The organism is Roseibium sp. SCP15, assembly GCF_040329435.1.
Lineage (GTDB): Bacteria > Pseudomonadota > Alphaproteobacteria > Rhizobiales > Stappiaceae > Roseibium.
Window position 1 is genome coordinate 1193997 of record NZ_JBDZYI010000003.1, and the last position, 89826, is coordinate 1283822.

The 89826-nt window shown below is 56.2% G+C and carries 62 protein-coding genes (1 of these 62 cut by a window edge); 27 read left to right on the forward strand and 35 right to left on the reverse strand.

Annotated features, from left to right (window positions below):
* Together ABLO27_RS19535 and ABLO27_RS19540 are read left to right on the forward strand one after the other, a co-directional pair.
* Nucleotides 1-1397, forward strand: the 3' portion of a protein-coding gene (locus ABLO27_RS19535; protein ID WP_353034918.1) for a tetratricopeptide repeat protein. The gene continues 316 nt to the left of window position 1, outside the view; 1397 of the gene's 1713 nt are visible here — the last part of the coding sequence; its start codon lies off the left edge, out of view; its stop codon occupies nucleotides 1395-1397.
* 53 nt (nucleotides 1398-1450) lie between these two features.
* The gene (locus tag ABLO27_RS19540) at nucleotides 1451-2641 is read left to right on the forward strand and encodes a tetratricopeptide repeat protein (RefSeq protein ID WP_353034920.1); all 1191 of its coding nucleotides are present in this window, start codon (nucleotides 1451-1453) and stop codon (nucleotides 2639-2641) included.
* A gap of 765 nt (nucleotides 2642-3406) precedes the next feature.
* On the opposite strand, the gene ABLO27_RS19545 is transcribed toward ABLO27_RS19540, so the two are convergent.
* A complete protein-coding gene (locus ABLO27_RS19545; protein WP_353034922.1) occupies nucleotides 3407-4120 on the reverse strand; it encodes a helix-turn-helix domain-containing protein in 714 nt (237 codons plus the stop codon).
* An 861-nt stretch (nucleotides 4121-4981) separates the two neighbouring features.
* Between ABLO27_RS19545 and ABLO27_RS19550 the strand changes: the two genes are divergently transcribed.
* Nucleotides 4982-5950, forward strand: a complete 969-nt coding sequence (locus ABLO27_RS19550) for a GNAT family N-acetyltransferase (protein ID WP_353034924.1) — start codon at nucleotides 4982-4984, stop codon at nucleotides 5948-5950.
* Between the two features lie 316 nt (nucleotides 5951-6266).
* Nucleotides 6267-6548 carry a hypothetical protein gene (locus ABLO27_RS19555; protein WP_353034926.1) on the forward strand — a complete coding sequence of 94 codons (282 nt, stop codon included), beginning with the start codon at nucleotides 6267-6269 and terminating at the stop codon, nucleotides 6546-6548.
* Nucleotides 6549-6679: 131 nt separating this feature from the next.
* On the opposite strand, the gene ABLO27_RS19560 is transcribed toward ABLO27_RS19555, so the two are convergent.
* Nucleotides 6680-7774 (reverse strand): hypothetical protein, encoded by a 1095-nt coding sequence (locus tag ABLO27_RS19560; RefSeq protein WP_353034928.1) that lies wholly within the window; start codon nucleotides 7772-7774, stop codon nucleotides 6680-6682.
* 157 nt (nucleotides 7775-7931) lie between these two features.
* On the opposite strand from ABLO27_RS19560, the gene ABLO27_RS19565 reads away from it, so the two are divergent.
* Genes ABLO27_RS19565 through ABLO27_RS19580 form a run of 4 tightly spaced genes read left to right on the forward strand, consistent with a single transcriptional unit; the run spans nucleotide 7932 to nucleotide 14283 of the window.
* On the forward strand, nucleotides 7932-9002 hold the full coding sequence (locus tag ABLO27_RS19565) for a GNAT family N-acetyltransferase (protein WP_353034930.1): 1071 nt from the start codon (nucleotides 7932-7934) through the stop codon (nucleotides 9000-9002).
* On the forward strand, nucleotides 8995-9879 hold the full coding sequence (locus ABLO27_RS19570; RefSeq protein WP_353034932.1) for a glycoside hydrolase family 16 protein: 885 nt from the start codon (nucleotides 8995-8997) through the stop codon (nucleotides 9877-9879). Before ABLO27_RS19565 ends, ABLO27_RS19570 begins: the two co-directional genes overlap by 8 nt.
* The gene (locus ABLO27_RS19575) at nucleotides 9879-12332 is read left to right on the forward strand and encodes a phosphotransferase (RefSeq protein ID WP_353034934.1); all 2454 of its coding nucleotides are present in this window, start codon (nucleotides 9879-9881) and stop codon (nucleotides 12330-12332) included. Before ABLO27_RS19570 ends, ABLO27_RS19575 begins: the two co-directional genes overlap by 1 nt.
* A 7-nt stretch (nucleotides 12333-12339) precedes the next feature.
* On the forward strand, nucleotides 12340-14283 hold the full coding sequence (locus tag ABLO27_RS19580; RefSeq protein WP_353034936.1) for a hypothetical protein: 1944 nt from the start codon (nucleotides 12340-12342) through the stop codon (nucleotides 14281-14283).
* A gap of 95 nt (nucleotides 14284-14378) precedes the next feature.
* Here ABLO27_RS19580 and ABLO27_RS19585 read toward each other — a convergent pair whose 3' ends face one another.
* Entirely contained in the window at nucleotides 14379-15317 is a 939-nt protein-coding gene (locus tag ABLO27_RS19585; protein WP_353034938.1) for a LysR family transcriptional regulator, read from the reverse strand.
* 216 nt (nucleotides 15318-15533) lie between these two features.
* Here ABLO27_RS19585 and ABLO27_RS19590 point away from each other — a divergent pair, with 216 nt between their 5' ends.
* From ABLO27_RS19590 to ABLO27_RS19610, 5 genes are all read left to right on the forward strand, one after another.
* Complete coding sequence (locus ABLO27_RS19590; protein WP_353034940.1) at nucleotides 15534-17135, forward strand: ABC transporter substrate-binding protein; 1602 nt, start codon at nucleotides 15534-15536, stop codon at nucleotides 17133-17135.
* Between the two features lie 199 nt (nucleotides 17136-17334).
* Nucleotides 17335-18396 carry an ABC transporter permease gene (locus ABLO27_RS19595; RefSeq protein WP_352941087.1) on the forward strand — a complete coding sequence of 354 codons (1062 nt, stop codon included), beginning with the start codon at nucleotides 17335-17337 and terminating at the stop codon, nucleotides 18394-18396.
* Complete coding sequence (locus tag ABLO27_RS19600; RefSeq protein ID WP_353034942.1) at nucleotides 18396-19325, forward strand: ABC transporter permease; 930 nt, start codon at nucleotides 18396-18398, stop codon at nucleotides 19323-19325. Before ABLO27_RS19595 ends, ABLO27_RS19600 begins: the two co-directional genes overlap by 1 nt.
* Before the next feature lie 2 nt (nucleotides 19326-19327).
* Entirely contained in the window at nucleotides 19328-20236 is a 909-nt protein-coding gene (locus tag ABLO27_RS19605) for an ABC transporter ATP-binding protein (RefSeq protein ID WP_353034944.1), read from the forward strand.
* Complete coding sequence (locus ABLO27_RS19610; RefSeq protein WP_352941093.1) at nucleotides 20233-21012, forward strand: ABC transporter ATP-binding protein; 780 nt, start codon at nucleotides 20233-20235, stop codon at nucleotides 21010-21012. The genes ABLO27_RS19605 and ABLO27_RS19610 overlap by 4 nt, the downstream gene beginning before the upstream one ends.
* Nucleotides 21013-21085: 73 nt before the next feature.
* On the opposite strand, the gene ABLO27_RS19615 is transcribed toward ABLO27_RS19610, so the two are convergent.
* The 4 genes from ABLO27_RS19615 to ABLO27_RS19630 form a co-directional block, all read right to left on the reverse strand.
* Nucleotides 21086-24190, reverse strand: coding sequence for an efflux RND transporter permease subunit (locus ABLO27_RS19615; RefSeq protein ID WP_353034946.1), 3105 nt, complete (start codon nucleotides 24188-24190; stop codon nucleotides 21086-21088).
* Complete coding sequence (locus ABLO27_RS19620; RefSeq protein WP_353034948.1) at nucleotides 24183-25325, reverse strand: efflux RND transporter periplasmic adaptor subunit; 1143 nt, start codon at nucleotides 25323-25325, stop codon at nucleotides 24183-24185. Before ABLO27_RS19620 ends, ABLO27_RS19615 begins: the two co-directional genes overlap by 8 nt.
* Nucleotides 25326-25462: 137 nt before the next feature.
* On the reverse strand, nucleotides 25463-28678 hold the full coding sequence (locus ABLO27_RS19625; RefSeq protein WP_353034950.1) for a 2Fe-2S iron-sulfur cluster-binding protein: 3216 nt from the start codon (nucleotides 28676-28678) through the stop codon (nucleotides 25463-25465).
* Between the two features lie 91 nt (nucleotides 28679-28769).
* Nucleotides 28770-29219, reverse strand: a complete 450-nt coding sequence (locus ABLO27_RS19630; RefSeq protein WP_353034951.1) for a MarR family winged helix-turn-helix transcriptional regulator — start codon at nucleotides 29217-29219, stop codon at nucleotides 28770-28772.
* 116 nt (nucleotides 29220-29335) lie between these two features.
* On the opposite strand from ABLO27_RS19630, the gene ABLO27_RS19635 reads away from it, so the two are divergent.
* The 5 genes from ABLO27_RS19635 (at nucleotide 29336) to ABLO27_RS19655 (ending at nucleotide 36532) form a co-directional block, all read left to right on the forward strand.
* Nucleotides 29336-30352 carry a TRAP transporter substrate-binding protein gene (locus ABLO27_RS19635; RefSeq protein WP_353034952.1) on the forward strand — a complete coding sequence of 339 codons (1017 nt, stop codon included), beginning with the start codon at nucleotides 29336-29338 and terminating at the stop codon, nucleotides 30350-30352.
* Between the two features lie 4 nt (nucleotides 30353-30356).
* Entirely contained in the window at nucleotides 30357-30851 is a 495-nt protein-coding gene (locus ABLO27_RS19640; protein ID WP_353034954.1) for a TRAP transporter small permease, read from the forward strand.
* Nucleotides 30848-32152, forward strand: a complete 1305-nt coding sequence (locus ABLO27_RS19645; RefSeq protein WP_353034955.1) for a TRAP transporter large permease — start codon at nucleotides 30848-30850, stop codon at nucleotides 32150-32152. The genes ABLO27_RS19640 and ABLO27_RS19645 overlap by 4 nt, the downstream gene beginning before the upstream one ends.
* 196 nt (nucleotides 32153-32348) lie before the next feature.
* Entirely contained in the window at nucleotides 32349-35819 is a 3471-nt protein-coding gene (locus tag ABLO27_RS19650; RefSeq protein WP_353034956.1) for a PAS domain-containing hybrid sensor histidine kinase/response regulator, read from the forward strand.
* Nucleotides 35816-36532 (forward strand): response regulator transcription factor, encoded by a 717-nt coding sequence (locus ABLO27_RS19655; protein ID WP_353034957.1) that lies wholly within the window; start codon nucleotides 35816-35818, stop codon nucleotides 36530-36532. The genes ABLO27_RS19650 and ABLO27_RS19655 overlap by 4 nt, the downstream gene beginning before the upstream one ends.
* 128 nt (nucleotides 36533-36660) lie before the next feature.
* Here ABLO27_RS19655 and ABLO27_RS19660 read toward each other — a convergent pair whose 3' ends face one another.
* From ABLO27_RS19660 to ABLO27_RS19685, 6 genes are all read right to left on the reverse strand, one after another.
* Nucleotides 36661-38226 carry a calcium-binding protein gene (locus tag ABLO27_RS19660; protein WP_353034958.1) on the reverse strand — a complete coding sequence of 522 codons (1566 nt, stop codon included), beginning with the start codon at nucleotides 38224-38226 and terminating at the stop codon, nucleotides 36661-36663.
* Nucleotides 38227-38512: 286 nt separating this feature from the next.
* Nucleotides 38513-39838 (reverse strand): sensor histidine kinase, encoded by a 1326-nt coding sequence (locus ABLO27_RS19665; protein WP_353034960.1) that lies wholly within the window; start codon nucleotides 39836-39838, stop codon nucleotides 38513-38515.
* Nucleotides 39835-40515: a response regulator transcription factor gene (locus ABLO27_RS19670; RefSeq protein ID WP_353034962.1), complete on the reverse strand. Its 681-nt coding sequence runs from the start codon at nucleotides 40513-40515 to the stop codon at nucleotides 39835-39837. Before ABLO27_RS19670 ends, ABLO27_RS19665 begins: the two co-directional genes overlap by 4 nt.
* Nucleotides 40512-43655 (reverse strand): efflux RND transporter permease subunit, encoded by a 3144-nt coding sequence (locus tag ABLO27_RS19675; protein WP_353034964.1) that lies wholly within the window; start codon nucleotides 43653-43655, stop codon nucleotides 40512-40514. Before ABLO27_RS19675 ends, ABLO27_RS19670 begins: the two co-directional genes overlap by 4 nt.
* Nucleotides 43655-44938, reverse strand: a complete 1284-nt coding sequence (locus ABLO27_RS19680) for an efflux RND transporter periplasmic adaptor subunit (RefSeq protein ID WP_353034966.1) — start codon at nucleotides 44936-44938, stop codon at nucleotides 43655-43657. The genes ABLO27_RS19675 and ABLO27_RS19680 overlap by 1 nt, the downstream gene beginning before the upstream one ends.
* Nucleotides 44939-44979: 41 nt before the next feature.
* Nucleotides 44980-46278 carry a TolC family protein gene (locus ABLO27_RS19685; protein ID WP_353034968.1) on the reverse strand — a complete coding sequence of 433 codons (1299 nt, stop codon included), beginning with the start codon at nucleotides 46276-46278 and terminating at the stop codon, nucleotides 44980-44982.
* Nucleotides 46279-46935: 657 nt separating this feature from the next.
* Here ABLO27_RS19685 and ABLO27_RS19690 point away from each other — a divergent pair.
* Nucleotides 46936-47817, forward strand: a complete 882-nt coding sequence (locus ABLO27_RS19690) for a MipA/OmpV family protein (protein ID WP_353034970.1) — start codon at nucleotides 46936-46938, stop codon at nucleotides 47815-47817.
* A 68-nt stretch (nucleotides 47818-47885) separates the two neighbouring features.
* Here the strand turns inward: ABLO27_RS19690 and ABLO27_RS19695 are convergent, their stop codons facing one another.
* Together ABLO27_RS19695 and iolG are read right to left on the reverse strand one after the other, a co-directional pair.
* On the reverse strand, nucleotides 47886-48701 hold the full coding sequence (locus ABLO27_RS19695) for a sugar phosphate isomerase/epimerase family protein (RefSeq protein WP_353034972.1): 816 nt from the start codon (nucleotides 48699-48701) through the stop codon (nucleotides 47886-47888).
* Between the two features lie 11 nt (nucleotides 48702-48712).
* Nucleotides 48713-49705, reverse strand: a complete 993-nt coding sequence (gene iolG, locus ABLO27_RS19700) for an inositol 2-dehydrogenase (RefSeq protein WP_353034973.1) — start codon at nucleotides 49703-49705, stop codon at nucleotides 48713-48715.
* Between the two features lie 134 nt (nucleotides 49706-49839).
* On the opposite strand from iolG, the gene ABLO27_RS19705 reads away from it, so the two are divergent.
* Nucleotides 49840-50862 carry a LacI family DNA-binding transcriptional regulator gene (locus tag ABLO27_RS19705; RefSeq protein WP_353034975.1) on the forward strand — a complete coding sequence of 341 codons (1023 nt, stop codon included), beginning with the start codon at nucleotides 49840-49842 and terminating at the stop codon, nucleotides 50860-50862.
* A gap of 22 nt (nucleotides 50863-50884) precedes the next feature.
* On the opposite strand, the gene ABLO27_RS19710 is transcribed toward ABLO27_RS19705, so the two are convergent.
* The 5 genes from ABLO27_RS19710 to ABLO27_RS19730 form a co-directional block, all read right to left on the reverse strand.
* Nucleotides 50885-52447, reverse strand: a complete 1563-nt coding sequence (locus ABLO27_RS19710; RefSeq protein WP_353034976.1) for a tryptophan 7-halogenase — start codon at nucleotides 52445-52447, stop codon at nucleotides 50885-50887.
* Between the two features lie 3 nt (nucleotides 52448-52450).
* The gene (locus tag ABLO27_RS19715) at nucleotides 52451-54061 is read right to left on the reverse strand and encodes an ABC transporter ATP-binding protein (protein WP_353034978.1); all 1611 of its coding nucleotides are present in this window, start codon (nucleotides 54059-54061) and stop codon (nucleotides 52451-52453) included.
* Entirely contained in the window at nucleotides 54054-55175 is a 1122-nt protein-coding gene (locus ABLO27_RS19720; protein WP_353034979.1) for an ABC transporter permease, read from the reverse strand. Before ABLO27_RS19720 ends, ABLO27_RS19715 begins: the two co-directional genes overlap by 8 nt.
* Nucleotides 55172-56194: an ABC transporter permease gene (locus tag ABLO27_RS19725; RefSeq protein ID WP_353034981.1), complete on the reverse strand. Its 1023-nt coding sequence runs from the start codon at nucleotides 56192-56194 to the stop codon at nucleotides 55172-55174. The genes ABLO27_RS19720 and ABLO27_RS19725 overlap by 4 nt, the downstream gene beginning before the upstream one ends.
* Before the next feature lie 81 nt (nucleotides 56195-56275).
* A complete protein-coding gene (locus ABLO27_RS19730) occupies nucleotides 56276-58285 on the reverse strand; it encodes an ABC transporter substrate-binding protein (protein ID WP_353034983.1) in 2010 nt (669 codons plus the stop codon).
* Nucleotides 58286-58443: 158 nt separating this feature from the next.
* On the opposite strand from ABLO27_RS19730, the gene ABLO27_RS19735 reads away from it, so the two are divergent.
* Complete coding sequence (locus ABLO27_RS19735) at nucleotides 58444-59325, forward strand: helix-turn-helix domain-containing protein (RefSeq protein ID WP_353034985.1); 882 nt, start codon at nucleotides 58444-58446, stop codon at nucleotides 59323-59325.
* A 105-nt stretch (nucleotides 59326-59430) separates the two neighbouring features.
* Here the strand turns inward: ABLO27_RS19735 and ABLO27_RS19740 are convergent, their stop codons facing one another.
* The 6 genes from ABLO27_RS19740 to ABLO27_RS19765 all read right to left on the reverse strand — a co-directional run bounded on the left by ABLO27_RS19740 (nucleotide 59431) and on the right by ABLO27_RS19765 (nucleotide 66006).
* Nucleotides 59431-60786, reverse strand: a complete 1356-nt coding sequence (locus ABLO27_RS19740) for an alpha-glucosidase/alpha-galactosidase (RefSeq protein ID WP_353034987.1) — start codon at nucleotides 60784-60786, stop codon at nucleotides 59431-59433.
* Between the two features lie 326 nt (nucleotides 60787-61112).
* Nucleotides 61113-61961, reverse strand: coding sequence for an inositol monophosphatase family protein (locus tag ABLO27_RS19745; RefSeq protein ID WP_353034989.1), 849 nt, complete (start codon nucleotides 61959-61961; stop codon nucleotides 61113-61115).
* 153 nt (nucleotides 61962-62114) lie between these two features.
* Nucleotides 62115-63152 carry an extracellular solute-binding protein gene (locus ABLO27_RS19750; RefSeq protein WP_353034991.1) on the reverse strand — a complete coding sequence of 346 codons (1038 nt, stop codon included), beginning with the start codon at nucleotides 63150-63152 and terminating at the stop codon, nucleotides 62115-62117.
* Nucleotides 63153-63172: 20 nt separating this feature from the next.
* Complete coding sequence (locus ABLO27_RS19755; RefSeq protein WP_353034993.1) at nucleotides 63173-63982, reverse strand: ABC transporter permease; 810 nt, start codon at nucleotides 63980-63982, stop codon at nucleotides 63173-63175.
* Between the two features lie 3 nt (nucleotides 63983-63985).
* Nucleotides 63986-64915 carry an ABC transporter permease gene (locus tag ABLO27_RS19760; protein ID WP_353034994.1) on the reverse strand — a complete coding sequence of 310 codons (930 nt, stop codon included), beginning with the start codon at nucleotides 64913-64915 and terminating at the stop codon, nucleotides 63986-63988.
* Complete coding sequence (locus ABLO27_RS19765; RefSeq protein WP_353034996.1) at nucleotides 64915-66006, reverse strand: ABC transporter ATP-binding protein; 1092 nt, start codon at nucleotides 66004-66006, stop codon at nucleotides 64915-64917. The genes ABLO27_RS19760 and ABLO27_RS19765 overlap by 1 nt, the downstream gene beginning before the upstream one ends.
* 361 nt (nucleotides 66007-66367) lie before the next feature.
* On the opposite strand from ABLO27_RS19765, the gene ABLO27_RS19770 reads away from it, so the two are divergent.
* The 4 genes from ABLO27_RS19770 to ABLO27_RS19785 are packed head-to-tail and all read left to right on the forward strand — an operon-like array spanning nucleotide 66368 to nucleotide 70508.
* Nucleotides 66368-67789, forward strand: a complete 1422-nt coding sequence (locus tag ABLO27_RS19770) for an aspartate ammonia-lyase (RefSeq protein ID WP_353034998.1) — start codon at nucleotides 66368-66370, stop codon at nucleotides 67787-67789.
* Between the two features lie 47 nt (nucleotides 67790-67836).
* Nucleotides 67837-68595: an electron transfer flavoprotein subunit beta/FixA family protein gene (locus ABLO27_RS19775; protein ID WP_353035000.1), complete on the forward strand. Its 759-nt coding sequence runs from the start codon at nucleotides 67837-67839 to the stop codon at nucleotides 68593-68595.
* Nucleotides 68595-69521 (forward strand): electron transfer flavoprotein subunit alpha/FixB family protein, encoded by a 927-nt coding sequence (locus ABLO27_RS19780; RefSeq protein ID WP_353035001.1) that lies wholly within the window; start codon nucleotides 68595-68597, stop codon nucleotides 69519-69521. The genes ABLO27_RS19775 and ABLO27_RS19780 overlap by 1 nt, the downstream gene beginning before the upstream one ends.
* Before the next feature lie 45 nt (nucleotides 69522-69566).
* Nucleotides 69567-70508 carry a GlxA family transcriptional regulator gene (locus tag ABLO27_RS19785; RefSeq protein ID WP_353035003.1) on the forward strand — a complete coding sequence of 314 codons (942 nt, stop codon included), beginning with the start codon at nucleotides 69567-69569 and terminating at the stop codon, nucleotides 70506-70508.
* A gap of 244 nt (nucleotides 70509-70752) precedes the next feature.
* On the opposite strand, the gene ABLO27_RS19790 is transcribed toward ABLO27_RS19785, so the two are convergent.
* From ABLO27_RS19790 to ABLO27_RS19820, 7 genes are all read right to left on the reverse strand, one after another.
* A complete protein-coding gene (locus ABLO27_RS19790; RefSeq protein ID WP_353035005.1) occupies nucleotides 70753-71127 on the reverse strand; it encodes a cupin domain-containing protein in 375 nt (124 codons plus the stop codon).
* A 9-nt stretch (nucleotides 71128-71136) separates the two neighbouring features.
* Complete coding sequence (gene argE, locus ABLO27_RS19795) at nucleotides 71137-72285, reverse strand: acetylornithine deacetylase (RefSeq protein ID WP_353035007.1); 1149 nt, start codon at nucleotides 72283-72285, stop codon at nucleotides 71137-71139.
* 72 nt (nucleotides 72286-72357) lie between these two features.
* Nucleotides 72358-74427, reverse strand: coding sequence for an FAD-dependent oxidoreductase (locus tag ABLO27_RS19800; RefSeq protein WP_353035009.1), 2070 nt, complete (start codon nucleotides 74425-74427; stop codon nucleotides 72358-72360).
* Nucleotides 74428-74544: 117 nt separating this feature from the next.
* Nucleotides 74545-75468 (reverse strand): LysR family transcriptional regulator, encoded by a 924-nt coding sequence (locus ABLO27_RS19805; protein WP_352941182.1) that lies wholly within the window; start codon nucleotides 75466-75468, stop codon nucleotides 74545-74547.
* Between the two features lie 27 nt (nucleotides 75469-75495).
* Entirely contained in the window at nucleotides 75496-76986 is a 1491-nt protein-coding gene (locus ABLO27_RS19810; RefSeq protein WP_353035011.1) for an aldehyde dehydrogenase, read from the reverse strand.
* A gap of 14 nt (nucleotides 76987-77000) precedes the next feature.
* Nucleotides 77001-77675 (reverse strand): DUF1028 domain-containing protein, encoded by a 675-nt coding sequence (locus ABLO27_RS19815; RefSeq protein WP_353035013.1) that lies wholly within the window; start codon nucleotides 77673-77675, stop codon nucleotides 77001-77003.
* A 4-nt stretch (nucleotides 77676-77679) separates the two neighbouring features.
* Nucleotides 77680-78096, reverse strand: coding sequence for a RidA family protein (locus ABLO27_RS19820; protein WP_353035014.1), 417 nt, complete (start codon nucleotides 78094-78096; stop codon nucleotides 77680-77682).
* 386 nt (nucleotides 78097-78482) lie between these two features.
* Between ABLO27_RS19820 and ABLO27_RS19825 the strand changes: the two genes are divergently transcribed.
* Both ABLO27_RS19825 and ABLO27_RS19830 read left to right on the forward strand, forming a co-directional pair.
* Entirely contained in the window at nucleotides 78483-79757 is a 1275-nt protein-coding gene (locus ABLO27_RS19825; protein ID WP_353035016.1) for a flavin-containing monooxygenase, read from the forward strand.
* Between the two features lie 213 nt (nucleotides 79758-79970).
* Nucleotides 79971-80378 carry a VOC family protein gene (locus tag ABLO27_RS19830; protein WP_353035017.1) on the forward strand — a complete coding sequence of 136 codons (408 nt, stop codon included), beginning with the start codon at nucleotides 79971-79973 and terminating at the stop codon, nucleotides 80376-80378.
* A gap of 65 nt (nucleotides 80379-80443) precedes the next feature.
* Here ABLO27_RS19830 and ABLO27_RS19835 read toward each other — a convergent pair whose 3' ends face one another.
* Entirely contained in the window at nucleotides 80444-82750 is a 2307-nt protein-coding gene (locus ABLO27_RS19835) for a CHASE2 domain-containing protein (RefSeq protein WP_353035019.1), read from the reverse strand.
* Nucleotides 82716-89826 (reverse strand): VCBS domain-containing protein (locus ABLO27_RS19840; RefSeq protein WP_353035021.1); only part of this gene is annotated, 7111 nt, incomplete at its 5' end. The genes ABLO27_RS19835 and ABLO27_RS19840, both read right to left, overlap by 35 nt.

Genomic DNA, 89826 nt, shown 5'->3' on the forward strand with positions numbered 1-89826 from the left:
TCCGTGTGTACAGATTGGCAGCAAATCTCGGGAACCCGGATGCATTCCTGAAACTCGGCGACCTATACCTCAGCGGAGAACTGGTGACTTCGGATCCGGAAAAAGCATTTTCGTTTTTTCAGCAGGCGGCCGATCTTGGCAGTGAAACCGCATCCGTCAATGTCGGGCTGATGATGATAGAGGGAACGGGCACCTCTCATAACATCAGCGGTGGGATTGAGCTTTTGACGGAAGCAGCTGAAAAGGGCAATGCCAAGGCACTGATGGCACTCGGTGATATCTACCGAACCGGGAAACCCCAAGGTGTTGATGCCGATCCGGAACGCAGCTTCGGTTACTACAAACGCGCTTCCGACGGGGGCAACATCGCGGCCGCAATCATTACGGCACGCATGCTGATCGACGGCGAAGGCACCCCATCCGCTCCTGACAAAGGCTACGAAATCGCACGCCAGCTTTTCGAAGCAAAGGACCCGAGCGCCATGCTGCTGATGGGAGATATACATCTCAGCGGGCTACCTGGACTGCTGACACCAGACGCGAAAAAGGCCTTCGAGGCCTACTCCATGGCCAGCGAGGCAGGCAGCACCACAGGGCGCAAGCAAACAGCCCTCATGCTGGTTCGAGGAGAAGGTGTTGATCGGGACGTCGACGAAGGACTGCGCATTTTGCAGGACATGGCCGAGTCCGGCGACGCATCGGCCATGTACATTCTCGGTCAACTCTATGAGAACGGCGAGGAAAATGCCATTCAGGCCGACGTCACAAAGGCATTTGATTTCTACAGGACCGCGGCAGCTTCCGAAGATCTCAGCTCCATGCTGAGAATGGCGTTCATGCTGATTGAAGGCGTCGGCACATCGCGCGATGCGACAACAGGTGTGACAGTGCTTGAACAGCTGGCCGAGGATGGAAATTCTGACGCCAATCTGATGCTGGGAGAGTTTCATTCAGGCGCTATCGGCGAAGGTCAGCCCCAGGATATGGAAAAGGCGTTCGGCTATTACCAGACCGCAACAGAGGCAGGCAGCGGAACTGCGCGCGTACAGACCGCCCTGATGCTGCTGCGAGGCCAGGGAACAGAAGTGGACCGCGAGGCCGGCATGACGCTTCTGCAATCTGCCGCGGACACCGGAGATCCCAATGCCATGTTGGCACTCGGCACAGTCTATGTGTCAGGCGAAGCCGGACGGGTAGATGCCAACGCGGCGATTTCCGCTTATGAAGCAGCTGCATCGCAGGGTGTCTTCATGGCCTACATCCTGCTGGGAGATCTTTACAGCCGGGGCGAAATCCTGCCGGCAGATGGAGAGCTTGCCGTCCTGTATTACAAGAAGGCAGCTGGTATCGAAACATTGGACGAAACCGGCACGCCCAACAACGCCAACACCCAATGATATGGGCAGCCTACAAGCTCAAATTGTCAGCTGCGCGCCAATTGGCGCGCAGCATGACACTGGCTCTCTGGTTCCTTGGAGCAAGCCTCTATTCCTCGGTTTCCTCTGCAGCGGTTACCAGCCCACTTGAGGCCGCGGCCTTGTTACGCCTGGGCGAACTCATCCTGGATGGAAGGCTGTTGGAATACGATCCTTCTCAGGCGCTTGTCTATTTCTCGAAAGCTGCAGATCTTGGAGACAGGACAGCAAGGCTCCGGATTGCCGAGATGTCTCTGCGCGGCATCGGCAGCGAACCGGACGTTGATGAAGCCCTAAGGGAAATTAAGGTACTTGCCGATGACGGCTCTCTGAGCGCGCTTGTCAGCCTCGGAGATATCTATTCGTTCGGATATGCCGGTTTCATCGACAGGGAAGCCGCACTGGAAGCGTATGAAAAGGCATCTGATGCAGGCAGCATAGCCGCGTCTTTACGACTGGCCGAAATTCATCGCTATGGATGGTTCGGCCGGAAGAACACGAGGAAAGCCTACAGATACCTGGCTCACGCCAAGTCACTGGGAAATTCATATGCCCTCTACCTGATGGGCACTGGATTGGTTGAAGGTGAGTTCCGGCAAATCGGCCGCCCAAGGAGTGGACTGGAGATGTTCCGGAAAGCGGAAGATCTTGGGGTTGCAGATGCGACAGTCGCGCTGGCAATGCGCCGCAACAACCGGTCTGCTCAACTCCTCCCCCGCACCAAGTTGCTCAACAAGCTGTCCGGCATGGCCGACAACGGCAATACAGAAGCCGCACTGCGGCTGTTTGATTACTACCTTGATCCGAAAAACTGGGGCTCGCGGCAGCCCAGCGCCAGAAACATTCAACGGGCACGCGCCCAACTGGAAAAAGTCTCTGAAAAAGTAGACCCGGGTGAGCTTGAATATCGCCAGCTTCTTCTCGAAATACTGAGTTCGAAAAAGTCTGGCTATGGTTCTCTTTACTCTCGAATTGAAGAAGTTCCACCACGCAGCCGCCCAAGTCTGATGCGTCGAATTTTGCGAAGCAATCCCAACGCGTTCTTTTATTTTGTTCAGATGCGTCTGGCAGAACAAGGCTACTTCAACGGACGGGTGGATGGCTTTTTGAAACGAAGAACCATTTCGGCCATCCTCGAGTATTGCTCATCGCTGCGTGTCAGATCCCTGTGCCGCAACGGCCCTTTATCGGTGCAAACAACCCGCCTTCTTGTCCATGCATTTTAGAAATCGACGGGAGAAGCGGATACGTGCAATGCGCAAGGAGAAACCAGGACAGAAATAACCCCGAGAATGACGCAGGTGCCATTCTTTAGACGTAATCAGAATTTATGGCCTATTGAAAATTACAAACAATTTTTCCCCAAGATTTAATATTTTATACAAAATGCCAAGATGACATCTACGGCATTTTTTAATATTATTACAATGTTACAAAAAGCAACCAAGCACGAGGAGCACACTCCAACACACGGCATCTTGCTCAATGATCTTAAACAGGACTGAAAGGCGAACGAGATGGATAGTGGGCAGCATCTCAGCGACAATTCAGACTATCAGCCTGAATTTGACCGAAAGTACCAGCCGGAAGACACATTCTGGTTTCATCTCAGAATGCTGACAATGCACGACTTAATGGAAAAGAAAAAAGCGCTATTCCTCAACTATCACGAAGGAAACCCGCACAGCATTAACTGACAGATCGGCAAAACCAGAAACGGCACCATTCATGATGCCGAAACCAACCAAGTGCCGAAGCTTAAGGCCCCACCGACACGACCGAGTTCGCTTCAAGCAACCCTATTGGGTGTGACTGATCTATTTGGAAAATCCTCAGATACAGCGTAGAACGCGCCTCGGATTGGTTCGGCGCGCCCGAAAGGCACACGCGCGCAATCGAGGCTCGACATAGCAGGTCTCATGACCTCCACCTTGCCGGCAAACGCATTGCACTGCGAACCAGACACCGCCTCAGGTCCAAACGCCTGAAAATCAGCGCTCCAGACGACGCCTTTCTTCAGCCTCATGGATCTGAAAGAAGGCCGCAGCCGCTTCAGTGCGGTTGGAAACCCCCATCTTTGAGATGATGTGGTGAATATGCAGCTTGATGGTGTGTTCGGACAGACTGAGCTGGGCCGCAATCATCTTGTTTTGCTTACCCTGGGCAATCAATGCGAGAACTTCGCGCTCACGGGGCGTCAAGGCCCCGACAGCACTGTCACCATTCAGCGTACTTTCATCCGCCTTGCGGGTTTTCTCAATCTGCAGATTGCGATCGATTTCCAACAACTCGACCAAATCCGGCGGCATGTAGGAACCGCCATGCAGCATGATCTGCACCGCAAATAACCACAGATCCAGTCTGAGATTCATCGGCAGAATATTATGAATTACACCTGTCTTGAGGCATTCCCGGATGTATTGCTTTGAGTGGTAATCACCGTTGAATGTCAGGCACAGACCGGTATTGGGATACGTTTCCTGAAACTCTCTGAGACTGGTGGCATTGGCCACCCCATAGGCTTCATCGATCAGGATCAGATTGGGACAAACACCATCGGAATCCGCCCTCCTGACCAGCCCGCCCCAATCGTTTGTGATATGGACCGCCAGGTCAGGGAGCTCCCTGATTAACGCATTTTCAAGCGGGTTCGGCAGCCTGTCTCCAGGCCCTACGAAATACAAATAACGCAATTGGCTCGACATTTGTGGCCTCCCATGCATTTGCCGCCTTTTAACAATCCGCATCTTACGCAGAGTAATTTGCGCACAAGGAAGTGCTAAACAGTCCTATTTGGCTCCACAATTCAGATAACAATTTATAGTAAGCAGTTTATACCAATAAAAAATCGCAAGACATAAATCAATATGTTACCCGATCAACTAAAGGTCGAACAATGATAACACCCCACCCTAGAGCAGAGAGGCACAGTTGAAATATATTTAGAGCAAATACATGATATTCTTTTGAAGTCAGTGTTAATACCTAAAACAACATATTTACCATAAATCGACCTAATCGATACATAAGATGAATCGCACATCTTCAAACAACAATGAAAATATATATTAGTTTTAAACACAGGCGTTTAAATTTTTAAAAGTATCTTACTAAAAAGATATCAAACTTTTCTTTGAAATCAAATGTTTTTGAGCAAGCAAATATCTTTATTTAGGTAGCCGAAATTATGTCAATAGATCGATCTATTTATCAGCCGTGCAATATATAACACCTCGCGAGCGCAACTTTTTGTTTAAAGCACCTAGTTAGTTTTGACAGTTACTGCAAAATCTTACGTCCTGATCCCGCGCTACATGGCCGAACGCTCTCACAACATGAATGTCTGAAAGGGAGCCGGGATCAGTCGAATAACTCGAACTGAGCAACCCAACCCGATGGGGACAAGTTGATTTTGAACCAACAAACAATTTGAACCTGATTCCGGCTTTGGTTCCAATCAGTAAATGAGGGAAGAGCGATGCTTTTTTGCTTTTCCAGCTCGCTCCATCGTACACTCTTGCGATGTAACTGACGAAAGGGAAACAAACTTGGCGAGATAGCAATCAATGCATATCAAAGAAGTCGTTTCTCCACCGCCCACAACCGAGTGGTGCGAAATATTTCATTCCGATGCGCGTGCGACCCCATTCCAGTCAGCCGAGTGGATGGCTGCGATCGAACAAACCGGCAGATATTCCAACGCCAGCCGTCTGTACCAGACAGCGAGCGGACGGATCCTGGTGCCATTGGCAGTCAAGTCATCGGTGATTGGCAAGCGCAGTGCCTCATCGATGCCCCATGGCTTTGGCGCAGGCGGTTGCATTTCCGACTACCCGATTGGCCAGGACGACATTCAGGCGATCCTGAAAGACATGCACGGCTTGAGGGTTCGAACCTTGTCGATCCGTCCCAACCCCGTCCAGATCGACATGTGGCCCACAGGACAAAACGGCTGGTCCGCTTCACCGCGTGTGTCTCATGTCATCGACCTTGCAGGAGGCTACGACCGGGTTTGGCAGGATCGCATCCGCAGCACCAAGAGAAACCGAGTAAGAAAGGCGCGGAAAGCGGGCCTGACGATTGAAAAGGGAAACAACGCTGAACTCGTGAACAAATACTTTTCGATCTATCTGCGCTGGTCGGAGGTAAGAGCCAAAAGACGCAACCTGCCGCCGCAACTCATCCGGTATCTTGCCATTCGTCGTGAACCCAAATGGAAATTCGAGAACGTGGCCAAAGCGATGGGATCCAGGCTCCAGGTCTATATTGCGTCGATCGACGAAACACCTGTTGCTGGAACGGTTTTTCTCATCATGGGAAAAGCGGCGGTCTATTGGCGCGGTGCCAGCGATCCCGAACTGCTTGCCAAGTTTCCGGGAAACGATCTGTTGCAGAACGAGATGATACTCGACGCCTGCCAAGCCGGATGTTCGACATACCACATGGGTGAGTCCGGCGGTGTCGACACTCTCATGCGTTTCAAGAGCGACTTCGGAGCACTCGCAATTCCTTATGCCGAGTTTCACAGAAATTAGTGCATCAGCGCGGGCCCACGCACGTACCTGGAATTTTCAAGGGAAAGACAACACGGATGGTTTGGGTCTACCAGGCGCTTGTCCGCGAGCAGCCCGTTTAAACCGGGTTGCTTTTCACTCTCCTTTTAAAAACGAGCACAATAAGCGGATTTCAAAGGCGAAACCAATTCTGCGAGTAGATCGAGGTTGAAGGAACTGAGGAAAAGTTAAATTTTTAATTGTTAATAATAATATTCAAAAGATCTTCGAATTATACTCACGTCATGATTTGCGCATACTTGTCGGCCTAGATGTATTCAATCGGCGGCAGGAATATATGAAGGATCGCATTTTCATGACAGGGCAGGTTGATCCCTCGATCCTCGAGAAATGGTTTGAGTTGGTCAATCGTTGGCAGGATGTGGAGGCAAACCTCCGCATCTCGCTTGAAAAGCTGGCTCCCAACGCTCCGGAGAGGGGGGAAAAAACCAGACTTGCGCAAGTTGAGCTCCGGAAAATCAAACAGGAAATGGATGCGCTTATCGGCAGCGCCAAACCTTCCAAGGATGCCAGCGCGCCCGGCTTCATTGCAGGCAGCATCAATGTCAGCAAGACATGACCACCAAAGCATTGCGCAAAAAACTGAAGCGCCTTTCTTTGCCTGAAATCAAGGATTTCAATTCGAAAAGCAATGCTCGTTCTTTCAGTGTTTTCACGAAACACCATAGCCGGGTTTCAAGCCGGGGCACCCTAGATCTGCACTGAAATTATCGAGACCAGAACTGCCACGATGACAATCACATTGATTGCGTAAAATACGGCAACGGTGCCGGTTAAGGCAGGGCCAATTGGTCTGCCCATCCACATTGAATCAGGCCCCGCACATTCCCGTAACACGATCAGCAGCATCGTCAGGATCGCCAGGACAGGGCCAAGCCCCGCTTCGCTTTGAAAAAAATGCGGCTCCGGCGGTTTGTCGACCAACTTGACTTCCACTTCAGCCGTACCTGAGGGGAACGAGACATTGGAAAGCGAAACGTCGACCCGATTAAAGAGGGCAGTTTGCTCCAACAACTCACGCAGACGAGCCATAGCAGCTTCCGAGTAAGGTTCGCCTTCCTTCACAGTACTGGAGGCAAGTTCTGAAAGAAGATCGGCGTGCCTAGACCCTTGAACCTGAACGTCCGCCACGTGCGTTGATCTGCCAGTCAGGAAAGCAAAGGATATTCCCACGGAGCGCAGCTGCGGGTCCAAAACGTCCTTCAACTGCAGCACCTCTCCCGATGCGTAGGAAGCTTCTCTGAGACGCCAGATCAGCCCTGACTTCAGTTCTTCGAGAATCCCAGCCGTGGCCGTTTGCCCAACGAAGCGCGCCGCATGATCATCGAACCCTATGAGCGTTTCCTCTGGCAGTCCGTCAGGCAGACCGACAGCTCTGATCCAGCCGATGCGATAAAGAGAACCCGGAACGGGTGTCAACCGCGCGTATCCATTGGAAGTCATGTCATCGGAGACTTCGACGGTAGCGGCCAGATAGCCAAGAGAACGCAGAATACCTTCAAGTTTCTCTGCTTCCGCGGAAATCAGATCATTGCGCCTCTGATAGGTGACGTCCGGCAGGTCCAGCATCATTGGCAGGACAAACGCTCGCTGCAGTACATGCCTGAGTTCCGGGTCGTCTGTCTGCTCCAGATCAAGTTCGGAAGATGCCCGCGCTGCCAACGTTGCGCCCAGCAGGTAAAAACAAGCGGTTAGCAGAACAGCGATCGACAAGAAGAAGGCGTTGCAGCACCTACAGGCGCGGCTCGCCTTCATCGTCGTCAGTCTGTCAACCGCTGCAAACACCCCCTCCTCCACGGCAATGGTGATAAAGGAATAGGTTAAACCAACATTTCCCGCCAACAAAGTCAGCTAATAATTATGTCTACGCGCTAATATACTTATCTATTTAAGCATTTTTCTGATTTGCTATATTTATTAAATATTTAAATAGAGCAACAGGATGCTGAACGAACACATACAGCCTATTTCAAACGAAGTCGCATGGGAGGCGTCTGCTTCAGCGTGGGACAAGATCTACGCCGTCGACCCGTTCGCCATGCCGACGCAGTCCAGAAAATGGGCTGGCGCAATTCTTCAAGGATCCGGTGGGCGGCAGGTCAGCCGCCATTATCTGTTTTCCGATGGTCACGAGGCCATCCTTCCTCTTTTCAAGAAGACGCTCGTTCCTTTCACCTTTTCGACCCTGAATTCCCCTCCCTCCTCCTGGGGGTTCGGCGGAGTGCTCGCCAAGGAGCCTCTTGCAGCTCAGCATCTGGAAGCGATTCTGGAAGACTGCTCTGACATTCCAGGTACTGCTATTTCGGTACGGCCCAACCCCCTCCAGGCTGCAGAATGGCTGAAGGCCGCGGTGGCCAGAGGCTGGTCTGCTGTGCCGAAGACATCCCATATCCTCAATTTGGAAGGGGGTTTCGACAAGGTCCGGAAAACCCGTTTTTCCGGGAACACACGCAGCAAGATCCGCCGGGCGGAGAAGAAAGGTGTTACGGTAGAAATCGGCAATACCGAAACCCTGATCGCCAGTTTTGAACGGTTGTTCAGGCGGTCGATCGATCGATGGGCTCGAAAACAGCATGAATTTGGCTGGCTCGCACAGTTGCGCGGACACATGCGGGACTCGTCTAGAAAGTTTCGGGTCATGGCCAACTGTGCCAGTGGCATTTTCCAAGTGGCGATTGCCAGCCACAACGACAAGCCCGTTGCCGGATCCATCGTACTTGTGGACCGGAACGCCCATTACACGCGCGGAGCAATGGATGAACGCCTGATTGGCCGCACCTACGCAAATTATTTGCTACAGGCCAAAATTATCGAACTCGCCTGCAGCCGCAAATGCGCACACTACCATATGGGGGAGACGGGGTTGTCGCGATCTCTCGCCCAGTTCAAGGGACACTTCGGTGCTGTCGCGGTTCCTTATGCAGAACTCTGGTTTGAAAAGGTACCCATATTTTCGGCCGATCGCACCATGCGCTCCGGGATCAAACGGCTGATCGGTTTTACCGATGTCTAGTGCCCGGTTCCGCCCCATCCTTGTCACCGTTGCTTCCGGGTTCCTGAGTACCGTTCAGCCCGCCCGAGCGGTTGACGCACCGCCACCAATTCCAACTCCACGCCCTGCTTCGCTTCCCGTTTCTCCGCTCGGTCCCGAGGGCAGGTTCGATCTCATCTTCGCAGATGAGTTTGCAGAACCCGAACTGTCTCAGGATCGCTGGACGACTTGCTACTGGTGGGACAACAACGGCTGCACCAACCTCGGCAACAAGGAACTTCAGTGGTACGTGCCACAAAACATCCGGGTTGAAGATGGAACCCTGATCCTCACCGCCAAACCCGAGGAAGTGATCGGACACGAGGGCATGACATTTCCCTACACGTCCGGAATGGTGACAAGCGGCCGCTACTACGAAGAGGATCTGTCGGACACGCGCTTTTCGACCACCTATGGCTTTTTCGAAATGCGCGCCAAAGTTCCCTCCGGACAAGGATTGTGGCCTGCCTTCTGGTTGCTGCCGGATAACCACACCTCCAAACCGGAAATCGACATCATGGAGGTTCTCGGCCATCGCCCGGGGGTTCTGGAGCTGCACTACCATTACAAGAAGGCCAACGGAGACGTCCGCCAGAAAGGCCATGAAATCGAAACAGATGACCTCAGCAAAAACTGGCATGTATACGGTCTGGAATGGTCGTCGGAAGAAATCACCTGGTATCTCGACGGTGAAGAGCTGTGGCGAATTGAGGAACGGGAGCTGATTTCCAACGTTCCGATGTATCTCATCATAAACCTGGCTGTTGGTGGAAACTGGCCAGGAGCACCGGATGAAAGCACCAGGTTCCCTGCCGAGCTGAAAGTTGACTACGTGCGGGTATGGCAGAGGTCGCCGTGATGAGCGACTTGCGCACGACCCTTCCCGGCCCCATCACTTCCGCCACTGCCAGCCGCTCCAACCTAATGCACCAGATCCAGAAAGCACTGAAATCAGCACCACTGCTCGTGAATGGCTATGCAATGATAGCCAGCACCGGTCTAACTTCCGCGATTGGCATCGTGTTCTGGATGGCAGCAACCCGGTTCTATGACCAAAGTCAGGTCGGTCTCGGAGCAGCGCTTATCGCGCTGATGACGCCGATCAGCTATTTCGGCCAAATGAACCTGGGTACGGTTCTCAATCGTTTTCTGCCGACCGCCGGTCATCAGGCAGGTCCACTGATCCTGAAAGCCTATGTCGCCGCAGGTCTGGTATCCGGCGCTATCGCTCTTGGATTTGCACTTGGTGTCGGCACCGTAACACCTGCCCTGGCCTTACTCAGAACGGATCCGGTGACGATGGCGGTGTTCGTTTCAGGCACCGTTATCTGGACCATATTCGCACTTCAGGACGCAGCTTTGTCCGGTCTGCGCCTCTCGGTCATGATCCCGTTTGAAAACACTGTCTATGCCCTTTTGAAAATCGCGTTTCTGGTTGGATTCGCATTTGTGGCCACGATGCCCGTCAATGGAATTTTTCTCGGCTGGACCATCGCTCTCATTCCAATTGTTCTGGTCATAAACGTTCTGATTTTCAGGCATCTGGCGATACGGAAACACACCGGCAAGACCGAGCCGGTCGAACTCAAGTCGATCATGAGTTTCTTGAGCTGGGACTATGCCGGAAGCATCTTTCTGACAGCAGGCTTCGGACTTGCCCCGCTCATGATTGCATCCACTGCCGGGGTAGAAGCGAATGCTCCCTATCACATTGCCTGGACGTTCACCTATTCGGTTTACCTGATCGGCCGCTCCATGGGAATTTCGTTGCTGGCCGAAAGCGCAGCATTCCCGCAGCGCATAATCCGTCTGACCTCCGATGCCTTTTGCCACACCATGTTGATGATGTTTGGCGCAGTGACGGTCATCTGGATCGGGGCTCCTTATCTGCTGAAACTGTTCGGCGCGGCCTATGTCACAGAAAGCACTTCAATTCTCAGGGTTCTGATCCTTTCATGTCTGCCCTGGGCGGCGACAACCACATTTATTGCCGCCTTGCGGGCCAAGGGCCGCACGCAGGCGGTGGCGATCCTCCAGTTCGCGACGCTCGTCATATTCACCGCATCCAGTGCCCTGCTGCTCCAGCAACTCGGAGCCCTGGGTGTCGCATATGGCTGGTTGATTGCGCATTCGCTCGTGCTGGCAGGCTTCCTCGCACTCAACATGGCGCAATCCAAACCCGGAACCATCTCCGACATCACCCTGCTTCTGGCCGCCTCACTGGCGGACATTGCCGGCATGATCAAGCGCCGCTTGTTCAAGCAGGCCTATTCGACCTGGGACATATTTCCAGGGCCCAAGAGCGCGATCGGCGACTTCGATCTCAATCATCACGATTTGAAGAGAATGCCGGTTTCCGTAACAGACAGCACGACTCTGCTTCTGACACGAAAAGAAGACATTCCCGGTCATGACGGAGACATCCCTGAGGCAGTGGTCAAATATGCAACAACACGCTCCGGGATTGCGGCACTGCAACGCAATGCACAGGTCCTGAGAGAACTTCATTCCGATCATCGCGTCAAAGACCTGAAAAGATGGTTCCCTGAATTTCTTGGAGAAGATCAGCAAGGAGGGTTCTTCAGATCGGTGGAAACTGCCCTGCCTGGAGAAGATGGCAGGGCGTTTTTTGGCGACGATGCTCATCCCGAAGCCGTCGGCAATGCTGCCGTGACACTTGTAACCCAACTTCACGCAAATACGGCGGAGCGGTCGATACTCGACCAGGAGTGGGCAGACCGGTGGATAGACGCGCCGATCAAAACGATCACGACGGCAACGCGGTCAAGTTGGGGCTATGAAGATCGAGCGGCCACATTGGAATGCCTGCGCGAAGACCTCCGCAGGGCCTTGATTGGAAGACAACTTCCGCTGGGCCGCTGCCACGGAGACCTTTGCCCCGGAAATGTTCTGCTGACGCGAACAGCCAGCTCTTCCAACAAAATTGAGATTTCCGGTCTGGTCGATTGGGACAATTCCAAGACTGACGCGCCCTTGGCTGTTGATCTCTTTCATCTGGCGGTCACCACCAGAATGCTGGGCAGTGGAGAAGAGCTCGGGCAGATCGCCAGGACCTGTATTCTGGAGAGCAGTTTTGAATATGAAGACATCCTGGGCTTTTCGCTCGAGCCGATGAAATCAGTCTCAACTGCGAACGACGACCGGGACTTCAGCAAGAGCATGTTTTTGCTGACCTGGTTGCATCACATAAAGTCCAATCTGACCAAGTCCGAACGCTATCCCGGAAACTGGTTGTGGATGCGTGCCAATGTCGACCGAGTTTTGACCGCGATTGCGGCACGAACCGGATGAGTGTCCCATGAGTATTGAAACGACATCACCGGAAACGCTCAGGAAACCCGGGCTCCGCATTTGGGGTCGGGGCATACGGCCCGACGACCGGCAGACCGTCTGGTTGTATCGCCGTGCAAATGGAGCCCAATCATCAGTGAAACTGTTTGGCGTCGCCAACGCAATCGAACTCGCGTCCGCAACAAGCGCAGTTCTTGCCGCTGTCCTTTGGCTCTCAAGCCTGCCGCAGATGGACGCCGACCTCCTGGACAATTTCGGCCTGGTTTCCATCCTGCCCGTTACATTCTGGTTAGGCCTGTGCCTGACCACATTCAGCTTTGCACTCAGTCTCGACACGTCCTGCCGGTGGCCGGTTCTTCGTCCCCTCAACCTAGTCTTGTTGGTTTTCTTTCTTCATGCCACCGCACCCGTCGTCTACGAAACTTTGAGATATTCCTGGGCATGGAAACATCTCGGTATTGTCGATTACATCCAACGGCATGGAAGCGTAGACCGTGAGGCCCCTTTTCTGGCCGCCTACCACAACTGGCCGTTCTTTTTCTGGATGTCCTCGAAGCTCGCAGGTCTTTTCGGCCTTGGCTCCATTGAAATTGCCAATATCGTCCGCTTCTTTCCCGTCCTGGCCAATCTTTGCTATGCGGCGTTACTCGTCACGATCTTTCGGCGGTTCACCGACGATTTCCGGTTGGCTTGGTCCGCGGCATGGGTGTTCCTGTGCGCCAATTGGGTCGGACAGGACTATTTTTCTCCCCAGGCTTTCGCCTATGGACTTTACCTTCTCGTGCTGGCGACCTGTCTCGGCCCTCTGAGGCCTTCGAGCATTACCGGTTCGTCCAAAGCCCATGAAAGACTCCACCAACTCCGGGCTCTTCTGACGCGCGGGACGCCCAGAGTGCCTCAAACGAGCCGCTCAATCCGAATTTTGCTGGTGCTGCTCGTCAGCCTGTCTATCTGGGTGATGGTGGCCTCGCATCAACTGACACCGCTGATCCTGATCAGTTCCCTTTTTTTCCTGTCTCTCCTGACGGGGCTCAGTCTTGGATATGCCGCCCTCACCGCCCTTGCCGTGGTTTCCTGGGTCATTTATCCGGCGGCTCCCTTTACAGCCCTGGCGCTGCCCGAAGAAGTGGCTGGAATGCTACGTTCGTTCAGCGGTTTCACGGAAAAATTCATCGACACGTCCACCGTTGAACCCGAAGTCGCGATTGTCGCCTGGGCAGGCAGGCTGCTGACCCTCGGCGTTGCGATCCTTGCCGGCTTAGGATGGCTGAGACGGCTTAATCACGGAGGACGAGACGGTATCGCTTGCGCCCTGGCGATCGCACCATTGAGCATCATGTTGGTAACGTCCTATGGCGGTGAGGCAATCTTCCGCATTTTCCTCTTCTGCGTACCGTTTCTCTCTTTCTTCGCGGCAGCCTTGTTCTTCCCGACCAACATGTCCGGACGTGGACATGGCACCCGCTTCGCCTTTGCCGCGGTGACCATCCTGATGGCCATCGGATTCTTTTTCGGCAACAACGGCAAGGACAGGCAGTACCGTTTCTCGCCGGACGAGGTTGCAGCTTCCCAATGGCTTTATGAACGGGCACCAGCCGGCACTCTCCTGGTGGAGGGCGCACGCAGTTACCCGTCTCAATTCAGAAACTACGAGAACTTCACCTATGTCCCGCTCTCCAATGAACGTCCCGATGCCAGAAATGATATCTTGAGCGATCCATCAGGCGTGTTGAGCCGGTGGTTCCGGAATGAAAGCTGGGCAGACGGCTACATCATCCTGACACGAAGTCAGAAGGCTTATGTGGAAGCACTCGGGATCATGCCGAAGGGAGCACTGGACAACATGGAGATGGAACTGCTCGCGTCTCCCGACTTCCAACTCGTCTTCGCCAACAGGGATGCGCGCATTTTCACGGCGCGCAGGTTCCTCCAACCCAAACAAACGGAGTAAGGCCACCATTCATATGGTGCGCGCTGGCGAGCATTCGACAGTCTCGTCGACACACCTCACACCACTGCCGCCTTGGCGAGACACCCTTCAATTCCTCATCTCAATTGAAAACCGCTCAAATGCCCGGTGCAGGGATCGGTTTTGAGGTGAGACCAGATTTTCTGGATCAAGGGTGAGGTCGTATCCCGTTTCTTGTAGACCCAGATTTCAAGATCCATGTCGTACCGGCCGTCTCCTGCCAGCGCAAACTGTCCGGATCGGACGCTTTCGTAGGCGCTGCAGGCTGGCAGCCAAAGCATCTTGCGGTCCATGAGAGCCAGGCTTTTCATGAACTCGCAGGTACCGCTTTGCGACGTGCAGACAAAGGTCGGATCCTGCGCGGTCATTTTCGAAAAGATCAGGTCCTCGACTTTGGAAAAATATCCGGTTTGTCCATAGCCGACATATTCGAGGCCGCCCCTGGGCGGGTTATCGACGTCAAAGGCCGGACTTCCCGTCTCATCAAGTGCAGTACAAAGATGCATAGTATCTTCGCCCAACTTGATGGATTCGAATTCGTGGTGCTCAAAAAATGCCGGCACCTGTGGCTGAAAATAAAGCAGGACCAGATCCATTTTCCGGTCTGCCAGCATTTCGATCATTTCATAGAAATCATAGGTGTCGATCGAGACCGAAAAATCACCACAGGCTGCCTTGACCTGACTGAGCCAGTCGGGGACGAAACTCAGGGCCAGCGACGTTGCAGCGGCCAGACGCAGGTCGGGTGTGGAACTGGATTTGCGCCGCTGAAACTCGACCCTGTTAAGCTCCAGCTCCCTAAGCACATTTTGAGCTGTATCGTGAAACTGTTGCCCTTCCTGCGTGAGCGTGACCGGATAACTGCTACGGTCGAAAAGTTCCGCCCCCAACCAGGTTTCAAGCGCCTTGATGCGCCTGCTGAAGGCAGATTGCGTGATGTTGCGCTCCTCCGCCGCCTGGGAAAAGTTCCCTTGCTTGCTGAGAACGAGAAAGTCAGTCAACCAGTTGGTGTCCACGCTAATCTCCTGAACCAATTGGCGAAATTATATGCAGCGCAAAAATGTATGCAAAATTTGCATAACAAGCCTGTTGGTCGAATTCAACCTGTCGATATAAGCTAATCCGGTCATTTGAATGCAGGAACCTGGCTCGGAAAATGAAGCGGGCTGCATGCAAGATCGCTGGCGTTAGCCGGCATTCCGAAATCCGAGTTGTTTCAGAGGGGAAAAGTCGTGAAACTCCTACCATCTCTCAAGAGCGCGTCTCTTGCGGCAATTCTAGCAACATCCGTCGCATTTCCGGCACTTGCGGAAACACCTAAAGATACATTCGTCATCGCCCGCAACACCGCGGATGCCATTACGCTTGATCCAGCGGAAACCTTTGAATTTACAGGTGGCCGTGTCCTTGCCAATCTTTACGAGCGTCTGTTCCTGTTTGAGCCGGACAACCTGACCGAGCTGGTTGGAGGTATCGCGGAGTCTTATGAATTTTCCGACGACGGGAAAAAGATCACCGTCAAGCTGCGCCCTGGGCTGACCTTCCACTCGGGCAATCCCGTGACCGCAACCGACGTTGCCTATTCGCTTGGACGGGCCATCAAGCTCGACAAGACACCGGCATTCATCATCAAGCAGATCGGTTGGACCCCTGAAAATGTTGACGAGGCTGTTGTTGCCGTTGACGACAATACCGTCGAGATCAACATTCTTGCAGACATCTCCCCCGCGCTGGTGCTGAACCTGCTCTCCTCAAGTGTTGCCTCCATCGTGGACATGAAGGAAGTCCAGAAGCACGAAGTCGATGGCGACATGGGTTACGGCTGGTTGAAAGACCACGCCGCTGGCTCCGGTCCCTTCAAACTGAAAACCTGGAAGGCCAACGAACTGTTCATTCTTGAAGCGTTCGATGACTATCGCCATGGCAAACCGACAATGAATCGTGTCGTGATCCGCCACGTTGCAGAACCTTCAGCACAGCGTCTGCTGCTGGAAAAGGGCGATGTTGACGCTGCCATGGAATTGACCGCCGATCAGCTCAAGGGCCTCGCTGGCAATGCGGATGTCTCCGCACAGCAGTATCCGAAGGGATACCTGATGTATCTGGCGACAAACATGGAGCACCCGGTTCTTTCCAAACCGAAGGTCCGTGAAGCACTCAACTACATCGTCGACTACGACGGCATGGTCGGGTCCATCCTCGATGGCCAGTACAAGATCCACCAGAACTTCTGGCCGTCAGGCATGTGGGCAGCTTCCATGGAGACGCCTTACAGCTACGACATGGACAAGGCGAAGGCTCTGATTGCCGAAGCTGGCGTTGAGCCGGGCACCAAGATCACCATCGATACGCTGAACAAATCTCCGTTCAAGGAAGTTGCACAGAACATTCAGGCCAGCCTGAAGGAAGTCGGCATCGATTCCGAGATCATCCTGTCCGACGGTAAGACCCTGTGGCCGAAGTACCGTGCCCGCAAACACGAGCTGATCGTCGCCCGCTGGGGTCCGGATTACTCCGATCCGCATTCCAACGCCGACGCCTTTGCTCACAATCCTGACAACCGTCTGGAAGCCAAGCTGACCGGCAAACTGACATGGCGTAACGCATGGGATGCGGAAGGCCTGACCGAACTGACCAACCAAGCAGCGGCAGAATCCGATCCGGAAGTCCGGGCGGACATCTACGCCGATCTGCAGAAGAAGGTTCGCGAAGATTCTCCGTTCACCATCATGTTCCAAGCGATCGGGACATTCGGTCAGCGTGCGAACGTGGAAGGTTTCGTCAACGGCGTTACGTCCGACCAGGCGTATTACCGCAACGTGACCAAGAACTGATAGCGGCTCGGCCGCGCATGTTGCACTCAGCAAACATGTGCGGCCATCGACAATGCGTAATACCGCGCGCCCGACATCTCCAGGGGCGTGCGGTTTTGCGTGGCTATCGATTGTTATCCGGGGGCGGATGCTTTGGCAGAAAATTACGGCAGGATTCCCGGATTGCATTTCGGCGGGTGCAAGTTGCGGGAATATCTGAATGACTGACAGTTCCACAGTGCGAAGCGCGGCGGTGGATTTCAAACCCTATGTGAATGTGGCCAGAAAGATCGGCGGGGGCATCGTCATGCTCCTTCTCACCTTCATCGGTTTGACGGCCATTACCTTCATTATCGGCCGCATCATGCCCAATGACCCTGTGGTCGCGATCGTCGGCGATCGCGCGTCCAAGGAAGTCTATGAGGCGATGTATCTTCAGCTCGGTCTCGACAAGCCGATCTGGCAGCAATATCTGATCTTTCTCAACAACATCCTGCATGGCGATTTTGGCAACTCGGTCATGACCACCCGTCCGGTGATCGAGGACATCAAGCGTTTCTTTCCCGCCACTCTTGAACTTGCCACCATCGCAACGATTGTCGGGATCATCATCGGCATTCCCGCGGGCGTCCTGGCGGCCGTGCGGCAAGGCAAACTGATCGACCATATCGTCCGCGTCATTGGATTGCTCGGCCACTCGATCCCGGTGTTCTGGCTGGGCATGGTTGCCCTATTGATCTTCTATGCAAAGCTGGATTGGGTCGCGGGCCCCGGCCGCATCGACTTCTTCTATGATGGCATTGTCGATCCGATAACCGGCGTCATTCTCATCGATTCAGCGATCGAAGGACATTGGGATGTCTTCTGGAACGCTGTCTCGCATATCATTCTACCGGCCTCGATGCTGGCGATCTACTCGCTCGCCTATATTGCCCGCATGACCCGCTCGTTCATGCTGGACCAGCTGAACCAGGAATATGTTCTGACGGCCCGGGTCAAAGGCCTGAACGAGGGTGCCGTAATCTGGCATCACGCCTTCCGCAACGTGCTGGTGCAGCTGATCACCATCATCGGCCTGACCTATGCCAGCCTGCTCGAAGGCTCGGTCCTGACCGAAACCGTGTTCGCCTGGCCCGGGATCGGCCAATACATCACCAATTCGCTTTTCAACGCGGACATGAACGCCGTAATCGGCGGCACGCTGGTCGTGGGACTGTCCTTCGTCTTCATCAACATGTTGTCCGACATTCTCTATCGAATTGTCGATCCGAGGGCCAAGTAATGTCAGACGCGTCCATCAAATCGAACCGCGGATTGACTGCCTGGCTGTTGGCAGACTTCCCCCAGAACGCCTTCCAGGCGCGCTGTCAGCGGGCCTATATCGGCTGGCTGTCGTTCAAGACCAACCCGATCGCAATGCTCGGGTTGTTTATCGTCTCCTTCCTTTGCTTCGTCGCACTGTTCGCCCCCTTGATTGCAAGCGGCGACGGCACGACGCAGGATCTTGCCAATCGCCTGGCCGCACCGAGCGCCGAGCACTGGTTCGGCACGGATGAGCTCGGGCGCGATGTCTTTGACCGGATTGTCTGGGGGTCGCGCGTCACCCTCTATATCATCTTCCTTGTCTCGATCATCGTCATGCCCATCGGGTTGATCATCGGAACGGCATCCGGCCTTTTCGGCGGCATTGTCGACAAGGTCTTGATGCGTATCACCGACATCTTCCTTGCGTTTCCGCGCCTCATTCTGGCGCTTGCGTTCGTGGCTGTTCTAGGCCCGGGTCTGGAAAACGCGGTTTTGGCAATCGCTCTGACTACCTGGTCACCCTATGCACGTCTGGCCCGGGCGGAAACGCTGACCTTGCGCAGCAGCGAATACATCATGGCTGCCGAAATCTTGGGGGCATCAAAGGCCCGCGTCCTCTTTGCCCATATAATGCCCATGTGCCTGTCTTCGACGATCGTCCGACTGACCCTCGACATGGCAGGCATCATTCTGACGGCAGCCGGTCTTGGGTTCCTTGGCCTCGGTGCGCAACCTCCCCTGGCCGAATGGGGCGCAATGATTGCAACCGGCCGAGATTTCCTGCTTGATCAATGGTGGGTGCCGACCATTCCCGGGATTGCTATTCTCGTGGTCTCCCTGGGCTTCAACCTGCTGGGTGATGGTTTGCGAGACGTGCTCGATCCGCGCAGTTCGGGAGGGCACTGAGCATGAATGAGATGAGGATGACCGGTTTTTCTTCAGAACCTTCGGGACAGGATCCGCTGATTTCGGTGCGTGACCTGCACGTGCGCTTCACAACGCCCAAAGGACCTGTCCATGCGGTGCGCGGCGTCAGCTTCGACCTGGGCCGGGAACGGCTCGGCATTGTCGGGGAGTCCGGCTCCGGCAAATCCCAGACCGGCAGAGCTCTGCTGCGCCTGACGGCCGGCAATGGCTCGATCGACGCCAGCAAGATGGAGTTCGACGGCCTGGATCTGATGAAGGCGAGCGAGAAAAAGATGCGCAGCATCCGGGGCTCCCGCATTTCGATGATCATGCAGGACCCGAAATACTCGCTGAATCCCGTTCTGACCGTTGGCGCCCAGATTGCCGAATCCTGCCGCCGCCATGAGGACATTTCCAAGGCGGACGCAAAAAAACGCGCTTTAGCCATGTTGGACACCGTGCGCATCCGTGAACCGGAAAAGGTCTATAACCTTTATCCGCATCAGGTATCCGGGGGCATGGGGCAGCGCATCATGATCGCCATGATGCTGATCACCAATCCGCAGGTCATGATTGCCGATGAACCGACCTCCGCGCTCGACGTGACGGTTCAGATGCAGGTACTGGCCCTTCTGGATGACATGGTCCGCGAACGCGGCATGGGGCTTGTGCTCATCAGCCACGACCTGCAACTGGTCTCCAGTTTCTGCGACCGGGTGCTTGTCATGTATGGCGGACGGATCATGGAAACGCTCGACGCCAAAAATCTCGACCAGGCTCAACACCCTTATACCAAGGGCCTGCTGAACTGCCTTCCGCGCCTGGACGGCAGGCACGATGACCTGCCGGTCCTGAAACGGGACCCGGCTTGGTTGACCGAAGGCGGCAATGCCGATGGAGGCCGGTCATGATGATCGACATAAAGGACCTGAACATCGTTTTTGGCTCCGGTCACAATCAGATCCATGCCGTCCGCGACGTCAATCTGGAAGTTGCGGAAGGCGAAAGCTACGGGCTCGTCGGCGAGTCCGGTTCCGGCAAGTCCACCATTCTGCGCGCGATGGTCGGCATCAATGCGCATTGGACCGGATCCATCAAGGTGGACGGCCAGCTCCTCACGCCCAAGCGCACCGTTGCTTCACGCAAGCACATGCAGATGGTCTTTCAGGACCCCTATGGATCACTGCACCCTCGCCGTACCGTAGACGACACACTGAAAGAGCCGCTCGTCATTCATAATCTTGATGATCGCGATGAGCGCATCATCAGGATCCTGAAGGAGGTTGGCCTTGGACCGGAATTCCGTTTCCGATACCCCCATCAGCTTTCCGGAGGCCAGCGTCAGCGCGTTGCCATCGCCCGGGCACTCATTCTGGAGCCAAGGGTCATCCTGCTGGACGAACCGACAAGCGCTCTGGACGTCTCTGTTCAGGCGGAGATCCTCAATCTGCTGTCGGCGCTGCGCAAGGCGCACGGACTGACCTACATCATGGTCAGTCATGATCTTGCTGTGGTCGGTCACTTGTGCAGCAAGATCGCGGTCATGAACCGGGGCGTGGTCATCGAGGAAATGACCGAGGAACAGATGCGCAGCGGCGAAGTCGCCCATGACTACACCCGCCAGCTGTGGACCGCTTCTCACGGTTATGACCGGGCAGCTCTGAAGACCTTCAAGGAATTTGCCTGATAGCACTTTCAACGGGCGTGGCAACACCTCTGCCACGCCGTCCGGAAAACGGGATCGTCGAAGTCAGAGCATTCTAGGCGAGTTCCCTGCTCAACCGCTTCTCTGAAGCCCCCGGAGGCTGCGCCCAGGAGGCAATGATCCGGTAAACTGCCGGGGTCAGAAACAGAGTGAAGATGGTTGCGAGCCCCAGGCCGCCGACCACAACCCAGCCAACCGCAATCCGGGCCTCGGCTCCTGCCCCTGAAGCAAGTACAAGCGGAATGCTGCCTGCAACGGTGGAGGCCATGGTCATCATGACCGGTTTGAGCCTGATCCGCATGGCATTGCGTATGGCATCGTCAACCGATTGGCCTTTCTGGCGCAGCTGATTGGCAAACTCGACAATCAGGATGCCGTTCTTGGCCATGATACCGACCAGAATGACGAGCCCGATCTGGCTGTAATAATTCAAGCTTCCACCAGTCATCAAAATGGCAAGCAGGGCCGTGCCCAGTCCGCAGGGAACCGTGATCAGAATGATGCAGGCACTGCTGAAACTCTCAAATTGTGCCGATAGAACCAGAAAGACAATCAACAGGGCTGCGGCAAACACCAGCAGCGCTGCCGTTTCACCAGTGTCCAGTGTTGCGGCTTCTCCAAGAAAAACCAGGCGGCCCTCATTGCCCAGAATGTCCGGCGCGATTTCCTTCAGCCGCGCGACTGCGGTTCCCAGGTCAACGCCTCGTCCGAGATTGGCCTGCGCAGTGACTGCCCGTTCGCGGGCTTCACGAGCCAGCGTTGAAGCAGCTGCAGAGACCGACAGTTCAGCCACGGTCGATATTGGGACGAACTGGCCGTTGCTCGCCCGAAGAAAGGTGTTTTCCAGGTCACCTTGATCATTGATCGGGCGTCCCCCCACTTCGAGCTGGATGTCAATGGCCTCGTTGTTGAGGAAAATCTCGGAAACCTTGTCGCCCTCAATAACCGTGTTCAAGGTCTCGACAACATCACGGGGCGCGATGCCCAGATTGGCTGCCTGGTCGCGATTGACCTCAAGCAGAAGCTGCGGCTGGTTGACCTCATTAACGAGTTGCGGATTGGAGAACGCTGGATCACCATCCATCGCCGCGATCAGCTCGTTGGTAAGGTCTCCCAGAGCATCATACTCCTTGCCGACGACCGCAAACTGAACTCCCCGCCCAGCGCCCCGGATGCCCAGACTGTTGGGACTGCGAAGGGAAATGAGCGCGCCTGGTATCCGGCTGAGCGGCCCTTGAATCTCCGCGGCGATTTCCTGCTGACTTCTCGCCCGCTCTTCCCATTGCGCCAATCGCACGAAGACCAGTCCGAAGTTGGTGTTGCCAAAGCCGATGATCGACTGGACCGCAACCGCCTCGCCGGACTGGACATAAGGCTCCAGGATCTTTTCAACACGTTCGACCTGCCGGCTGGTGTAGTCAAGGCTCGCAGAAGCAGGTGTTCGCAGAGCAACCATGATGGTGCCCCGGTCTTCCGACGGCGTGATTTCCTGTGGCAGTGAACCGTAAAGTGCCAGGGAAGCAGCGGCAAACAACAGCGCTGCTCCAAGCACCCTAAAGCGCCACCTGATGATGGCATCGATCAGCCTGTCGAAGTGTGCCAGCACGCCTCGGCTCGGCTCGGTCTGCTCATCCTCGGTGACATTCGCATTGCCATTGGGTTTCCCCGGATCGATGAAAGCACAAAGCGCAGGGCAAAACGTCAGCGCAACGAAAGACGACAACGCCACGGAAAAGGCGAGAACGAACCCGAATTCACTGAAAATGCCGCCTGCCTGGCCGGGCAGGAAGGAAATCGGAATGAACACCGCAGCGAGCGTCGCTGTTGTGGAGATCACGGCAAAGAAGACTTCCCGTGTGCCAACTGCAGCAGCGGCGAAAGCTCCAAAGCCTTCACGTCTCCGGCGAACTATGTTCTCAAGCACAACGATGGCGTCATCAACCACCATGCCGGTTGCCAGCACCAGCGCAAGGAGTGTGATCGTGTTGACCGAGAACCCCGCCGCCCAGATGGCCGACAGGGTTCCGACGAGTGCGATCGGCACAGCAACCGCCGGCACGATCACCGCTCTCACAGATCGAAGGAACAGAAAAATCACCGCCACGACAATCACGACGGCCATACCGATACTCGTGACCACCCCGGCGATGGACCGTTCCACGAAAACACCGTCATCGGAGACAATCATCAGATCAGCTCCACTGGGCAACTCTTCTCGCAACTCGGCAACGGCGGTTCGGGCAGCATTCGAGATTGCCAGCGTGTTGGCGTGAGACTGTCGAATGACGTTGAGGCCGACGGCCGGTTGACCGTTGATCCGGGTAATCACGGTCGGGTCGTCAGAGGTGAACTGCACGAAGGCGACATCGCCGATAACCGTTTCACGATTGAGGCGGATTGCGGAGATGGCTTCTTCGGTCGTGGTTGAAGCGACTGAGCGGACAATCAGCGCCTGCGTGTTGGTCTCCAGCGCTCCGAGCGGGATATCCAGATTGGCACTGGCCAGCGCAGAGCGCATGTCGGCAAGCGAGATCCCCCGGCTGGCAAGGGCGACCGGAGAGAACGTGACACGCATGATCCGGTCGTAATCGCCAACGGTCTGAACTTCCGCGACACCTTCAATTGACAGCAGCCGGTCCGAGACGATGCCTTCCGCGAGTGAGGCAAGGTCGGTCAAAGGCAGGGTTCCGCTCAAGGCGAGCCTGACAATCGGATCTGCATCCGCATCGCTTTTTTGGACTGTCGGCTCTTCCAGGTCGTCGGGCAGGTTTCGTCTGGCACGCGAGACAAGATCGCGCGCATCGTTGGCGGCATCGGTGATGTCGGTGGTGGAGCTGAGTTCGAGCGTCAGTCTGGCGCTGCCGTAATTTGATGTCGCAGAGATGTTCTCCAGCCCTTCAAGCCGCGCCAGCGCATCTTCCAGAACACTGGTGACTTCCGCGTCCACTGTGTTTGCGGAAGCACCGGCAAAGGTTGCCCTGACAGAAATAACCGGCCGCGATACGTTCGGCAGTTCCCGAACCTCGACACCCTGTAGCGCGGTCAGTCCGGCAATGATCACCAGGAGGTTGACCACAAGCGCCAGCACCGGGCGCCCGACAAACGTCGCTGCAAGTCCGAGCTTTTCACGCGTGACCTTGTGTGCCGCATCTTCACCCATCAGAGCGGCCTGCCTCTGCTCCGGCAACTTCAATCGCGATGTCGGCGCCCTGGCTGACCTTGAAGGCTCCGTCCTTCACCACGCGGTCACCGTCTTTCAGGTCCGCTTCAACCCAGACATTGTCGCTTTGCCGGTGCCGCAGAACCACTTCGATCCGTTCCGGTTTGTCGTCCGCTCCAAGCCGCCAGACATAGGCGCCGTTCTGGTTCCAGAGAATGGAAACCGCCGGCACCATCGGCAGTGGATTGTCCGAACTGGCCAGACTGACGCTGAAAGTCATTCCCGGAAGCAACAGGTTTTGAGGATTCTGCACCTCGGCCCGAACCCGAACGGTTCGGAATTCTTCATCGATGGAACTGTCAAAGGACTCTACGACGCCGCTGAAGATCCGGCCTTGCAGGGCTGGCGTCGACAACCGCACGGGAACGCCGATCCGGATCTGGGAAATCGATGTCTCAGGAACCGTGAATTCCACCAGAAGGCTGCTGGCGTCGACCAGGGTCACGATTTCCGCACCTTGCGGCAGGTAACTGCCGACCGTGAGATCGTTCAGGTTGATCCGACCCGAGAAAGGCGCCCGGATGATACGCCGGTCAAATTCGTACTGCGCCTCCGCCACCTGGGCCTGGGCAACGGCGAGAGCGGCCCGTGCTTCATCCACCTGGGCCTGAGAAACGGCGTTGGAATGCTGGCTCAGTAGCGTTTCGTATCTGGCAAACGCAGCGTTCTGCTTTTCGAATTCCGCTTTGGCACTGCCCAGCAGGATTTCCTGGGTCTTGCGCTCCAGGGTGACGATGGGGTCTCCGGCATTCACGTCCGTATTCGGTTGAACATGAATTTTCTCGACCGTTCCGGCAACATCGGCCGTAACATGAATGGAACGAACCGCCTTGCCGGTCCCGATCGACTGAATGCGCGATCTGGGCGGGGTGAGCTGAACATCCTCGACAGTCACGAAGACAGCATTGGTCGGAAATTTTTCTTCGGTTCCATCCGATTGGTTCTGGCCGACTTCCGACAGGGAGGACACCTGGGCCGGGGTATTTTTCGAGCCAATGAGCCCGCTTGACGAAATCCAGAACCCAAGGATGAACGCGACCGCAATCGCAAGGATCACTCCAATACCCCGGTTCATGTATTTCACCTCGCAGCGTCAAGGGACAGGTCAAAGTTGCAACCGTTCAATCCACATAAGACAGAATCGGCAAGCAAAAGACCAGACACGAATTGGAGTATTTGTCTCAGAAATAAGAAGAAATTCGGGCAAGGCGACTACATGTCAACTTCAACCACACCACCTTCTTCAACTGCACGGGACTGGCAAAGAATGATCGCACCTTCCCGCTGCTTCTTTGAGAGAACGAAATCCCGATGCTCAACGTCCCCTGAAACGAGACCGCATTTGCACACCCCGCAGATACCATCGGAACACTTCACGTCGACGGTGATACCGTTTTCGTTGAGGACATCCGCGGCTGTCTTGTCCGCGGGGACCTCGATCTGCTTGCCGCTGCGGGCCAGTTTCAGAACAAACGGATGGTTCTCGTATTCCGGTGTTTCCGGCACATTGAAATATTCGACATGACACTCGTCCTCGCCGAAGCCTGCCCGTTCGGCAGCCTCGGTTACCGAAGTCATGTAGCGATCCGGCCCGCAGGCATAGACATGATGATTGGCGCTGTAGCTGCCAAGGATCTCGTCCAGGTTCGCACGGCTGCCCTCGGAACTGAAATGCAGGTGGACCTTGTCCGACCAGGGAACCCGTTCAAGATCCTGCAGATATCCCGCGCCTTCCCGGTCGCTGCAAGAATAATGCACTTCGAAATCCGCACCCATCGCATGCAGCTGATGTGCCATGGCAATCATCGGCGTTATGCCGATCCCGCCACCCATCAGAAAGGACTTCTCGGCCTCTTCGTGCAATGGAAAATGGTTGATCGGCTTGGAAATGAAGATCTTCCGCCCTTCGGTGAAGATGCGGTGCAAAAGTCTGGACCCGCCACGTCCTTCGTCTTCCCGCAAGACTCCGATCTGATACCGGCTTCTGTCCGCAGGATCGCCTGACAGGGAATACTGCCTCAGAAACTCCGGGGCCACGACGATATCGATATGAGCACCGGCCTCCCACGCCGGAAGCGGAGAGCCGTCAAGCGACGAGAACTCGTACTTGGTGACACCGTCCGCCATCTGCTCCGCTTTGGTGATCTCGACACGGATAACCGGTGCGTCACCATCAATCCTGTATTCGTGCGCGATCCCGTCCGTCTCGCCCCTTTCAAGGCGGGCCTTGTACTGCTCGGCGGTGATCAGAGCCTGATAGGCTTCAATCCCCTTCTCCCGATCCATCGGAAACGGAAACGGCCAGGGATGTGGCGCCAGGTTGGCGGGATAGACGGCCAGCGTCTGGTCTTCGTATTTGAGGTCGAGATCCTTTTGAAGGTCACGCTCATTTACCGGGAAGCTGGAAGGCCTGTAGGCACCATCTTCCTGCAGCTCAAGATCCCACCACCATTTCTTTACCGGATTACGCTGTCCATTACCGGCAAGATCGTCCAGCCTGGCCAGCACCGGCGCAGCTTGCGGCACGTTCATTGCCACCCAGCGGAATGGGGCTTCGGAAAAAATGCCCTCAAGGTTCCAGGGACAGGTCTTCATGCATCGCCCACACATCGCCCCGCCTTGATTGGTAATACGGTAGGTGGTGCATTTCTGGCTGTCGGATTTCCAGATCTCATAGCCATTGAACATCAGCTTCGGACCGGCGGTGATGGCGCCGGAAGGACACTCGCGGGCACACTTGTTGCAGTTCTCGCAAAAATTCTGCAACCCGAAGGAAATCGGTTTGTCATGTGTCACCGGCATCGTAGTCGTTACAACGCCGGACTTCAGGCGGGGCCCCAGGAAAGGATTGAGAATAACCTCGCCGATACGGCTGACTTCCCCAAGGCCCGACAGCAGGAGCAAAGGAGGCTGCAGCACCTCCCCATCCATGACCGTATGCGCCTTGGCCTTGTAGCCGAGATTGCGGATCTGCTTGGCAACAACACTCCCGAGGATGGAAAATCGCAAATAAGCCCGCATGGACTGCGACACGGCGATCCAGTCGTCACCGGAGGCCCCTTCCATGGTTTCATAGCCCTGGTCGATGACCATCGAGATCGCCTGATCGTGAGGTGGGTCGATCGCGGTTCCCGTAGCGTCGTGCGAGTACCAGCTCCACTCCGGGCTGCGCGAAATGCCGACGGCATCAACTCCGAGAAAATAGGACAAGGCCTTAAGGTTGTCGGCGTTGGAGCTTGGGTCCGAGGTCGAACTTGAACGTTCCGTCTCAGCCTCCCCGTCCTGCAAGAGAACAAAGGCGCCAAGCGCGCGCCGCTGTGCCATGGACGGAGCGGACTTGCGCACATACTGACCGTTGGTGGCAGCTTTCTGGTTCCTTTGCCCCATGTCACCGAACAACGAGCGTGCAAACATGTCGGTGCGCTTCGGAACCCGCGGAACGCGTTCCTCATCGATATAGGTCGTCGGCTCATCAACGCGTTTCAACGTCTCGAACGGATGCGCACCATCAACGTATCGACGGTTGGCAAACGGTTCCAGATTGCGAGCGCTTTTGCCGGTTCGATACCCGATTTTCCAGGCAAGACCGTGCGTTTTTGCCTTCGGTTGCCGGGACATCGGCAACAATGGCCTGTCATGAGCGATCGGAAAGTCAGTGGTCACAGCCGCGATGGAGAAGCCTTGCCCGAGATACGGATTTACCAGTTGCCCGCCTTCAACGGTCGCAAGTCCCGAGGCAACGGCAAGGTGATGCAGATCAACATCGGCCGTCGTGTGGCCGTGCGCGCAAGCTTCGTGACCGAGCAACCGGATGTATTGCGCCAGGACGACGGCAACTTCCATGGCACGCAGGGCGGAACGATGTGCTGCAGCTCCTTCCAGCCAGACAGAACCGGGCTCGTCCTCTCGGACCTCGCGCGGATGCTGAACCAGGAACACCAACGCATGCCTGTGATGGGCAACATCCTTTGCCGGCGCATTCATTGCGTCGCGAAGATCTGCCATGATCATGTCGATACCGGAAGCAAGCGACTTGGTCTGCGTGGTCCGCAGTTTTTCCGCCAGCCGGTCGACATCCGGATTTCGGAACGGTGCCTCCAGGAACATTTCGGGCTGAACGGAACAGGTCCCTGCCATCGACACATCGGAGAAATACCCGAACGCCTTCAGGTGGTTCTGCCGCTCGACAAGATCATCAGGAACGTCTGCCCTTGCCTTGTTGACCAATCCGTCCCGTATGGCGTCGAGCATCGCCTGAGCTTCGCTCATCGCATTGATGACGTTTTCGGGACTGTCCGGACGGGAAAACGTCATCTGCCCGAACGCGGGCATTCCGGCCGTTTCGTAACCGGTTTCGGATCGTGCCAGGCGCTCGAGCGGAAAAGGACCCAGATGAAAGGGGCGTGTCTTGTCAGAGAAATATTTCACCGCGTTCACTCCGCAGTCTTCTGTGACGGTTCAACGGACAGCAAGCCTCCAACCACAAACACTCTCTCCCCCTCTCTTCAACCCATCGCGCTCACAAACGCATAAGCTGAACCTGTTCGTCTTCCGTCAACGTATCGACCATGTTCATGAAACGCTCATACGCAGCCGCATCCAGTTTGCCGGCGAAATGTTCGTTCAAATCTCGCACCAGAACATGGCAGGCCTTCATCTTTTCGACACCGAGCTCCGTCAGCGCCACTTCCGTGTAGCGCTTGTCGTCGTTGATGCCGCTGCGTGCCAGAAGCCCGCGTTCTTCCATGGTCTTCAGCAGCCTGGAAACCGCAGGCCTGGCGATGCAGATATAGTCGGCAAGTTCCGAAGGCGTCTTGACGTTTTCCATCCCGATCCCGCGCAGCGCGCACCACATCAACCGGGTGATCCCGTGTTCGGAAAGCTGCTTTTCCAACCGGGCTTCCATGATCCTCGCCAGGCGGGTCACCTTGAAACCAATCCGGTTGTGCAGCGTAAAGTCTTCAGACATTCAGCGCCTCGTCGATAAACCGGGTTGACTCGTAAATTCTCATACCCTCTTATGCAATTAACAATGATAATTATTCAAGTTAATTAACTGGATGACAATCACGGGAGGGAGAGTCAATGAAGGTAAGTGTGGGACGCGTCCGCACGAAGGCGGTGGCTGCGATCGCCTCCGCCGCCATTGCTTTTGGCATTCAGTCGGCAGGCGCCGAAGAATTGAAAGTCGCTCATTTCATGCCGTCCATGCACCCCATGGACCAGGGGGTGATGTCCCCCCTTGCTGAAGATATTGATACGGCGACGGGCGGCGAACTCACCATGCGGATCTATCCGTCAGGTGAACTCGGCAAAGGACCGGTGCAGCAGTACAAGCGCGTCGTGACAGGTGTTGCCGATATTGTCTTCGGAATACCGGAATACACCCCGAAGCAGTTTGCCAAGACGGGTGTCGTTCACATTCCAGGTCTGTTTGCCAACGGCACGGATGCAACGAACGCACTTTGGGACAACATTGCCCTCATCGAAGATGAATATGACCAGACCAAGCTGCTCGGGCTTTGGGCAAACAACCCTTCGGTTCTGGTTACCAGGGAGAAGCCTGTACGGACCCTTGCCGACATGCAGGGCATGAAAATCCGTACGCCAAACCCGGTCATGGCAACACTTGTCGAGGCCTGGGGCGGTATTCCCGTTTCCATGCCGACCACCGATGCCTACAACGCCATGAACACCGGCGTCATCGATGCGGTCATGATCGGCCCGTCCGGCATCCGTTCCTACAAGCTGAACGAAACCGCAAAATACGTCACGACAAACATCCCGACGGCGCTGGACAGCTTCTATCTTCTGATGAACAAGTCCAGCTGGGATAACCTCAGTGACGACCAGAAGGCAAAGCTCAACGAACTGACCGGCCGGGAAATCAGTCTGAAGGGCGCAGAAGCCTTCTACAAGGCAGGTCAGGCAGGGCTTGAACTCGCCAAGGAAAGTGGTGTCGAGCTTGTCGAAATCACGCCAGAGGCTGAAGCCGAGTTCCGGGCCAAGATGACCGATGCCCTGAACACTTTCCTCGACAAGAAAAGCGAAGAAACCGGTGCGGACGCGCACGCAATTGCCGCTGCCTTGAGCGGCAAGTGAGCTGATGTCGCTGAAAAAGCCTGAAGCGTCCGGCCTGCCCTCGGCAGGCTGGCGCAACTGGATTGAAGTGCCGTTGGTCATAGCCGGCGGCCTTCTTGTATTTTCATTGATGGGACTTTCGGTTTCGGACGCGCTTTTGCGGTCCTTCTTCAACAAGCCGATCTTCGGAGCGAACGACTACGCCCAGATCCTCCTGTCATTTGTCGTCAGCCTCAGTTTTCCGCTTTGTGTGCTCGCAGGACGCCTGATCGCCATCGACACACTTGTTCTGAAACTGCCTCTGGCAGTTCAGATGGTGTTGGACTGGATGGTAACCGCACTGGGCACTGTCATGCTCGGCTACCTGTCCTGGCGAGCCTTTTCCAACGCGCTCGAGGCGGCAACATTCGGTGAATCCACCATGTTGCTGCAGCTTCCATACGGACCGTCCTACTACGCGGTTTCCGCGGGCTGCGGCCTTGCTGCACTTGTTCTGGTACTGGAAAGAATTTCAAGATGAGCCCTGAGCTCTATGGTTGTCTCGGCTTTGTAGCCCTTTTCATTCTCCTTGGTCTTGGAACACCTGTTGCAATTGCGCTGCTGGTGGTCGGCTTCTTCGGAACCGTCATTCTGTCCGGATTTACCGCTGCCGCGTTTTCGCTCAGCGGGCAGGTCTTTGCCACCGTCACCGTTTACGAACTGACGATCATTCCGCTGTTCATCCTGATGGGCAACCTGGCTTCCGCTGCCGGTCTCAGCCGCGATCTGTTTGATGCCGCCCACAAGATCATCGGTCATTTGAAAGGCGGCCTGGCGGCCGCAACCATCATGGGATGTGCAGGCTTCGCTGCGCTTTCCGGCTCCTCGATCGCCTCTGCCATCACTATGGGCAGGGTCGCCTACCCGGAGATGCGGCGCTTCAACTACGGTTCGCGCCTGGCTACCGGGTCAATTGCCGCCGGTGGTACACTGGGCATTCTCATTCCCCCATCCACCGGCTTCGTGATCTACGCGGTGCTGACGGAGGAATCCATCGGACGGCTGTTCATGGCCGGCGTCCTTCCCGGCATTCTGCTGACAACCATGTTCTTGCTGGCCATTGCCATTGTCACTTTTCTATGGCCGGAGGAAGGACCGCGCGGGCCGGTTTTCGATCGGCGCGAGAAGCTTCAAAGTCTCTTCCGAGCTACCGGTATCGGCGTCATCATTCTCATCACGATCGGCGGCATCTACACCGGCTTCTTCACCCCGGTCGAAGCTGCAGGTGTCGGCGCGTTCTTTGCCTTTGTCATGCTGATCGCACGCCGAAAATGCACCGCACGAACTCTGTATGGCATCTGCGCGGAAACCCTGAAGACAACAGGTATGGCCTTCTTCATCCTGGTTGGCGCGAATGTCTTTTCTCCTTTTGTCGCTCTTTCCCATCTGCCTGCAACCATTGCCGATGGCATGACCGGGCTTGCGCTTGGAACCTACGGAACCCTTGGCCTCATCCTCTTGGGGTATGTGATCCTTGGCATGTTCATCGAAGGACTTTCATTGCTGGTGATCACGCTGCCGATTGTCTTTCCGCTTGTGGTTGGTTTGGGCTTCGATCCGATCTGGCTCGGCGTCGTCATGGTCATCGTGCTCGAGATGGGGCTGATTTCTCCACCCGTTGGCGTCAACGTCTTCATCGTCAAGAGCGTCGTGCCGGATGTCAGGATAGAAACCATATTTGCCGGCATCATGCCGTTCTGGCTCGCCATGATTGCAACACTTGCTTTGATCGTGGCCTTTCCGGAAATCGCTCTTGTCATTCCGAACGCCATGTTCAACTAGCGTTGTGAAACAGGAAATACCACTGGGCCTCTCGCTGGAGAGACCCCGAAAAAAGCCACCTGACCGGTGCTTCGGAAACTGTCTGTTTTTGCCTGGCTGATACAATTGATACATTCAGAAACGCTGAACTGATAATTTTCAGCTTTATGTGCATTCAATTTGCCCGGCCGCGGCCGGGACAGGCGGGTGGAACCAGATGGTTTACGAAGGCAAGGGCACTTCGGACGATCAGAATGTCGATGTAACAAACGAAGAGTCGACGCTTGAGTTGCTGGAGGATGTGACCGGAGCTCTACCGGATGGCTGGTTGCTCCTTGATCCCGAATTGCGTTTTCTCCTGTGCAACGATCGATTTCTGGAACTGGCCTGGTTCCCCACGGATTCCCGGCCGCAGATAAAGCAATCCGCTGACGCACTTTTTCATCACATGGCTCAAGGTGACGTTTTTGTCCTTCCGGAAGAAACGACGCCGGCCGCAGCAACCCAAACCATTCTGAAAACCATCCGTTCCGGTGAGGAAGCGGTGAAGCTCATCCGAAACGATGGGCGCATGGTCAGATTGTCTTCCAGAAAAACCGGCAAGGGACGAACCCTGGTCACGGTGCAAGACGTGACAAACCATGAGGAGGCGGCCGGTGGGCAGAGCGAGACCAGCGATCCACTGTGGGAAAACAGCCGTGCAAACGCACGACTGAGAGATGCGGTCGAAGCACTCAACGAAGGATTTGTCCTTTACGACCAGGACAAGCGCCTGGTGTTTGCCAACACGCGCTACGCAGAGATGCTCGGCCCTCACAAGGATGTTCTGAAACCCGGCACACCAATGAGCGAAGTCATTGGCAAGGCTGTCGGATCGGGGCAGGTCTCGATCACCAGGGGCCCGGAAGGTGGGTTGCCAGGGATCTTCAAGGCACTCGACACCCGAGGCGCTCTGGAAGTTGAAATCAGTGTCGCTGACGGCTCGCAAAAGGTCATCACACTCGTCAAGCTCGGCGACGGCGGTGTCGTTGCAACGGTGCTCGATGTCACGGAACAGCGCACGACCCAGGCCCGGGCCCGCCAGTTACTCAATCATGCCATCGAAGCGGTCGATATCGGCATTGCCCTGGTCGACGATGACGACAAACTGGTTTTCGCCAACCAGAAATTCCGTGAGCTTGCAGACCCCAACAACAGTTTTCTCGTCCCCGGTCACACGATGCGGGAAATACATTCGCGGGCAATCGACGCAGGTCTGTTTCCGCTGCCGGTCTGGACTCCCAAAGACGAGCTGCTCAATGAGCTCGACCGGTTGATCAGGCAGTCGGCAAAGGGATTTTCGGTTCCGAACAACCACGGCAGGGAACTGGTCGGCAATGTCTATGAAACCGCATTGCAGGGCAGATTGCTCACCATTGAAGACGTGACAGAGCAACTAAAGGCAGAACGCCTGTTTACCGACGCCGTTGCAAGGCTGCCTGTGGGAGTTGCAATCGAGGGCGCCGACGGCCGTTTCACACATTGCAACGAGGCTTTTTCAGGACCGTTCAGATTGTCGCCCGAGGAATTGCTGAAGCTTACCGACGAAGAGAGAATTTCCACCCTGTCGCCCAACATTGCGACGGTGCTCGGAATTCCGGTCGGCGACGATGCCGCTTCCGCCTTTTCAAAAGCCATTCTCGAACAGCGTGCCTCTCTGGAACCGATGGAGGTCAGCTTCAAGGACGGACGGCACTACCTGGTGGAGCGGGCGGTGACGCAGGACAACGGCCGGGTCGTCGTCGTCACCGACACAACCGCCCTCAAACGAGCTGAAGCTCGCAGTCTCGAGATGCTCAACGATGCGATCCAGTCACTTGATGAAGGCCTGGTTCTGTTTGACCCCGATCTCAACTTCGTCATGGGCAATCGCAAATGGCACAGCATTTTCTTTCACGGCCTGCGCTCGCCCAAGGCCGGTGAAAATGTCGTTGAGATGATGGACCGGCTGATCGAGGCTGACGTGCTGCTGGTTCCGGAAAAAATCAGCAAGAAGCAATTCATGGATGAGCTCGTGATGCTCATTCGCTCCTACAGGAAACGCGAGGCCGTAAAGCTTGGCAGCGGCGGCATATTGCTTGCTTCGGCGCACCAGACAGAACTGGATGGCTACCTCGTATCCTTCAACGACATCACGGAACAGAGGCGGGCAGAAGAAGAACAGCGCGAGGCGGACATGCTCCTGCGCAAGATCGTTGAAGCCTGTCCGGCGAATTTCCTCGTCTCCAGGATCGAGGACGGCAAGATCATCTATTGCCCGCCCGCTTCGCGCGAACGGTTTGGCAACATCGAGACCACCTTGAGCTTCTTCCTGACACCGGAAGACCGGGAAAGATACCTTCAAGCATTGCTGCCCACCGGGTCTCTGGACGACTACCGCGTCCAGTTCCGGCGCGCGGATGGTTCTGTTATGCAGGGTCTGACGGCCGCGCGCGTCACGGACTACAAGGGTGAAGACGTCATTGTTTCTTCAACCAGAGACATTTCCGAACAACTTGCGATGCAGGCGGAACTGGAGAAGCAACGCGAAAAAGCCCACCAGAACGAAAAACTCTCTGCGTTGGGTGAACTGCTGGCCGGAGTTTCGCACGAGCTCAACAATCCACTTTCGATCGTCGTCGGATACGCGCAGATGCTCGAAGGGAAACTTGATGATCCAGTTCTTTCCAAAAGGGTAGACCGCATTGCCCAGGCGGCGAACAGAAGCGCCAAAATCGTCAAGACCTTCCTGGCAATGGCGCGGCAAAAGCCGGCAAAGATAGAACAATGTTCTCTGAACGAAATCGTGTCGGTTGCACTGGAGGTTGGCGGCTATGGCCTGAGAGCCAACGGTACACAGCTCCACACCGACCTGGACGATAAATTGCCGCTGGTTTCCGGAGATGGCGATCAACTGATACAGGTCTTCACCAACCTGCTCGTCAATGCCGAGCAGGCCCTGGCGCCGCAAAGGGAAAAGGGCATCCTGACCATCCGCTCCTATTGCGATGACGACAGCGATCACTCCGTCATCGAGATCCATGACAATGGTCCCGGGATCGACAAGACCATACAGGCCAGGATTTTCGAACCCTTCTTCACCACCAAGGATGTGGGTCAGGGCACGGGTGTCGGCTTGGCGTTCTGCCACAGGATCATCGACACCCATGGCGGTGTTCTGGAAGTTTCTTCCAGCCCCCGTTCCGGAACAAGTTTCTTCGTCAGGCTCCGTGCGGACAGGTCCGAGGATAGGCATCTGCCCAAACGCTCCGAAAAAGATGTCTCCTTGAAAAAGCAGAATGTTCTTGTGGTCGATGATGAAGCTGACGTGGGAGAGCTCATTCGGGACCTTTTGGAGGACCTTGGCTGCCGGACCACCTTGTGCACAAACGCAAGACAGGCCCTTGAGGAACTGTCCATCAATGCGTTCGACATGATTATCAGCGACTTCAAGATGCCCGGAATGAACGGTGAAGAGTTTTACGACATCTTGCTGCAAAGGTTGCCTGGTTACACCGAGCGGATCGGCTTTGTGACCGGCGATTCCATGGGCAAGGATGTCACGCAATTCCTGTCTCAAAGCAAACGTCCCTTCATCGAAAAACCGATCTCGGGAAAGGAGCTGGAGACATTGATCAAGCAGTTAGGCGCCGGAGATACCAAGCCATGAACACTGGAGAGCAGCTGAAAAACATTCTGGTTTGCGATGACGAACCTCATTTGAGGGAAATGGTTGCCGAATACCTGAGCGAGCGCGGTTACCGTGTTTCCGAAGCGCCGAACGCTACCGAACTGAAGATCAAGCTGGAGATCGAGGTACCGGATCTCATCATTCTGGACATCAACATGCCCGGAACCGACGGCCTGACCGCCTTGCGAGAGTTGCGAACGTCGTCGGAGGTTCCAGTCATCATGCTCACGGCTGCAAGCGAAGTGATCGACAGGGTCATCGGGCTGGAAATGGGGGCCGACGATTATGTCGGCAAACCGGTTGACCTGCGCGAACTCGAAGCCCGCATAAAGGCCGCATTGCGCCGACAGGCCTCGATTGACCGGCAAGTTGAACAAAAAGAAAAACTGAACGGCACGATCGCCTTCGGCAACTGCCGCCTGGATCTCGATGGTGCAAGACTCTTTGGCGACGACGGCGGCGAGATTGCGATAACCGCCATGGAATACAGCCTGCTCAAGGTATTTGCCGAAAATCGCGGCAGGGTTCTCAATCGCGACCAGCTGCTTGAACAGGCACACAACAAGGGCTGGGAACCTTTCGACCGCTCCATTGATTTACGGATCTCCCGACTGAGGAGAAAGATCGAACCCAATCCCACAAAACCCGAAACGATAAGAACTGTTCGCGGAATTGGTTACGTTTTTGAATAGCGGCGCTTGGGGATTAATCGTGGGAGCTGGAAGGCTCACCCCCAGCAGCTCTACATCAACCGCCGGATAGCTGGGTTGGCAAAGGGCAAGGACGGCAGGAAACCTGCCGCCTCGTCCTGCCGGATTTGTCAGATGATGAAAAGATCGTTCTGTGTGAGTGCATGATGCCCGAGGAGCGAGAAAGTCAGGTCGCTCTCAAGGCCCTCACCATCGCGCACGTGGACATAGGTAACGTCACCATATTCCTCATGTTGGGCATGTTCGAAGTAAGCCTCGGCCCCTTCCACATCGGAAAAACCGGACTGCTCTCCGAGGAAGTTCGCAAAAAAGCCTTCCACAACAAGCAGGTCACCACCGTTGCCGTAGTCTTCAATCACATCGATGGCACTTGACGAACCGCCACTGTCTCCGGCCTTGAAATAGAAGATGTCATAACCGGCCCCGCCGAGCATGTAGTCGCCGACATCTCCGTCACCGTTGGTTCCACCCGTGATGTGGTCATGTCCGGAACCACCCTGAAGGTAGTCGTTGCCACTGCCGCCGAAGAGTTCATCGTTGCCTTCACCACCACGCATGATATCGCGGCCGCTGTCACCAAAGAGCTTGTCGTTGCCGGCTTCACCCCACAGCCAGTCATTGTCGCTTCCGCCATTCAGATGGTCGTCGCCAAGCCCACCATGAAGCCGGTCGTCACCGCTGCCACCTGTCATCTTGTCGTTGCCGGCACCGCCAACCATGCCATCGTCGCCGGCTTCTCCTACAAGCGCGTCATTCCCGTTTCCGCCATAGATATGGTCATCACCGCCGCCACCGAGAAGGATGTCGTTCCCGTCGCCACCAAACAACTGGTCATTGCCGTCGCCGCCAAAAATGATGTCCGAACCTTCCTGCCCCCGCATCAGGTCACGGCCATCCCCACCTTCCATATGGTCGTCGCCTGCGCCGCCATACAGCTGGTCGTCGCCTTCGCCGCCTTCAAGCCGGTCATCTCCATCCTGACCCCAGAGACGATCGTCGTCAGCATGACCAATCAAATGATCATCGCCTGAGCCACCGTCCAGGAAGTCGTTACCCTGGTCACCAACCAGAACATCCCTTCCAGAATTGCCATAAAGCCTGTCGTCCCCACGGCCACCGTGAATGAAGTCGTTGCCACTGCCGCCATAGGCAGTATCATCGCCCTTCCGAAGTTCGATATAGTCATTTCCGCCGAGACCATTGGCGATGTTTTTACCGTCGTTTCCGACGTAATAATCCGTGCCGGACCAATCGATCCAGAAGCTTACAGGTTCAACATCGAGAAGAGCACCCAGCCCTCCTTGAGAGACACCTGCCAGCAGCTTTCCAATAAAACCACCACGACCGGACCAGGAAAATTCCATCAACTCAAAGCCGTTCCCGGAACGCTCCTCCGCTTCTTCCCTTCCTTCACGCCGATCGTCGTCATCACGACCGCCCTGCTCTTTTCGGCTCGGAGCAAATCTGCTTCCCGCCTCGCCATTGCTGGACTGTTCCAGCTCTACGCGATGCGAGGAACGGGTCGTCGAACCGCTGCTCGCCTCAAGGGAAGCAAGAGGTGCGATTTCGGTATCGGACGCGTCGCCATCATCTGCACGCCGGCCGGTATCCCGTGTATTGGAGATCGTTTTCCATGCAGGGGTTCTGGAAACCGATTTGAGAAATGAGAATGCCATTAATGCTGTCCTTCCAGCGCCTTACAGCAGAAAAATTGCAAGCGCGATCATCTTCAGGCCGCAACGCGCACCTGTGAGCCCACTATGCAGATAATCGGGTTTTCAGGTATCAGCCCAACTTCACGCGGACGTGAGAACTGTAAGAATTGTGTCGGCCCAAACCCGGAGGCTGCATTAATCGACAAGCTTGATACACAACGGATACGCAGCTGCCGCAGTTCCATAAACGCCGCGCGACAAACTCAGTCTGTCGGAAGAACCTCGTCCGAAAGGTGATGGTTGAATGTCAGCGCGGACTGTCTTCGGAGGGGGCAAATCTCAACAATGCCCGGGTCTCATTGCCCGTCCGCTCGATGGAAAAATCCCAATCAAGACGCTGCGCAATCCGGCTCACAAGCGACAGGCCGATCCCATGTTCGAGTTCTCCGGCGGGTTCTTCCCCCGCATCCTGCAGCGTCGTATCGACGTTGAGAACACGAACAGACCCCTCACGTGCCGTAATCAGGATCGTTCCGGCAGCTGTGTGTTGGAACGCATTCCTGAGCATGTTGGACAGGACGATCTTCGTCGGGAACTCAGGCAACTCCAGGGACGAGTGGTCGAGATCCTTGACCACCGAAATCGATTTGCTGCCTATGAGATATCCAAGTTCATCAATCAGTTCATCTGTCACCGCAGCCAGCTCGATCGCCTTGAGTTCCGGAGCCGGGTCGTTTTCCCGGCCAAGCCACAGCAGGGTGTCGACGAGTTGCTGCATGGAGTGGCTTGCTCGCTGTATGCGTTCGACCGCGACGCGATCCGCACTTTGCTCTTCCTTTCTCGCAAGCAAAGCTGCATTTCCTGAAATGATCGCGATCGGAGTGCGCAGCTCATGGCTAGCATGCCGCAGAAAGGTCGCCTCACGTTCGACAAATCCCGAGATCCGTTCGATTGACATCGCCAGGCGTGCCGCCACCGTATTGAGTTCACGATACTTAAAATCCGGCAGCTGGACGGAACCAGGATTGTCTCCGAGCGAATCCGCCCAGTTCTGGAGTTTTTGGACCGGAGTGACGACTTTTCTCGCAAGAATCCAGACAAGTATGTAGGTCACAACAAGGAACGAGAGGCCGACCAGCAGCACCACAAGTCCCAAATGCTCTTGCAGGAAAGGTTCGACGTTCAACCAGTCCGGTTCATCCAGATTGATTGTCTGGACGAGAAACAGATCACTTCCGTCGGTAAGCGCACTGAGCAGCAGGAGGTAGAGAATGTCGTTGTCATTTTCTTCGGTTTCCTCGATCTCCGATTCCAGCTCTCCAAGCTCGATTGTCGAAGCGGGGAACATCTCCTTCACCTTTTCAGGCAACTCGTCGTACTCGAAGTACATTTCGATATTGGCAAAGGACCTCGGAATGTCAGGGTCTTTCGCAAGTCCTTCGGCATAACTGGTTGCCATCACGCGCAACTGGTAGGAGCTGGCGCCCTCCAGGCCGGAAAAGAAATAGTAGACCAGCAAGAAGCTGTAGGTCACGACAACAAGCGCTGCCAGACAGAGTGAAAACAACCGGATGTCTCGCCGGATCGTGTTCTCGCCGAAGGAAAAAAGGCGTTTCAATGCACGAACCATCATGTCTCCCTGAGAACAAACCCGGCGCCGCTGACCGTATACAGAAGCTTGCTTTCGTGCGGACGCTGTATCTGCCGCCGCAACTTGTAAAGATGCACTTTGAGGCTGTTGCTGTCCGGAACGTCATCTCCCCAGACAGCTCTTTCCAGCTGCTCCCGCGTTACAACTGAGGGGCTGTTACGCGACAGCGTTTCCAGAAGTGTCCAGCCGGTCGGCGTCAGACGGAGCGCACGCCCTGCCCGCCTGGCCTTGCGTTCGCTGAAGTCGATCTGCAAATCGCCGATTGCAAGGTTCTGATCCCAGCCGGTCTTGCGCCTGACAAGCGCCCTTATGCGGACAACCAGCTCTTCAAACGCAAACGGCTTGACCAGATAATCGTCTGTTCCCGCTTCAAATCCGGCGACCTTGTCGGACAGCGTGTCTCTTGCCGTCAGCATGAGGATCGGGCAATTCAGGCCACTTCGACGCAATGTCTGGCAAACGGTCAACCCGTCGATATTGGGCAAGGCAAGATCGAGAAGCACAACGTCATATCTGTTGTTCGTAGCCGCTTCGATGCCCGCCTGACCGTTATAGGCGTGGTCACAATCGATGTCTTCAAGTGCCAGATAGTCGGCAACGGTTGCTGCCAGATCCATGTCATCCTCGACCAGCAGCACCAGCAACGGATCCTTGTTCATAGGGCCTCCTGCCGGCGTGGCGTGAACAGGTACCCGGCCAGTCTGAAAATATCATCCCTGATCAGAAGGAACGTCGGGATCAGAACAAGCGTGATGACCGTTGCGAACAGGATGCCATAGCCGAGCGAAACGGCCGCCGGAATGAGGAATTGTGCCTGTTCGGAGGTTTCCGTGATCAGCGGTGCAAGACCGCAAAACGTTGTGGCGCTTGTCAAAAGGACTGCTCTCATTCTTGTGCAACCGGCATTAAGCAGCGATTCTATCCTGTCCATTCCCTCTGCCCTGTTGGTGTTCGCCGTGGACACAAGCAGAAGACTGTCATTCACGACAACGCCGCAGAGCGCAAGAATGCCGTTGATCGACAGAATACTTATGGGCAGATCGTTGATCAAATGCCCCAGGATCGCACCCACAATGCCGAAGGGTATGGCGGCCATGACGATGAACGGCTGGCTGTAGGATCGCAAGGGAACAGCCAGCAATCCGTAGATCGCGACCAGGGTGATGATAAACGCCTGGAACAGACCACCCATCGCCTCTTCCTGCTGCTCCAGATCACCGGTGTAGCGGATGGTCAGCGAAGGAAACTCGCGCTTGAGTTCGGGGAGAATCTCGCCGTCGAATATGACCTTCAGATCCTCGCCAGTCGCGGTTGCATTGTCGACATCCGCAGTCAGCGAGGCAACACGTTTGCTGTCAAAACGCTTGACTTCGTCAACAGTAAAGTCGGTCCGCAGCCGAGCGACATCGGACAGGGGTACAAGATTGCCATCGGCAAGCCGGATATACATAGCCTCGAGGTCCGTGAGGGTTCGTCTGTCCTCAAAGGGCAGACGAACGCGTACTTTCACCTCTTCCTCGGACCGCTGGAACCTCTGGACCTCGGCGCCATTGAGAGCGCTCGCGAGTTGGGCTGCGACCGCTGAAGTGGAGAGACCAAGCGCCCTGCCCCGATCGTTCAGTTCGACACGGACACGGCTGCGGGCTGCCTGAAAGCTGTTGGTCGCGGACAGGACGCCCGGCAATTCCGCCACACGATCTCTTGCCTGCCGGCTTGCGGCGATCAGACGGTCGGGATCATCGAGAATGAGATCCACTCCGAACTCAGGATCGTCAAAATCATCGGTCGTGAATTCAAGGCTCTGCACACCTTCAACGCTTCCGAGTTCCTTTCTCCAGAGGTCGGCAATGCGCCTCAACGGATAGATATCCTTCGCCTCGGGGCGCAAGGCGACGACAATCGTGACATCGCCGTTTTCACCGGCGCTGGTCTCGATGCTGGCAATCGGCGGAATGCTGGTCGCTTCGTCCATCGCCAACGTGTCATTCACACGCCAACCTGCCTCTTCGATGCGCAGGGCTTCCGCGAAAATGGTGCCATAGCCGAGGTCGGACTTTGCAACATACCTGATTGTCAGCAATTCACTTGGAATGTCGGGAAAGAAAACCGTACGCACCAGCCCTGACTGCACTGTCCATAGAGATGCCGCAAAACAGCCGGCAGCAACAATCAATGCCAGATATCGCAATCGAAGGACAACTCTCAATGTCGGCCTGTAGACCCTTTGCGTGACGAATTTCAGGCCATCGCCAATTGCCTTGTGCAGACCTCGCACACCGCGTGCCATAAAGTTCTTGCTTGGCGGTCGCTCACGAGCATGCGCCAGGTGCGCAGGAAGGATGAGCTTGGATTCAATGATGGAGAACAGCAGGCTGAAGATCACCACCCAGGCGAACAGAGCAAAGATTTCAGCAAGCCTTCCGGGCACAAGCGTGATCGGAAAAAAAGCGGCAATCGTCGTCAAGACACCGAAGACTGCCGGGACCGCCACTTTTTTGACGCCTCGAATGACGCTTTGCACCGAGGCTCCATGTTTCTCCTTTTCCGCATGAACGCTTTCCGCAACGATGATTGCATCATCGACGACAATTCCGAGTGCGATGATGAAACCGAATGTGGTGATTTCGTTCAGGGTCAGACCCCAGATGCTGTCTCCCATCAGGATCAATGCGCCGGCAAAGGAAATCGGCAGGCCGAGCGACACCCAGAAGGCAGTTCGTATGTCCAGAAACAAGGCAAGAACGAGCAGGACAAGCGCCATTCCCATCAGGCCGTTTTTCGCCATCAGTGAAAGCCGGTCGTTTATGAAAACGCTCTTGTCATTCCAGAGCGAAAGCTTGATTTCCAGGGGCAGCCAGGTTTCCGCCCGGATTTCGTCAACCACTTCGCGCACCCGCCCCGCAGCATGGACAAGGTCGGCTTTTCCGATCATCTCCATCGTCAGCCGGATCGCAGGCTCGCCATTGAACCGGTACACTTGGCGCTCGTCTGTGAACCCGTCCCGGACCGTCGCAATTTCTCCCAGCCTGACGCGCTGGCCGTCCCGACCGCTGATGAGTTCAATCGTCTCGAAATCCCGGAGCGATGTGCCTTGGGCGTCGGCCTTCACAACGATACGGCCGTTTTCGCTTTTGAGGAGCCCCTGTTCCTCCGTTACCGAAGACGTGGCGACCACATTGACCACATCCGCGAAGGATACCTGATATCGCCGCAAGGTTTCCTGATCGATCTCGATGGAGACTTCCGGCGTCAACTCTCCAAGGATCGTGACACTGGGGATTGCCGGATCAGCCAGGATCCGGTCCCGGATCCTGCGCGCGACCCGCTTCAGAACATCATGATCGACATTTCCGTAGATGTTCAGAAACGCGATCTCCTCGATGTCCAGTTCGCGGGTAACGACGGGAGTCTCTGCTTCTGCGGGAAGCGTGACACCGTCCACCCGGTTTTTGACGTCGGTTAGCAACTTGTCGAGGTTGTAGCCGCTGATCATTTCGATGGATATGGAAGACAGCGAGGAAGAGGACGTGCTTGTAACTTCCTTGACCCCTTCCAGCCCCTTGAGCGCGCGTTCGATCTTGGCGGTGACGCCCCTCTCCGTCTCAAAGGCCGAACCACTGTCATAAGAAACGGAAATGGATACCGAGCGTGGGGGTTGGCTTGGAAACCCTTCCGTACGGATCGACAGAAAACTCATCCCACCCAAAAGAAGAATGAAGATCATCAGAAGGTTGGCGGCAACCGGATTGCGGACGAACCAGGCAATCCAACCACCATCATCTGGTCCCTTGCCGGACATTACAGGTCTCCCTTTTCGATTGAGGAGAGAACGACGTCTCCGGTGGCTTCAGTTGCTTCCCTTGGCTCAACTCTCTGTCCTGGCAGATAATCTGCGAGCGGGCTCATAACGACGCGGAGGCTCGTCACGTCCTTCAACTGATCCCTGGGGATTGCGACCAGCTCCCCTTTCCTGAAGGCAGGAGTGACCGAATGACGGACAAGAAGATTGTCTGGTGAGACCGACCACAGAAACCCGTTTGGCGTAACCACTTCTGCCGGGACCAGAAGAACATCCTGCACAGCATTTGAACTGATGAGAACCGATGCGAAGCTTCCAGGTTTGAGGTTGCCGGGAACCGCATTTGCATCGCGAATGCTCAGCCTGAGTGAACGCTGTCTTGTGCTTTCGTCAACAAGCGCGTCTTCACCTTCGACGTCAGCGGAAAGAGCGGTGCCACCATCCAGCAGGATCCGTGCACTCAGCGAACCGAAGTCAAGCGCTCCCGGATCCCGCCGGAGCGATTGCCACTGCTTGGCAGAAAGCGGGATGGAGAAATCGAATCTGTCGAGTGAATAAAGCTCTCCCACGGCTGTTCCTGCGGACACGAAAGCAGACGGCGTCACGGAACGGGAAATGATCATTGCATCAAACGGAGCAACAATCCGCGTTTTGGCAAGATTGCTCTCAGCCAGTTCCAGTTCCGCTCGTGCTGCTTCAACCTTGGCAGCTTCAACTTCCATCTGAGGCTTGCGAAGAACAAGTTCGGAAGCAGGATTTTCACCCAGTTTCGAGCGCTCCCAATCCTGCTTGGCCTGTTCCGCGCGCTGCTGTTCTTCAAGCAGCGTCAGTTCTGCCTGCATCAGATTCTGCCGGGCTGTCGCCACAGCAGACCGGTATGCGACATCTTCCAGCTCCAGAAGGACTTCGCCTTGCCTGACCTTCTGTCCTGGCTCGAAGCGATCCGACAAGAACTTCACCTGGCCGGCAACTTCGGCAACAGGTGTCTGCCGGTAGTGCGCCCTGGCAATGCCGTATCCGGTTACTTCGGCACTTTCCCGGGTTGCGGAAACAGACGTCACCCGGACAAGCGGAAAGGCCCTTTCATCTTCCCGAACAGGCATTTCATCTTCTGATGGGGTTGCCGTTTCCTCTTGCGCAAAGGAAGGGGAGACGAAAGCAAAGCTGAATGCGTTCTTCGGCCAACACTCCCCGGGCAAACCGAATACGGAGATTGCCTCGATGCACGCCAGAAGGACCGCCAAATGACTGGTACGAATGCCTAGAACGGATTTTATTGACATGGCTTTTCCTGTCTTGAACCGCGAACTGAACTGGTTTCGCCTCACAGCCCGATGCCAAGGGCAAGGGCTAGATTGATCCGGTTTTGCAACCATTCCTGCTGAACCTGAAAAAGTGCCTGATGCGCATCGAAAGCTGCACGTTCCGCTGTCAGCAGCGTAACGATATCGGTCAGGCCGTCCCGATAACGGCGCTCGAACTGGCGGTAATTTTCCTGGGCATGCTCATATGCGCGGGCCAATTGTCCCTGTCGTTTCCTGAGTGAAAACTCCGCATTCAGGGCGTTTTCCACTTCAAGCACCGTCGTCAAAAGAGCATCCCGATAGTCCAGCCAGGCATTGGCCGCAGCCAGATCCTGCTCCTTGGCCGTGGCTTTACGCGCACCGGCGTCGAAAAGCGGCGCGGTCAAGTTGCCCAGCAGCGACCATGCCGGACCGCCTTGCAGCAAATCGGAAAGGTCCGAAGCTTGATCACTCAAGGTGAAATTGATCGCAAACTTCGGCAGCAATTCCTTATAGGCCGCAGAAGTTCGATAATCCGCGGCCCGGGCTCTGGCATAGGCCGCCAACAGGTCTGGACGCCTGCCGATCGTTGCCAATGGAAAGCCACTCTTGGGAAGTTTGACTGTCGGCAGTTTTCCAGAGGCCTTGAGTCTGGAACTCGGAAACTGCCCGGCGAAGACCTCCATGTTGCGAACAAGTTGGTCGCGTTGAAGCTTGCGATCTGTCAGGTTCGCTCTGGAGCTCTCGGTCGACGCGCGCGCACCTTCCAGATCCCCTAGAGATCCGAGGCCACGTGTGAACTGTTCCGAAATGATGTCTTCGGTTCTCTTGAGACTGGATATTCTGGAATTATCCAGTTGTATCAGACGGTTGAGCGTAACCAGCTGGATCCAGTCCCTCATCGCCCGCCCCGCGGTGGACAAACGGGCGGCTTGAAGATCCTGAGCAGCGGCATCCTGATCCGAATAGGCAGCGCTCTGTGCATCCGCCAACCTGCCCCACAAGTCGACTTCCCAGTTCAGAGTGGCCGACAGGTCGAAGCTGTTGGAATAGTCTCCGGTTCGACCTGTTTTCACCCGCTGACGCCTGGCAGAGGAGGCACCGTCGACAGATGGCCACAGGGCGCTGCTTGCGCCCACACGAGCAAACTCCGCCGACCGCAGATCAATCACGGACTGCTTCAGCTGGATGTTTTCTGCCAGAACCGTATCAACGTAAGATCTGACAGCAGGTTCGCTGACCAGCCCCATCAGGCTGCCGATATCGTTCGCTGCAGCTGAATCCGACTGGCTCCAGCGCTGGGGCAACCCGTCCAGAACCTCTCGTCGCTCTTCTTTCAAGAATTCACCTGCCGTCGACACACAACCGGCAAGCAGACCGAGAAGAGGGAGAAATAAGAATTTGTGCGATACCCGCATGAACACGCCTTACAGAACACTCTGAGCGCGCCTTCTTTCTCATTTGTCGGGTAATGCCACGGTTAACGTATAAATCACTGCAATTATTCATTTTTTCAAGACAGTCAGACTCAGATGAGCCTGACCTCAGGCAGCAACCCCATCAAATTGTTCTGAAGAGTTCTGAACTTCGTTCCGCCTTTGGGTCTGCTCCTTGCCTCGCTGAAAGAGCCTTGCCTCAAGCTTCAACCGGTCAGTTTCCGGGCGCCGACATCACTTGAATGCCATTTCGCCTCAACTGCTTCGCAAGGGCAGGTCTTAGATACCTGAATGCCCAGACTCTTCTTTTCTACGCTTTGCCAGAATTCAGGGACCTTACAGAAAGCGAAAGACGACGAAACCGCTCGGCATTATGGCCGCAATGCGGCCAACGGGTTATCGGGAAACGCCAAGAAGATACATTTCCCATATTTTTCAATAAGTTAATGAATAACCCTTCGATTACCCGGAATGATCTACCTCTCCTTCGGAAAGCCTGGCCGACGGAAATCGGGTCTTCTTTGTCCATCTTTGCCAGGTGTCACACCGGAGTTGTTTTTCATGAAGTGTCTTTCACAACTGTTCCCCTGCGGACTTCTTTTGCTGGCAGTCTCATCTCAGCCAGCGCTCGCAGAAGATGTCTTTTCCACGGTTATGCAGGGTGGGTTCCTGACAAAGGAAAACTGGACGGTCACCCTGGGTGCAGGCGCGATCTACGGTCCCAAATATGAGGGCTCCGCAGAATCGTCGGTCAGTCCGGTCCCGTTCGTGGAGATTAACTGGAACGACACGATCTTTTTAAGCCCCGGTGACGGATTGGGCGTCAACCTTTACCAGAACAAGGGTTTCGTGGTCGGAACTTCGGTTGGATATGATGGCGGCCGTCAGGAAAGTGACAGCCGCTCCGAACTTCGCGGCCTCGGCGATATCGATGCCGGCGTCAGCACCAGCGGTTTCCTGAGCTACGAGTACAAGTTCATCAAAGCCGAGACGAAAGTCACCCATGTCTTTGGTGGCGCGGACGGCACAACGGTCGACCTGGGTTTGCAGACCTTTATTCCGCTTGCTCCCTTGTTGAAGGAAACACCGTTCTTTATCGGCACCGGTCCGATTTTCGGGTCCAGTTCAACAAACAAGGACGGACCGGGCGGTCCTGCGCTTCTGCTTGGTGTTTCGACAACCTGGGCGGATGAAAACTACATGGATGGCTATTTCGGGGTTTCCTCCCAGCAATCGGCCAAATCCGGTCTGACCGACTTTGATGCCTCGGCGGGCTTCAAGTCGGTGACAGGTGATGCAACGCTTGTGGTTCCACTCACCGACCATATCAATCTGGGAACGAATGTCGGCTATACGCGCCTGATCGGGGACGCTGCTGACAGCCCGATCACCCGGGACACCAATCAATTCAACGCAGGATTGTTTGCCACCTATACATTCTGAAAAACTTCGGCAAGCAGAAACTTGGCTGCGGGCGTTGAGACGCCCGCAGCTTCTTTGCTTAATCCAGTTTAGCTGCCGAGTGCGCGCAGAGCTGTGACGGATGCAGCCAGTTGTGCCTCAACGATATCGCGGAACCCATCTCCCTTATCCGGAGTGAAAGGATTGGGACCGGGTGCGTTGCACTCCACTATGACAGGTCCGGCATAACCGATCTCATCAAGCGCTCGTACCTGAGATGCAAAGTCGGTATGCCCCTGACCGATACCGCAACGGTTGCTGTCAGCCGCATGATAGAGACCGATCTTGCGGCCTCCGGTCAGCAATGCTTCGGCCGGATCGGCTTCCTCAATGTTCATGTGATATGCGTCCGGCAGCAATGTCAGGTTGGCCGCCCCAACCTGTTCCAAAAGGTTCAGGCCTTCCGCAACAGTCCGGACCTGGTGCGTTTCGTAGCGGTTCAGGATCTCGTAAACGACGCTGAGATCGCGCTTCCCGGCAAAGGAACAAATCTGACGAACGGCATCAAGAAGAAGCTCATCTTCTTCCGCCTGGGTGGAAACGGGCTTGATGCGCGTTACCTGTCCGTGGCAGGAGATGAGCGGTCCTCCCAGCTGAACTGCCCAATCCATCAGCCTGTCGTAATAGGCCAATGCCTGCCCTCTCACATCCTTGTCGGGATGTGAAATATCGGCATCTCCGGGTGTGATTGAAAAGATCTTCAGATCACGCTCCTGGAAAATCGCCAGAGCTTGTTTCGGATCGACTGTATCAACCGCACCGAACAGTTCGACGCCATCAAGACCGGCACGCCTTACCCGGTCCGCAACTTCTTCCAGACTCGCGTCGCCAAAGATCCAGGTGCAGCATCCAATTTCCCGCTTCATGTCGTGTCCTTTCAGAGTGAAACCGGAACAGCTTCACCGGTCTGGTGAGACAAGGTGGCGGCATCGGCAACCGCCAGGGCCAGGACCCCTTCTTCCAGCGTAACCGGCATGGTTTTGCCCGTTTCCACTGCGGTCACAAATGCGTCCCATTCAGCAGCGTAGGCACGCATGTAACGCTCCAGAAAGAAATACTCCGGCTTTGCCGAAACATTGCCGTCAACGGTGATCTTTTCGACCGTGTTTTCAAGAACGTTCTTGGCGCCCAGCAGTCCGTCCGCCCCCAGCAGTTCGATACGCTGATCGTAGCCGTAGACTGCACGACGGCTGTTCTTGATGACGGCAATCCGGCCATCGGCCCAGCTCAGCGTGACGGCTGCGGTATCGACATCCCCCGCAGCACCGATTTCCGGATCTACAATCGAGCTTCCTGTCGCAAAAACTTTCTGAGGGGCTCCCCCCATGATCCAGCACGCCATGTCGAAATCGTGGATCATCATGTCACGGAACAGTCCGCCGGAGACTTTCACATAAGAAACCGGTGGTGGCGCCGGATCGAACGATGTCACCGAAAGCAGTTCGCTCTTGCCGATCTCCCCGGCATCGGCCGCCCTTTTCAATGCAGAGAAGTTTGGATCAAATCGGCGGTTGAAACCCACCATGACAGGGCGACCTGTCTTTTCGGCAGCTTCCAGGCAGGCCTTTGCCCTCGCAAGAGACAGATCCACGGGCTTTTCGCAAAGAACGGCCTTGCCCGCAGCGGTTGCTGCTTCAATCAAGCCAGCATGAGTGTCGGTTGAAGTGGCAACCAGTACGACATCAATACCGTCGTCCTTCAGAATATCTTCGGACGCACGTGCCGCTGCACCATATTTTGCAGCCAGCGCCTGCGCGGCATCTTCATGGATGTCGGACACGGCAACCAGTTCACTGTTCTGGTGCCCGGCAATGTTCACCGCGTGCACCTGACCGATGCGTCCTGCGCCCAGCAAGCCAACCTTGGGCATTGGCATTCCTCCAAATTGAAACCAAGTTGGCGGACAAATGACAGTTCTTGCTCCCGAGAGCAAGCATATTTTGCACTCGAGAGCAAAACTGGTTAGATGATATCTCACTTGCGCAAATGTCGAGATGAAACGCGATGGCTGACAAAACGATGAATCCACCGGTTCAAACGGTAACCGCAGATGATGTGGCTGCCGAGGCCGGCGTGTCCCGTTGGACGGTCAATCGCGCATTTCGGCAAAATGCGTCCATTTCCGAGGAAAGCAGAAAACGGGTAACGGAAGCTGCTGAAAAACTCGGCTATGTCCCCGACCTGGCAGCATCCAGCCTTCGCTCCAACAATTCGCGGATCGTGTCCCTGCTCATCGATGACTTTGCGAATCCGCACAAGCTGGTGATGCTTGAACGTCTGACCAAGGCTCTGAGAAAGGCCGGCTGGGACACGTTCCTGGTCAACATGCTGGACGAAGACGATGCACCGGGAGCACTTCTGAGCGCCAGTCAAAGACGGGTCGATGCGGCAGTTGTGATTGGTTCACGCTTCAACGAAGAGGTTCTGGAAACGGCTCTAGGAGCCAAGCGAGTGCGCAAGCTAGTGACCTTTGCCCGCATGTCCCGCAATCCGAAAGCAGTCTCGATCTGCTGCGACGATGAAGCCGCGATGCGCGAGATCGCCGACTACGTTCTGAAGAAGAAGTTTTCCAGGCCAATGTTTCTCGCCGGACCGCAATCCGATTCAGCTCATTTGCTGCGCAAGGAAACTTTCATGGCGGAATGGGAGCGGAAAACCGGCAATCGCCCGGAAGTCGCGACAGCTGGTGTCTATGACGCGAAACAAAGCTTCGTCACTGTTGCCTCCGCGCTTTCCAACCGTCCTGCCAGCGAACTTCCGGATGTCATTGTCTGTGAAAACGATGCCCTGGCAATCGGTGCGATCGACGCGATCAAGCATCAGCTCGGCCTCTCGATCCCGAAAGACATTGCCGTAACCGGGTTTGACGACATTCCCGCAGCAGACAGCCCCAATTATCAACTGACCACTTATCGCCAGCCGATGTCGGACATGGCGGAAAGCCTGGTGGCCTTTTTGCGGGACGAGACCGATGGAACGGGACTGAACAGGTTTGAAGGAAAACTGATCGTCCGAAAGAGCGCTTGAGCTTTCACCTGTCATCATCCGCTCAGTGAGGCAGTTCACCTGAGTTCAGTCGGGTGAGAAATTCGCGGTGCCCAAGGGCCCTGGCCGATATCTTGCGAAATTTTTCGCGATTGCCCTCGCGCTGAATGCGCGCGGCGCGCGCCATTCCGGCCGTTTGGGTCAAGGCAGCCTTGCATGGTACCTTTGGCAAAAGCCCCAGACCATCCAGAACAGGCATAAAGAGCTGTTCCTGTACATGCGGCAAACCGGCGGGAAGTGTCGGGAAATGTGCTCGAACCGGAGCCTCGTTCGACCACAGCTCAAGACGGTCCCGATTAAGATCGGAAATGCCACTTTCCGTCATGTCCTGCCAAAAGGCGCTGTCCCTTCGCCCACCAGCGTAGTGCAGATTGATGAACTGCGCGAAATCATCGATCTGCTGATTGATCGCCTGATTGTATTTCTCGCGCAAAACGGAGATGTCACCACCAAGGTGAGCGAGGAAACCGCCGGCTCCAAGCAACAGCAACTGCACCACGGTTCCGTGGATCGATGTTGCTTCCAGCGGCTCCAGAAAACATTGGGATAGCCCCAGGGCGATGCAATTGCCCACCCAAGGCTCAGTCAGGCGCCCTTCCTTGAAAGCAAGATCTGCACGAGGCGTGATGCTGCACCCCAGGATTTGCTCGACTTCCTCTTGTGCCTCCTCCGGCGTCGAATGCGCATCGGAATAGACATAACCGCAGCCAAGGCGATCCGCGGTCGGAATCTGCCACATCCATCCGGAGCGCAACGCGCGTGCTGTCGTGTAAGGGGCAATCTCGCCTGCCTCCGAGTGTTCCAGCCAGAAGGGCATTGCCCGGTTGAGCGGCAACAAAGAACCGTAGTGATGCCAGGAGGCGCCGAGTTCCGTCATCAGAGCCCGCCGGAACCCGGTACAGTCGAAAACGAAATCCACGGCGATATCGGGCTGTCCCTGACACTTCAAGGCAGTGACAAGACCGGACGCGTTGTCCTTTTCCAGACCGGTCACCTTGGCGGATACCTGTTCGATCCCGTCGGCTTTCCGGCGCAGAAAGGCACCGACCTTCGCCTGATCGAAATGGTAGGCATGGTGATAGGGACTGACCGGCACCAGCTTTTCGCCCTGCTGCGCCCAGGGAGCGCGCTGTCCCGTCATCAGTGGCGTGAACACATGTGAACGGATTGCCGGCTGCCCCGCAGCAATTGCGCTGTAGTGCAGCCAGGGCCTGCCCTGTCCGGTCGGATCGGGCGTCAACTGGTGCGGGTCGTCAATCGGACCCATATAGTCCGAGCCCGGACCGCTCGACCGCTTCCCCCAACCGATATGCCGGATACCGTATTTGATGGTTGCGCCGGTCTCGCGCATGAACTCGAATTCGTCAAATCCTAGATCGAGCAAAACGTCGCGGAAAACGGAAGTCGTTCCCTCCCCCACGCCAATCGTGGGGATGTCAGGGTCCTCGACGACGGTCAGTCGGCAGGCCGTGTCCGTTTGTTGTGACAACCGGCGCAGCATGTGCGCCGCCAGCCAGCCGGCGGTTCCGCCACCAACGATCACGATATGAGGTACGGCCCCGCTCATGCCTCAGGCGACGACATCAAATGCCGCGCGGACGAGCCGTCGGGTATAGTCCGTTTTGGGTTTCTCCAGCACTTCAGCAGTATTCCCCTCTTCCACAACGCTCCCGCTCTTCATCACGATGACACGATGACAAAGCGCGCGCACCACCTTCAGGTCGTGGCTGATGAACAGGTAGCTCAAGTCGTGCTTGTCGCGAAGTTCCCGCAAAAGCTCGATAATCTGCGCCTGAATGGACAGATCCAGGGCCGACGTCGGTTCGTCCAGAAGAATGAACTCCGGTTTCAGCACGATCGCGCGCGCAATTGCCAAGCGTTGTCTTTGACCACCAGAAAACTCATGAGGGAACCGATCGAGCGCATCGTGGGGCATCTGCACATCGTCAAGCGCCTGCTTGATCAACTCCAGACGTTCCTTTGAAGACGCACCGATCCCGTTCACGATCAGGCCTTCTTCCAAGATCTGGCGGATGATCATGCGCGGATTGAGCGACGAGAACGGGTCCTGAAAGACGACCTGAATGCGTGTCCGGTAGGGCTGCAATTCCTTGCGCGACAGATGCTCGATCCGCTCGCCCTGAAACGTCACCGGGCCGTTCTGTTTCTGTCCGAGCCCGATGATACTCATCCCGAATGTCGTCTTGCCCGACCCGGATTCGCCAACGACACCGAGCGTTTCGCCGCGGCGGATGGTTGCGGAAACGTCATTGACGGCAACAAGGTCCACGGTCTTGCGGTTGAAGAAACTACCCGTCTTGAGTTTGAACGCCACCCGCGTGTTTTCCGCCGTCAAAACCGGCGGCGCGTCTTTCTGGATCGGCTTTGGCTCGCCCTTCGGTTCCGAGGCGATCAGATGCTTCGTGTAGGGGTGTTGAGGATGATGAAACACCTCATTGGTCTCACCCGTTTCAACAACCTCCCCCCGGCGCATCACAACCACGTGGTCCGAGACGGCCCGAACAACCGAAAGGTCATGGGTGATCAGGATCACAGCCATATTGTGCGCCTTCTGCAACTGGCGCAGAAGCGAGAGGATTTCTGCCTGTACCGTAACATCAAGCGCGGTCGTCGGCTCGTCGGCGATCAGCAGCTCCGGATTGTTCGCCAGCGCCATGGCGATCATCACACGTTGCCGCTGACCTCCGGACAATTCATGCGGATACTGCTGATAACGCGCTTCCGGATCGGGCAGCTGAACTTCCTTGAGAAGCCGGATCACCTCGGATTTCAACTCGTTTTTCCCGAGCTTCCGGTGCACCTTGATGATCTCTGCGACCTGATCTCCGATCCGGTAGATCGGGTTGAGGCTGGTCAGGGGCTCCTGGAAGATCATGGAGATGCGACGGCCACGAATGTCCTGAAGCTGCGGCTCGGAAAATGTCGCGATGTCCTTGCCATCGAAGATCACCTGAGTCCCCTCGCCGACCCGTGCGTTGGGCGCAAGCATCCCCATGATGACGCGGGCAGTCACGGACTTGCCCGAACCACTTTCACCCACGACGGCCAGGGTTTCCCCGTTGCCGACATCGAACGAGACATCGTGAACCGCATGACGCAACCCCGTCGCCGTCTTGAACGACACGTTCACGTTTCGAACGGAAAGCAACTTGTCAGTCATTGGAATAAGGATCCATCGCGTCGCGCAGGCCATCGCCCAGCGCATTGAAAGCCAGAACGGAGATAACGATCATGCCGACCGGAGCCAGCAACCAGGGAGCTGCCGTCAACGCCTGGATGTCGCGTGCCTGATTGAGCATCGATCCCCAGGACACCATGGGCAACTGAACACCGACACCGAGGAAGGAAAGGAAACTTTCCAGCAGGATGATCTCCGGCAACGTATAGGTCGCCCAGACCAGAATATGTGACGACATGTTCGGAATGATGTGGCGGCGAATGATCCGACCGTCCGAAGCACCGACGGCAACAGCCGCCTTGACGAACTCCACTGACTTGATCGCAACGACCTTGCCGCGCAATTCGCGGGCAAGATCCGCCCAGCGCAAGAGCACGAGGATGGCCGCGAACATGATAAAGACCGCCATCGCATCGGCACGACGCGGCAGGATTGCAACGAGTGCCAGGTAGAGCGGCAGATCGGGAAACGATTTCACGAACTCCACACCGCGCTGCACGACGAGATCGTAGGTGCCGCCGAAGTAACCGGAGCTGACGCCGATCATTGTCCCGATGACGCAGGCTGCCGCCATCACCATGACAGCCATCAGGATGGTAATCCTGGTGCCGTACATCATGCGTGAGAAGACATCGCGGCCCAAACCGTCGGTGCCCAGAAGATGGACCGGCACCCCGTTGAGCGAGCCGAACAGATGGGTCTCGAACGTCAGGCCGAGAATTTCATACGGCTCTCCTTTGACGAAGAGGCCCAGCGGCACAATCTTGTTGTCGGACGGTTCAAAGGTGAACTCGAAAGTCACCGGATCCATCTTTTCTTCAAATCCGCGCACATATGGGCGGGTCAATTCTCCATCCGGGCTGACGATGCTGATCAGCTGCGGCGGTGAATAGAGCGCATTGCGGTCCTTCGTTTGGGCTCCATAGGGTGCGAAGAAGCCGCCAAAGACGGTGCAGCTGAGCACGATCAGACATCCGATAAGTCCGGCCATGCCATATCGATTGGCCATGAACCGCCGGCGCACCAGCTGCCAGTAGGACAGAGAAACGTGGTTCGCGTTTTCCGCGTTCATATCAAGCTGGGTCAAGGCATTCATTCTTTGGTGAACTCCGCTCTGCGCACACGCGGATCAAGAACCGCCAGCGCGAAATCGGCAATCAGGTTGCCAATGACCAGAAGGACCGAAACGAGAAGGAAAATGGCCGAGAGCACGTACATGTCGCGTTCGGTCACCGAACTCAGGATCAGGGGCCCCAGCGTCGGGATGCCGAGGACGATGGCAATCTCGATTTCACCCTTGATCATGTAGTCGAACCGACCACCCATATTCATGATCACCGGGTGCAGCGCGTTCGGCACTGCATGGTGGAACAACGTCTTGCGGCGGCTGAGTCCCTTTGCCCGTGCCGTTTCGATGTATTGCGCGTTCATGACATCGAGCAGGTTTCCGCGCATCATCCGGGTCGTATACGCTTGGCCCGCCCAGACCGAGATGAACAGGATCGGCCAGACATGAAGGAAGAAGTCCCACAGTTTGGCGAAACTGAAATGCTCCTGAAGAATGAATTCAGGAGAATAGAGTGAGCCGATATAGCTGGAGTTCCAGACATAGGCCATCAGGTAAAGGATGATGAGCGACATCACGAATTTCGGAATGACGATGCCCAGAAACGCGACCAGTGTCGCAAGGTTGTCGCCCAGCTTGTACTGATGGGTTGCAGCATAGATGCCAAGCAGAACGCCGATACCCTGTCCTAGGATCAGCGTGACGATCGCCAGACCAAGCGTGCGCGGCAGACGCAGGCCGATGACTTCGGTCACGGGCTTGCTGTAGACAAAGGATTGACCGAAATCGCCTGAGAACACGATGCCTTTGAGCCACAGCACGTATTGGTGAACCAGGGACTTGTCCAGACCGAGCTTTTGCCGGAGCTCTTCCGCCTGGGGTTTGAGTTCGGCCGCCGACATTCCTGTCTGTGCCATGGTCTGGGCCATCCAGGAATCGACGAAGTCACCTGGCACGGCAACAACCAGACCGAAGGAGACGATCGATATCCCGATCAGAAGCGGAATGGCCACGAGGATCCGCTTCACGAAATAGAGCAAGAGCGCCATCAGAAAACTTTCAATTTTCCCGGATAGGAAATATGCGGCCCCCAAAGGAGCCGCATACTGTTTTACGGCTAAGTTTTTTTATCAGTACTCAGCGATGGTGCCCGGCAACAGCTCTTTGACCTGCTCGGCTGCTGGTGTCCACAGACGCTCGCGAATGATACCGTCTTCGGCCCACTCGAACATGTAGACTGGCGTCCCAGGATGGGCATTCTTGATCCGGCGGTTGACCAGAAGAGCAGCCGGTGTCTGGATCGTACCGATGACATAGGCGTTTTCGGTGATCAGACGCTGGATGTCCCGGGTCATCTGCAGCTTTTCCGCATTGTCATTTGAGGAAATGAAGGTGCGGTAGGCAGCCTGGATTTCTTCCTCGAATGGCAGCAGGGACCGTTCGCCATTCTGCGACTGGTGGAAGAACGGGCAGGATTCACTGATGGGCATGTTGTTGCAAGGTTCGCGCGTCAGCGTTGGGAAGCCCCGACGGTTGATCATGCCGTTGAAGGCACCGCCCAGTCGAGCCGTTTCAAAATTGGTCTTGTCCAGGCCACGGGCGATGACCCGGATACCGACTTCACCCAGTTGCGAGATGACGGCGTCCAGCTGCTTGCGGGTTTCATTCCGCCCGGAGTTGAAGATGACGTCGATCTCGATATCGTCGCCACCGTTCGGCAGGTTGCGAATGCCGTTGCCGTCGCTGTCCTGCAGACCCAACTCATCAAGCATCGCATTGGCTTTTGCCTGATCGAATGGCTGATACGCGGTGCTGTCGTGATCGAAGAAGGCAGACCCGGACGTGAACCCGCCGGTATACGGATAGGCAAACGGACCGCGGGCGACCGCCTGACCGATGGCATCGCGATCAAGCGCATGGCTCAAGGCAATCCGGAAGTCCTTGTTGCGGAAAAGGTCGCGCAATGCCAGATCGACTTCGTCTTCAGCTCCGATGTCGGAGAAGTTCAACTCCAGCCGCCAGGCAAGCGCGCGCTTTCCAAAGCGAACCGTTACCGGACTGTCCGGTGATTGAGACTGCTTCAGAGCCGCAACATAGTTTGCCGGGTTTTCCATGTTGGAGAAGTCGCCGGACCCGGCAACGGCCTGGGTTGTGCGATCATCCCAAGTGGACAGGCGAAAGTGCATTTCGTTGAAGTAAGGAAGCTGCTGCCCCTTTTCATCCACCTTCCAATAGAATGGATTGCGGCGCATCACGACCAGTTCGTCCGGCTTGTGCAATACCGGAACCCATGCCCCCATCACCGGAACGGGAAGCGCTTCTCCCGGCATGGCGTTGGTGTAGCTTTCGTATGTAGCGTCAGGATTGTACTTCGGATGCTTGTCTTTCAGAGCATGGCTCGGACCGGGACAGCCCTGAATGTAAGCAAGGTTCTCCACCAGGGTTTCCGATTGCGGCTCGGAGAATGTCCAGCGGAAAGTATACTCGTCTAGAATTTCAAGCTTGGCGCCCGGAGCGAGCGATCCTTTGCTCAAACGAGACGAAACATTCTCGTCCTCAACGTTGTCTTCCCACCAGAAGCGGATGTCCTCGGTATCGAACGGGTCACCATCCGACCAGTGCGCACCCTCGATGAGATGCATCGTCAGCTGGGTATTGTCGTCGTTCCAGCTCCAGGACTTTGCAAGATTGGGCAAGGGTCCGGTCTGATCTTCGCCTTTGATCTGCCAGCGCGGCCCCTGACGCACCAGGCATTCCTGGATAGCCATGTTGATGCCACCCCAGCCCTGATGCTGACCGGCCAGCCAGTTCCAGCCTTCCGGACGGCCGCCAATCACGTGATGGAACACACCTCCATATTCGCCGGTGCCGTCGACCATCGCACCGGTCTTGAACACAAGCGGCTCTTTCGGCAAACGATCCTTCACCGCCGGAAGCTTCCCTTCCGCTGCCATGTCCGCAAGGAACGGAGCTTCGCTGTAACTGTCCAGAGCGCGGTAGTCATAAAGATCCGTCCGGCCGATCAGCTCATATTCAAGGCCGGAAAGATCCTTCTCCGGTGGCAGTTTGTCGGCAAGTGCGCTGCCGCCGATAGCGGTCAGGCACACTGACGCTGCCAGCAGCGATTTGAGGTGGTTCATAAGTTCCTCCCAATGAATTTTACCTTCATCACACTGACTGGCGCTCTTTCCAAACTCTTCCTGTTTTCACACCTTGCATTCCTGTTTTCGGATTTACTCTTTTGTTTCATCGAAACTTCGTGGAACATGAAAGGAAGGTTCCAACGACGGAGTTCTCTTTGGACAATTTCGAATATTTTGACGAGGCCCCCTCGGAGCTTGCCCGTGGAAATGTTCCGGAAAAACACGGTGTCCTTCTGGAACACCATGTGCCGGAAACGATGGATGAGACGTTTCACTACCATCCTTCCATCGAGGTCAATTTCATGAACGATTGTGAAATGACCTATTCGTTTTCCGGTCGGGAAGTGCATGTAAAACCGGGGAAATTCGTTGTCTTCTGGGCCGCTTATCCGCACCGGGTTACCAATGTTATCGGCCAGGGAACGATCACGAACGCCTATGTTCAGCTCAGCGAATTTCTGCAATGGCCACTGCCCAAGGAGTTCGTCAACCTGCTGCTGGCAGGTGCCGTGATAACCAACGGAAATCCTGACAAAGCGGACAATGCCCTGACGAGCAAATGGGCAAGGGAGGCATCCTGGCGCACCAGACCCTGGCGGGCGGTTCACACGCTCGAGGTTCAGGCCCGGCTGGCTCGACTGGCCATTGCGGAACCGGAAATTCTAATGCCGCCGGTTTACGACCAGGAGATCGGCCGTCATCACCAGAATCTGGTCATTCATTTTGACACGATGCTGCGTTTCATCGCCGAAAACTATGCCCGGCCGATTACGCAGATCCAGGTGGCGGAGGCTGCCAACATTTCCTCCAATCACGCCACCACGATCTTTCGCAAGTTCCTCGGCTGCACGGTCAAGCAGCACATCAACAATGTTCGACTGTTCCACGCCAAGATGATGCTGGCGGAATCGGACGTGAAGATCCTGACCGTGGCCCTGGACAGCGGCTTCGGTTCGGTTTCGGCGTTCTACGAGGTTTTCCGCGACCGCATGGGCATGTCTCCGGCAGCCTTTCGTCACAAGAAAGACGCTGCCTGAACAAAAAAGCGGGCCGCATACCGCTATGCAGCCCGCAGGTGCCCCAGACAACCTGCCAGGAAACGCGTCGGCTTCCCGGTCAGGTCATCGCTGGGAGGACCTCGTTCAGGCGCGTGCCCATTCAGGCAGCCACTCGCCGTGAGCTTGTCTCAGTCTCAGGACCATGGCGCGGATCTGATCCAGATCCAGTTCTGCCGCCGTGTGCGGATCCATCATCGCCGCATGGGTGATGAGTTCAGGATCTTCGTTCATCAAGGCATCGACCGTCAGTCCCTGTGCAGTGACATTGGACTGCATGATCGCCGCCAGTTGCGGCGGGATATCGCCAACGAAGGTCGGTTGCACGCCGTTTCGGTCGACCAGGCACGGAACTTCGACGGCGCAGCCATGCGGCAGGTTGGTGATGAGACCGGTGTTTGCAACGTTGCCGTAAATCACGCTCGGCTCCCCGGTCCAGATCGAGTTGATGATCTCCGAAGCATACTCGTCGGTCTGCTCGACCTCGATCTGCTCGTTGTTCATCAGTTCGCTGGAATCCTTGTGCCAACGCTCGATCTGCTGAACGCATCGGGTCGGATACTCATCCAGAGGTATCTGGAACCGCTCGATCAGGTCCTCGCGACCTTCCTTGATGAACCAGGGCACGTACTCGGAGAAATGCTCTGAACTCTCGGTAACGAAATAGCCGAATTGCTTGAGGATCTCATAACGAACGATATTTGGGCAGCGCGGGTTTTCCTGAGCCTTTCCGGTGGGAAATGTGCCGTTCGCGTAGCCTTCCTTCAAGGCCGGATAGAGGTCGGTGTATTGCCCGTTGGCTTCGACCTTGTGCAGATGCAGGAAGAACGCGATGTGGTTGATGCCTGCACAGCGGTAGTGCATGTCTTTCGGGTCGATACCCAGATCGACCGCCAGCGTGCGGGCCGTGTGTTGAACCGAATGGCAAAGGCCGACTTGCTTGATCTTCGGATACTTCCTGCTGATCGCCCAGATGTTGATTGCCATCGGGTTTACGTATTGCAGCAGTGTCGCATCCGGGCAGACCTCAAGCATGTCCTCACAGACCGACCACAGGTGCGGAACGGTACGCACACCACGCATGATGCCGCCAACGCCCAATGTGTCGGCAATCGTCTGGCGCAGACCGAATTCCTTCGGCACTTCAAAGTCGGTGATCGTGCAGGGATCATAGCCGCCGACCTGGAAAGCCACGACAACGAAATCCGCGCCGTCCAGGGCTTCGCGTTGATTGAGATGCGTTGTGATCCTGGCGGGCACATCAAGAGAAGCCACCATGCGCTTGGCGACCACTTCGGATTCCTGCAGGCGTTTTTCGTTTAGATCCATGAGGGCGACATGTGCGCCGCGCAAAGCCCGGCGATGCAAAATATCGCCGACAATGTTTTTCATGAAGACGGTCGAACCCGCTCCTATGAAAGCGATTTTGGGGAAATGAACCATAATTCGTCCTCTGTTGCTGCCCACACCATATGCGAGCCGTTTCAGAGGAGGCTTCCAGTTTTCACATGTAACCTTTCGGAAAATCACTTAGCATTGACGGCATCCAGAGACTGCATGATTTAACTGGAAAACCTACGAACAAAACCTGATTAAGTTATATCTTTCAATTGATTACAAAAGAGATCCTCCACCCGGCGAATGAAAACTCCTCCCGCAAAAGCTGAAACAAACGCAGAAAGACCGTCCTCTTCAAAAATGAACGGTCTATCAGCTTCGATGATGTTGTCTGCTTCGGCCCGAGTGGTTCCAGGACGATTTTTTACATGTCAGACCGCATTGGTCGTCATACCCAGTGCCGACGCGAATTTTGCCTCCAGCGTCTCGAACCGTTCCGGATCGGCAACCGTCAACAGACTGCCTTCCCGATAGTCCGTTCGGTAAGCACCACGGCCGACAAGTCCGCTCCTGCCGCCGGCTTCCTTGACCGCAAGCAGACCGGCCAGATGGTCCCACGGGTTCACACCCGCCGAGAGAATGAAGTCCGAATGCCCCTGCAACAATGTCAGATACTCGTAACACGCACATCGAAGACTGGTGACATGGCCAAAGGTAAGCGCCAGTTCGGCAAGGGGCAACTTCGCATCTTCAGAAAATTCGAACGGAGAATAAAATCCAGATAACGGGTTTTGATGTTGCGTGCCCAACAGCAGCTTTCGGGTTTCCTTTTCAGGCTGGAACAGAAACGCTCCACCTCCCGCTTCAGCGGCAACCCAGCTGTCATTCAGGATGTCGTAGAGCATGCCGAAGACCGGGATCCCCTTTTCGACAACCGACAGGATAAGACCGAATGTTGGCAGACCGCTGGCAAAATTCCAGGTGCCGTCAACCGGATCGAGAACCACACACCGATCGGCATTTGCAACGTGAGACAAAAGCCCCGGATCGCTGGCAACGCCTTCTTCTCCCACGAAGGAGGCACCGGGCAGTATGTCCGGCATTGCCTGCGTCAGTCTCTGCTCACACAGAAGATCTGCTTCCGTTACCAGATCGAAGACATGCTTCTTTGCCTTGACGTCCACACTGGTTGAAGACCGGAAACGCGGCATCACGACCTCCTGCGCGACACCACGCGTCGCGGCAATCAACTGGTCTATCTGAGTTTGAGACAAGGACATGTTCTGTTTCCTGTTCCGGCAGCGCCTGTTCAACCACAATCGAGCCTGCCTAGCAGACTCGACCCGAAGGCGCTTCCTGAAATGAACACTGGCTTTCCGGAGAAACAGAGTTGGGAACCGCCGGAGCAGGACACCCCGGCGGCGGAGTTCTTCTTACTTTTTCAGATTGACCCAGATCTTGTCGTAGACCTCCTGGGTTGCCTGATCGCAAACTTCAATGAAAGAAGCCGGCCCTGCACCTTCGGGCGGATTGGCTTCCGGAAGCGTTCTGAGCGCTTCATTCAGCAACGGCGTGACGCCCTCCACACCTGCGGAATACTGGGTCCAGTTGGTCAGGATGGCCGCGTTTTCCGGCTCCAGAAGAAAGTCCATGAACTTGAGTGCATTTGCCCGGTTCGGGGCATCCTTCAACAGCGCCACGTTGTCCATCCAGGCAATGTAGCCCTGCTTCGGGTAAGCGTACTCAACGGTCGCGCCTTCCTCACGAGCCTTTGCGGAAAACCCGTTATAGATCATGCCGGCGGCCGCATCTCCGGACACCAGAACTTCTTTCGCGGTGTCGGAGTTGAACGACGCCCAGTGCGGCTTGGCACCCTGAAGCATTTGGTTCAGAGCCTTCAGTTGGTCCCGGTCATTGGAGCACTGCGGTATACCCAGGTGAAGTGATGCCATGGCGATGACCTCACCCTGACTGTCGAGCATGTTGATCTTGCCGGACAGCTCAGACGGTGGATCGAACAGGATGTCAGTGGTGTTGATATCACCCTCATAGACGTTTCGGTCCACCGAGAAGCTTGTGGAACCCCACTGATAGGGAATCGTCGACTGACGGCCCGGATCGAACGGCACATCCAGCCACTGCTGCTCAATGTTGCCCTTGTTGGCCAGTTCACCATCGGCGATGGTATCTAGCAGGCCTTCATTGGCCATGATCTTGACCATGTAATCGCCCGGCACCGACAGGTCGTAGGTTCCGATCCCGCCCGCTTTCAGGGAAGCCAGCATGGCTTCGTTGGAGTCGTAGGTGTCCATGACGACCTCGATGCCGGTCTCGTCTGTGAACTTGTCCAGGAGTTCCTGCGGCATGTATTCGAACCAGTGGTAGAGAACCACTTTTTCTTCCGCGAGCGCCGCGCTGGCTGTCAGCGTCATTACAGATGCCGCCACCGTTGCTTTCAGTAAGGATTTCATTTCTACCTCCGTCCTCTGGATTATTTCGTGTTGTCGGCTTTGCTGACGAAGTAGGAGATCGTGACGAAGATGATCGACACGCTCAGCAACATCGTCGAAATGGCCATGATGTTTGGCTTGATGCCCTGCTTCACCGCACCGAAGATCGCTGTCGGCAGCGTTTCGACACCGGCTCCCTTGACAAAGTTGGTGATGATGAAATCGTCGAGACTGACGATGAAGGCCAGCAGGAAGCCCGAGATGATGCCAGGCATCATCAACGGCAGAAGGATCTTGGTGAAAGCCTGCCGTCTGGTCGCATAAAGGTCCATCGCTGCCTGCTCATAGCTGTCCTCGATCCCCTGCATCCGCGCGGAAATCGGCAGATAGGCGAACGGGATGCAGAAGGCGATGTGGGCCACGAGGATCGTGAGCAATCCGCGTTCCAGCGCGATGGAATTGAAGAAGATCAGCGTGGCCACGGCCGTGACGATTTCCGGAACCATCAGCGGCAGCGAGATCAGGCCGAACGAAACGGTCCGCAGCTTGAATTGGCCACCCCTCACGATCGCGGTGGAAGCAAGGGTCGCGACCGTTGTCGAAACCGTAGCGGCGATGATTGCGATCAGGAAGCTGTTGCGGGCCGCCAGCTTGAAGGTTTCGCTTTCCGGTCCGACAAAGACATCCGCGTACCAGCGCAGCGACAATCCTTCCCAGATCGTGATCGATTTGGAAGCATTGAAGCTGTAGACGGTCACGACGACCAGCGGCGCGTAAAGCACGAACAGGCAAAGCAGTGTGATGGTCTTGAAACCGGTATAGGCTTTGATTTCGTATCGACGGGATGCCATTCCTCAGCCCTCCGCTTTCTGTGCTTTGGCCTGCTGGCGGGCAAAGATCATGAGAATGATCAGAACCATCGTCAGGAGGATCATCGAGGCCGCTGCTCCGAATGGCCAGTTGCCCGCGTTGCCCTTGAACTGTTCTTCAATCAGGGAACCGATCATCAGGTTTTTGGCGCCACCAAGAAGATCGGGTGCGAGGAAGGAACCGAGCGAAGGCACAAACACCAGAATGCAGCCGGCAATGACACCCGACTTCACCGATGGCAGCAACACACGCCGCAGGGTGACCCACTTGTTGGCGTAAAGGTCCGCCGCAGCCTCGCTGAGCGCAAAATTGTAGCGCTCGACAGCCGCGTAGATCGGCAGCACCATGAAAGGCAGATAGGAGTAGAACAGGCCCAGCTGCACCGCGAAGTCCGTGTTCACGATGTGGATCGGGCTGTCGATCAGACCGATGGAAATCAGCAGGTCGTTGAGCGGTCCCTGGTCCCGCAGCAGGAATTTCATTGAAACTGTGCGGATCAGCAGGTTGACCCAATACGGAATGGTAATCAGGAACACCCAGATCGGCCTGACATGCGCCGGCCGCGTTGCGATGTAATAGGCGGTCGGAAAACCGATCACCAGACTGAGCAGCGTTGCAGCCCCTGCCTGCCAGATCGAACGCCAGAAGATTGTGATGTAAGTCCATTCGATCTTTGGAGGCTCGTCCCCGAACAGACCGCGATCGAAGAAGAACTGGTCATAGGCCGCCAGCGAGAATTCCCAGATGACCCCTCCCCTGAACTCCTTCGTCAGGAAGGAATAGATCAGCATCAGGAACACCGGCGCTAGTGACAGCACCGCCAGGATCAGCCAAGCCGGCATCAGCAGCCAGTTGCGGGTCTCCGCATATGTGTCGGAAGCTATGCTTCCACCGCCTGTCGCACCCGCCGCCATCAGTCTACCAGGAGGCGTGCGGCCCCCAGCTCCATATTGACATAAACCTCATTGCCCGGCTCGAAGATCCGTTTGTTGCCACGGTCGGAATTCGAAGTCCGGACGGTAAAATTCGGGCCGTCCGCCAGGTCGATGATTGTGGTGATGTCCGTGCCGACAAAGACGTTGTCCAACACGCGCCCCTTCAGGCTTTCGCTCTCCGTCGGCTCCTGGGAAATGAACAACCTTTCGGGCCGGACGGACATGTGCACCTTGGAACCCACGTCAATGCCGTCAACCTGATTGCAGGTCAGCTCATGACCACCGCCCAGATGACAGATGGCCCGGCCGTTGACGACCTGATCGACGGAGACTTCGAGAAGGTTGGTTTCACCGATGAAGTCGGCCACGAACATGTTTCTCGGGCTTTCGTAGATGTCCCTTGCGGCGCCCAATTGCTGCAGTTCACCCGCAGACATGACCGCGATGCGGTCCGACATGGTGAGCGCTTCTTCCTGGTCATGGGTGACGAATATGAAGGTGATGCCGGTTTCCCGCTGAAGATGTTTCAACTCCAGCTGCATCGCCTTGCGCAGTTTCAAGTCCAGCGCGGACAGCGGTTCGTCCAGAAGAAGAACCTTGGGCTGCGGCGCAAGCGCCCGGGCCAGTGCAACGCGCTGCTGCTGACCGCCGGAAAGCTGAGAAGGCTTGCGCTGCGAGAATTGCGACAGCTGGACGATCTCCAGCATCTCACCAGCGCGCTTGCGGGCGTCTGCCTTGGACTTGCCTCGCATTTCCAGGCCGAACCCGACATTTTCCAGGATCGTCATATGCGGGAAAAGGGCGTAGCTCTGGAAGACCGTGTTCACCGGACGCTGATAGGGCGGCAGGTTCGCGATTTCCTGGCCGTACAGGAAGATGTCACCCTCGGTCACATCCTCAAAGCCGGCAATCATGCGCAACAGTGTTGTCTTGCCACAGCCGGACGGACCTAGCAGCGTAAAGAACTCGTTGTCCATGATGGAGAGCGATATTTTCTTCAAGGCAGTGAAGGAGCCGTAGCGCTTCACCGCGTCCTTGACATCAATCGCTATCGAGTGTTCTGCGGACAATGACACCTCCCTCTACACTGCCGATTTCAGCTGAGTATAGGAAGGCCGATTTCACTCCTTAAGAACTGTATTCCTCAGCGCACGTTAGCCTCAGCCTAAGAAGAAATACTGACACGCACCCTGATCTAACCAGAACGAAATTGAATCCGGTAACACATTGTAAAATTTCTATTTTTCCAATATCCTGAGTTCATATTTCGAGAATTTCTTCTGCTAGGTGACCATCCATCTTGTGTCATTGACAAGCTTCGGACGCCGCCTCCCGACACCATAGGTATTGTTTCGGATCTAGCTAATCCAAGCTGCGGAATTTTCGACTGTATTCATCTGCCTCCCAAACCTACCGTGCCTCGAACTTTCGATGAAAATTCAGATGGCGATGTCTTCAGAAACAAGATCAGAAACCGATGCGATCGGCACGCTCGATGTTCCCGCCGGGGCTCTCTTCGGCATTCAGACATCGCGTGCTCTTGCCAACTTTCCGATCACCGGTGTTCCCCTTTCGCATTTTCCCACGCTGGTAAATGCGCTGGCCATGGTCAAATGGGCTGCAGCACGCACAAACGCAGAACTGGGTGCGCTTGTCCCGGAAAAAGCCGAAGCAATCATCGATGCATGCCGTGAGATCATCGGCGGCGGACATCATGAGCATTTCGTGGTGGACATGATCCAGGGCGGTGCCGGCACTTCGACCAACATGAACGCCAACGAGGTGATCGCCAATCTGGCGCAGGCAAATCTGGGGCAGCCGGCCGGAACCTATGCGCTTGTGCACCCCAACGATCATGTCAATCTCGGGCAATCCACGAACGACGTCTACCCGACGGCGATCCGCTTGGCGGTGCTGTCGAAGATTGCCCCTCTGTGCCAAGCCCTTACCCGGTTGCAACAGGCCTTTGACGACAAGGCACGCGCTTTCAAGGACATTCCCAAGGTCGGTAGAACCCAGCTTCAGGATGCCGTACCGATGTCTCTCGGTCTGGAGTTTCAATCCTTCGCTCACACGGTTGGCGAAGACATTGAACGCCTGCAGCAGCTGGGCCAGTTGCTGACCGAGGTAAATCTCGGTGGCACCGCGATAGGGACCGGCGTCAATGCTCCCAAGGGCTACGGCAGGAAAGTCGTCGCCATCCTTTCGGAGATTTCCGGATTTCCACTCAAGCAATCCGGCAACCTGATCGAAGCCTCTTCAGACCTTGGAGCCTTCGTCACGTTCTCGGGCGTGCTGAAGCGCATTGCGGTTAAAGTCTCCAAGATCTGCAACGACTTGCGTCTGCTTTCCTCTGGGCCACGCGCCGGGTTTGGAGAGATCATTCTGCCCGCGGTGCAGGCAGGGTCTTCCATCATGCCGGGGAAGGTGAACCCGGTCATTCCGGAGGTGGTCAATCAGGTCTGCTTCCAGGCAATCGGTAACGACCTGACGGTGACCATGGCAGCCGAAGCCGGTCAATTGCAGCTGAACGCCATGGAACCCGTGGTGGCTTACAACATACTGGAAACCTTGAGAATTCTGACAAATGCGATCGGTGTTCTGACCGACAAATGCATCGTTGGCATTCAGGCGGATACAGATCGCTGCGCGGCGCTTCTGAATGACAGCCTGGTCCTGGCCACCGCGCTTGCGCCACATCTCGGCTACGACAAAGCGGCAAAAATCGCAAAGTTGGCTTTGGCACAGGGCAAGAGCATCCGCGAAGTCACCAGCGAAACCAACGCTCTGACACCGCATGCGCAGGACCGGATCCTTTCGCTCAGAACTATGATTTACGGAACCGCGGAATAACTTTTCCGCCTGCAAAACCCAACTCCAGTCAAAGGAGACCAGGACAAATGAAAGTGCTTGTACCCGTCAAGCGCGTGATCGACTACAACGTCAAGGTTCGTGTAAAGCCTGATGGATCAGGACCGGATCTCGCCAACGTCAAGATGTCGATGAACCCCTTCGACGAAATCGCGGTCGAAGAGGCTATCCGTCTTAGAGAAGGCGGTCAGGCAAGCGAAGTGATTGCCGTTTCCATCGGGGTGAAACAGGCTCAGGAAACATTGCGCACGGCTCTGGCCATGGGAGCGGATCGCGCAATCCTCGTGATTGCCGCAGACGATGCGGAAACCGATATCGAACCGCTCGCCGTTGCCAAGATCCTCGCCGGTGTCATCGAAGACGAAAAGCCGGACCTTGTTCTGTGCGGCAAGCAGGCAATTGACAACGACATGAACGCTACCGGCCAGATGCTGTCAGCGTTGCTGGGGTGGGCCCAGGCGACATTTGCTTCCGAGGTCCGAATTGACAGCGGCAAGGCCGTGGTCACGCGTGAGGTCGATGGCGGTCTTCAGACAATCGGCGTCAGATTGCCTGCGATCATCTCGGTAGATCTGCGCCTCAACGAGCCGCGCTATGCATCCTTGCCCAATATCATGAAGGCCAAAAAGAAACCTTTGGAGGAAAAGTCTGCGGCTGACTTTGGCGTGGATGTTTCTCCTCGGCTCCAGATCTTGAAGACCACCGAACCTGCGGCCCGCAGCGCCGGCATCAGGGTAGCATCGGTCGACGAGTTGATTGCAAAACTGAAGGAAGCGGGAGCAGTGTGATGGCAGTACTTCTTCTTGCCGAAGTGAACGACGGCACCTTGTCCACGAATGCGACAGCAAAGGCGGTGACGGCAGCCAGGCAGCTGGGCGATGTCACGATCCTTTGTGCCGGGGCCGACTGTGCGGCAGCTGCCAGGGAAGCAGCAACGATCGATGGCGTTTCAAAAGTCCTCTGCGCGGAGGATGCTTCGCTCGACAAACTTCTGGCTGAACCGGCGGCGGATCTGATCGTCTCTCTCGCGGGCGACTACACCCACATTGCAGCTCCGGCCACTACGAATGCCAAGAACGTCCTGCCGCGTGTCGCAGCCCTTCTGGATGTGATGGTGATTTCAGACGCGTCCGGAGTTGTCGATGCGGATACGTTCGAACGACCAATCTATGCAGGCAACGCGGTTCAGACGGTGAAGTCGCTGGACAACAGGAAAGTCATCACCTTCCGGACTGCATCGTTCGAGGCAGCCGGCACCGGTGGCAATGCCATTGTGGAACCGATTGCCTTTTCCGGACGGACGGACCTGTCTGAATGGATCGAAGACAAAGTCGAGGTAAGCGACCGTCCCGAACTGACCTCTGCCGGAATTGTTGTCTCCGGCGGACGCGGCGTCGGCTCGGAAGAAGACTTTGCTCTCATCGAAAAGCTTGCCGACAAACTCGGTGCAGCGGTCGGGGCTTCGCGCGCGGCAGTCGATTCCGGATACGCACCCAATGACTGGCAGGTGGGCCAGACCGGAAAGGTTGTGGCTCCCGATCTTTATGTGGCTGTCGGCATCTCCGGTGCAATCCAGCACCTTGCCGGCATGAAAGACTCAAAAACAATCGTTGCGATCAACAAGGACGAAGAAGCGCCGATTTTCCAGATCGCCGACTTCGGACTGGTTGCCGATCTGTTTGAGGCAGTCCCGGAGTTGACCGAGAAACTGTGACCCATGCTTGAAACGTCCCGGAGACCTCAGCTACCGGCTTCCTCTATGCCGGACAGCAAAAATCGATCGTTCGAGATCATCCTGAGTGAAGGGTTTTCGATGCTGGCGCTGACAGTCATTGTCGAACTGCTCGGCAAGGGAAACATTCGGGAACGAACGAGACGATACTCCTGGCGTTTCACAAGTGTCGACGGCCTGCCGGTTGCCAGTGAAATCGGCACGGTTCCAGCACTGGACGGCGCCCTGGGAAAATGTTCCCCGGGTGCCGTGCTGCTCGTACTGGGGGACGAAACCGAGCCGGCGCGATCAAGAAGACTTTCAGCTCACATCCGCCAGCAATGGCGGGAAGGCAGAACAATCATGGCGGTTGACCGAGGGGTTCTCGCACTCGCCGAGGCAGGCATTCTGGCAGGTCACGCCTTCACTGTTCACCAGGACTTCCGCACGGAACTCGACTGCAGGCACCCTGGTCTCACGCCGTCCGGTGCTGCCTTTGAGGTCGACAAGCGGATATCGACCTGCGCTGGCGGGTTCGCAATTGCCGACATGGTTCTGTCCATGATGGAAGACGACCTCGGCAAGGCGGCACGTTTGGCCGTGGAAGACAATGTTCTGTTCATCAGCCTTCACAAACCGGGGGCTCCGGCCACATGTACGCCCTTGAGAACGCTCACCCGGGACAATCCGGTTCTTGCCAGGGCGATCGAGATTATTGCGGAACGTCTGGATGAGCCGGATATCCTTAAATCCCTTTCCTCAGAGCTGGGCATTTCAAGAAGACAGCTTGAGCGCTACTTCTCAAGCACCTTGGAAACAACACCAAAGAAGTTCCTGACGGAACTCAGGCTTGAAAAGGCAGCCCGGCTGCTGACGATCGCGCAGACTTCGGCACTTGCGGTTGCCTTTGAATGTGGCTTCGGATCGCAAAGCACTTTCACAAAAGCCTTCAAACGCAAATATGGCGTCGCGCCGAAAAACTATTGCTGAGAGCTGTCCTTGGCTACGAGTTTTCGCGGGATGGCAGCTTTTGCGATGATCGAAAACAGCACGCCATCAAGATCGCCACGAAACAAAGGCGGTCATTCAGTGACGCCGGCGCGAGTGCACCTCCGACCAGCCCGGAGACGTTGATTTATGTCTTTCCGCAGCCAAACAGCCGCGAATGGCAAGGCAACGGGTAACGATGATGATGACCGAACCGGAAGGTCCGGTCACATCCTGTCTGCGAAGGTCAGTCGCCACGCACGACCGCCAGATAGGACTTCACCACCTTCTCGGAGCGAATGTCCCACAACACTTTCGTGCCCTTCTTGATGATCCAGGCATCGCCAGGACCGTAAACCTGGGTCTTGCCGCTTTCCTCATCGGTCAGGGCAACTTCCCCGTCGAGAACCGTTGCATGCTCGTCGAACCCGTAGGTCACACGGTATTTGCCCTTTGACGCGGAGAACCGTCCGCCGAAGACAGCATCATCAGGACCTCCAAGGTCGAAACTCCCAGCGAGAGAAACCGAGCCCTCTACCGTTTCACAGCCAATGTCTTCAGGCGTCCCCCAGGTTTCGAGCGCAGCATTGCCAGCTGTCAGGAGGTAAGCATGCATGGTCATAGTGGGTCCTCAGATTGTGATCTCATCAAGCACGCGATCCATCATCCGGTCGCAGGCTTCCAGTTGATCTTTGGAAATGAATTCATCAGGCTTGTGCCCCTGCCCTTCCATGGAGCCGGGGCCGCAGACAATTGTCGGAATGCCGAGCGTGTCGAAGACACCCGCTTCCGTACCGAAGGCGACCTTGGTAACTGCATTCGTCGCGGCCAGTTTCTGCCCCAAGGCCACAACATTCGCGTCTGCCGGCACATCAATTCCGGGATAGGCGTTGTACCGGTCGAGCTCGATCGACGCGCCTGAGAAGGCCTCACGATACCTGTCGGTAACACGGTCTGCCGCTTCCCGTATCCGGTCCATGATCCCGTCGGGCGGCTCCGTCGCCAAGTGCCGGTATTCGAAAACCAGCTCCGAGCGATCAGGTACGATGTTCAACGCCGTTCCTCCGGATAACTTGCCGACATGAACCGTGCTGTAGGCAATGTCATAGGCTTCGTCACGCGCGCCATATTCTCGCAGCCAGTCCTGAATGCCTTTCAGTTCAACCACGAAGTCGGCCGCCAGATGCAACGCATTGACAAAAGTCGGAGCCAGGGCCGAATGGCCGCTTTGACCGTGGCAGACAGCCTTTAGCGCTGCCTTGCCCTTATGGCCGATGGCAACCTGCATTTCCGTGGGCTCGCCAACCAGACAAGCACGCGGCTTGCCCAGGAGCGAAGACAGTCGAGCCGTCATTTTCTGGATGCCGACGCAACCAATCTCCTCGTCATAGGAAAAGATCAGCTTGAGCGGTTCCCGGAGCTCTTGATTTGAAGCCCGGTCGGCAGCACTCAGCATGCATGCCAGGTAACCTTTCATGTCCGTCGTTCCGCGCCCGAAGACCCGTCCACCTTCATCGGTTAGTCGAAAGGGATCGCGGGTCCAGGCCTGCCCTGTCACCGGCACGACGTCCGTATGTCCCGAGAGGACTATTCCGCCTTCGGTCGGTCCGATCTCGGCATAAAGACCCGCCTTCTGTCCGCTGTCGTCGCCGATCCGGGTGAGACGAAAATCCCTTGCCTTCAGGTAATCCTCAATGAAGTCGACAATCTGCAGATTGGACTTTTCGCTGACGGTGTCGAAGCCGATCAATTGCTCCAGCGCTTGGAGTGTCTGTGTCATCCTGCTCCCTACCGGTCCGCACGGGCTAGCCGGCCTGACAAGATCAGACCGGCTCTCCAGGTTTCCGTCTTGTTATTCCGCCGCCAATTGTGTGATCTCACGACGGAACGGAAGGTCGTCGCCAATGTCGGAGCCGTCAAGCTCGCGCGCATATCTGTGGCCGGCATAGGTGGCCCAGGCGATCGGTCCGGGCGCGTTGGCATCGCCGATAATCTTGACCGACTTGATCCCTGCATCCGCCCATTCGGCTTCACGTGCCTTCAGGTTCAGATAAACGCCGTTGTTCTCCAGTCGCGATGCGACCATGACCACCGCATCACAGCCAAATTTCTGGCTCATGTCGGTATAGGTGCAATTGGAGACGACATGTCCCTTGCCGATTGCCGTGACGCCGCGGTTCAGGACGATGTTCACACCCATCTCGGCAAGCTTCTTGTGTATGGCGTGCTGCTCCAGCGTGTTAACGGTCCAGTCAGACAGGTAGGCGGACGGCGTGATGATCGTGACATCGCAGCCTTCCTTGGCCAGCAGCTCCGCCATGACCCCGCCCATGTAGTAGTGATCGTCATCATAAATCACGACCTTTCCGGTTGGCAGCTTGCCGTCCATGATGTCGTCCGGCGTATAGATCGGCATGGAAGCATCCATGGCAAAGGGCACCACATGCTGCCGGCTGACACCGTCGGAACGCCATTTGGAACCGGTGGCGATGCAGACGTTTTCGAAACCGAATTCCAGAATATTCTCCGCATCCAGCTCACTGTCGAAATAGGTTTCGACATTTGCCTTCTGGCTGATCTGGTATTCGCGATATTCAAGTACACGCCCCCAGGCACTCAATCCCGGCAGACGCCGTTCCCTGGCAACGCGGCCACCCAGTTCAGTGGTCGCTTCGGCAATGGCAACGTCATAGCCCCGTTCGGCCAGCGCACGCGCGGCTTCAAGTCCGGCCGGACCCGATCCAACCACAAGAACGTTGGAGCTATCGCCCTTCTCGTTCATCCGTTCGGGATGCCAGCCCTTGCGCCATTCTTCCATGAAGGTCGGGTTCTGCGTACACCGGCTGATCGACATGGTCATGTCACCGGTAATGCAAATGTTGCAGCCAATGCATTCGCGGATGTCTTCGATCCGGCCTTCCTCAATCTTCTTGGGCAGGAACGGGTCCGCGATCGATGGGCGCGCACAGCCGATAAAGTCGAGCAGGCCCGACTTGATCTGTTTGACCATCGTATCTGCCGACGTGAAACGGCCGACCCCGACGATCGGTTTTTCGGTCAGTTCGTGAATGCCGCGGACCAGATCCTGCTGCGCGGCCTCTTCCTTGAAGCGGGAGGGGCCGGAGCAATCTTCCCAGGTGCCCTGGGCAAGATCCCAAAGGTCGGGCAAATCCTTGTTCATCTCGATGAAGTCACGGACCTCCGCGTTGGAAAAGCCCAGTTCGCCGATGGTTTCATCAAGGCTGACCCGCAGGGTGATACCCATCGTGTCACCGACAGCATCCTTCATGTCGGCAATCACCTCGTTGACGAAGCGGGATCGGTTTTCAAGACTGCCGCCATATTCGTCGCTGCGCTGGTTGGTTGCCCGGCTCAGGAAGTGTTGGAAAATTCCGAAACCATGAGCACCATACAGGCAGATCAGGTCAAAACCCGCTTCCTTGGAGCGTTTGGCCGCGTTGACGAACCAGCGGCGCAGATCCTTGATATCCGACCGGTCCAGAGCACGTGCCTGAACGGGATCGTTGGTGAAGGTCCGGATCGGCATTGCCGAGACCGCCAGCGGCACTTCCTTGGTGTAAAGGTTAGGGCCGTTGATGCCGGAATAGGCCAGCTGGATACCGGCGAGTGCGCCGAATTCCTTCATCTTTTCGGACATTTTGCGCAATTGCGGAATGTCCTTGTCTTCCCACAGGCGCAGCTCGATAAACGGCGTAATTTCGGATGTGTGGTGCATCTCGCACTGTTCAGTGAAGATCACGCCCCAGCCGCCCTGGGCCTTGATGCCGCGCATGGCAGCGGCAGCCGACGGGTCCCGGTAGCCACCCCCATTGCAGTGCGGAACCTGATAGAAGCGGTTCTTGGCCGTAACCGGGCCGATCTTCATCGGCTCGAACAGAATATCGTAGCGGGGATCGCGCAATCTTGCCTCCTCTCCAAGCAGTTGAGAGTGAGGATAGCTTTTGGCGGAGAAGACGAAAGACGAGCTTGCAGAAGCGTTGATTAGGACGAAGCTAATTCCGGACTTCTGAAATTTCGATCAGACGCCAAGGCCGGCGAAGTCACCGTTTTTATTGAGCAATTGACAATGCTCGACAAATGCACGGACAACGCTGGTTCGGTCTGCATCGTTCGACATCAACAGCCCCATTCTCATCGGCCGGACATCACCGACAAGGGGAATGAACTTGAGCGGTTTGCCATCGGGCGAGCAGTCGTTCAGGGGCCGGACATTTGCAATGGAATAACCAAAGCCGTTGGCAACGAGACTGCGCATCACTGCCATGTCACGCGTGCGCTCGGCGATATACGGCTTCACGTCGATTTCGGAAAAGAAAGACAGGAAATATTCCGAGCTGAAAGGCAGATCCAGCAGAACCATCGGATAGGCCTGCAGCTCTTCCACGGTGACATGGGGTGAATTGGCAAGCGGGTGGTTCTCGTCCACGATTGCGTAAGGGGGCAGTTCCATGAGCGTCTCGAAAACAAGATCGGCGGGCAGGTCCAGATCATAGGTCAGGGCGACATCTATTTCCGCCCTGCGAAGGTTGCTGAAGATCTCTGCCTGGTTCAGTTCGAACTGCCGAACACGCACATCCTCAAATTCGTTTTCGAAGCTTCTTCGAAGGGCCGGTAGAACCACCTGCGCGAAGGTCAGCAGGCAGCCGATTGCCAAGGGCCCCCGTACGGCACCTGCAATGTCGCAGGCCAGATCCATGAGCTTGTCGGCTTCCTGCAGAACATATTTGGCCTGCTCCATCATCCGGCGCCCGGCTAGCGTCAAGGACAGGCCCTGGGCATGCTGGCGCACAAACAGCGGCAGGCCGAATTCCTTTTCCAGCTGGTTGATCGCAGCCGAAATCGACGGGGAGGATACGTTCACCTTTTCAGAGGCAAGAGCAATGCTGCCGGCTTCACCGACAGCAACAAAGTACTCAAGTTGCCTGAGCGTATATCTCAGCAATACGCGTCCCCGGACTCTCATGTTGCGTTACGCTTTGTATTTTATCCAAGTTGTCTTCAAAGCGGTATACTTTTCAAGAGAGTGGAGAGACAGGTCGCGGCCGAAGCCCGACTGCTTCATGCCACCGAACGGCGTTTGAGCGGACAAGGCATCCACCGTATTGACCGACACTGTTCCCACATGCAGCTTTTCGGATACCCTGCAGGCACGGCTGAGATTGTCGGTCCAGACGGACGCCGCCAGACCGTATACCGAGTCATTTGCCATTGTGACGGCTTCTTCTTCACTGTCGAAGGCAATGACCGACAGAACCGGACCGAAGATCTCATCCTTGGCCAGCGGATCATCGTGTCTGACATCGTCAAAGATCGTCGGCTGCACGAAGCAACCCTTGCCATCGACCGTCACACGTTCGCCGCCTGCGACAAGATTGGCGCTTTGTTTGCCGGCCTCGACAAACCTCATGATGCCTTCGGTCTGTTTCTGGTCGACAATCGCGCCCATTTTCGAAGCTGGATCAAGCGGGTCGCCCGGCTGAGTGGTATTTGCGCGGGCGATCAGTTTTTCAACAAACGCGTCCTTGATCGAGCGCTCGACATAGAGCCGCGAATTCGCCGAACAGACCTCTCCCTGATTGAAGAAGATACCAAAGGCCGCCATGTCTGCCGCAGCATCGAGATCTTCGCAATCGGCAAAGACAAGATTGGGACTTTTACCGCCCGTTTCCGGCCAAACCTGTTTCAGGTTCGATTGACCGGAATACTGCATGAACATCTTGCCGATCGCAGTCGAACCGGTGAAGGCCAGACAGTCCACGTCCATGTGCAGGCCAAGCGCTTTCCCGGCGGTTGCACCAAAGCCCGGTACGACATTGAACACTCCATCGGGAACACCGGCCTCGGCAGCAAGCTCGGCCAGCCTGAGAGCGGAGAGCGGCGATTGCTCCGCCGGTTTCAGGACAACGGAGTTACCGGCCGCAAGCGCTGCCGCGGCCTTCCAGGTTGCCATGTCGAGCGGGAAGTTCCATGGCGTTACGGCCCCGACGACCCCAAGCGGCACACGCGCAACAAGCGCCAGGTCACCCGGCCCCGTTGGCGCGACCTCGTCGTAGACCTTGTCGATCGCTTCCGCGTACCACTGGAAGAAATGTGCGGATCCGGGCGCATCAATCGTGACGGCAACATTGACCAGCTTGCCCATGTCCAGGCTGTCGAGCAGCGCCATTTCCTCAAGGTTCTCGCGGATCAGCTCGGCCAGTTTCAAGAGAATGGTCTTGCGATCTCCTGGTGCCATGCGGCTCCAGCGACCGTCTTCAAATGCCCTGCGTCCGGCCGCAACGGCGAGATCGACATCCGCGGCATCGCATTCAGCTACTGTCGTCAGAACACCGCCTGTCGCAGGATTGATGCTGTCGAAGGTTTTGCCGGATTGCGCGTCGACGAACTTGCCGTCGATAAATGCCTTGCCACGAAACTCAAGCTGCGCGGCTTTCGACGTCCAGTCCTGATGAGTGAGCATATTGTCTCCCTGATTTATTCGTCGCCCGGAACGCCGTAAGACGGTGCTTCGCGCGGATCGAGCGCACGCATCACATAGGCGTCCAGTTGCGGTTTGTAGATTTCCCAGGCTGTTGCGACCGCTTCGATCGGGCAGTCTTCGGTCCAGTCACATCTGAGATCCGCAACCGGCCAGCTGACCTTGTCCACCAGCTTCAGACCGGCAGAATGCACCGGACCTGCTTCGCCGCCAGCTGCCAGACCAGCCCGCATCGCTGCAATCAGACGGTCTCCAAGGTGTCCGGAAGAACTCAGAAAACCATCAACAATGGCTTGGGGAACGGTATCGTTTGCCAGAAGGTTGCCGCCGGAAGCGACATTTTCAGCCTTCGCCTCCGTCCAGATGCCCAAGGAGTTCGGCCCGGAGTGAATCGCGCTCAGCCCGTCTCCGTCCACGGCGAGCACCTGCCGGTATTCAATGAACTTTCCGCGCTGTTTTACTTCCGCGATGGCCGCGGCGGCGTCCAGCCCTTCTTCCATCAGGTTGAGCGCAAGCGGGCCGAGTGTCGGGTCAGTCACGTTTTGCGATGCAACTGCCCCCACCCCGGCACGGGCATAAGAGCACCGCGCGGCAACGGCCGGGGAGGAAGAGGAAATCGCAACGCCAAACATTCCCGTCTCGGCGCAACGGGCTACGAGAGAGAAGGTCATGGGATCAATCCGGAATAACGGCGGTGCCGTCGATTTCGACCAGCCATTCCGGCCGTGCCAGAGCCTGCACGACAAGACCGGTCGAGACGGGATGCACACCTTTCAGGTACTCACCCATGGTTCTGTAAACGGCCTCGCGGTGACGAACATCGGTGATGTAGACCACCACCTTCACAAGATGCTCCATATTGCCACCGGCCTCCTCGATCAGTTGCCGGATGTTCTGCATCACCTTGTGGGTCTGTTCCACCGGGTCATGGCTGTCGATATTGACGGCGTCATCGAGACTTTGCGGACATTGCCCCCGCAACCAGACGATCTTGCCACCTTCCGTCACCACTGCCTGGCAAAGGTCATTGTCCAGGTTTTGCTCCGGATAGGTTTCCTTCGTGTTGAATTTCCGAATTCGGGTATGCGCCATAGTAATCTCCGTCTGATCCGGCCCCAAAGACTTCGACGCCGAAGTTTTGCGTGAAACCAAAGCGCAAAAGCCGGGCGATCCGGATCGATCCTCCACCGGCATGGGATATGTGTGCGGAGAGAATTTCACACCCAATCGCCTCTCCCAAGAACGGACTGGCTTACCATTAATTAGGACCTTCCTAACCACGGCGCTATCCAGACAAACTTATGGCCGGGAAGCAACCTTTCGAGCCGCAAAAGGGCCGGATTCCGCCGCTTTTCAATGGAATTAGGCAAAGCCCAATCAACGCTTCACGAAATCATATTTTTTGTGATCCGGGCACGTCCGTAGACTGATCGGCAATGCAGGTGAGTATCCCTGAATGTCAGAAAAAGGACGCTGAAATGCCGATTGAAAAAACAGATACGCTCGTTGTAGGCGCTGGCCAGGCAGGCGTCGCCATGAGTGAGCACCTGAGCAATTGTGGCGTGCCTCATATCGTACTGGAACGCAGCCGGATCGCGGAGCGCTGGCGGTCGGAAAGGTGGGATTCTCTTGTTGCAAACGGCCCCGCCTGGCACGACCGGTTTCCCGGCCTGGAATTTTCCGATGTCGACCCTGACGCCTTTGCGTCAAAGGAGCGGGTTGCCGACTACTTTGTCGAATACGCCAAGAAAATCAACGCACCGATCCGCTGCGGCGTTGAAGTCAAATGCGTTTCAAAGAACGAAGGCAGCAAGGGCTTCACGGTAGAAACCTCAGACGGCACAATCGAGGCAAACAGCGTCGTTGCCGCCACCGGTCCGTTCCAGCGTCCGGTCATTCCACCGGTCGTTCCTGAAAACGCAAATGTCCTGCAAATGCACTCCAGCGCTTACCGGAACCCTGATCAACTGCCTGAAGGTGCGGTGCTCGTTGTCGGGGCGGGATCTTCAGGTGTCCAGATCGCCGATGAACTGCTTCAATCCGGCAAACGCGTCTATCTCTCGGTTGGTCCGCATGACCGTCCTCCACGCGCTTATCGCGGCCGCGACTTCGTCTGGTGGCTTGGTGTCCTGGGCAAATGGGATGCAGCCGCACTCGACCCGGGAACGGAACACGTCACCATCTCCGTCAGCGGTGCCGACGGCGGGCGCACCGTCGACTTCAGGCGTCTTGCGCATCAAGGCATGACCCTTGTTGGCCTGACCAAGTCCTATGAGAATGGCGTCGTGACTTTCCAGTCTGACCTTGCAGACAACATTTCTCTTGGTGACGAAAACTATCTGTCTGTCCTCGACGAAGCCGACGCCTACATCGCCCGCAATGGACTTGACCTCCCCGAAGAGCCTGAAGCCCGCGCGATTGCGACGGACCCGGACTGTGTGACAAATCCGCTTCTCGAGCTCGATCTGGCAGAAGCAGGCGTCACGACGATCCTGTGGGCAACCGGCTTTGCGGTCGACTACGGCTGGCTGAAAGTCGATGCATTCGACGAAAACGGCAAACCCAATCACCAGCGCGGAATTTCAACCGAGCCCGGCATTTACTTCCTTGGATTGCCCTGGCAGTCGCGACGGGGATCTTCCTTTATCTGGGGTGTTTGGCACGATGCGAAATTCGTTGCCGATCACATCGCAACTCAGCGCAAATATCTGGCATACAGCTCAGCGGAGGAACGCCAGCTGGAAAACGTCTAGACCGGAAACCATAAGGGACGAAAAGGTGACGTTTTGAAACCAACCCATACGGCGTCGCCCTTCGGCTGCTCAGTCCCCTCAAACGCAGCCCGCTGCTCAACGGAATGTGTGTAGCGCTCCCTCCCCCCGACTTGCCATTATTCAGGCGCCGCGGATGTCGGTGACATGACATCCGCGTTTTTTTCTGACGCTCTGGATCTCCCGGCTATGCCTATGCATCAAGCACCCCGCTCCCAAACCCTGCTCACCGTCGACGATGTTCTGAGAAGCAGCAATTGGTATGCAGACCTGCTGCAGCTTCAACCTTTGGGCAACTCGGTCGAGGAAACCCACGGCAACTCCTACAACCGCCTCTACCACGGTGACGATCTGGTGCTGCAACTGCATGCCTGGGACATTGAAGATCACCCGAACATGGTGGATCGCGACCTTGGACCGGCAGGACACGGTGTTCTGATCTGGTTTGAAATTTCCGACTTCGGCGACGCGGTTGAACGGGCACGTACCTTGACCGCAGAAATCATCCAGGGGCCACTTGAGAATTCGAACTCCGGACAACGCGAACTCTGGTTGCGCGATCCCGACGGCTATACCGTAGTCCTGTCTGCGCCAGCTGATTGAACGGGCCTGCCGGAAAAACACCAAAAGATACCGAGTTTGCGGCTCCTCACGACTGCCTTGGGCAGTCATTTGGTCTCGGCGCTATAGATGCCATCCCAATCTTCAGGAGGCGGCGAGGACTGAAATTGCTCGATCCTGACCCGGAACATCTCGGCCAGACTTGCAAGTTCCGGGTTCAGGGCACCCTTCAGGTCTTTGCAGACGGCAAGCGCTGCTGTCCAGTTCTGGCTTCTGTACTCTTCCAGCAACGTTTCAAAGTGCGATTTGCAGCTCTGAAACTCTTCACTGCGTGCGACCTCTTCATCCCCACACAGGCAATAGATCCGTTCCGGTTCCTGTTTGCCTTTGACCCTCAGGCGGTCGATTTCAATGATTGCGAACTGGTCGATGACTTTCTGCGCCGTCGCCTCACCCAGGATGATAGTCGTGCCGTAGGTTTTCGTCTGCCCTTCAAGACGGGAGGCAAGATTGACCGCATCGCCCAAGACCGAATAATCGAAACGGAATTCAGACCCCATGTTTCCGACAACACAGTCTCCGGTGTTGATACCGATGCCCACATTCAACGGGAAAAAAGGCCGCCCTTCCGCCTCCGCTTCCTGCTCGCGTTCCGCGTTGATCGCGTGCATGCGTTGAAGCATCGCCAGGGCCGCCTTGCAGGCGTGAATTTCGTGATCCTCATCGTTCAATGGCGCATTCCAGAACGCCATGATTGCATCGCCCATGTATTTGTCGATCGTCCCTCGCTGATCCATGATCGCGTTGGAAAGTGGTGTCAGAAACCGGTTCATCAGGCTGGTCAAACCTTGCGGATTATCTGCAAAACTCTCCGAAATCCGCGTGAAATTGCGAACATCGGAAAACAGGATCGTCATGCGTCGCCGTTCACCACCAAGCGTCAGGCTTTCCGGATCGCTGGCAATCTGTTCCACATAATCAGGTGCCAGGTATTGCCCGAACGCAGAGCGGATTTCCTGCCGCTGCACTTCTTCACGTCGATAGTTGATGAACACGAGCAGAAGAAAGCAGCTCAGACTGGTGAGCAAAGGATATCCGGCGTCCAGCAGCATTTTCTTGCTGGCAAACAGGTACCAGCTTCCGGCTGCCCAACTGGCGGCAAGCACGAACCCGAACGCGAATACCGGCAGTGCTCCGAGGATCGGCACCAGATAGATCGTAAGAAGCGACAGAACCGCGGCAGCCACCAGCTCCGCCCCCAGCGCATAGTTCGGCCTCGTCAGGAACGACTGGCTGAGAATGTTCTCAAGGATCTGCGCATGTACCTCGACACCCGGCATGGCAGGGTCAAGCGGCGTTGCCTTCAGGTCCAGAAGACCGGTTGCGGACGGGCCGATCACCACGAGGTGGTTCTGGATTCTGGCGGGATCGAATGCGCCGGTGGCAATGTCGAAAGCCGGTACGAACCGGTCCTTGATCGAAGGTGAGTAGTGGATCCAGATCCGGCCGTTGCGATCGGTTGGAACCTCCACCCCGCCCACGACGACACTCCTGATCCCTGCTTCGTCACTTTTGACCGCAAAGGCGTTCTGCCCGGTGGCGACACGAAGCAGTTCTATGCTCAGTGCGGGCTGGATCTTGCTGTCGGCAATGGCCACAAGGGCGGCCCGGCGCACGATGTTGTCAGGATCCGGGTTGACCGAAAACAATCCCTTTCCGGTTGCGGCCTGTTCCAGGACATCAATATTCCGCAGAAGTTTGGGGTAATCGAACATGAAGTTGGTGGGGTCCGGCCCCATAAGCGCGACCGGTGTTTGGGACTGCTCCTGCCGTTCCACCTCCGCAATTTCCATTCGACCGGCCTGTCCGACAACCACCCGCATCTGCTGCATGGTCTTGCCAAGCGTCTCGTCCGTGCTCGGAAGGCCTGCCAGTTCATCGGCAACGTCAGCGCTTAATCCTGGCAGGGAGCGCGCGTACTGATCAGGCGACAGGCGGTCCGGCTCAGCGAACACGATATCGAAGGCAACTGCTACACCGCCTGCCTGCGCGATGTTTTGCAGCATGGTTGCGATTGTCGATCGTGGCCACGGCCATTGACCGAGCTCTGCAAGGCTCTTTTCATCGATATCAACAATGACGACGGGCAGCTTCTGGTAGGTTCGTGGTTTGACGACCTGATACAGATCGAACGTTTTCAAGCGAACGAGTTCGACCAGAAACGGATCCCACACACGAACCGCGAGCAGAAAGAACAGCAGGAGCAGCGCGGATAGCCGCGCAATCCCGAATACGGAACCTATCTGTCCGGCAAGGCGTTTCATCAGCCTTGGGCGCAGGTTTTCATCTGCATCCAGCCCCCTCTCACGAAATCTCTGGTCAGGCGACAACGGTTTCCGTTGACTGAACGCCATTGTCGGAGAACACGAAATCGATGACACCGCCAGCCTCAACAGACTGGAGCACGGCGACATCCTTGAAGTCGGATGTTTCTCCCGCGCCGTCCCGGTCCACACGAATAACAACGTCGTCGCCCTGTCGTGATACCTGAACGTAGTCATCGACGTTCTCCGGTTCAAAATTCGCAGCCAGCAACGCCTGCAAATCCAACCTGTCGACACCTACTTCAAAATCCACGATGACGTCGGCGACGTCTCCATGTCCAAGAACGAACGTATCGGCACCGGCCCCACCTGTCAGGGTGTCGCGCCCGGCTCCGCCATCCAGCGTTTCGGCGCGATCGGTGCCTATCAGGACGTCGTCGCCAGCACCGCCGATCGCCTTTTCGATGACTGTACCGAACGCCAGGCCGATGTTGTGGGTCATGCCGTTGACGGATGAATAGGTCCCCGGATTGAGATTTATGATAGCCGGCGCATCCCAACCGGAGAAGTCCAGCGCATCAACTCCGCCTGCATCATAAATGGTCAGAACCGGATCGACATTTGCCGAGAAGTCGTAAATCGTGCCGGTTTCCGTACCATTGAACCCATAGACCGTATCGCCGGAACGTGTTGTCGGATTGCTGCCATACTCTGCCTGGATCGCAGCAATATCCTCCACCATGGGCGTTTGGGCATAGATCCAGACGCCTTCTGCATTCCACCAGTCAACTCCGATACTGTCCGGAGACCGCAGAGACATTACGGTTTGCACCTGGGTCAGACTGCCATCATCATGTTCCAGACCGAGCGCATGGCCCGCTTCATGCAACAGCGTGAAGAACCCGTAGGTACCAACTAATGGCGACAGGGTTTCCAGGAAATCCGGATTGGTGAGAATGGTGCTGAGACCATCCGCCTCGTGGGTTTCTGCATAGTCAATGTTGGTGGAATTCAGGAACCTGATGGTCGCCGTCTCCCCTTCCGCGGCTTCAACAATAGTCAAACCGGAAATTTCTGCCCAAAGGGCCAGGGCCATAATCGCAGCGGCTTGCTGGGTCGCAGAATAAGCGGAGAGTCCATTGGACCCCAATCCCGTCGACGGGAACGCATATGTCACGGTTGCGCTCGGCAATGGATCGTGAACCTCCATGGCAGTGCCAGTGGTGTTCACCGGGGCCGGATCGCTGTTTGTCTCCGCAGGAAGCGCCTGATCGGCAACCGGTGCATAGGTGAGCGCAGCCACCTCAACCTCTTCGTCGTCATCTGCGGCACCCACGACATCGACGGAAGCTGTGGCGGTGGTAAAGCCTCCATTGCCATCTGAAATCGTGTACGTGAAGGTATCCGTTACCGTTTCACCTTCACCAAGAAAATCAAACGCATCCCCGGTATCATAAACGACCTGGCCATCGACAATCGAGACGCTCGCGCCGTAGGCACTCTTTGAAGCAACGCTGTAAAGAGTAAGCGTATCGCCTTCCGGATCCGTGGCATTTTCCAGGAACTGGACCGGCTCAAATGTCTGGCTGTCACCCGCCAGAACACCCTTGCGAACAATACCTGCAGTACCAATCACCAGACGTGCACCGACAAAACCGCCATCGGTTGCATCAAAGCTGCCGACGATGAATTCGATCTGGAAGTTGCCGTCCTCGGAGATCGGCACATCGATGGTTCGCGTCTCGGTAGAACCACCAACCGGAGTTTCCTCGAAAAAGACCAGGGTTCTTTCGCCCGTGTCGACATTGATCAAAACGGCTGTGATGGAAGCGGCATCACCACCCGCAAACGGGCGATAAACGAAGGTGACGATGTCGCCTGCATATCCGGCAAACTCGTTGCTGAGCAGGGATGGCCCGTAAACGGTTCCCCGGTTCGGACCGTCATTCCATTGATCAAGCCAGCCCGAGAAGCTGATGTCGGCGACATAATTGTCTCCGTCAATCAGTTCACCCGATTCATCGATGACAAAGGAATATTGGTAGTTGCTGACAATTTCCTCGCCATTGGGACCTGTTTGCGGACCCGTGATCTGCTGCCAGTCGACGAACCCGTTTTCAAATCCGCTGTTGTTGGTCAGGTTTGCGACAAGGACAATGTCCGGCACTTCCGGAACTTCGTTTGTGCCGTTTACCGAGATACTGACAGTCTGTTCCACGCTTTCGCCGTCCGGTGTGACAGCCTGAACGATGAAAGTCTCGGTCGCAACCTCACCTCTTTCCAGCGACTGGGCCGCATCATTGTCCAGCATGTAGATCCACTCGCCATTTGCAGCAATTTCGAACGTGCCATAAGCACCTTCAACTCCGCTTTGGGCAACAAATGACGGATTGTCCGCCGCATCGGGGTCGGAGGCGAAAAGTGTTCCGGAAGCTGAAAACACTTCGTCTTCGTACACTTCACCGGTCGAAACACCGGTGATCACCGGTGCATCTTCCTGGCCGGTGATCGAAATCGTGACCGTGTGTGTGACCGTCTCGCCATCTTCCGTCTTCGCTTCCACCTGGAACGTTTCTGTTGCGACCTCTTCACCCGCCAGCGCCTGTGCGGCGGCGTTGTCGAGCGCATATGTCCAGTTTCCTGCAGAGGTAATGGCAAACGTCCCGTATATTCCCGCAGTGCCGGATTGTGCGGTGAATGTCGGCTCGTCGATTTCGTCGGCATCTGTCACCGTCAGCGATCCTGAAGTGTTCGCGACACCATCCTCGGCAACGGCACCGGTATCAACACCGCTGATGACAGGAGCATCTTCTTCTCCGGTCACCATGACGGTGACAGCACCGGAGATGGTCTCCCCATCTGCAGTCTCAGCTTCAACCTGGAATGTTTCCGTCAGCGACTGACCGCCGGCCAAGGCTTGCGCTGCCGCATTATCCAGAGTGTAGGTCCAGTTCCCGCCTTCAGTTAACTCAAAGATCCCGTAGGCACCCGCCGTCCCTGTTTGGACAAGGAATGAAGGGGCATCAGAAGCATCCGCATCAGAAACAATGAGAGCACCGGAATCCACCAGCGATCCATCTTCCTGAACCGTCCCTTCAGAATCACCGGAGATAACAGGACCATCTTCCTCACCGGTCACAGTGATCGTCACATCCTGCGTGACAACCTCACCGTCTTCTGTGGTCGCTTCGACGGTGAAGACTTCCTCAAATTCTTCGCCACCCGCAAGCACCTGCGCAGCGGCATTGTCCAGTGTGTAGGTCCACAGACCAGCCGCATTCACCTCGAATGTGCCGTAAGTCCCGGCCGTGCCCTCTTGCGGCGTGAATGTTGGATTGTCGTTGCCGTCCGCGTCGAAAACGGAAAGAGTACCGGATGTCGTCAGGATCTCGGCGTCTTCCTCGACAGAACCCTCGGCATTCCCCGAGATGACCGGTCCATCTTCCTCGCCGGTCACCGTGATCGTCACATCCTGTGTGACAATCTCACCGTCTTCCGTGGTCGCCTCGACTGTGAAGACCTCTTCGAACCCTTCGCCACCGGCAAGTACCTGAGCGGCGGCATTGTCCAGTGTGTAGGTCCAAAGACCGGCCGCATTCACCTCGAATGTGCCGTAAGTTCCGGCCGTACCTGCCTGGGGTGTGAAGCTCGGGTTGTCGACGGCATCAGCATCAGAGACCGACAGATTACCGCTAGCACTGAAGACATTGTCTTCTTCAACCGAGCCTTCTGCATTCCCTGTGATGACCGGTCCATCTTCCTCGCCGGTCACAGTGATGGTGACATCCTGGGTAACCACCTCACCGTCTTCGGTCGTCGCTTCGACGGTGAAGACTTCCTCGAATTCCTCGCCACCGGCCAGAACCTGAGCCGCGGCATTGTCCAACGTGTAGGTCCAAAGACCGGCTGCGTTCACCTCGAATGTGCCGTAAGTGCCGACCGTGCCTTCCTGGGGTGTGAAGCTTGGGTTATCGTTCCCGTCCGCGTCGAAAACGGAAAGAGTACCGGACGTCGTCAGGATTTCGGCGTCTTCTTCGACAGGACCCTCGGCATTCCCCGTGATGACAGGCCCGTCTTCCTCACCGGTCACCTTGATGGTCACATCCTGGGTGACCACTTCGCCGTCTTCCGTTGTCGCCTCGACCGTGAAGACCTCTTCGAATTCCTCGCCACCGGCCAGAACCTGGGCAGCTGCGTTATGGAGTGTGTAAGTCCACAAGCCAGCCGCATTCACCTCGAACGTGCCGTAAGTGCCGACCGTGCCTTCCTGCGGCGTAAAGGTCGGGTTGTCATTGCCGTCGGCATCGCTCACCGACAGATTGCCGGATGTCGTCAGGATCTCGGCATCTTCAATGACAGCTCCTTCGGAATTCCCAGTGATGACAGGACCATCTTCTTCTCCCGTGACCGTGATGGTCACATCCTGCGTGACAACCTCACCATCTTCCGTGGTCGCCTCGACGGTGAAGACCTCTTCGAACTCCTCGCCACCGGCCAGAACCTGAGCGGCGGCATTGTCCAGCGTGTAGGTCCACAAACCAGCCGCATTCACTTCGAAGGTGCCGTAAGTGCCGACCGTGCCTTCTTGGGATGTGAAGGTCGGATTGTCATTGCCGTCCACATCACTCACCGACAACGTTCCAGATGTCGTCAGGATCTCGGCATCCTCAGTGACAGCTCCTTCGGAATTACCGGAGATGACAGGGCCGTCTTCCTCGCCGGTCACCATGATGGTCACATCCTGGGTAACAACTTCACCGTCTTCCGTCGTCGCTTCGACCGTGAAGACTTCCTCGAACTCCTCGCCACCAGCCAGTGCCTGGGCAGCTGCATTGTTCAACGTGTAGGTCCACAAGCCAGCCGCGTTCACTTCAAAGGTGCCGTAGGTCCCGGCCGTGCCTTCTTGCGGAGTAAACGTTGGATTGTCGTTGCCATCAGCATCACTCACTGACAGGTTGCCGGATGTCATCAGGATCTCGGCATCTTCGGTGACAGCTCCTTCTGCATCACCTGTAATGACAGGCCCGTCCTCTTCACCGGTCACTGTGATGGTGACATCCTGCGTGACCACCTCACCGTCTTCTGTGGTCGCTTCAACCGTGAAAACTTCCTCGAACTCCTCACCGCCGGCAAGAACCTGAGCAGCGGCATTGTCCAGCGTGTAAGTCCACAGACCTGCCGCGTTTACTTCGAAGGTGCCATAGGTTCCGGCCGTACCTTCTTGCGGAGTAAACGTTGGATTGTCGTTTCCATCCGCGTCACTCACCGACAGATTACCAGACGTGGTCAGAACCTCGGCATCCTCAGTGACAGCACCCTCGGCATTTCCAGTGATGACGGGCCCATCTTCTTCGCCTGTCACCGTGATGGTCACATTCTGGGTGACCACCTCGCCATCTTCCGTCGTTGCCTCGACCGCGAAGACTTCCTCGAACTCCTCGCCACCGGCAAGTACCTGAGCAGCGGCGTTGTCCAGCGTGTAGGTCCACAAGCCAGCAGCATTCACCTCGAACGTGCCGTAGGTTCCGGCCGTGCCTTCCTGGGGAGTAAATGTTGGGTCGTCGTTCCCATCAGCGTCGGAAACGGACAAAGTTCCAGACGTCGTCAGGATCTCGGCATCTTCGGTGACGGCTCCCTCGGAGTTACCCGTAATGACGGGTCCGTCTTCTTCGCCGGTTACAGTGATGGTGACATCCTGCGTAACCACCTCACCGTCTTCCGTGGTCGCTTCGACGGTGAAGACTTCTTCAAATTCCTCGCCACCTGCAAGAACCTGAGCTGCGGCATTGTCCAGCGCGTAGGTCCAGAGCCCTGCAGCGTTCACTTCGAACATGCCGTAGGTTCCAGCCGTGCCTTCTTGCGGCGTAAAGCTCGGGTTGTCGACGGCATCAGCATCGGAGACCGACAGGTTGCCAGACGTGGTTAGAACTTCGGCATCCTCATCAACAGCTCCCTCGGAATTACCGGAGATGACGGGCCCGTCTTCCTCGCCTGTCACGGTGATGGTGACATCCTGCGTGACAACCTCACCGTCTTCCGTCGTCGCTTCGACTGTGAAGACCTCTTCGAACTCTTCCCCACCGGCCAGAACCTGCGCAGCGGCATTGTCCAACGTGTAGGTCCACAGACCAGCCGCATTCACCTCGAACGTGCCGTAAGTTCCGGCGGCACCTTCTTGCGGAGTAAACGTTGGATTGTCGTTGCCATCAGCATCCGAGACATTCAACGTTCCAGATGTCGTCAGGATCTCGGCGTCTTCAGTGACGGCTCCCTCGGAGCTCCCTGTAATGACAGGGCCGTCCTCTTCACCGGTCACAGTGATGGTCACGTCCTGGGTAACAACCTCACCATCTTCCGTGGTCGCCTCGACGGTGAAGACTTCCTCGAACTCCTCGCCACCAGCCAAAACCTGAGCAACGGTGTTGTCCAGCGTGTAAGTCCACAGACCGGCAGCGTTCACTTCGAATGTGCCATAGGTTCCGGCCGAGCCTTCCTGCGGCGTGAAGCTTGGGTTGTCGTTGCCATCAGCATCCGAGACATTCAACGTTCCCGATGTCGTCAGGATCTCGGCGTCTTCAGTGACGGCTCCCTCGGCATTTCCAGTGATGACAGGCCCATCCTCTTCACCGGTCACCGTGATGGTCACATCCTGGGTGACCGCTTCACCGTCTTCCGTCGTCGCCTCGACGGTGAAGACTTCTTCGAATTCCTCGCCGCCAGCCAGCACCTGGGCTGCCGCATTGTCCAGTGTGTAAGTCCAAAGGCCAGCCGCATTCACCTCGAAGGTACCGTAGGTTCCGGCAGTGCCTTCCTGCGGCGTGAAGCTCGGGTTGTCGACGGCATCAGCGTCGGAAACAGAAAGAGTACCGGATGTCGTCAGGATCTCGGCGTCTTCCTCAACCGCTCCCTCGGCATTCCCTGTAATGACTGGCCCGTCCTCTTCACCGGTCACGGTGACGGTCACATCCTGGGTGACCAATTCGCCGTCTTCCGTCGTCGCCTCGACCGTGAAGACTTCTTCGAACTCTTCCCCACCCGCAAGCACCTGTGCAGCTGCATTGTCCAGCGTGTAGGTCCAAAGACCGGCAGCATTCACTTCGAAGGTGCCGTAGGTTCCGGCGGTGCCTTCTTGCGGAGTAAACGTTGGATCGTCGTTCCCATCCGCG

Coding starts and splice junctions, on each gene's coding strand:
- ABLO27_RS19540 (WP_353034920.1), top strand. CDS start 1,451: ATGACACTGGCTCTCTGGTTCCTTGGAGCAAGCCTCTATTCCTCGGTT.
- ABLO27_RS19545 (WP_353034922.1), bottom strand. CDS start 4,120: ATGTCGAGCCAATTGCGTTATTTGTATTTCGTAGGGCCTGGAGACAGG.
- ABLO27_RS19550 (WP_353034924.1), top strand. CDS start 4,982: ATGCATATCAAAGAAGTCGTTTCTCCACCGCCCACAACCGAGTGGTGC.
- ABLO27_RS19555 (WP_353034926.1), top strand. CDS start 6,267: ATGAAGGATCGCATTTTCATGACAGGGCAGGTTGATCCCTCGATCCTC.
- ABLO27_RS19565 (WP_353034930.1), top strand. CDS start 7,932: ATGCTGAACGAACACATACAGCCTATTTCAAACGAAGTCGCATGGGAG.
- ABLO27_RS19570 (WP_353034932.1), top strand. CDS start 8,995: ATGTCTAGTGCCCGGTTCCGCCCCATCCTTGTCACCGTTGCTTCCGGG.
- ABLO27_RS19575 (WP_353034934.1), top strand. CDS start 9,879: ATGAGCGACTTGCGCACGACCCTTCCCGGCCCCATCACTTCCGCCACT.
- ABLO27_RS19580 (WP_353034936.1), top strand. CDS start 12,340: ATGAGTATTGAAACGACATCACCGGAAACGCTCAGGAAACCCGGGCTC.
- ABLO27_RS19595 (WP_352941087.1), top strand. CDS start 17,335: ATGACTGACAGTTCCACAGTGCGAAGCGCGGCGGTGGATTTCAAACCC.
- ABLO27_RS19600 (WP_353034942.1), top strand. CDS start 18,396: ATGTCAGACGCGTCCATCAAATCGAACCGCGGATTGACTGCCTGGCTG.
- ABLO27_RS19605 (WP_353034944.1), top strand. CDS start 19,328: ATGAATGAGATGAGGATGACCGGTTTTTCTTCAGAACCTTCGGGACAG.
- ABLO27_RS19610 (WP_352941093.1), top strand. CDS start 20,233: ATGATGATCGACATAAAGGACCTGAACATCGTTTTTGGCTCCGGTCAC.
- ABLO27_RS19615 (WP_353034946.1), bottom strand. CDS start 24,190: ATGGGTGAAGATGCGGCACACAAGGTCACGCGTGAAAAGCTCGGACTT.
- ABLO27_RS19620 (WP_353034948.1), bottom strand. CDS start 25,325: ATGAACCGGGGTATTGGAGTGATCCTTGCGATTGCGGTCGCGTTCATC.
- ABLO27_RS19630 (WP_353034951.1), bottom strand. CDS start 29,219: ATGTCTGAAGACTTTACGCTGCACAACCGGATTGGTTTCAAGGTGACC.
- ABLO27_RS19635 (WP_353034952.1), top strand. CDS start 29,336: ATGAAGGTAAGTGTGGGACGCGTCCGCACGAAGGCGGTGGCTGCGATC.
- ABLO27_RS19640 (WP_353034954.1), top strand. CDS start 30,357: ATGTCGCTGAAAAAGCCTGAAGCGTCCGGCCTGCCCTCGGCAGGCTGG.
- ABLO27_RS19645 (WP_353034955.1), top strand. CDS start 30,848: ATGAGCCCTGAGCTCTATGGTTGTCTCGGCTTTGTAGCCCTTTTCATT.
- ABLO27_RS19650 (WP_353034956.1), top strand. CDS start 32,349: ATGGTTTACGAAGGCAAGGGCACTTCGGACGATCAGAATGTCGATGTA.
- ABLO27_RS19655 (WP_353034957.1), top strand. CDS start 35,816: ATGAACACTGGAGAGCAGCTGAAAAACATTCTGGTTTGCGATGACGAA.
- ABLO27_RS19660 (WP_353034958.1), bottom strand. CDS start 38,226: ATGGCATTCTCATTTCTCAAATCGGTTTCCAGAACCCCTGCATGGAAA.
- ABLO27_RS19665 (WP_353034960.1), bottom strand. CDS start 39,838: ATGATGGTTCGTGCATTGAAACGCCTTTTTTCCTTCGGCGAGAACACG.
- ABLO27_RS19670 (WP_353034962.1), bottom strand. CDS start 40,515: ATGAACAAGGATCCGTTGCTGGTGCTGCTGGTCGAGGATGACATGGAT.
- ABLO27_RS19675 (WP_353034964.1), bottom strand. CDS start 43,655: ATGTCCGGCAAGGGACCAGATGATGGTGGTTGGATTGCCTGGTTCGTC.
- ABLO27_RS19680 (WP_353034966.1), bottom strand. CDS start 44,938: ATGTCAATAAAATCCGTTCTAGGCATTCGTACCAGTCATTTGGCGGTC.
- ABLO27_RS19690 (WP_353034970.1), top strand. CDS start 46,936: ATGAAGTGTCTTTCACAACTGTTCCCCTGCGGACTTCTTTTGCTGGCA.
- ABLO27_RS19695 (WP_353034972.1), bottom strand. CDS start 48,701: ATGAAGCGGGAAATTGGATGCTGCACCTGGATCTTTGGCGACGCGAGT.
- iolG (WP_353034973.1), bottom strand. CDS start 49,705: ATGCCCAAGGTTGGCTTGCTGGGCGCAGGACGCATCGGTCAGGTGCAC.
- ABLO27_RS19705 (WP_353034975.1), top strand. CDS start 49,840: ATGGCTGACAAAACGATGAATCCACCGGTTCAAACGGTAACCGCAGAT.
- ABLO27_RS19710 (WP_353034976.1), bottom strand. CDS start 52,447: ATGAGCGGGGCCGTACCTCATATCGTGATCGTTGGTGGCGGAACCGCC.
- ABLO27_RS19715 (WP_353034978.1), bottom strand. CDS start 54,061: ATGACTGACAAGTTGCTTTCCGTTCGAAACGTGAACGTGTCGTTCAAG.
- ABLO27_RS19720 (WP_353034979.1), bottom strand. CDS start 55,175: ATGAATGCCTTGACCCAGCTTGATATGAACGCGGAAAACGCGAACCAC.
- ABLO27_RS19725 (WP_353034981.1), bottom strand. CDS start 56,194: ATGGCGCTCTTGCTCTATTTCGTGAAGCGGATCCTCGTGGCCATTCCG.
- ABLO27_RS19730 (WP_353034983.1), bottom strand. CDS start 58,285: ATGAACCACCTCAAATCGCTGCTGGCAGCGTCAGTGTGCCTGACCGCT.
- ABLO27_RS19740 (WP_353034987.1), bottom strand. CDS start 60,786: ATGGTTCATTTCCCCAAAATCGCTTTCATAGGAGCGGGTTCGACCGTC.
- ABLO27_RS19745 (WP_353034989.1), bottom strand. CDS start 61,961: ATGTCCTTGTCTCAAACTCAGATAGACCAGTTGATTGCCGCGACGCGT.
- ABLO27_RS19750 (WP_353034991.1), bottom strand. CDS start 63,152: ATGAAATCCTTACTGAAAGCAACGGTGGCGGCATCTGTAATGACGCTG.
- ABLO27_RS19755 (WP_353034993.1), bottom strand. CDS start 63,982: ATGGCATCCCGTCGATACGAAATCAAAGCCTATACCGGTTTCAAGACC.
- ABLO27_RS19760 (WP_353034994.1), bottom strand. CDS start 64,915: ATGGCGGCGGGTGCGACAGGCGGTGGAAGCATAGCTTCCGACACATAT.
- ABLO27_RS19770 (WP_353034998.1), top strand. CDS start 66,368: ATGAAAATTCAGATGGCGATGTCTTCAGAAACAAGATCAGAAACCGAT.
- ABLO27_RS19775 (WP_353035000.1), top strand. CDS start 67,837: ATGAAAGTGCTTGTACCCGTCAAGCGCGTGATCGACTACAACGTCAAG.
- ABLO27_RS19780 (WP_353035001.1), top strand. CDS start 68,595: ATGGCAGTACTTCTTCTTGCCGAAGTGAACGACGGCACCTTGTCCACG.
- ABLO27_RS19785 (WP_353035003.1), top strand. CDS start 69,567: ATGCCGGACAGCAAAAATCGATCGTTCGAGATCATCCTGAGTGAAGGG.
- ABLO27_RS19790 (WP_353035005.1), bottom strand. CDS start 71,127: ATGACCATGCATGCTTACCTCCTGACAGCTGGCAATGCTGCGCTCGAA.
- argE (WP_353035007.1), bottom strand. CDS start 72,285: ATGACACAGACACTCCAAGCGCTGGAGCAATTGATCGGCTTCGACACC.
- ABLO27_RS19810 (WP_353035011.1), bottom strand. CDS start 76,986: ATGCTCACTCATCAGGACTGGACGTCGAAAGCCGCGCAGCTTGAGTTT.
- ABLO27_RS19815 (WP_353035013.1), bottom strand. CDS start 77,675: ATGACCTTCTCTCTCGTAGCCCGTTGCGCCGAGACGGGAATGTTTGGC.
- ABLO27_RS19820 (WP_353035014.1), bottom strand. CDS start 78,096: ATGGCGCATACCCGAATTCGGAAATTCAACACGAAGGAAACCTATCCG.
- ABLO27_RS19825 (WP_353035016.1), top strand. CDS start 78,483: ATGCCGATTGAAAAAACAGATACGCTCGTTGTAGGCGCTGGCCAGGCA.
- ABLO27_RS19830 (WP_353035017.1), top strand. CDS start 79,971: ATGCATCAAGCACCCCGCTCCCAAACCCTGCTCACCGTCGACGATGTT.
- ABLO27_RS19835 (WP_353035019.1), bottom strand. CDS start 82,750: ATGGCGTTCAGTCAACGGAAACCGTTGTCGCCTGACCAGAGATTTCGT.